Origin of the sequence: Noviluteimonas lactosilytica, assembly GCF_020866925.1 — a bacterium.
In the GTDB taxonomy this organism is placed as follows: domain Bacteria; phylum Pseudomonadota; class Gammaproteobacteria; order Xanthomonadales; family Xanthomonadaceae; genus Noviluteimonas; species Noviluteimonas lactosilytica.
The window spans coordinates 1,311,077-1,426,419 of the sequence record NZ_JAJGAK010000001.1; the positions used below are offsets into that span (position 1 = coordinate 1,311,077).

The 115,343-nt window shown below is 67.4% G+C and carries 94 protein-coding genes, 1 tRNA gene and 1 pseudogene (2 of these 96 running past the window's edge); 28 read left to right on the plus strand and 68 right to left on the minus strand.

The window, feature by feature from the left end:
* The 11 genes from LK996_RS06355 to LK996_RS06405 form a co-directional block, all read right to left on the minus strand.
* Nucleotides 1-484 carry the 5' end (the start) of an NnrS family protein gene (locus LK996_RS06355; RefSeq protein WP_230526281.1) on the minus strand. The gene continues 713 nt to the left of window position 1, outside the view, so only the first 484 of its 1,197 coding nucleotides appear in the window; the start codon lies at nt 482-484; its stop codon lies off the left edge, out of view.
* Nucleotides 484-2,796: a nitric-oxide reductase large subunit gene (locus tag LK996_RS06360; protein WP_230526282.1), complete on the minus strand. Its 2,313-nt coding sequence runs from the start codon at nt 2,794-2,796 to the stop codon at nt 484-486. Before LK996_RS06360 ends, LK996_RS06355 begins: the two co-directional genes overlap by 1 nt.
* A gap of 98 nt (nt 2,797-2,894) precedes the next feature.
* Complete coding sequence (locus tag LK996_RS06365; RefSeq protein WP_230526283.1) at nt 2,895-3,647, minus strand: helix-turn-helix domain-containing protein; 753 nt, start codon at nt 3,645-3,647, stop codon at nt 2,895-2,897.
* Nucleotides 3,648-3,669: 22 nt separating this feature from the next.
* Nucleotides 3,670-5,073, minus strand: a complete 1,404-nt coding sequence (gene hemN, locus LK996_RS06370; protein WP_230526284.1) for an oxygen-independent coproporphyrinogen III oxidase — start codon at nt 5,071-5,073, stop codon at nt 3,670-3,672.
* A 74-nt stretch (nt 5,074-5,147) separates the two neighbouring features.
* Nucleotides 5,148-5,381 carry a hypothetical protein gene (locus LK996_RS06375; protein WP_230526285.1) on the minus strand — a complete coding sequence of 78 codons (234 nt, stop codon included), beginning with the start codon at nt 5,379-5,381 and terminating at the stop codon, nt 5,148-5,150.
* A 94-nt stretch (nt 5,382-5,475) separates the two neighbouring features.
* Nucleotides 5,476-6,303 carry a hypothetical protein gene (locus LK996_RS06380; RefSeq protein ID WP_230526286.1) on the minus strand — a complete coding sequence of 276 codons (828 nt, stop codon included), beginning with the start codon at nt 6,301-6,303 and terminating at the stop codon, nt 5,476-5,478.
* A 125-nt stretch (nt 6,304-6,428) separates the two neighbouring features.
* Nucleotides 6,429-7,112 (minus strand): potassium channel family protein, encoded by a 684-nt coding sequence (locus tag LK996_RS06385; protein WP_230526287.1) that lies wholly within the window; start codon nt 7,110-7,112, stop codon nt 6,429-6,431.
* Nucleotides 7,113-7,115: 3 nt separating this feature from the next.
* Nucleotides 7,116-8,192, minus strand: coding sequence for a calcium/proton exchanger (gene cax, locus LK996_RS06390; RefSeq protein ID WP_230526288.1), 1,077 nt, complete (start codon nt 8,190-8,192; stop codon nt 7,116-7,118).
* On the minus strand, nt 8,189-9,619 hold the full coding sequence (locus LK996_RS06395; RefSeq protein ID WP_230526289.1) for an efflux transporter outer membrane subunit: 1,431 nt from the start codon (nt 9,617-9,619) through the stop codon (nt 8,189-8,191). The genes cax and LK996_RS06395 overlap by 4 nt, the downstream gene beginning before the upstream one ends.
* Before the next feature lie 10 nt (nt 9,620-9,629).
* Nucleotides 9,630-10,811 carry an HlyD family secretion protein gene (locus tag LK996_RS06400; protein ID WP_230526290.1) on the minus strand — a complete coding sequence of 394 codons (1,182 nt, stop codon included), beginning with the start codon at nt 10,809-10,811 and terminating at the stop codon, nt 9,630-9,632.
* A complete protein-coding gene (locus LK996_RS06405) occupies nt 10,811-11,377 on the minus strand; it encodes a DUF3302 domain-containing protein (protein ID WP_230526291.1) in 567 nt (188 codons plus the stop codon). Before LK996_RS06405 ends, LK996_RS06400 begins: the two co-directional genes overlap by 1 nt.
* A gap of 210 nt (nt 11,378-11,587) precedes the next feature.
* On the opposite strand from LK996_RS06405, the gene LK996_RS06410 reads away from it, so the two are divergent.
* From LK996_RS06410 to LK996_RS06445, 8 genes are read left to right on the plus strand one after another with little or no spacing between them, the layout of a single operon-like run.
* Nucleotides 11,588-12,757: a sensor histidine kinase gene (locus LK996_RS06410; RefSeq protein ID WP_230526292.1), complete on the plus strand. Its 1,170-nt coding sequence runs from the start codon at nt 11,588-11,590 to the stop codon at nt 12,755-12,757.
* A complete protein-coding gene (locus tag LK996_RS06415) occupies nt 12,754-13,416 on the plus strand; it encodes a response regulator transcription factor (protein WP_230526293.1) in 663 nt (220 codons plus the stop codon). The genes LK996_RS06410 and LK996_RS06415 overlap by 4 nt, the downstream gene beginning before the upstream one ends.
* A 32-nt stretch (nt 13,417-13,448) precedes the next feature.
* Complete coding sequence (locus LK996_RS06420; RefSeq protein ID WP_255656406.1) at nt 13,449-13,820, plus strand: response regulator transcription factor; 372 nt, start codon at nt 13,449-13,451, stop codon at nt 13,818-13,820.
* A 31-nt stretch (nt 13,821-13,851) separates the two neighbouring features.
* A complete protein-coding gene (locus LK996_RS06425) occupies nt 13,852-16,608 on the plus strand; it encodes an aminotransferase class I/II-fold pyridoxal phosphate-dependent enzyme (RefSeq protein WP_230526295.1) in 2,757 nt (918 codons plus the stop codon).
* Nucleotides 16,609-16,638: 30 nt separating this feature from the next.
* Nucleotides 16,639-18,339, plus strand: coding sequence for an aspartate:alanine exchanger family transporter (locus tag LK996_RS06430; protein WP_230526296.1), 1,701 nt, complete (start codon nt 16,639-16,641; stop codon nt 18,337-18,339).
* Entirely contained in the window at nt 18,336-19,694 is a 1,359-nt protein-coding gene (locus LK996_RS06435; RefSeq protein ID WP_230526297.1) for an OprD family outer membrane porin, read from the plus strand. Before LK996_RS06430 ends, LK996_RS06435 begins: the two co-directional genes overlap by 4 nt.
* Before the next feature lie 14 nt (nt 19,695-19,708).
* Nucleotides 19,709-21,166: a DUF3300 domain-containing protein gene (locus LK996_RS06440; protein ID WP_230526298.1), complete on the plus strand. Its 1,458-nt coding sequence runs from the start codon at nt 19,709-19,711 to the stop codon at nt 21,164-21,166.
* Entirely contained in the window at nt 21,163-22,068 is a 906-nt protein-coding gene (locus LK996_RS06445; RefSeq protein ID WP_230526299.1) for a DUF2950 domain-containing protein, read from the plus strand. The genes LK996_RS06440 and LK996_RS06445 overlap by 4 nt, the downstream gene beginning before the upstream one ends.
* Here LK996_RS06445 and LK996_RS06450 read toward each other — a convergent pair.
* Complete coding sequence (locus LK996_RS06450) at nt 22,065-23,675, minus strand: mechanosensitive ion channel family protein (protein WP_230526300.1); 1,611 nt, start codon at nt 23,673-23,675, stop codon at nt 22,065-22,067. The two genes, LK996_RS06445 and LK996_RS06450, sit on opposite strands and share 4 nt — an antisense overlap.
* A gap of 113 nt (nt 23,676-23,788) precedes the next feature.
* On the opposite strand from LK996_RS06450, the gene LK996_RS06455 reads away from it, so the two are divergent.
* Nucleotides 23,789-24,667 carry an aspartyl protease family protein gene (locus tag LK996_RS06455; RefSeq protein ID WP_230526301.1) on the plus strand — a complete coding sequence of 293 codons (879 nt, stop codon included), beginning with the start codon at nt 23,789-23,791 and terminating at the stop codon, nt 24,665-24,667.
* Between the two features lie 3 nt (nt 24,668-24,670).
* Here LK996_RS06455 and LK996_RS06460 read toward each other — a convergent pair whose 3' ends face one another.
* The 11 genes from LK996_RS06460 to LK996_RS06510 all read right to left on the minus strand — a co-directional run bounded on the left by LK996_RS06460 (nt 24,671) and on the right by LK996_RS06510 (nt 34,246).
* Nucleotides 24,671-26,644 carry a response regulator gene (locus LK996_RS06460; protein ID WP_230526302.1) on the minus strand — a complete coding sequence of 658 codons (1,974 nt, stop codon included), beginning with the start codon at nt 26,642-26,644 and terminating at the stop codon, nt 24,671-24,673.
* Nucleotides 26,634-27,512, minus strand: coding sequence for a sensor histidine kinase (locus tag LK996_RS06465; protein ID WP_230526303.1), 879 nt, complete (start codon nt 27,510-27,512; stop codon nt 26,634-26,636). The genes LK996_RS06460 and LK996_RS06465 overlap by 11 nt, the downstream gene beginning before the upstream one ends.
* Nucleotides 27,509-28,522, minus strand: coding sequence for an ATP-binding protein (locus tag LK996_RS06470; RefSeq protein ID WP_230526304.1), 1,014 nt, complete (start codon nt 28,520-28,522; stop codon nt 27,509-27,511). Before LK996_RS06470 ends, LK996_RS06465 begins: the two co-directional genes overlap by 4 nt.
* A 4-nt stretch (nt 28,523-28,526) precedes the next feature.
* The gene (locus LK996_RS06475) at nt 28,527-28,931 is read right to left on the minus strand and encodes an anti-sigma regulatory factor (RefSeq protein ID WP_230526305.1); all 405 of its coding nucleotides are present in this window, start codon (nt 28,929-28,931) and stop codon (nt 28,527-28,529) included.
* Nucleotides 28,928-29,290: an STAS domain-containing protein gene (locus tag LK996_RS06480; RefSeq protein ID WP_230526306.1), complete on the minus strand. Its 363-nt coding sequence runs from the start codon at nt 29,288-29,290 to the stop codon at nt 28,928-28,930. Before LK996_RS06480 ends, LK996_RS06475 begins: the two co-directional genes overlap by 4 nt.
* 2 nt (nt 29,291-29,292) lie before the next feature.
* Complete coding sequence (locus tag LK996_RS06485) at nt 29,293-30,159, minus strand: STAS domain-containing protein (protein WP_230526307.1); 867 nt, start codon at nt 30,157-30,159, stop codon at nt 29,293-29,295.
* Between the two features lie 126 nt (nt 30,160-30,285).
* Nucleotides 30,286-30,792, minus strand: coding sequence for a GNAT family N-acetyltransferase (locus LK996_RS06490; RefSeq protein WP_230526308.1), 507 nt, complete (start codon nt 30,790-30,792; stop codon nt 30,286-30,288).
* Nucleotides 30,793-30,827: 35 nt separating this feature from the next.
* Nucleotides 30,828-31,478, minus strand: coding sequence for an alternative oxidase (locus LK996_RS06495; RefSeq protein WP_230526309.1), 651 nt, complete (start codon nt 31,476-31,478; stop codon nt 30,828-30,830).
* 139 nt (nt 31,479-31,617) lie between these two features.
* Nucleotides 31,618-33,093, minus strand: coding sequence for an anthranilate synthase component I (trpE, locus tag LK996_RS06500; protein ID WP_230526857.1), 1,476 nt, complete (start codon nt 33,091-33,093; stop codon nt 31,618-31,620).
* Between the two features lie 126 nt (nt 33,094-33,219).
* A complete protein-coding gene (gene rpe / locus LK996_RS06505) occupies nt 33,220-33,894 on the minus strand; it encodes a ribulose-phosphate 3-epimerase (RefSeq protein ID WP_230526310.1) in 675 nt (224 codons plus the stop codon).
* A 19-nt stretch (nt 33,895-33,913) separates the two neighbouring features.
* A complete protein-coding gene (locus LK996_RS06510) occupies nt 33,914-34,246 on the minus strand; it encodes a J domain-containing protein (RefSeq protein WP_230526311.1) in 333 nt (110 codons plus the stop codon).
* 80 nt (nt 34,247-34,326) lie between these two features.
* Between LK996_RS06510 and LK996_RS06515 the strand changes: the two genes are divergently transcribed.
* From LK996_RS06515 to LK996_RS06535, 5 genes are all read left to right on the plus strand, one after another.
* Nucleotides 34,327-35,241 carry a phosphoribosylaminoimidazolesuccinocarboxamide synthase gene (locus LK996_RS06515; protein WP_230526858.1) on the plus strand — a complete coding sequence of 305 codons (915 nt, stop codon included), beginning with the start codon at nt 34,327-34,329 and terminating at the stop codon, nt 35,239-35,241.
* Nucleotides 35,242-35,251: 10 nt separating this feature from the next.
* Nucleotides 35,252-35,737, plus strand: coding sequence for an Mpo1 family 2-hydroxy fatty acid dioxygenase (locus tag LK996_RS06520; RefSeq protein ID WP_230526312.1), 486 nt, complete (start codon nt 35,252-35,254; stop codon nt 35,735-35,737).
* Nucleotides 35,734-36,651: a DMT family transporter gene (locus LK996_RS06525; RefSeq protein ID WP_230526313.1), complete on the plus strand. Its 918-nt coding sequence runs from the start codon at nt 35,734-35,736 to the stop codon at nt 36,649-36,651. The genes LK996_RS06520 and LK996_RS06525 overlap by 4 nt, the downstream gene beginning before the upstream one ends.
* Before the next feature lie 130 nt (nt 36,652-36,781).
* On the plus strand, nt 36,782-37,096 hold the full coding sequence (locus LK996_RS06530) for a response regulator (RefSeq protein ID WP_230526314.1): 315 nt from the start codon (nt 36,782-36,784) through the stop codon (nt 37,094-37,096).
* A complete protein-coding gene (locus tag LK996_RS06535) occupies nt 37,093-37,932 on the plus strand; it encodes an EAL domain-containing protein (RefSeq protein ID WP_230526315.1) in 840 nt (279 codons plus the stop codon). The genes LK996_RS06530 and LK996_RS06535 overlap by 4 nt, the downstream gene beginning before the upstream one ends.
* 28 nt (nt 37,933-37,960) lie before the next feature.
* Here the strand turns inward: LK996_RS06535 and LK996_RS06540 are convergent, their stop codons facing one another.
* From LK996_RS06540 to hppD, 7 genes are read right to left on the minus strand one after another with little or no spacing between them, the layout of a single operon-like run.
* A complete protein-coding gene (locus LK996_RS06540; RefSeq protein WP_230526316.1) occupies nt 37,961-38,374 on the minus strand; it encodes a DUF5329 family protein in 414 nt (137 codons plus the stop codon).
* Between the two features lie 23 nt (nt 38,375-38,397).
* Nucleotides 38,398-39,261 carry an NAD-dependent epimerase/dehydratase family protein gene (locus tag LK996_RS06545; protein ID WP_230526317.1) on the minus strand — a complete coding sequence of 288 codons (864 nt, stop codon included), beginning with the start codon at nt 39,259-39,261 and terminating at the stop codon, nt 38,398-38,400.
* Nucleotide 39,262: 1 nt separating this feature from the next.
* Entirely contained in the window at nt 39,263-40,483 is a 1,221-nt protein-coding gene (nhaA, locus tag LK996_RS06550; protein ID WP_230526318.1) for a Na+/H+ antiporter NhaA, read from the minus strand.
* Nucleotides 40,484-40,517: 34 nt separating this feature from the next.
* The gene (locus LK996_RS06555; RefSeq protein ID WP_230526319.1) at nt 40,518-41,477 is read right to left on the minus strand and encodes a sodium:calcium antiporter; all 960 of its coding nucleotides are present in this window, start codon (nt 41,475-41,477) and stop codon (nt 40,518-40,520) included.
* 41 nt (nt 41,478-41,518) lie between these two features.
* A complete protein-coding gene (locus LK996_RS06560) occupies nt 41,519-42,196 on the minus strand; it encodes a hypothetical protein (protein WP_230526320.1) in 678 nt (225 codons plus the stop codon).
* 46 nt (nt 42,197-42,242) lie between these two features.
* Complete coding sequence (gene hmgA / locus LK996_RS06565; RefSeq protein ID WP_230526321.1) at nt 42,243-43,541, minus strand: homogentisate 1,2-dioxygenase; 1,299 nt, start codon at nt 43,539-43,541, stop codon at nt 42,243-42,245.
* Between the two features lie 50 nt (nt 43,542-43,591).
* Complete coding sequence (hppD, locus tag LK996_RS06570; protein ID WP_230526859.1) at nt 43,592-44,659, minus strand: 4-hydroxyphenylpyruvate dioxygenase; 1,068 nt, start codon at nt 44,657-44,659, stop codon at nt 43,592-43,594.
* A 104-nt stretch (nt 44,660-44,763) separates the two neighbouring features.
* Between hppD and LK996_RS06575 the strand changes: the two genes are divergently transcribed.
* Nucleotides 44,764-45,252, plus strand: a complete 489-nt coding sequence (locus LK996_RS06575; RefSeq protein WP_230526322.1) for a MarR family winged helix-turn-helix transcriptional regulator — start codon at nt 44,764-44,766, stop codon at nt 45,250-45,252.
* 248 nt (nt 45,253-45,500) lie between these two features.
* Here LK996_RS06575 and LK996_RS06580 read toward each other — a convergent pair whose 3' ends face one another.
* The 17 genes from LK996_RS06580 to LK996_RS06660 form a co-directional block, all read right to left on the minus strand.
* Nucleotides 45,501-45,851, minus strand: a complete 351-nt coding sequence (locus LK996_RS06580; RefSeq protein WP_230526323.1) for a hypothetical protein — start codon at nt 45,849-45,851, stop codon at nt 45,501-45,503.
* Nucleotides 45,852-45,871: 20 nt separating this feature from the next.
* Complete coding sequence (locus LK996_RS06585) at nt 45,872-48,184, minus strand: RHS repeat-associated core domain-containing protein (protein WP_230526324.1); 2,313 nt, start codon at nt 48,182-48,184, stop codon at nt 45,872-45,874.
* Nucleotides 48,185-48,263: 79 nt separating this feature from the next.
* Nucleotides 48,264-48,851, minus strand: a complete 588-nt coding sequence (locus tag LK996_RS06590; protein WP_230526325.1) for a hypothetical protein — start codon at nt 48,849-48,851, stop codon at nt 48,264-48,266.
* Nucleotides 48,852-48,870: 19 nt separating this feature from the next.
* Nucleotides 48,871-50,415, minus strand: a complete 1,545-nt coding sequence (locus LK996_RS06595) for a phytoene desaturase family protein (RefSeq protein WP_230526326.1) — start codon at nt 50,413-50,415, stop codon at nt 48,871-48,873.
* A 2-nt stretch (nt 50,416-50,417) separates the two neighbouring features.
* A complete protein-coding gene (locus LK996_RS06600; RefSeq protein ID WP_230526327.1) occupies nt 50,418-52,001 on the minus strand; it encodes a phytoene desaturase family protein in 1,584 nt (527 codons plus the stop codon).
* Nucleotides 52,001-53,212, minus strand: coding sequence for an aminomethyl transferase family protein (locus tag LK996_RS06605; protein ID WP_230526328.1), 1,212 nt, complete (start codon nt 53,210-53,212; stop codon nt 52,001-52,003). The genes LK996_RS06600 and LK996_RS06605 overlap by 1 nt, the downstream gene beginning before the upstream one ends.
* Nucleotides 53,209-54,540 (minus strand): aromatic ring-hydroxylating oxygenase subunit alpha, encoded by a 1,332-nt coding sequence (locus LK996_RS06610; RefSeq protein WP_230526329.1) that lies wholly within the window; start codon nt 54,538-54,540, stop codon nt 53,209-53,211. The genes LK996_RS06605 and LK996_RS06610 overlap by 4 nt, the downstream gene beginning before the upstream one ends.
* An 11-nt stretch (nt 54,541-54,551) precedes the next feature.
* The gene (locus LK996_RS06615; protein WP_230526330.1) at nt 54,552-55,868 is read right to left on the minus strand and encodes an APC family permease; all 1,317 of its coding nucleotides are present in this window, start codon (nt 55,866-55,868) and stop codon (nt 54,552-54,554) included.
* Nucleotides 55,858-57,189, minus strand: coding sequence for a Xaa-Pro dipeptidase (locus LK996_RS06620; protein ID WP_230526331.1), 1,332 nt, complete (start codon nt 57,187-57,189; stop codon nt 55,858-55,860). The genes LK996_RS06615 and LK996_RS06620 overlap by 11 nt, the downstream gene beginning before the upstream one ends.
* Nucleotides 57,189-58,409, minus strand: a complete 1,221-nt coding sequence (locus tag LK996_RS06625) for a DmpA family aminopeptidase (RefSeq protein WP_230526332.1) — start codon at nt 58,407-58,409, stop codon at nt 57,189-57,191. Before LK996_RS06625 ends, LK996_RS06620 begins: the two co-directional genes overlap by 1 nt.
* A complete protein-coding gene (locus LK996_RS06630; RefSeq protein WP_230526333.1) occupies nt 58,409-60,478 on the minus strand; it encodes a S9 family peptidase in 2,070 nt (689 codons plus the stop codon). Before LK996_RS06630 ends, LK996_RS06625 begins: the two co-directional genes overlap by 1 nt.
* Before the next feature lie 71 nt (nt 60,479-60,549).
* Complete coding sequence (locus LK996_RS06635; protein ID WP_230526334.1) at nt 60,550-63,039, minus strand: CehA/McbA family metallohydrolase; 2,490 nt, start codon at nt 63,037-63,039, stop codon at nt 60,550-60,552.
* A 42-nt stretch (nt 63,040-63,081) separates the two neighbouring features.
* Complete coding sequence (locus LK996_RS06640) at nt 63,082-64,410, minus strand: acetyl ornithine aminotransferase family protein (protein WP_230526335.1); 1,329 nt, start codon at nt 64,408-64,410, stop codon at nt 63,082-63,084.
* A gap of 23 nt (nt 64,411-64,433) precedes the next feature.
* The gene (locus tag LK996_RS06645; RefSeq protein ID WP_230526336.1) at nt 64,434-65,222 is read right to left on the minus strand and encodes a CoA-transferase subunit beta; all 789 of its coding nucleotides are present in this window, start codon (nt 65,220-65,222) and stop codon (nt 64,434-64,436) included.
* On the minus strand, nt 65,219-66,067 hold the full coding sequence (locus LK996_RS06650) for a CoA transferase subunit A (protein WP_230526337.1): 849 nt from the start codon (nt 66,065-66,067) through the stop codon (nt 65,219-65,221). Before LK996_RS06650 ends, LK996_RS06645 begins: the two co-directional genes overlap by 4 nt.
* Before the next feature lie 8 nt (nt 66,068-66,075).
* Nucleotides 66,076-67,644 carry an aldehyde dehydrogenase family protein gene (locus tag LK996_RS06655; protein ID WP_230526338.1) on the minus strand — a complete coding sequence of 523 codons (1,569 nt, stop codon included), beginning with the start codon at nt 67,642-67,644 and terminating at the stop codon, nt 66,076-66,078.
* Nucleotides 67,641-69,005 carry an aminotransferase family protein gene (locus LK996_RS06660; RefSeq protein ID WP_230526339.1) on the minus strand — a complete coding sequence of 455 codons (1,365 nt, stop codon included), beginning with the start codon at nt 69,003-69,005 and terminating at the stop codon, nt 67,641-67,643. The genes LK996_RS06655 and LK996_RS06660 overlap by 4 nt, the downstream gene beginning before the upstream one ends.
* 117 nt (nt 69,006-69,122) lie before the next feature.
* Between LK996_RS06660 and LK996_RS06665 the strand changes: the two genes are divergently transcribed.
* From LK996_RS06665 to LK996_RS06685, 5 genes are all read left to right on the plus strand, one after another.
* Nucleotides 69,123-69,938, plus strand: coding sequence for an IclR family transcriptional regulator domain-containing protein (locus tag LK996_RS06665; protein WP_230526340.1), 816 nt, complete (start codon nt 69,123-69,125; stop codon nt 69,936-69,938).
* Between the two features lie 10 nt (nt 69,939-69,948).
* Nucleotides 69,949-71,136, plus strand: a complete 1,188-nt coding sequence (gene pcaF / locus LK996_RS06670) for a 3-oxoadipyl-CoA thiolase (RefSeq protein WP_230526341.1) — start codon at nt 69,949-69,951, stop codon at nt 71,134-71,136.
* Nucleotides 71,137-71,221: 85 nt separating this feature from the next.
* Nucleotides 71,222-72,931, plus strand: coding sequence for a tetratricopeptide repeat-containing sulfotransferase family protein (locus tag LK996_RS06675; protein ID WP_230526342.1), 1,710 nt, complete (start codon nt 71,222-71,224; stop codon nt 72,929-72,931).
* 112 nt (nt 72,932-73,043) lie between these two features.
* Nucleotides 73,044-75,470 (plus strand): TonB-dependent receptor, encoded by a 2,427-nt coding sequence (locus LK996_RS06680; protein ID WP_343225853.1) that lies wholly within the window; start codon nt 73,044-73,046, stop codon nt 75,468-75,470.
* Between the two features lie 70 nt (nt 75,471-75,540).
* Nucleotides 75,541-76,929: a M20/M25/M40 family metallo-hydrolase gene (locus tag LK996_RS06685; RefSeq protein ID WP_230526344.1), complete on the plus strand. Its 1,389-nt coding sequence runs from the start codon at nt 75,541-75,543 to the stop codon at nt 76,927-76,929.
* 89 nt (nt 76,930-77,018) lie between these two features.
* On the opposite strand, the gene LK996_RS06690 is transcribed toward LK996_RS06685, so the two are convergent.
* Nucleotides 77,019-78,524 (minus strand): peptide MFS transporter, encoded by a 1,506-nt coding sequence (locus LK996_RS06690; protein WP_230526345.1) that lies wholly within the window; start codon nt 78,522-78,524, stop codon nt 77,019-77,021.
* A gap of 136 nt (nt 78,525-78,660) precedes the next feature.
* Entirely contained in the window at nt 78,661-79,566 is a 906-nt protein-coding gene (locus LK996_RS06695; protein ID WP_230526346.1) for a tryptophan 2,3-dioxygenase, read from the minus strand.
* Nucleotides 79,567-79,615: 49 nt separating this feature from the next.
* On the opposite strand from LK996_RS06695, the gene pdhA reads away from it, so the two are divergent.
* From pdhA to LK996_RS06715, 4 genes are read left to right on the plus strand one after another with little or no spacing between them, the layout of a single operon-like run.
* The gene (pdhA, locus tag LK996_RS06700) at nt 79,616-80,695 is read left to right on the plus strand and encodes a pyruvate dehydrogenase (acetyl-transferring) E1 component subunit alpha (protein ID WP_230526347.1); all 1,080 of its coding nucleotides are present in this window, start codon (nt 79,616-79,618) and stop codon (nt 80,693-80,695) included.
* Entirely contained in the window at nt 80,688-81,677 is a 990-nt protein-coding gene (locus LK996_RS06705) for an alpha-ketoacid dehydrogenase subunit beta (RefSeq protein ID WP_230526348.1), read from the plus strand. The genes pdhA and LK996_RS06705 overlap by 8 nt, the downstream gene beginning before the upstream one ends.
* A gap of 8 nt (nt 81,678-81,685) precedes the next feature.
* Nucleotides 81,686-83,065: a dihydrolipoamide acetyltransferase family protein gene (locus LK996_RS06710; RefSeq protein WP_230526349.1), complete on the plus strand. Its 1,380-nt coding sequence runs from the start codon at nt 81,686-81,688 to the stop codon at nt 83,063-83,065.
* Between the two features lie 16 nt (nt 83,066-83,081).
* Nucleotides 83,082-83,462 (plus strand): VOC family protein, encoded by a 381-nt coding sequence (locus LK996_RS06715; RefSeq protein ID WP_230526350.1) that lies wholly within the window; start codon nt 83,082-83,084, stop codon nt 83,460-83,462.
* Nucleotides 83,463-83,504: 42 nt separating this feature from the next.
* On the opposite strand, the gene LK996_RS06720 is transcribed toward LK996_RS06715, so the two are convergent.
* The 3 genes and pseudogenes from LK996_RS06720 to LK996_RS06730 form a co-directional block, all read right to left on the minus strand.
* Nucleotides 83,505-84,599, minus strand: coding sequence for a GGDEF domain-containing protein (locus LK996_RS06720; RefSeq protein WP_230526351.1), 1,095 nt, complete (start codon nt 84,597-84,599; stop codon nt 83,505-83,507).
* 95 nt (nt 84,600-84,694) lie between these two features.
* Nucleotides 84,695-85,000, minus strand: a complete 306-nt coding sequence (locus LK996_RS06725) for a hypothetical protein (protein WP_230526352.1) — start codon at nt 84,998-85,000, stop codon at nt 84,695-84,697.
* A 23-nt stretch (nt 85,001-85,023) separates the two neighbouring features.
* Nucleotides 85,024-86,343, minus strand: a pseudogene (locus tag LK996_RS06730) (tryptophan--tRNA ligase); the annotation flags it as partial.
* 128 nt (nt 86,344-86,471) lie between these two features.
* Here LK996_RS06730 and LK996_RS06735 point away from each other — a divergent pair.
* Nucleotides 86,472-87,281, plus strand: a complete 810-nt coding sequence (locus tag LK996_RS06735) for a hypothetical protein (RefSeq protein ID WP_230526354.1) — start codon at nt 86,472-86,474, stop codon at nt 87,279-87,281.
* Between the two features lie 110 nt (nt 87,282-87,391).
* Here LK996_RS06735 and LK996_RS06740 read toward each other — a convergent pair whose 3' ends face one another.
* From LK996_RS06740 to LK996_RS06750, 3 genes are all read right to left on the minus strand, one after another.
* Entirely contained in the window at nt 87,392-87,553 is a 162-nt protein-coding gene (locus LK996_RS06740) for an entericidin A/B family lipoprotein (protein WP_230526355.1), read from the minus strand.
* Between the two features lie 125 nt (nt 87,554-87,678).
* Nucleotides 87,679-88,602 carry an arginase gene (rocF, locus tag LK996_RS06745; RefSeq protein WP_230526356.1) on the minus strand — a complete coding sequence of 308 codons (924 nt, stop codon included), beginning with the start codon at nt 88,600-88,602 and terminating at the stop codon, nt 87,679-87,681.
* A gap of 28 nt (nt 88,603-88,630) precedes the next feature.
* A tRNA-Thr gene (locus LK996_RS06750) sits at nt 88,631-88,706 on the minus strand.
* 159 nt (nt 88,707-88,865) lie between these two features.
* Here LK996_RS06750 and LK996_RS06755 point away from each other — a divergent pair.
* On the plus strand, nt 88,866-100,811 hold the full coding sequence (locus LK996_RS06755; RefSeq protein ID WP_230526357.1) for an autotransporter-associated beta strand repeat-containing protein: 11,946 nt from the start codon (nt 88,866-88,868) through the stop codon (nt 100,809-100,811).
* Nucleotides 100,812-100,841: 30 nt separating this feature from the next.
* Here LK996_RS06755 and LK996_RS06760 read toward each other — a convergent pair whose 3' ends face one another.
* The 3 genes from LK996_RS06760 to LK996_RS06770 are packed head-to-tail and all read right to left on the minus strand — an operon-like array spanning nt 100,842 to nt 103,245.
* Entirely contained in the window at nt 100,842-101,555 is a 714-nt protein-coding gene (locus LK996_RS06760; RefSeq protein WP_230526358.1) for an SPOR domain-containing protein, read from the minus strand.
* Nucleotides 101,552-102,265: a type III pantothenate kinase gene (locus LK996_RS06765; RefSeq protein WP_230526359.1), complete on the minus strand. Its 714-nt coding sequence runs from the start codon at nt 102,263-102,265 to the stop codon at nt 101,552-101,554. Before LK996_RS06765 ends, LK996_RS06760 begins: the two co-directional genes overlap by 4 nt.
* Entirely contained in the window at nt 102,262-103,245 is a 984-nt protein-coding gene (locus tag LK996_RS06770) for a biotin--[acetyl-CoA-carboxylase] ligase (RefSeq protein WP_230526360.1), read from the minus strand. Before LK996_RS06770 ends, LK996_RS06765 begins: the two co-directional genes overlap by 4 nt.
* Before the next feature lie 165 nt (nt 103,246-103,410).
* On the opposite strand from LK996_RS06770, the gene LK996_RS06775 reads away from it, so the two are divergent.
* Complete coding sequence (locus LK996_RS06775) at nt 103,411-103,722, plus strand: hypothetical protein (protein ID WP_230526893.1); 312 nt, start codon at nt 103,411-103,413, stop codon at nt 103,720-103,722.
* A gap of 23 nt (nt 103,723-103,745) precedes the next feature.
* Nucleotides 103,746-104,492: a M90 family metallopeptidase gene (locus LK996_RS06780; protein WP_230526361.1), complete on the plus strand. Its 747-nt coding sequence runs from the start codon at nt 103,746-103,748 to the stop codon at nt 104,490-104,492.
* A 1-nt stretch (nt 104,493) separates the two neighbouring features.
* Here the strand turns inward: LK996_RS06780 and LK996_RS06785 are convergent, their stop codons facing one another.
* The 10 genes from LK996_RS06785 to LK996_RS06830 form a co-directional block, all read right to left on the minus strand.
* The gene (locus LK996_RS06785; RefSeq protein WP_230526362.1) at nt 104,494-105,909 is read right to left on the minus strand and encodes an ATP-binding protein; all 1,416 of its coding nucleotides are present in this window, start codon (nt 105,907-105,909) and stop codon (nt 104,494-104,496) included.
* Between the two features lie 10 nt (nt 105,910-105,919).
* On the minus strand, nt 105,920-106,603 hold the full coding sequence (locus LK996_RS06790) for a response regulator transcription factor (RefSeq protein WP_230526363.1): 684 nt from the start codon (nt 106,601-106,603) through the stop codon (nt 105,920-105,922).
* 39 nt (nt 106,604-106,642) lie between these two features.
* On the minus strand, nt 106,643-107,068 hold the full coding sequence (locus LK996_RS06795) for a hypothetical protein (RefSeq protein WP_230526364.1): 426 nt from the start codon (nt 107,066-107,068) through the stop codon (nt 106,643-106,645).
* Between the two features lie 141 nt (nt 107,069-107,209).
* Nucleotides 107,210-108,121 (minus strand): arginine deiminase-related protein, encoded by a 912-nt coding sequence (locus tag LK996_RS06800; protein ID WP_230526365.1) that lies wholly within the window; start codon nt 108,119-108,121, stop codon nt 107,210-107,212.
* Nucleotides 108,118-109,116, minus strand: a complete 999-nt coding sequence (dusA, locus tag LK996_RS06805) for a tRNA dihydrouridine(20/20a) synthase DusA (RefSeq protein WP_230526366.1) — start codon at nt 109,114-109,116, stop codon at nt 108,118-108,120. The genes LK996_RS06800 and dusA overlap by 4 nt, the downstream gene beginning before the upstream one ends.
* Nucleotides 109,117-109,167: 51 nt before the next feature.
* Nucleotides 109,168-110,319 carry a DUF1120 domain-containing protein gene (locus LK996_RS06810; RefSeq protein ID WP_230526367.1) on the minus strand — a complete coding sequence of 384 codons (1,152 nt, stop codon included), beginning with the start codon at nt 110,317-110,319 and terminating at the stop codon, nt 109,168-109,170.
* A gap of 23 nt (nt 110,320-110,342) precedes the next feature.
* Nucleotides 110,343-112,895 carry a fimbria/pilus outer membrane usher protein gene (locus tag LK996_RS06815; RefSeq protein ID WP_230526368.1) on the minus strand — a complete coding sequence of 851 codons (2,553 nt, stop codon included), beginning with the start codon at nt 112,893-112,895 and terminating at the stop codon, nt 110,343-110,345.
* Nucleotides 112,896-112,945: 50 nt separating this feature from the next.
* A complete protein-coding gene (locus LK996_RS06820; RefSeq protein WP_230526369.1) occupies nt 112,946-113,719 on the minus strand; it encodes a fimbria/pilus chaperone family protein in 774 nt (257 codons plus the stop codon).
* Nucleotides 113,720-114,077: 358 nt separating this feature from the next.
* On the minus strand, nt 114,078-114,707 hold the full coding sequence (locus tag LK996_RS06825; protein WP_230526370.1) for a DUF1120 domain-containing protein: 630 nt from the start codon (nt 114,705-114,707) through the stop codon (nt 114,078-114,080).
* 46 nt (nt 114,708-114,753) lie between these two features.
* Nucleotides 114,754-115,343: the 3' portion of a DUF1120 domain-containing protein gene (locus LK996_RS06830; RefSeq protein WP_230526371.1), read on the minus strand. Its footprint extends 58 nt past the window's final position; the window shows 590 of its 648 coding nt (coding positions 59-648); its start codon lies off the right edge, out of view — the gene reads right to left on this strand; the stop codon is at nt 114,754-114,756.

Below are 115,343 nucleotides of genomic sequence, written 5' to 3' on the forward strand. Positions count from 1 at the left end.
ACGCGAACAACCCAATCAACCCGAGCACCAACGCCGCGAGGCACGAACGCGCGTGCCACGTCGCACCCTTTTCGCTCACGACGAGCCACGCGAGCGTCCCCACGCCCCAAGCCCAGCCGCTGATCGTCAGCACGAGGCCGACTTCGATGCCCTTCGACCAACCGAGCGCGCCGAGCAACGTGCAGATCTGCCCGCCGAACACCCCGATGCCGACGGGCAGGTAACGCGCGCGCCGCAATTCCGGCAATCCCATCCACTTCGGGAACGTCGTCAGCAGGAACCCGAACACGAAACTCGCGAGCACCTGGTACTGCATGACGATCGCGTGCAACCACCCGGCGTACTGCGAGGGTTGCTCGAGATGCAGGACGCCGGGCCAGCGCGCCGAAACCAGCCACGCGGCCCACCAGGCCATCGCGAGGAGCACGTTCCCCGCACCGATGAAGAACATCACCCGGTGCGGGGCTTGCAGCACGTGTCGCATCAGCCTTCCGCCTCCGTCGCACCCGGTGCGAGTTCACGCTTGGGCGCGATCCACAATCGCATCACGAACCAGGCGAGTGCCACCGCACCGACGCTGAAGATCACGTCGCCCGGCACGCGCATCCACACGAGCATGTCGATGATCGGCCGCTGCATGAACTCGGCGGAGCGCGCGTACGCGTAACCGTGTTCGATCGCCGCGAGCAATTGCATCGTGCCGAGCGGCAACAACGTGAACACCGCCATCATCGACAGGCCGATGTTGAAGCACCAGAAGGCGACCTTGAGCGGTCGCACATCCCAATGCATCTGGCCGCGCAGCCCGCGCAGGCAGAACAGCACCAGCGCGATGCCCAGCATCCCGTACACGCCGAACAGCGCGGTGTGTCCATGGAGCGGCGTCAGATTCAGGCCCTGCATGAAGTACAGCGACAGCGGCGGGTTGATCAGGAAGCCGAACAGGCCCGCGCCCACCAGGTTCCAGAACGACACCGCGATGAAGAACAGGATCGGCCACTTGTAGCGCGCCATCCACGGCGTCGACTTGCCGAGCTTGTACGTGTGGTACGCCTCGAAGCCGATGTAGGCCAGCGGCACCACTTCCAGCGCGCTGAAGCTCGCACCCAGCGCCACGACCGCGGTCGGCGTGCCGACGAAGTAGAGGTGGTGCAGCGTGCCGAGCACGCCGCCCGACATGAAGATGATGGTCGCGAACAGCACCGCCACCGTCGCCGACTTCGCCGGGATCAAGCCGAGCTTCGTGAAGATCAACGCCATCACCGCGGTGGCGAACACTTCGAAGAAGCCTTCGACCCACAGGTGCACGAGCCACCAGCGCCAGTACTCCACTTCGGAGATGTGCGTGTGCTCGCCCCACATCAGCGCGGCGGCGAAGAACAGGCCGATGCACACCGTCGACAGGAACAGCAGGCCGACGATCGACTTGGTGTCGGTCGCAGGGCCCCGCAACACCGGCCACAGCGCGCGGCCGACCAGCGTCAGCCACACCAGCAGGCCGACGAACAGGAACCACTGCCAGAAGCGCCCCATGTCCGCGTATTCCCAACCCTGGTGGCCCCACCAGAAGTTGTTCGCGAGGCCGAGCTTCTGCATCACCGCGAGCCATTGGCCCGCGAACGCGCCGACCACGATGATCAGCAAACACACCCACAGGAAGTTGACGCCGAATCGCTGGAACTTCGGCTCATGCCCCGACATCGCCGGTGCGATGTACAACCCCGTGCCGAGCCACGCGACCGCGATCCACAACACGGCCAGTTGGGTGTGCCACGTGCGCGTGATCGAGTACGGCAACACGTCGGCGAGCATGAAGCCGTAGGCCTGCTGGCCTTCGACCTGGTAGTGCGCGGTCATCGCGCCGAGCAGGATCTGCACGAGGAACAACGCGAGCACGACCCAGAAGTACTTCGCGGTCGCGCGCATCGACGGCGTGATGCGCAGCGTCGCCATCGGATCGGATTTCGGAATCGTGTGCGGCTCTTCACCGGCCGCATGCGTGCGCGCATGGAACCAGCCGAGCAGGCCGATGCCGGCGATCAGGAACAGCACGCTGAAAGCCGACCACACCCACAACGACGGCGCGGGCGTGTTGCCGACGAGCGGTTCGCTCGGCCAGTTGTTGGTGTACGTGACTTGTTTCGCGACGGGTGCGCCGTTCGCTGGTGCGGCCGCGTCATCCGGGCGTTCGGTGCCGGCGGCCCACGCGGTCCACCAGAAGAACCCGGTGAGCGCACGGCGATGCGCGGCATCGGGCACCGTGTTGTTCTTCATCGCGTAGGCTTCGCGCAGTTCCGCGGTCGCCGGATCGTTGCCGAACAGGCTCTCGTAGTGCGCGGCGACATTCGACAGCGCACGCACGCGTGCGTCAGACAACACGATGGTGCCGGTCGCGGCGTCGTACGTGTTGGTGCGCATCGCCTCCTGCAGGCGGCCCTTCAACGCCGCCTGGCGTTCCGCCGGCAGTGCGGCGAACGACGGCGCGTCTTCTTCGCGCGCCCACGCATCGAGCATCTGCACCGCTTCGCGATGGAGCCAGTCGGCGCTCCAGTCCGGTGCGACGTAACCACCGTGGCCCCAGATGGAGCCGAGTTGCATGCCGCCCATCGACTGCCAGACCTGTCGGCCCTTTTCGATGTCGGCGCGCGTGTAGACCACCTGTCCGCTTTCGCTCGTCACGCGTTCGGGCATGGGTGGCGCCGCGCGGAAGATTTCCCCGCCCGCCCACAACAACACCCCGAACGAAACGACGAGCAATGCGGCCAGCCCCAACCACAACTTGCGGGTGCTGCTCATGACCCTGCCCTTACGCCGGGGACACTCCCCGGATTCGCAACAGATGCTCCGCCTGCGGCCTCGGGGCCGCCTTGACCCCGATCAAGTCGGGGGGCGTTTCAGGAGCGCAGGATCGGCGCGGCGAGCGTTTCGAGGCCGTCGCGGTCGGCGATCTCGAGGTCGCGGCGCTCCACGCGCACGAGACCGTCGGTCTGGAAACGCTTCAGCACGCGACTCACGGTCTCGGGCGCCAGGCGCAGGTAGTTCGCGATGTCGGTGCGCGGCATCGTGAGCTGGAAGCGATTCGGCGAGAAACCCCGCGCGGCCAGTCGTCGAGACAAGCCGATGAGGAACGCGGCCATGCGCTGGTCCGCCGACCAGTCGCCGGCGAGCAACGCAGCGCGCCCGATGTCGCGGCTCAACAGGCGGAACAAATGCTTCTGCAACCCCGGCACCTGCGCCGCGAGCACCGAGATTTTCGGGAACGAGAAGCGGCACAGCATCACCGTGTCGAGCGCGACGGCGTTGCACGGGTAATGCTCGCCGTCGATCGCATCCAGGCCGATGACTTCGCCCGGCAAATGAAAGCCCAGCACATGCTCGCGGCCGTCGCGATCGACGACGTAGGTCTTCACCGTGCCGGCGCGCACCGCGGCGATCGCGTCGAAGTGGTCGCCCTCGCGGAACACGTGGTCGCCTTCGTGCAGCGGGCCGACGTGTTCGACGAGCACGTGCAGGTCCATCAGCGCGCTCTTGTCCATGCCCTGATCGAGGCACGCCTGCGAGAACGCGCAGGTCGAGCAGAAATGCAGCCTGTCCCCGTCGTCCGCGAGGATGCTGGCGTCGGTCCGCGGGAAGGCGACCGGCTTCATGGCGCAACTTCCGGGCACGTCGTCAGATCGCGCGCGAGAAGCGCGGCGTGGCCACGGCGGTCGGCGAGTCGAGGTATCGGTCGAAGCACATCGCGATGTTACGCAGAAGCAGGCGGCCGCGCGAAGTCGCGACGATCCGGTGGCGGTCCACGCGCACCAGGCCGTCCTGCGCGAGGGGCGCCAGTTTGTGCAGCGCATCGGCGAAGTAGTCGCAGAAATCGATGGCGTAGCGGCGCTCGAGCGCGTCGATCGGGATCGTTCCGTGGCACATCAGCGCCTGGATGAGGTCGGCGCGCAGCTGGTCGTCTTCGCTCAGGCGCATGCCGCGGAACACCGGCAGGCGGCCTTCGTCGAGCGCGGCCTGCCAGCTCGCGAGATCGCGCGGGTTCTGGCTGTAGGTGTCGCCGACGTGGCTGATCGCGCTGACGCCGAGGCCGACGAGATCGCTGTCGGCGTGCGTCGTGTAGCCCATGAAGTTGCGATGCAGGCCGCCGCGCGCCTGCGAGGTCGCGAGTTCGTCGTCGGGCAGCGCGAAGTGATCCATGCCGATGTACAGGTATCCGGCATCGGTCAGCTTGCGGATCGCGAGTTGCAGCAAGGCCAGGCGCGTTTCCGCGTCGGGCAGGTCCTGTGCGTGGATGCGGCCCTGCGCCTTGAACAACGTCGGCATGTGCGCGTAGCCGTAGACGGCGACGCGGTCCGGGCGCATGTCGGCGACGATGTCTAGCGTTTCGGAGAAGCCTTCGAGCGTCTGCTTCGGCAAGCCGTAGATCAGATCGACGTTGACCGAACGGAAGCCGTGTTCGCGGCACGCTTCGATCACCGCGCGCGTCTCCTCGACGCTCTGCTCGCGATTCACCGCGCGCTGCACCTCGGGATTGAAGTCCTGCACGCCGAGGCTCGCGCGGTTGAAACCGATGTCGGCGAGTTCGGCGATGTCGGCGGGCGACACGTGGCGCGGGTCGAGTTCGATCGACAGGTCGCGCTCGGACGAATCGGCCAGGCGGAACGTGCCGCGCACCGTGTCGACCACTTCGCGCAATTGCGCTGGCGACAGGAAGTTCGGCGTGCCGCCGCCGAAATGGAGCTGGATCACTTCGCGGTCGCGGTCGAACAGTTGCGAGGCCAGGCCGATCTCGCGGAACAGGCGCGCGAGATAGGCTTCGCCGCGCGCCTTGTCGCGCGTGATGATGCGATTGCAGCCGCAGTAGAAGCACGGGCTTTCGCAGAACGGCACGTGCACGTAGAGCGACAGGCGGCGCGGGATCGGATCGCCGTTGCTCGCGGCCGCGGCGTCGCGGAACTCGCGTTCGCCGAAACCGTTATGGAAGTGCGGCGCGGTCGGATACGACGTGTAGCGCGGGCCCGGCACGTCGTAACGACGCAGCAGGTCGGTGTCGCAGGAGGCGGTCGGGGCGATGTCCATGGATCGCATCGTGGGGCGGGGTCGAACGGCGCGCCTTGATCGAAATCAAACGTACCGTGCGACCTCGCAACCGTTCATCCGCCGCAACCGCCGCAGCAGTCCGACGGCTGCCGCTCCAGGTCCTGCGGCGCCACGCACGCGCCGGCCAGGCCGAGCGCAAGCAGCACTTCGGCGTCGGGCAACACGGTCGAGATGCGCAGGCGGCCGTCGGTGTCGACGTCGACGAGCGCGGCGGGGTCCATCGACCAGAGGCGATCGGACACGGGTTCGGCAAGGCCGCCCACGGCGGCGAGAACGAGGTATTGCATGGCGATGGCTCCGATGAGGGTGGCGCCATCGTGGCCAGCGCGCGGCGTGCGCGCGCTGACCTGGATCAAGTGATCGCTGTCGCGTCCGGCGGGATCACCAGCGATAGATGTAGCCCAGCTTCAGGCCGCTGTCGATGAAGTCGAGGTTGCCGACGAAGTCGGACTTGTCTGCGTCGGCGGAAATCTTGCTGAGCGTGTAGTCGAGCGTGATGCCCGAACGCTCCCACGGGAACCATTCGACGCCGATGCGACCGAAGGTCACGTCCGCGTCGATGTCGTTGATGTTCGCCTTGAAGTAGCCGAGGTCCGCGCCGATGCGCCAGTCGTCGGAACCTGCGGGCGTCCACCGCCACGCGCCGCCGATCGTGAGCGACGGCAGGTCCGCGTTCGCTTCTTCGCGGAAGCCGCCGCCGATCTGGTTGCCGTTCACGTCGACCTGCAACGCCATCGCGATGTCCATGCGGTACCAGATCATGCCGACGCGCGGGCCCAGCGCCCAGTTTTCCTTCTGCGCGGCCCACCACACGTAATACGCCTCGTACGCGTCGATGCCCACGTCGACGCTGACGATGCTGTTCGCCAGGTACGTCGTGTCTTCGAACGTGATGTCGCGCGTGATCTGGCGCGTGGCGTCGGCATCGTTCTGGTAATAGGTGAGGCCGAACTCGTGCGCTTCCCACGGCCGCCAGGTGAAGCCGACGTAGCCGATGGTAGAACTGTCGTCGAGGCCGAAGTCCTTTTCGAGGTCGACGTCGGTGCCGCGCGCGGTCTGTCCGTCGGCGCGCACCTCGGTATCCCAACTCGTGATGTAGCCGCCGATGCGGAAGCTGGCGGTGTCGAGCGGTTCGACCGCGCGCGCCTGCTGCGGTGCAACGACCGCGAGCAGTGCAAGGCCGAGCGCGGAAATGCTGGTGATCCTCATGACGCCTCCTGGGCGGATCGGAATGCGGTCGATGGAAGCATGGTCGATCTGGAACATCCCCTTTCAAACCTCACAACGTCGGCGCCGTGATCGCCCGGACAGGGGTGGGAGGTGAACGCAGGTCTCTACTGGGCATCGCGGGTCTCCTCGGCGATGCGCAGGCTGACCAGCCGCGCGACCATCACCGCGAGATAGAGCTGGCCGAAGACCGCCTCGAACACCGCGAGCCCGCGCGCGATCGGCGTCACCGGCGTGATGTCGCCGTAGCCGAGCGTCGCCAGGGTCACGAAGCTGAAGTAGATGCCGTCCGGCAGGCTCATGTCGGGGATCGGCTGGCCGCCCTGCAGCAGCGAACCGGGCGACAGTTCCTCCATCACCACCCATAGCGCGCCGAGGAACACGCCGACCAGCAGGTAGGCGTTGAGCGCCGCGAGCAGGTGACGCAGGTCGATGCGTCGGCTCGATACCGAGTAGCGCAACGCGCGCGCGGCGGCGATGAACGCGATCACCGACCACACCACCATCGTGAGCGGACCGGTGACGCCGAGCGGCTGTCGCAACGGCGCGAGCCCGAGCGCGATCGCCAGCATGACGAAGATGATGAAGCCCCGCCCGCGCGCACGCTCTTCCATCGGCGAGATCGTGGTCGCGAGCAGCGTCAGGCCCAGGCAGACGTTGAGCAGGACGCGCCCCGACGGCAGCGCCGCGAGCACCGGCCCGAGCGCGGTCGTCGCGACCAGCAGCGCGAACAGCAACACCTGCCGATTGCGCGCCAGCCACTGCATCGCATTCGCGAAGGCCGCGGGCATGGGTCATTCCGGCGCGCCGGGCGCGTAGAAGAACACCGCGGCGAGGATGAGATACACGGTGAGCAACTGCGCGCCGCGGAACCAGTCGGTGCGCCCGTCGCCCGCGATCGCGTTGGTGATCATCACCGCGAGCAGCACGCTGACGACCAGGCCGGGCGTGAACACCAGCGGCATCGGTCCCGGTCCGACGAAGTAACTGAGCAACACCAGCAACGGCGCGATGAGCAACGCGAGCTGCACGCTCGCGCCCTGCGCGATCGACATCGCCAGCCCCATCTGGTTGCTGCGCGCGGCGAGGATCGCGCTCACCGCTTCGGCCGCGCCGCCGAGGACCGCCAGCACGAACACGCCGGAGAACGCGGGCGACAGGCCGAGCGATTCGGTTGCCGGCTCGATCACCGCGACCAGGATCTCGCTCATGATCACCACGCCGAGCGTCGCCGTGCCGAGGACGAGCGCGGCGCGCGCGGGCGACCATGCGGGCACGTCGTGTCCGCCGTGCCCGCCGTGGGCCGCGGGCGCGTCGTGCGCCGCATTCGCGACGGGCTGCGCGCGCAACGTGTAGATCACGTTGCACGCGTACATCGCGAGCAGCACCACCGCGATCCACACGCTCACCGAATCGATCGCCGCGGCTTCGGCCGGCCCCACCGCGCGATACGCGGCGGGCATGATCATCGATATCACCGAGAGGGTGAGCATCGCGGCGAGCGAGCGCGACATGGCGACGTCGTAGCGTTGCACGCCCCAGCGCTTGCCGCCGATCACCATGGCGATGCCCATGACCAGCAGGATGTTGCCGATGATCGCGCCGGCCAGCGAGGCCATCACCATCTTGTGCAGGCCTTCGCGCAGCGCGGCCAGGCAGATGATGAACTCCGCGGCGTTGCCGAAGGTCGCGTTGAGCAGGCCGCCGACACTTGGGCCGAGTTTTTCCGCGAGCACGCTCGTGGCCTGCGCCATGATCGCCGCGAGCGGCACGATCGAGATCGCGGCGGTCGCGAAGATCAGCAGCGTGCGATCAGGCGCGAAGTGTTCGAGCAGCAATGCGATCGGCGCGAAGACGAGGAGCCACTTCATCGGGTCGACTCCGTCGCGGAGGCTTGCGCATCGTCCTGCGTGCCTGCGACGAAGTCGCCGCCGAGGGCCAGGTGGAGGTCGACGCGGCGCACGAGGCGCTCGCGGCGCACGGCGAGCAACGCGACGTCGGCGGCGTTCGCGGCGAGCTGGCGGTTCATGACGTCGCGCAGATCGGACTTGCCGACGCGGTACGACTCCTCGGTCAGACCCGCGGCGCGGCGGCTGTCTTCCGCGGAGATACGCAGCAGTTCCTCGCGTGTGGCGAGCGTGGTCTCCGCATCGAGCGTGGATTCCACTTCGTTGAGCGCCTGCAACACGAGGCGCGCGTAATTGGCGACCGCTTCGCGTTGCTCGGCGGTGCGCAGGCGCACGTTTCCGGTGAGTTGGCCGCCCGTATACAGCGGCACGACCGCGGTCGCGCTGGCGCTCGCGGTGGTCTGGTCGGTGCTTTGCGCCAGGTTGGCGGCTTCGCGCGACACGCGACCGTAGCCGGCCGACAACGTCAGGCCAGGCCAGAACGATGCCTTCGCCGCGCCGACGAGATCGAACGCGGCAGCGACGCGCCTTTGCGCCGCCACCAGGTCGGGCCTGCGATCGAGCGCATCCATCGGCATGCCCGCCGGCACGGGGCCGGGGAACGGCGCGAGATCCGCACGCGACTCGATCGCGGCGGCGGGATACCGGCCGACGAGGATCTCCAGCGCGCGCAACGCGCTGCGATGCGCCAGTTCGACCTGTTGCGCGGCGTCGCGATAGTTGGCCTGGCTCGCGCGCGCGGTCATGACGTCGGTTTCGCTGCCGGCGCCGACGCGCATGCGATCGTTGCTCAGCGCGACGAGGCGTTCCGCATCGCTTGCCATCATGTTCGCGAGCTTCGCCTGCTGCGCGGTTTCGGCAGCGACGAACCACGCGCGCGCGACCGACGCCGCGAGCGATTGCCGCGCGAAGCGATAGTCCGCGCTGCTCGCATCGCGTTGCGCCATCGCCGCGTTGCGCTGGTAACGCAGGCGCCCCCACAGATCGATTTCCCATGCCAGGCGCAGCATCACGCCGCTCAGCATCGCGACGAGATCGGACACCGGCTTGGACCCTGCGCGACCGAGGATGCCGATCGCCGGTTTCAGTTGCGCGGCCGCGAGATCGACCTGTGCTTCCGCCTGCTCGACCCGCGCGGCGGCCATCGCGAGGTCCGGATTGTGCGCGAGCGCTTCGATCACGAGCGCATCGAGTTGCGGATCGCCGAAGGTCGCGAGCCACCCTGCTTCCACCGGCGCGGTGCTGGCTTGTCGCGCCCACGCCTGCGGCACCTGCACGTGTTGCAGCGCGTCGGCGCGCGTCTCGTCCGGCGTCGGTTCGGGCGCGGTCGCGCAACCGGCGAGCAGCGTGGCCGCCAATCCGAGCCCGAACGATGCGCGGCGTCGCGACATGGTGGCGGCCTCAGTGCAACTTCAGCACGAGCGCGTCGAGCTTCGTGCCCACGCGCAGGATCACCTTTCGGATGATGTGGACCATGTGGCCCTTCTCCGTGTAGATCGCGCCGTTGCCCTGCGCGCCCATCGGCATGAAGGTCTTCTCGTCGCGGCCCGCGGGCTTCAGGCGCACCGCGAAGCGTCCCGGCGGAATCGGTGCGACGCCGGTCTGCGGCACCGTGCCGGACAGCGGCAACTGCCCCGTGCCCGACGACCACACGATCGAATCGACCTTCGCCTTGATGATGCGGTTGGGGAACGTCTTCAGCGCGATCTCCGCTTCGTTGCCAGGCTCGATGTTGCGCAGTTCGTTCTGCGAATACATCGCGAGGATCCACTGCTCGTTCTCGACGAACGACATCACCGGGACCATCGGCAACTGCGCCGCGTACGAACCGGGACGCAACTGCAGGTTCACGACGGTGCCGTCGGCGGGCGCGCGGAACACGGTCTGGTCGAGCTCCCACTTCGCGTATTCGATCTGCGCCTTGAGCTGTTCCAGCGCGGCGCGCGCCTGCGCGACTTCCGACAACTCGCCCTGCTTCGTGCGCGCCGACAGCTTCTGCTGCACCTGCGACACGTTCGCACTCGTTTGCGCGAGGTCGGCGCGCAGGCTCTTGACGTCGGTCTGCGCCTGTTCGAAATCGAACTTCGTGCCCGCACCGGTACCCGACAGGTCGCGCGTCTGGCCTTCGCGCTTGCGGGCGAGTTCGAGCTTGGCTTCCAGCGCGCTGCGCGTCGAACGCACGGCCTTCAGTTCATCGCCCAACTGGCGCTGGTAAGCCTCCGCGCTGTCGAGCTTCGCGGAGAACTCCGGCAGTTTTCCTTCCAGTTCGGCGAGCTTCTGTTCGAAGGGCTCGGGGTCGATGCGGAACAGCACCTGGCCCTTCTTGATCGGGCGATTGGGTTCGATCGGCACTTCGATCACGCGTCCGGTGACGCGCGGCGTGACCTGCACGACGTAGTTGAGCACGCGCACGTCGGACGACGACGGCGCGACGACGTTGAGGTACAGGATCAACGCGGTCAGGCCGAAGATCGGCAGCGTGAACACGATGATCTGGCTGATGAAGTTCCAGGGCAGCAGCTTGAACTTGAAGAAGATCAGCCAGACGATGCCCGAGTAGATGAGGAGGAGGATGATCTCCATCAGGTCGTTCCTCCCGGGCCGCGACCGGAAGCCTGCGCGCTCGCCGCAGCGAGCTGCATTTCAAGCGACGCGATCCTGCGGCGCATTTCGGCGACGTCTTCGCGTGGTGCGGGCGCGGGCGCCTGCGCCTGCACGGGTGCTGCGGGCTGCGCGGGCCCGGAGTGCATGATTTCGTCGGGCGTGGGTTCCAGCGACACCGCATCGCCGCCGTGGCCGTGCGCCTCGCCGATGTCGGTGCCGTACGCCATCTTGTGCAGCACGGGCTTGGTGTACGCCCATACCCACGCGATCGGCCACAACATGCCGCCGAAGAACAGCGAGAGCAGGCAGATGACCTTGATCGCCGGCAACTGCGGATGCCGGCGCTTCTCCGCGATCTTCTCCGGCATGATGTGCAACCACCAGAACACGCCGATCAACACGACCGGCACGATGATGATGGCGACCCAGGCGATGATGTTGGCCGCCGTGTCGAGCGCATCGCCTTCGAGCAGCGACGCATGCGCGGGCGCGATCCACGCCAGGGTGAGCAGACAAAGCAAGCGACGCGTTGTTCTCGCCGACACGGGCCTCTCCTGCCTGTGCGTCGGATCGATCACCGACGAACGGTTCGGATGCTAGGCCGGCCCCCGAACGTGCGGATATTGCCCCTTGGGGATGGGTGCCTTTGGCTCGGCGGTTCCGACCAACGGCGTCCCTTCACGCAGCACCTCAGCGTTAGGCTTCATGCGTAGGGGATGAAGCCCGCCTTCCCCCGGTGGGCATCGGCGCACGCCATGGATCATCCAAGCGGCCGTCACGGGAAGTCTCGCGATGGAAACGTCGTGCACGCGGCGTCGTTCGGTGCCGCGCGCCCGCGCGGCCTGTTCGGGCGGCTGCTGTCGCCGGCGAAGACCGTTACATGGAACGACATGCGCGCGCTGCTCGATGCGGCGCCGTTCGCCGGCCTGCTGATCGATGGGGACGATCGCATCGTCGCCGCCAATCACGAAGTCGAGCGGCTGTTCGGCTATGGCCACGACGCGCTCGACGGCATGATGCTTGCATCCATCGTTCCCGCCCGCCGCCAGGGATTCGTCGAAGGCCGCACCGACGAAGTCGTCGCGCGTCGCGGCGACGGCACCGAAGCAGCGATCGACATCACCTTCAAGCGCGTCGCACTCGAAGAGCGCGATGCCTGGCTCGTCGTCGCCGCCGACGCGACCGAACGCTGGCGGATGCAGCGCGACGCCGCGCGCCAACGCGACGAACTCGCGCACCTCTCGCGCGTGGCGATGCTCGGCGAGTTGTCCGGCGCGCTCGCGCACGAACTCAACCAGCCGTTGTCCGCGATCCTGAGCAACGCGCAGGCGGCGCAACGCCTGCTGCGCTTCGATCCGCCGGAGATGACCGAAGTCGAAGACATCCTCGCCGACATCGTCGCCGACGATCGCCGCGCGGGCGATGTCATCCAGCGCCTGCGCACGTGGCTACGCAAGGAACAGGTCGAACACGTGCCGCTCGGCGTGAACGGCGTGGTGCTCGATGCGTTGCACCTGGTGCGCGGCGACCTGCAGCAGCGCAACGTCGACGTGCAGCTCGAACTCGCCGGCGACGTGCCGCACGTGCTCGGCGATCGCATCCAGCTGCAGCAGGTGCTGCTCAATCTCGTGATGAACGGCGCCGACGCGATGGAAGGGGCGACGACGCCGCGCACGCTGTGCGTGCGCACCGCAGCGACCGCGCACGGCGCGCGGGTGGACGTGCTGGATTTCGGCCGCGGCATCGCGCCGGAAATCCGCCACAGGATGTTCGAACCCTTCGAAACCACCAAGCCCAATGGCATGGGCATGGGCCTGGCGGTGTGCCGCACGATCGTGGAAGCGCACGGCGGACACGTGTGGGCGGAAGACCGGCCCGAAGGCGGCACGCGCGTCGCCTTCGAACTCCCCGAGGTGGCGCCATGAATGCGATCGAACCGCTGGTGCATCTTGTCGACAACGACCCGCAGGTCCTCAAGGCCGTGGCGCGCCTGCTCGCATCGGCGGGCTACCGCACGCAGACGAACCTCTCGGCGAACGAGTTCCTCGCGCGCTACGACCGGTCCGCGCCTGGCTGCCTCGTCCTCGACGTCGCGATGCCGGAACAGACCGGCCTCGAACTCCAGCGCGCACTCCATTCGAACGGCATCGATGTTCCGATCGTCTTCCTCTCCGGATGCTCGGAAGTCCCCGAATGCGTGCGCGCGATGAAGGACGGCGCGGTCGACTTCCTCACCAAGCCGGTCGACGGCGATGCGCTGGTCGAAGCCGTGCAGCGTGCCGTCGAGTTCGACATGCGCCAGCGCGAGCGCAGCGAAGAAGAACACACGCTCCACGAGCGCCTGGACGCACTGACGCCGCGCGAGCGCGAGATCCTGCCGTTCCTGGTCTCCGGCAAGCTCAACAAGCAGATCGCCGGCGATCTCGGCGTGGTCGAGAAGACCGTGAAGGTCCATCGTGCCCACGTGATGCACAAACTCGGCGTGCGCTCCCTCGCCGACCTCGTGCGCTTCACCGCGCGCGTGCACATCGCGCCGCAGGGCGCACGCGATTCCGCGCCGCCCGTTGGGCCAAGGGCCAATTGATGGCCCCATGAGCGGGGTCTAGCGTCCGTGCAATGCCCGGGCGCACGCCAGTAGTCGCGGTTGTAGACGACGAACCGCCCGTGCGGCGCGCGTTGCAGCGCCTGTTGCGGGCGGCTGGTTTCGACGTGCGGCTGTTCGCGAGCGGAGCGGACTTCATGGCGCATCTCGAAGGCATCGACTGCGTGATCCTCGACCTGCACCTGCCGGGCATGTCCGGCTTCGACGTGCAGGACGCGCTCGCTTCGCGCGGCGCGCAGATACCGGTCGTGGTGCTGACCGGCAACGACACGCCCGCCAATCGCTCGCGCAGCCTCGCCAACGGCGCGCGCGCCTACCTGTGCAAACCCGTGGACGACAAGGTGTTGCTGGATGCGCTCCGGCCGCTGACGTCCGCCCTTCATTAGCGATGCCCCACGCATCGTCCAGAGGCTCGACATGAACGACATTGCCCAACCCGCGACCAACGAACTCAATCGCGTCTTCGCAGCGGCGATCGCGCGCGAAGACCAGTGGCGGCAACTCAATGCCTATGCACGTGCGTGGGCCGATGCGAAGTCCGGCACCGATGCGCGCGAAGAGATCCGTGGCAAATGCCGCAAGCTGCTCGCGAACATCTCGCGGCTCGAGCATTGCTGGGCCTATCCCGGCACACGCCTGCTGGATTCGCTGCGGGGTTCGCTCGAAGGCGGCGACGCGACCGCGTTCGCGCGCCTGGTGCAGAAGGCGTCGGCCGCGTTGCAGTCGGGCGACTTCCGTCGGGAAGATGCCGCGTGGGATACCAACGCCGACGGCGACACGCGCGTCATCGACGCGATGCCGCCCGATATCGATGGCGGCGTCGGCAAACCCTACTTCGAAGTCCTCATCGTCACGCCCTCCGATCCCGCGCAGTGGCAACGCGCGGACGACGAAGTGCGTCGCATGCGTCGCCCGGAGGATCAGTTCCAGTATGTGCCCGTGCATGTCGGGAGCTTCGAGGACGCTGCGCTCGCGGTGATGGTCAACACCAACATCCAGTCGGTGGTGCTGGTCGACGGCTTCCAGTACGCCTCGAAGCACGACCTGCCCGACCTGCGCGAGTTCCTCAAGCGCAACATGGACGTCGACCAGGGCTCGGTCGAACCCGGGGCGCTGTCCACGCGGCTGGCGCAGGCCATCAACGGCTTCCGGCCGGAACTCGACCTGTTCCTGCTCTCCGATCGCACGCCCGAACTGCTTGCGGCGAGCGACGAAGCCGCGTGCATCCGCCGCGTCTTCCACAACATCGAAGAACCGATGGAACTGCACCTGGCGATCCTCGACGGGATCAAGGATCGCTTCGAGACGCCGTATTTCGACAACCTCAAGAAGTACGCGACGCGCCCCATCGGCACCTTCCACGCACTGCCGATCGCGCGCGGCAAGTCGGTGTTCGGATCGAACTGGATCCGCGACATGGGCCACTTCTACGGGACCAACATCCTGTTCGCGGAGTCGTCGGCAACGACCGGCGGCCTCGACTCGCTGCTGGAGCCGACCGGCAACATCAAGAAGATGCAGGACGCCACCGCGCGCGCATTCGGCGCGAAGCTCGCCTTCCTCGGCACCAACGGCACGTCGACGTCGAACAAGATCGTCGTGCAGGCGATCTGCAAGCCGGGCGACATCGTCATCGTCGACCGCAACTGCCACAAGTCGCATCACTACGGGATGGTGCTCAGCGGCGCGCAGCCCTACTACGTCGAAGCGTTCCCGCTCGTGCAGTACTCGATGTACGGCGCGGTGCCGCTGCGCACGATCAAGAAGGCGCTGCTCGACTGCAAGGCCGAGGGCAACCTCGATCGCGTGAAGGTCATCGACATGACCAACTGCACGTTCGACGGCCACATGTACAACCCGCGTCGCGTGATGGAAGAGTGCCTGGCCATCAAGCCGGACCTGGTATTCCTCTGGGACGAGGCGTGGTTCGGGTTCGCACGGTTCAATCCGCTGCATCGCGCGCGCACCGCGATGGGCGCGGCGGCCGCGCTCACGCGCCGCTATCGCAGCAAGGCCTATCGCGACGAATACAACGCGTGGAAGGAGAAGAGCGCCAATCTCGACGACAATGCGCTGCTCGACGCACACGGCATGCCCGATCCGGACAAGGTGCGCATCCGCGTCTACCAGACCAACTCGACGCACAAGTCGATGTCGGCGTTCCGCCAGGGTTCGATGATGCTGGTATGGGACGACGACTGGGGCCAGGTCGAAGGTCCGTTCAAGGAAGCGTTCTTCGCGCATACCTCGACGTCGCCGAACCTGCAGCTGCTCGCCTCGCTCGACCTCGCGCGCCGGCAGATGGAACTGGAGGGCTACGCGCTGACGATGCGCATGACCGAGCTCGCGCTGCGGCTGCGGAAGACGATCAACAGCCATCCGCTGATCTCGAAGTATTTCCGCGTCGCCACGCCCGCCGACATGATCCCGCCGGAGTTCCGCGAATCCGGGATCTCCGACTACGGCCCGCCGCATGGTTCGTGGGCCGACATGATCCATGCGTGGCACAACGACGAGTTCGCGCTCGATCCCACGCGCATCACGCTGATCTGCGGCGCCGCCGGCTTCGACGGCACGCAGTTCAAGGGCATCCTCGCGTCGGACTTCGACATCCAGATCAACAAGACCTCGCGCAACTCGGTGCTGGTCCAGACCAACATCAACAACACGCACAGCGATGCGGCGCTGCTGATCAAGGCGCTGGCCGACCTGTCGCGCGACATCGACAAGCGCCTCGAACAGGGTGGGCAAGCTGAGCGCGCAGCGTTCGACGCGCGCGTGAAGTCGCTCATGACGGACGTGCCGGACCTGCCGAATTTCAGCCGCTTCCAGGATGCGTTTCGCGACAACGCGAAGGCGCGCAGCAACGAAGGCAACATGCGGCCCGCGTTCTTCCTCTCCTACGACGCGGACAACTGCGAATACGTTCGCCTCGACAGCGAGGAAGTGGAGCGTCGCCTGAAGGAAGGCCCCGAGATGGTCTCGGCGCATTTCGTCATCCCCTACCCGCCGGGCTTCCCGATCATGGTCCCGGGCCAGGTGATCACGGCGGACACGATCACGTTCATGCGCAAGCTCGATGTCAAGGAAATCCACGGCTACCAGCACGCGCTCGGGTTGAAGTTGATCAAACCCGAAGTGCTCGCCGGCAAGTCTTTCTCTTCAACCCGCTGAGCCAGGCCTCGACGACCAAAGGAGGTCGCCATGCAAGGGTTCTTCCAGTTCCTCGCCGACAATCCGTACATCCTGTTGTTCTTCACCGTCGGCATGGCGGTGTGGGTCGGCAAGTTCGCGATCAAGGGATACGGGCTCGGCATGGTGGCGGCGGCGGTCGTCGTCGGTGCAGCGCTCGCGACGTGGGCATCGACCTACGGCGTGAAGCTGCAACTCGACAACTTCGCCAAGTCGCTCTTCTATTACCTCTTCATGTATGGCGTCGGATTGCGCGTCGGTCCCGCGTTCTTCAACAGCCTCAAGAAGGACGGCATCACCTTCACGATCCTCGCGGTGATCTGCGCGTTCCTCGGCCTCGGGCTCGTCGTGCTGATGTCGAAGTGGCTCGCGTTGCCGCCGGGCGCCGCGGGCGGCGTGCTCGCCGGTTCGCAGACGATGTCGGCGGCGATCGGCACGGCGGAAATGGCCGTCGAACAGGGCGCGTACAAGTTGCCCGCAGGCACGACCGCCGAAGCGGTCTCCGGCATGATCGCGCTCGGTTATGGCGTGACCTACATCTGGGGCACGGTCGGCATCATCCTCGTGTGCAAGTACCTGCCGCGCTGGTGGGGCGTGGATGCGCGCAAGGCTGCGAAGGAATACGAAGCGGCGCACGGCGTGAAGAACGTCGACGATGCGGGCATCACCGGTTACCGCGTCGGTGGGCTGCGTGCCTATCGCCTCGAGAACGCATCGACCGCGGGCCAGAGCATCGCGCAGTTCCGCAAGGCGTATCCGCAGTACCGCATCGCCAACGTGATGCGCGACGGGTCGTCGCTTGGCGCGAACGCCGACGTCGTGCTGCAGAAGGGCGACGTCATCGCGCTGGGCGGCCGGCTCGAAGAACTCACCGCGAACATGGGCCTGCTCGGCCCCGAGATCGCGGATGCCGGCGCGCTCAACATCCCGCTCGACCAGGCCGAAGTACTGGTCACGAAGAAGGAACTCGAAGGCAAGCTGCTGAAGGACTTCGCGAGCGACGAGTTCGCGGGCCAGGTCGCGATCAGCCGCATGGAACGTAGCGGCGAACCGTTGCCGCTCGGCACCGACACCGCGCTCAAGCGCTTCGACGTGCTGTACCTGACGGGCCTGAAGAGCGCGGTCAGCAAGGTCGGCGACATGTTCGGCAAGGTCGCGCGTCCCAGCACGTCGACCGACCTGCTGACGCTGTCGCTCGGCATGGTGCTCGGCCTGCTGATCGGCAAGATCAACGTGCCGGTGGGCGATTTCTCGGTGGGCCTGGGCAACGCGGGCGGCCTGCTGCTGTCGGGCATCCTGGTGTCGTCGGTCGTGTCGCGGCTGCGTTACTTCGGCAGTACGCCGAATGCCGCGCGCAACATCCTCGAAGACCTCGGCCTCGTCACGTTCATCGCGATCGTCGGCATCAACGCCGGTGCGACGCTGCTCGAACAGCTGACGGGCGCGGTGGCGCTGAAGATCTTCATCGCCGGCTTCGTCGCCAGCACGATCCCGCCATTCGTCACATGGGCCATCGGCCTCCACTTCTTCAAGATCAACCCGGCGGTGTTGATGGGCGGCGTGGCGGGTTCGCGCTCGCACTCCGGTCCCGCGCGCGAAGCGGCGAAGGAAATCGACAGCTCCGTGCCGTGGGTGGGCTTCCCGGTCGGTTACGCGGTGTCGGGCGTGCTGTACACCGTGTTCGGCTACTTCGCGATGGTGCTTTCGCAATGACGACTGCGCACGACAACCTGCGGGGTCGTGCGGCGTTGTGCGTCGCCCTGGCGTGCGTGCTCGCCTCGGCGACGGCGGCGGCGCAAACCACCCCGGCCACCACGACCCCGCCTCCACGCGACGCAGGAGATTCGAAGGAACAGGGCCAGACGCACCTGGGCGACAGCTTCGGACCGCTGACGTACGACGAGTGGGTCGAAGAGACACGCCGCAAGGCGTTCGAAGACACGGTGTGGAAGGTGCAACTGCGCAGCTATTACCTCGGTCGCGACAAGTACGACGGCACCGAGAGCGAAGCGTGGGCGATCGGCGGATGGGCGGGTTTCAAGACCGGTTACTTCCGCGAGCGCTATTCCTTCGGCGCCACACTCTACGGGTCGGCGCCGCTGTATGCGCCCGACGAGAAGGACGGCACGTTGCTGCTCAAGCCCGGCCAGGAAGGCTACGCGGTGCTCGGCGAAGCCTACGGCGAGATGCTGTTCACCCAGGACGTGCGCATGACGCTGGGCGCGCGGCGATTCGAAACGCCGTTCATCAACTCCAACGACAGCCGCATGACGCCCAACACGTTCCTCGCGGGCGTCGTGCAGGGCCTGCACGGCGATTCGAAGACGAGCCGCGGCGAGTGGCGCTGGGGCGCGGGCTACTTCGACAAGATCAAGGAGCGCAACTCCGACGAGTTTGTGTCGATGTCCGACGACGCCGGTGCGTCGATCAAGCGCGGCGTGTACGCGGCGGGCGTCAACTACACGCGCGGCGAACTCGCGGTCGGCGGCGTCAACTACTGGTCCAGCAACGTCATCAACATCTTCTACACCGAAGCGCGATACGGGATCCCGATTTCCGGCAACGCGAAGTTCAAGTTCGCCGGGCAGTTCATCGACCAGCGCAGCGTGGGCGACAACATGCTGACCGGCAGCGACTTCGATGCGCAGCAATTCGGGCTGAAGGCCGAACTCGCCGCGGGCGGCGCACTGATCACCACGGCGTACACCGACGCGCGGGGCGATCGCGACCTGACCGCGCCGTGGAGCGGTTATCCCGGTTACACGAGCGTGCAGGTGGAAGACTTCAATCGCGCCGGCGAAGACGCATGGCTGATCCGCGCGCAATACACCTGGCCGAAGGAAACCGGCCTGAGCGCCTACGCGCTGTACGTCGCCGGTTCCGATCCCGACGCGGACGACGCGTACGGACGCGGCGAGGCCGACTTCAACCTGCAATGGACGCCGCCCGAAGGCAAGTTGAAAGGTTTGATGGTGCGTCTTCGCTACGCGCGCGTCATGCAGGACGACCCGGGCGACACCGATCTCAACGACTTGCGGTTGATGGTCTATTACGACCTGCCGCTGTGAACGGAGGACCGAACATGGCAAGGAAACGTGTGTTGGCGGCCTGCATCCTCGCAGTCGCCGTCGCGCTTGCACTCGATGCGCATGCATCGGGCGTCGGACAGGCGACCAATCCCGCCGCCTCCACGCCGTCGCAGGCCACGCAGTCGCAGCCGGCGCAGTCGCAGACCTTCTCGAAGGAAGAGATCGCGCAACTCGTCGCGCCCGTCGCGCTGTATCCGGATTCGCTGCTCGCGCAGGTGCTGATGGCGTCGACGTATCCGGGGGATGTCGCGGACGCGGCGAAGTGGGCGAAGGACCATCCCGAGGCGAAGGGCGACGACGCGGTCAAGGCCGTCGCCAAGGAAGACTGGGACCCGAGCGTGCAATCGCTCGTCGCCTTCCCGCAGGCGCTGCTCATGCTCGGCAACGACATCAACTGGGTGCAGAAGCTCGGCGATGCGTTCCTCGCGCAACCCAACGACGTGATGGCGACGGCGCAGGAATTGCGGCGCAAGGCGCAGAGCGCGGGCAACCTGAAGTCGAACGAGTACCAGACGGTCTCGACCTCTTCCGAACAGGTGCCCGGCACCGGCCAGTCGACGATCGTGATCGAATCGCCGTCGCCGCAAACGGTGTACGTGCCGACCTACGATCCGAACACGATCTACGGGCCGTGGCCGTACTCGTACTACCCGCCGTATTACTACCCGCCGTCCGCGTACTGGTATCCGGGTTACGCCTTCGGCGCGGGCCTGGCGTGGGGCATCGGCATCGGCATCTCGGTCGGCATCTGGGGCGACTGCAACTGGGGCGGCGGCGACATCAACATCAACTCGAGCCGCTACAACGAGTTCAATCGCAACATCGATCGCGGCGACCGGCAGATCGGCGACGGCGAGCGCGGCAACCGCGGCGATCGCACCGGCAATCGCGGCGGCGACCGCCAGTGGCAACATGATGGATCGCGTCGCGACGGCGTGCCCTATCGCGACCAGGCCAGCCGCGAAAAATACGGCAATCGCCAGGCGGGCAGCGACGCACGCAACAGCTTCCGCGGCGAAGACGCCGGACGTTCGCAGCAACGCGACCAGGCGCGGCAGCAGATGGAGCGGCAGGGCTTCGAACCCGCGCGCAACAACCAGCAGGCCCGCGATCGCGCGTCGACGGCGTCGCGCGATCCGCGTGCGTCGCAGATCGGCAACGGCGGCGCGGGTCGCGCGCCCGGCGCAGGTGGCGCACCCGGTGGCTCCTACCAGCAGCGCGGCGCGAACAACGCGGCCTCGCGCGATCTCGCGCGCAGCTCCGGCGGTTACGGCGGCAGCTACGGCAGCTCGTCGCGCAACAACGCGTTCTCGGGCGCAAGCAACGCGGGCGGGTCGCGCGCGGCCTCGAACCGCGGCAGCTCGAGTCGATCCAGCATGTCGCGCGGCGGTGGCGCCGGGCGTTCGATGAGTCGTCCCTCGCGGGGCGGCGGTGGAGGGCGTCGTCGATGAACACCATCCGGAAAACACTCCTGTCGCTCGCGCTCTGCGCCTGCGCACTCCCAACGTTCGCGCAGCAGTCGTATCCCACGCCGGAAGCGGCGGCGGAGGCGCTCGTCGACGCACTCGGCACGACGAAAGCAGACGCGGCGAAGCTCGCGACCGTGCTCGGCAACGACTGGCGCGAGTACGTGCCCGAGGATGTCGACCGCAAGGACGTCGATGCCTTCCTCGCGCGTTACGCGGAATCGCATGGCACGACGCCCGGCAGGGACGGGCGCATGATGATCACCGCGGGCACGGGCGCGTTGTGGACGCTGCCCATCCCGCTATCGCGCGACGACAAGGGCTGGCGCTTCGACCTCGCCGCGGCGAAGGACGACATCCGCGATCGCCGCATCGGCAGCAACGAGCTCGACGTGCAGCAGGTGCTGCGCGCCTACCACGATGCGCAACTCGATTACGCCGAGTTCGATCGCGACGGCGACGGCACCCTCGAATATGCGCAGAAGCTCGTCAGCACCGACGGCAAGCACGACGGCCTGTACTGGGCGGACGACGACAGCGGCCAGATCAGTCCGCTCGGTCCGCGTTTCGGCGACGACAAGCCGAAGGGCGAGTATTACGGCTACCGCTATCGCCAGTTCGATGCGCAGGGACCGTCGGCGCCGGGTGGCGCGAAGTCGTTCAAGATCGGCGACAACATGTCGCGCGGCTTCGCCGCCATCGCATGGCCCGCGGAATACGGGCAGACCGGCGTGATGACGATGATGATCGGCTACGACGGGCAGATGTTCGAGCGCGACCTGGGCCCGAAGACCGACGAACTCGCGCGCGCGATGGCGACCTACGATCCCGACAGCGCGTGGAAGGAAGTGCCCGACGGCACGACGACGGCGTCGACGACGCCCTAGTCCTTCCCTTCCCAATGCGGCGGAGGCACCAGCTTCGGTGTCTCCGGATCGCCTTCGTAATGCGGCGTCATGATCTGCACGCCGGCGGCGTTGAACGTGTCCTGGATCTGCGCGTGCAGCGCGCTGAGCACGATCCAGCGCCGCTGCACGTCGCCGATGCGCGCGCGCAGGCGGTACTCGATGCCGAAGTCGCCGAGCGCGGTCTGCAGCACGAGGGGCGGCGGATCCGCGAGCACGCCCTCGGTCTTCGTCGCCGCATCGATCAACAAGCGCTGCACCTGCCGCCACGGCGCGTCGTAACCGATCACCACCATCGCCTGCAGCCACATGCCCGGGCCTTCGGCGGCGCGCGAGAGATTCTCCAGGCGGTCGCTGAGCAGCACGTTGTTGGGGAAGCTCACTTCCACGCCGAGCGGCGTGCGCACGCGCGTCGTGAACAAGCCGATCTGCTGCACGATGCCTTCGACGTCGCCGGCCCGCACCACGTCGCCGACCGACATCGTGCGCGAATACAACAGCGTGAATCCGGCGGCCGCCTGCGCAACGATGCTCGATGCGCCCAGCGACACCATCAGGCCGACGAACACGCTCAGGCCCTTGAACGCATCGGTCTCCGCGCCCGGCAGATACGGATACGCCATCGCGATGCCGAACAGCCACACGACGACGACCATGATCTTGCGCGTCGGTTCCGCCAGCTGCGCGTCGATGCCGACCATCTCGAAGCGGCCGTGCTGCACGCCGTGGAAGAACAACCCGACGGCCTGCGCGACCAGGCGCGCGACCAGCAGGATGACGGCGGCCGTCACCAACCCCGGGATCGCGTGCAGGATCGCGCCGCCCCAGTGTTCCAGTCGTCCCGACATCCAGCCGGTCATCGCACCGGCCCACGGCTGCGTCCACGCGAATTGCGCGAAGGTGAAACGCAGCCATTCCTCGAACACGACGATCACGATCACCCACGCGGCGAAGCGCGCAAGCCCACGGCCGCTCGCCGCGAACGCCAGCGCCATCTGTCGCGCGGAAGGATTGCGGATCGTCGACAGTCGCGCCGTCAGCCAGCGATCGGCGCGATGACGCATGCGCACGGCGACCAGGCGCAGCAGCCACAGCACGAGCATCAGGATCAGCGTGCCGGCGATGAACCAGCCGATCCCGCGCAGCAAGCGATCCGGCGTGCGTGCGCTCTCGGCGGCCTGCACGGCGTCGCCGAGGCGCGCGAGCGAACGATCGCGCATCTGCGCGAGCGTCTCGTTCTGCAGCGTGTCGACATCCGCGGGCGTGAGCAAGGTAACGAGCTGCCCATCGAGCATCAGCACGACGCCCTGCGGCGCCATCTGGTAACCCGGCTTCGCGATGCCGGGCGCTTCGACGATGCGGTCGATGTTCGCCTCCATGCCGCGCGCGCGCATCGCCGGCGTGTTGCCGAGGAAGGTCGAACGGAACGTGGCGATGTCGCGATTGTAGAAACGCGCGGTCGCGTGGGCCGGCGGTCGCGCGACCGTGACCAGCGTCGTCGCCGGCGCCGGGACATCGGCCGGCGTGGCCTGCGCCGCGCCGCACGCGAGCGCCACCCAAACGAAAGCCCAACGAAGCAGGCCGCGCATGCGAGTCCCCGTCAACGTTTGCGCGCAACGGCGCATCCGATGAAACCAACGCGAACGGCCGCCGCGCGCGGCCTCGTCGTCCCATCCACCATGGACCCGCCAAGGACTCGCCGATGCGCCCGTTCAACTTGCGTCCCTTCACGCCGAATACCCTGCTGATCGTCGCCCTGCTCGCCGCGACCCCCGCGATCGCCATCGCCCGCGTGCCCGATGCGCCCGCCGCGAAGCCCGAAGCCGAGTTCCCGCTCGAGGCGTATCGCAAGACCGTCGCATTGCGGGCCACCATCAACGGCGTGCCGGGCCGCTTCACGTTCGACACCGCCGGCGGCAGCACGCTGCTCTCGCCCGACTACGCGAAAAAAATCGGCTGCAAACCCTGGGGTCGCCTGACCGGTTTCCAGATGATGGGCAACCGCCTCGACACGCCGCGTTGCGACAACGTGACGTTCAAGATCGGCGAACGCGAGATGCCGCTCGAAGTCGCGTCGGTCCTCGATGTCACGCAGTTCATCGCGAAGGACGCCGAGCCCGTCGAAGGTTCGATCGCGCTCGACCTCTTCGCGGGCCGCACGATCACCATCGACTTCCCCGGCAAGCGCCTGCTGATCGAATCGCCCGAAAGCCTGCGCGAACGCATCGCGCACGCGAACGTGAAGGAACTGCCCGCGAAACTCTCCGGCGAAATCCAGGGCCGCGCGCTCGCGATTTCGATCAAGGTGGCGACGGCCGACGGCCCCGTGTACTTCGAGGTCGACAGCGGCAACGGCGGCACGATCCTCGTGTCGAAGCCCTACGCGAAGTACTTCGGCCTGGATCCCGACAAGGAAGGCCCGCAGGAAGCGAACTTCGCGATCTCGCCCGACTTCCGCGCAACCGGCATGGCGTTCACGCCCGACATGCTGCTCGACGGCAACATCGGCATGCCGTTCCTGCGCGACAAGGTGGTGACGTTCGATCTCGCGACGGGGCGCGTGTGGGTGGCGAAACCCTGACGATCAGGCCGGCGCGTTGCGCGCGGCGCCCACCATGTGGCCGATGCGCGCAAGCAACGCTTCCGCGTCGTAGGGCTTGGTCATCATGTCCATGCCTTCGCCGAGGAAATCGCCGACGGCCACCGAGTGGCGCGCGTAGCCGGTAAGGAACAGCACCGGCAACTTGGGGCGCGTCGCACGCGCGGCGTCGGCGAGCTGGCGTCCGTTCATGCGCGGCAGACCCACGTCGGTGAGCAGCAGGTCGATGGGTTCGGGGCCGTGCAGGATCTCCAGCGCGCGCTCGACGTCGGGCGCCTGCAGGCAGCGGTAGCCGGCGATGCCGAGCAACGTCGCGGTGAGTTCGCGCACCGAGTCGGCGTCCTCGACGATCAGGATCGTTTCGCCGTTGCCTGCAACGGGCGGGCCCGACTGCGACGTGTGGGGATCGAGCGCGATATGCGCCGCATCGCCGAGCGGCAACAACAACGTCACGGTCGTTCCCATTCCGGGCGTGCTGACGATGCGTGCGTCGCCGCCGCTCTGCCTGGCGAACCCGTACGTCATCGACAGGCCGAGGCCCGTGCCCTGGCCGATCGGCTTGGTCGTGAAGAAGGGTTCGAACACTTTCTCGAGCACGTCTTCCGGGATGCCCGACCCGTCGTCCTCGACGAACAACTCGACATAGTCGCCCGGCGCCAGGTCGCGCAACGCATGCCGTTCCGGCCGGCGCGTGCCGACCCGGATGCGGCCGCCGTCCGACATCGCATCGCGTGCGTTGACGACGAGGTTGAGGACCGCGTTCTCGAGCTGGTTGGCGTCCACCCGTGCGATCGCGGCATCGGGCTGGAGATCCAGTTGCAGCTGTACCTGTTCGCCGATGGTTCGATGCAGCAAGTCCTCCAGCGAGGCGATGCGCGCATTGATGTCGACCGTCCGCGTATCCAGCGGTTGCTGCCGCGCGAACGCGAGCAGGCGATGCGTGAGCGACGCGGCGCGACGCGCCGACGTCATCGCGGTGTCGGCGTATTGCTGCACGGCTGCGGTCCGGCCGGCGGCCGCTTCGTCCGACAACAGGCCGAGCGACGTGATGATGCCGGTGAGGAGATTGTTGAAATCGTGCGCGATGCCGCCGGTGAGTTGCCCGAGCGCATCCATCTTCTGCGACTGCACGAGTTGCATCTGCGTGGCGTCGCGCTCGGAGATGGCTTCCGCCAGGCGCGAACGCGCACTGTCCAGGCGCTCGGCCTGCTGGCGCTCGCGGCGACGGTGGTGGGTCACGTCTTCGACCAGCATCAAGCCGAGCTCTTCGCGCCAGGGCACGACGCGCCACTCGTACTCGCGCAGTTCCTGGTTCACGCGCATCGACAGCGCACCGATCCAGCGTTCGCCGCGCCCGATGCGCTCCTGCAGGCCCGCCAGCTGCACTTCCTGTCCGGGCTCCACGCGTGAGGCCAGCGATGCGTGTTCGCCGATCAGCGGCTCGAAGGCCGCATTGCGTTCGTGGATGACCAGCGCCGAATCGATGACGGCGATCGGCGCGGCGACGTTCGAGAAGATCTCGCGCAGCCGTTGCTCGCTTTCGCGCATCGCATCTTCCGCTTCGCGCACGCGCATCAGCGTCCGCATGGTCGCGAGCAGCAGGCCCGGATCGACGGGATGCACGAGGTACGAATCCGCGCCGCCTTCCAGGCCCGTGATCACGTCGCGCGTATGGATGGAGGCGGCCGATACGTGCACGATCGGCAGCAGGCGCGTGCGTTCGGCGCCGCGCAGGATGCGCACGATGTCGAAGCCGTTCATGTCGGGCAGGTTGACGTCGAGCACGAGGACATCGATCGGTTCGCGCTCGAGGATCGACAACCCTTCCGCGCCGGCCTGCGCTTCGAGCACGCGCCAGCCCTGGCGTTCGATCACGCGGCGCATCGCGTAGCGCGTCGCCGCGTTGTCGTCGACGATCAGCGTCGTCGTGCCCTTGCGGACCGAAGGCTCATTGTCCATCGCTGTCCTCCGCGGTCGTGTCATCGGCCAATCGCAGCGGCAGCAGGACCCAGAACGTCGAACCCTTGCCGACTTCACTCGTGACGCCCACCTGGCCACCGAGCAGTTCGGCGAATCGGCGACACAGCGACAACCCGAGCCCGGTGCCGCGCAGGCGACGCTGCAACGGCGAGTCGACCTGCGCGAAATCCTGGAACAGCGTCTTCTGCACGTCCGCCGGAATGCCGATGCCGGTGTCGGCGACGGTGAACCGCGCCCATGCATCGTCCTCGCAGACGGCGGACACGCGCACCGTTCCCTGCGGGGTGAACTTCAGCGCGTTGGAAATGAAGTTACGCAGGATCTGCGCGACCTTCTTGTCGTCGGTGTACATGGACGGCATGCCCACGGGCGCTTCGAACACGAGATCGACGCCCGCTTCCTCGACGATCGGCCGGAACATGCCGCGCAGCGCGGAGAAGAGGTCCACCATTTCGAACCAGTCCGGCGAGATCGACACGCGCCCCGCCTCGATCTTCGCGAGGTCGAGCAGGTCGTCGACCATTTCGGCGAGGTCGCGCGCAGCGATGCTGATGAACTGCACCTGCTGGTGCTGGTCGGACGACAGCGGGCCATCGATCTCGTCGTCGAGCAATCGCGTCATGCTCAGGATCGAGCCGAGCGGCGTGCGGAACTCGTGGCTCATGTAGGACAGGAAGCGGCTCTTCAGCGCGGAAGCTTCGCGCAGTTGCTCGGCCTGCACGTCGAGCTCGGCGTACAGGGCGAGGACGCCCTGGTTGGTTTCTTCCAGCTCCGCGCGCAAGTCCGCGGCCTCGCTGCGCAGGCGCATGAGTTCGCTGTTCGCCTCGGCGGGGGTCGCGTTGTTCATCGTGTGCCTCCCAGTGCGACGACGACGACCGTGGCGTCGTCGCGTCCGCGGTCGAAGTCGCGCATCAGCACCGCGGCGATGACCGCCGGGTGGCGCGCCGCGAGCCCGGGGTAATCGCGCAGGCTCCAGCGCGTGTTCACGCCGTCGCTGTGCAACACCAGCAGCTTGCCGGCGGCATCGGCGTAATCGAAGGACTGCGCGCGGCGGTACTGCACGCCGACGATGCCCGGATGCGACGCGAGGCCGCGCGAGCCATCGGGCGAGTGCAGCGCCCCCGAGATGTTGCCGATCCCCGCGAACCGCATCGTGCCCGGCGCGGCGTCGTACGCGGCGATGGCCACCGCGCCGCCGCGCGTGCCGGACATCGCCGCGTGCAGCGCGTCCATCGTGGTCGCGGGATCGGCGTGCCCGGCTTCGGCGAATGCGCGCGTCGCCGCATTCGCTGCCTCGTGCGCGAGCGGGCCGTGGCCGAGTCCGTCGACGACCACGACGCTGCATTGCGTGCCGGTCCAGGCGATGCCCCAACCGTCGCCGCATTCGAGCGCGCCGCCGAGTGCGCGCTGGCTCGCACCGTAGCGCACGTCGCGGTAGGTGCCGCCGCGCGGGAAGAAGCGCGCCATCACCACCGAACCCCGCGCATCGGAGAACAGGTCGACGACCTGCGCCTGCCGTTGCACCGCACCGAGCCCGATGCCCCGCGTGCCGCTCGTCGACATGCCGTCGGCGAGGCACGCCACGTAATCGAATCCGGCGCCACGATCGATCGCGACGAGCTCGACGCCTTCGCCACCGTCGCCCGCGATCGCCTGCACCTGCATCACGCCGCGACCCGCGTGCTTGAGCACGTTGGTGGCCAGTTCCGTGGCCACGAGCGCGACGCGACCGGTGTCTTCTTCATCGAAGCCTGCACGCTGCGCAACCTGCGCCGCGACGCGTCGAACCTGGCCCACGCGCGACGCGTCGTCGATCGGGATCTCGTGCGTTTGCGCACCCGCGCGAAGCAGTCGCATCACCTCAGGCCCACTTGGTGATGGTGACGCGCGTGCCCTGGCCCGGCGCGCTGTCGATATCGAACTCGTCGACCAGGCGCCGCGTGCCGGTCAGCCCCAGGCCGAGGCCGTTGCCCGACGTCCAGCCATCGGTCATCGCGAGCTTGAGGTCGGGGATGCCCGGGCCTTCGTCGCGGAAGGTCAGGCGCAGGCCCGCGCGCACGCCGTTCTGCACGATCGCCCAGTCCATGTGCCCGCCGCCGCCGTAGATGACGGCGTTGCGCGCGAGTTCGCTCGCGGCGGTGATCAGCTTGGTCTGGTCGACCAGGCGCAGGCCGCACTGCAACGCGAGCTTGCGCACGGTCTGCCGCGCGACCACGACATCCTGTTCCACCATCACGTCCTGGGTGCCGCTGGCGGGTGCGTTCATGCCGTCGTCGACCGCCGGCGCAACAACGCCATGCCGCGCTCGGCGTCGAGCGCAGTGGCGACGCCCGGCAGCGACAGGCCCAGTTCCACCAGCGTGATCGCGACCGCCGGTTGCATGCCGACGAGCACCGTCTGCGCGTCCATGATCTTCGACAGTCCGGCGATCGTGCTGATCATGCGACCGATGAACGAGTCGACGATCTCCAGCGACGAAATGTCGATGAGGACGCCGCGCGCCTGTGTCTTGCGGATGCGTTCGGCCAGGTCTTCCTGCAGCGCCAGCGCAAGCTGGTCGTGCATGTCGACCTGGATGGTGACGAGCAGGAACTCGCCCATTCGCAGGATGGGAATGCGCTCCATGATCAGGCGGCCTGGCGCGCCTTGACGACGGTGAACTCCAGACGCTTGAGCGCCAGCGCGAGCGCGTCGGCGAGGTTCGCCTTGGTCACGATGCCCTGCAGGTCGAGGCCGAGGTGCACGATCGTCTGCGCGATCTGCGGACGCACGCCGCTGATGATGCAGTCCGCGCCCATCAGGCGGATCGCGGTGACGGTCTTGAGCAGGTGCTGCGCCACGAGCGTGTCGACGGTCGGCACGCCGGTGATGTCGATGATCGCGATTTCCGAGCCGGTCTCGATGATGCGTTCGAGCAGCGATTCCATCACCACCTGCGTACGCTGCGAATCGAGCGTGCCGATCATGGGCAGCGCGAGCACGCCGTCCCACAGCTTGACCACCGGCGTCGACAGCTCCAGCAGGTCTTCCTGCTGGCGCACGATGACATCCTCGCGCGCCTTCTGGAACGTACGCACCGTGTGCATGCCGAGCGCATCGAGCATCTCGGACACCACCCAGACCTGGTCGGCGAGGTCCTTCGGCGACTCGGCGTATTCGGACTGCATCTGCTCGAACAGCGCGCGCTTGAGCGAGAAGATGAAGTTGGCGGTGTGCTGCGAATCGAACCCCTGCAACGCGCGGCTGCGCGAGAGGTTCTCGAGGAAGGCGCGCGTGTCGCTCCATTCCGGTGCGTCGATCTTCGCCGCATCGGCAGTGACGGACGCGGCGACGAGCAGTCGCAGGAATTCCCGCGCCTGCTGGTTCAGTTCCTGCATGCTGATGCGTGCGTCGCGCGTCGCGCCCGCGGTCTCGAGGTTCTGCGTCCAGCGCGCGAGGAGCGATTGCTCGTTGTTGCGGACAGCGTCGATGGTGCGCTGTTGAAGAACGGCCATGGATTGTCTTCCCCTGATTGAGAGCGGCATCATGGGGCCGCGTCGCGCGCAATGGAAGAGGTTGATTTACAAGGGTTTTTCACTCGTTCTTCACGCGCTGAACGCTACGCGCGCGCGTTGCGCCGATCAGGTCCGATCGACGCGGTCGAGCCGATGCACCAGGCAGTCGTCGAGGCCGAATGTGCGGGGCCCGACCACGCGAAACCCGAGTCGTCGGTAAAAGCGATGCGCGCGCTCGTTCGATGCGAGCGGATCGATCAGGATCGCGGACACGCGCGGATCGGCGAAGCAGCGCGCGATCGCCTGCTGCATCATCGCGGTGCCGTATCCCTGCCCCAATGCATCGGCTTCGCCGATCCAGATGTCGATCGCGCGCAGGTCGGGTTCGGCGTCGCCCCAGTAGTGCGACGCTTCGAGCGCGGGATCGATGATCTGCACGAAGCCGATCGCACGGCCGTCGACTTCGGCGATCAGTTGCTCGCGCCACGCGGGGTGCTTGTGCAGCTCGGTTTCCCATTCCCAATCGTCGTTGGGATCGGATTCGACGACGTGGGGTTCGTCGTCCCAGCGACGCAACAGCGCGACATCGTCGGGCGTTGCGTCGCGAAGCGTCACGATGGCAGGAGTGCGCATGTGGTGATGTTACTCGCCGCGCACCCGCGCATTCCTCACGCCGGGCGCAGTTCGTCCGCGAAGCCGTGGTTCACGTCGCGGTGGCCCGCTTCGTCGGCGCGCACCGCGAGTACGACGTCGCGCAGGCGCGCGTTGTCGGCGAGCTGCCAGTACGCCTTCGCGATCGCCGGCGCGGGCACGTTCTCGACGCGCCCGGCGTCGATCTCCTCCAGGTACTGCGTGTAGCTGACGACCGCCTGTTCCTCGAAGTAGCCGACGAGGCGGTGCGCGGTGCGCGCGGACACGACGTACAGCAGCAGGAAGAAGGCGAAGAACGCGGCCTGCGCGAAGAGCACCAGCACGCGCTCCAGCAGGTTCGGCTTCGCGATCTCGATGAACGTCATCAGGTGCATGCGTTCGTTCTCCGCTTCCTGCATCAGCGCGCGGATCCAGCCGTGGTCGTGCTTCATCCAGCGCAGGCAGCGCAGGTGGATGAACGCAGCGCCGACCATGCCCGGCACCGCGGCGACCGTTTCGAGCACGATCGCGCGATTGCCGTAGCGCTTGGCGAAGAACGTGTCGGCGAGGAAGCGCAGGCCGCGCGTGATGCCATAGGCGACGCGGTCGGACCAATCGCGCGTGTTGCGGTGGGTGTCGAGCTCGTAGTCGACGGGCGTTTCTGCGACGGGGGCGATGAGGGTGTTCATGGGGGCTCTCATGGGGGCTTTTTGTTCGACGCCATGGTGTTCCCGCCTCCCGGCCGCAGCCTTGACCTGGATCAACCTGGCGTCGGCAGGATGAACCATTCAGTCGTGCGTCGGGCGACCTACTGTGTTGCCTGGATTTCTACAAACCCTTCGCCGCCTCCGCCACCGCACGGAACAACGCACGCCCCTTGTTCATCGTCTCCTCCCATTCCTTCTGCGGATCGGAGTCGTGGACGATGCCTGCGCCGGCTTGCACGTGCAGGCGGCCGTCCTGGATGACGGCGGTGCGGATGGCGATCGCGGTGTCGGCGTCGCCGTGCCAGCCGATGTAGCCGACGGCGCCGGAGTAGACGTTGCGGCGGATCGGTTCGAGGTCGCGGATCACTTCGAGCGCGCGCACTTTCGGCGCGCCGCTGACGGTGCCGGCGGGGAAGGTCGCGCGCAGCACGTCGGCATACGACAGGCCATCCTGCAACGTGCCAGTCACTTCGCTGACGATGTGCATGACGTGGCTGTAGCGCTCGATCACGAACTGTTCGCCGACTTCGACGGTGCCGGGCTTCGCGACGCGGCCCACGTCGTTGCGGCCGAGGTCGATCAGCATCAGGTGTTCCGCGCGTTCCTTCGGATCGGCGAGCAGCTCGGCTTCGAGCGCGAGGTCTTCTTCCTGCGTGCGTCCGCGCGGACGCGTGCCGGCGATCGGGCGCACGGTGATTTCGCCGCCCTGCAGGCGCACGAGGATCTCCGGCGACGAGCCCACGACCTGCGTACCGCCCACGTCGAGGAAATACATGTACGGCGACGGGTTCAGCGCGCGCAAGGCGCGGTACACGTCGACCGGCCGCGCCTGGAACGGCACCGACAGGCGCTGCGACAACACGACCTGGAAGATGTCGCCCGCGCGGATCAGGTCCTTGCTCTTCTCCACCGCGTCGATGAAGCCTTCGCGCGTGAAGCCGGAGACGAAGTGCGATTCGTCGAGCGCGGCGGGCACCAGCGTTTCCGGATAGCTCGCGCCGGCATGGCGCAGGCGATGCGTCAGTGCATCGAGGCGGCGGTTCGCCTTCGCCCACGCCTGCGGTTCGCGTGGATCGGCGTGCACGATCAGGTACAGCCGGCCCTTGAGGTTGTCGAACACCGCGAGTTCTTCGCTGAGCATCAGCAGGATGTCGGGCGTGCCGAGTTCGTCCGGCTTCTCTTCGCCCGTCTTCAGGCGCGGCTCGATGTATTGCACGCATTCGAAACCGAACCAGCCGACGAGCCCGCCAGTGAACCCGGGGAGCCCCGCGATTTCCGGTACCCGGTGCTCGGCGCGCAGGCGCTCGACTTCGGCGAAGGGATCGTCGATCTCGCGGAACTCGACGAGTTCGCCGAGTTCGGTCGCGTAGAACGTGCTGCCGGCGAACGCGTACACGCGCTTCGCGGGCAGGCCGATGATCGAATAACGACCGAAGCGTTCGCCGCCTTCCACCGACTCGAACAGGTAGGTGTGCGGGCCATCCGCGAGCTTGAGGTACACCGACAACGGCGTATCGAGATCCGACAGGACTTCGCGCACGACGGGGATGCGGGTGAAGCCTTCTTCCGCGTATTGCTGGAACTGTTCGTGGGAAATGGTCACGCGGTTGTCACGCAAGGTCGGGAGAATCGAAGGCCATCGCAAGGACGACGGACGGAAGCGGGATTGCTTCCACGAGGCCGATGCCGCAAGGCGTCGGCCTTCTCTTTTCAGAAGTCGAAATTACCTGCGCACCGCCGCGACGGCGTCTTTCATGCGCTTCACCACGTCGGCGTAATCGGGCTGGCCGAAGATCGCCGAACCCGCGACGAACGTATCCGCGCCCGCCGCCGCGATCTCCGCGATGTTGTCGGGCTTCACGCCGCCGTCGATTTCCAGGCGGATCTTGCGACCGCTGTTGTCGATGCGCTCGCGGACCACGCGCAGCTTGTCGAGCGCCGAGGCGATGAACGCCTGGCCGCCGAAGCCCGGGTTCACCGACATCAGCAGCACCATGTCGAGTTCTTCCAGCACGTAGTCGAGCGCTTCGACCGGCGTCGCGGGATTGAGCACGAGGCCCGCCTGGCAACCGTGCGACTTGATCAACTGCACCGTGCGATGCACGTGGCGGCTGGCCTCCGGGTGGAAGGAGATCATGGTCGCGCCGGCCTTGGCGAAGTCGGGGACGATGCGGTCCACCGGTTCGACCATCAGATGCACGTCGATCGGTGCGGTCACGCCGTGATTGCGCAGCGCTTCGCACACGAGCGGGCCGATGGTCAGGTTCGGCACGTAGTGGTTGTCCATCACGTCGAAGTGGACCCAGTCGGCGCCGGCGCGCAGGACGTTGTCGACCTCCTCGCCGAGCTTCGCGAAATTGGCCGAGAGGATGGAGGGCGCGATGACGGTGCTTTGCATGTCGGGGGTCCGGTGTGGGTCAGCGACGCTTGCGCAGCGTCTTGATGCGGTCGTAGGCGGTGTTGATCTCGCGGGCGCGGGTTTCGGCCTGGCGCTGGATCTCGGTGGCCGCGCCCGCGACGCGATCGGGGTGGTATTGCGCGATCAGGCGGCGATAGGCGAGGTCGACCTCGCTGTCGCTGGCCTCTTCGGTCAGGCCGAGGGCCGCGTAGGGGTCCTCCTTCGGGCCGCGGAACCAGTCGCGGTCGAGCGCATGGCCGATGAGCAGGCCGATCAGCAGCCCGAGCAGGGGGTTGGAGCGCAGCAAGGCTGCCCCCGCGAAGGCCCCCAACAATTTTCCGTACCAGCGCATGGGTGGGAAGTCTACAGGCGCTGCGCCCGGGGCCGGCGTACACTACGCCGCCCTGCTCGACAGACAGTGGCCGCGTGGCGATGCAAGAAACGAAGTCCCCCCGCCCCTCCCTCCTCCAGGCCGACCTGCCCGGGTTGCCGCTGCGGCATCGCGGCAAGGTGCGCGACGTGTTCGAGCTGCCGGACAACCGGCTGCTGATCGTCGCGACCGATCGTCTCTCCGCGTTCGACGTCGTGCTGCCCGACCCGATCCCGGGCAAGGGCGAGATGCTCTGCCAGATCAGCAACTTCTGGTTCGACCGCACCAGCGGCCTGATGCCGAACCACCTGACGGGCGTGGATGTCGCGAGCGTGCTGCCCGCGGGCGTCGATGCGTCGCTGTATGCGAAGCGCGCGGTGGTGACGAAGAAACTCAAGCCGGTGCCGGTCGAAGCGATCGCGCGCGGCTATCTCATCGGCAGCGGCTGGAAGGATTACCAGCGCACCGGTCGCGTCAGCGGCATCGCGCTGCCCGACGGCCTGCGCCAGGCCGAACAATTGCCGCAGCCGATCTTCACGCCGTCGACCAAGGCCGCCGTCGGCGACCACGACGAGAACATCGACTTCGACACGATGGTGCGCGTCGTCGGCGCCGAGCTCGCCGAACAGGTGCGCGACGCGACGCTCCGCCTGTACGCGTACGCACGCGACCACGCGGCGGCGCGCGGCATCATCCTCGCCGATACCAAGTTCGAATTCGGCACCGACGAAGACGGCCGCCTCTACGTCATGGACGAGATGCTGACGCCCGACTCCTCGCGTTACTGGCCCGCCGACGAATACCAGGTCGGCATCAGCCCGCCCAGCTACGACAAGCAGTTCGTGCGCGATTACCTCGAGCAGATCGGCTGGAACAAGACGCCGCCGGGCCCGCGCCTGCCTGGAGACGTCATCGAGCGCACGGGCGCGAAGTACGCCGAAGCGCTGCAACGCCTCGCCGGCATTTCCGTCGACTGAAAGCCACGCCATGCACGCGACCGCCGACATGCGTCCGATCGACCGCTGGTTCGCTAGCTACTCCGGCGATCATCGGAACGCGATCAACCAGCGCATCCACGTCGTCGCGGTGCCGGCGATCCTGTGGAGCGTGATCGCGCTGCTGTGGTGCATCCCGGTGCCGCCGGGCGGCTGGTTCAAGCCGGGGATCTTCGCGGCCCTCGCGATGGTCGCGGCGAGCGCGTACTACGTCCGCGCATCGCGCGTGCTGGGGTTCGGCATGCTCGCGGTGTTCTTCGCGATGTCGGTGCTCACCTGGTGGCTGCACGCCACGTACGGCACGCGCACGTTGCTCACGCTCGCGATCGCGGTGTTCGTCGTCGCGTGGATCGCGCAGTTCGTCGGCCACAAGATCGAAGGCCGCAAGCCGAGCTTCCTCACCGATCTCACCTACCTGTTGATCGGTCCCGCCTGGGTGCTGGCCAAGGGCCTGCGCAAGCTGGGTATCGCGTGGTGAACACCGCCGCGCGCGCGGGCGGCGGCCTGCGCGGGCGCGACCTCGTGCTGGTGCTGATCATCTGCCTGGCGTGGTCGGGCAACTTCCTGACATCGGCGTACGCGCTGCGCGAGATTCCCCCGCTGCTGTTCACCGCGGTGCGGTTGTCGATCCTCGCGATTGCCTTGTTCGCGTTCGTGAAGCGCCCGCCGGAAGGCCAATGGCCGCGCCTGGTCGCGGTGGCGTTGTGCAACGGCGTCGCGCACTTCGGATTGAGTTTCTGGGCGCTGCGCCTCGCGGGCGATCTCGCTTCGCCCGCGATCGTGATGCAGAGCTACGTGCCGATGGCCGCGCTGCTCGCGTGGTGGTGGCTCGGCGAACGGTTCGGCTGGCGCACGGGCGTGGCGATCGCGATCAGTTTCGCCGGCGTGCTCGTGCTGGGCTTCGACCCGATCGTGCTCGACTCGCCGATGTCGCTGGTGCTGATGCTGATCTCGGCGGCGTTCCTCGCGATCGGCACGGTGTTGATGCGACGCCTGAGCGGCGTCGACATGATCAGCCAGCAGGGCTGGACCGCGATCCTGAGCATCGTGCCCCTGCTTGCGCTGAGTGCGGTGTTCGAACCCGGCGGCCTGCAGGCGCTGCGCGACGCGACGTGGATCGGCTGGGGCGGCGCGGTGTATTCGGCGGTGTTCGCCTCGATGCTCGGCCACGGGTTGTACTACGTGCTCGTGCAGCGGCATCCGGTCGCGCAGGTCACGCCGTGGCTGCTGCTCGCGCCGATGGGCGCGGTCGTGCTGGGCATGTTGTATTGGGGCGATCATCCCGGACCGAGGCTGTGGATCGGCGGCGCGATGGTGCTCGGCGGCGTGCTGATCATCGCGATGCGGGCGTTGCAGAAGCTGCGCGCACTGCCGGTCGCCGAAGACATCTGACGCTGGTCGGATCGCACGATCGCGCGATGGCGCAACTGTTATCGTCGCGTCCTGGCGGGTCATCCCGCCGGTCGTGCGAGGGTGCGTCGCCATGGGCGGGTCGCCTCACATTTCGACGCTGCGAACGCTCGTGGTCGACGACGACCACCTCATGGTCGAAGTCGTGTCCATCGTGCTGCGCGATCTCGGCGTGCGTGGCGTCGACGTCGCGACCGATGGCGCAACGGCGCTCGGCCGGCTCTCCGCGTCGTCGTTCGACATTCTGGTCTGCGATCTCAACATGCCTGGAATGGATGGGCTGCGCCTGCTTGCGCACGTCGCCGCGCTTCCCGCGCATCCGTCCATCATCCTGTTCAGCGGCGAAGACCCCCGCATCCTCGAGGCGGCGCGGCAGTTCGCGGAAGCCAAGACGCTGACGATCCTCGGCACGTTGTCAAGCCCGTGACGCACGAAGGGATCTTCCCGTTGCTCGCAGCGTGGCGCCCACCGACGGAGATCCGGCAGCCCCCGACGCCGTCGCAACTCGATCGTGGAGGTCTCCGCGCGGGTCTGTCGGGCGACGCGATCGCGTTGGCGTATCAACCGAAGGTCGACTTGTCGGACGAACGACCGGTCGGCGCAGAGGCGCTGCTACGCTGGCGCGACCCCTTGGCCGGCGTCGTCTCGCCGGAGCAAGTCGTGCGCGTCGCGGAAGACTGCGGACTCATCGACGAAGTGAGCCTGCGCGTCCTCGCGCTCGCCGTGCGCGATCGCGCGACGCTGCTGCGCGCGGGCATCGACCTTCCCGTGGCCTGCAACGTGTCGATGCACAACCTGCGCGACATCGCGATCGTCGACCGCATGCACGCGATCGTGCTCGACGCCGGCGACGACCCCGCGCGGTTCACGTTCGAAGTGACCGAGACGCACCTCATCGACGACCTGCCGTCGGTGCTCGAAACCCTGATCCGCCTGCGCTTCCGCGGCTTCCGGATCGCCATCGACGACTACGGCACGGGCGCGGCGACGATGCAGTTCCTCATGCAGCTGCCGAGCACCGAGCTGAAGATCGACCGCCAGTTCGTCATGGCGGCCTCACGCAACGACGCGGGCCGCGCGATGCTGCGATCGGCCATTGCGCTCGGCGACGCGCTGCACCAGGACGTGGTGGCCGAAGGCGTGGAAACGGCGGACGACGCGCGCATGCTGCGCGAACTCGGCTGCCGGTACGCGCAGGGATATCACTACGCGCGGCCGATGGCGGCCGAAGCGCTTGCTACGTGGATGGCGCATCGGGCCTGAGTGCAGGCGCCCTCGGCGACGATTGCCGTCAGCGCGTCGCGCGGACTTCTTCCAGCAACCCCGTCATCCACGTCGCGCTGTCCATCTCGCGACCATCGGGCAAGCGAACGCGATACGACTTCCCGGTCATCGAAGAACGCGAACCGAGCTTGTCGATGAACTGCTCCGGCGTCTTGATGCGATCGCCCGCGGCCTTGCGCTTCCGCGCGAGATGCTGCGCCGCTTCGGTCGCGGTGTGCTCGGTGCCGTTGCGGATGAAGACGACACCCTTTGCGTGCGCGACCTTGTCGATGAGGGCGTCGATCTCCGCGGCGGGCGTGCGCTTGCTCGCGACCATGGGCGTCGGGGGTGCACTCGCCTGGGTCGCGGCAGGCGTTGCGATCGGGTAAACCGCGAACGACGCTGCGACGAGGGTGGCGCAGAGGAGCGGCGATGGACGCATGCCGGCAGTCTGCGTCGCGCCGCTCAACGCTCGATGAACATCGACGCGGTCGGACGGAACGGCCGCGGTGCATAGCCGAAATCGTTGCGCGCGGGCGTCGCGTCGAAGACGAGGTCGGCGCGCATGCGCGCGACCGCGGCGTCGCCGAAGCCGCCGATCTTCCCCATCGCGCGCCCGCCCAGCAGCGCGAGGGCGAAGAGGGGCGCGGGCACTTCGATCAGCGTCGGCGGCGGGTCGAGCACCGCCAGCACGCGCTGCACCATCTCGCGATACGGCACGCGTTCGCCGCCGGGCAGCGCGTACGCCTTGCCGGCGGTGTTCGGCGCATCGCACGCGTCGAACGCGGCGGCGGCGAGGTCGTGCACGTGGACGGGTTCGCGCAGGCCGTTCGCATTGCGCGGCAGGACGAACCGGCCCCATTGCCGCGCGAGCGATGCGATCCGCATGAGCGACTGGTCGCGGCCCGCGCCGTAGATCAGCGTCGGGCGCAGCATCGTCGCCTGCGCGTTGCGCGCGCTGGCCGCGTCGAACAGGCGCTGCTCGCTTTCGCGCAGGCGCTCGGCGACGTCGCGCTCCTGCTTGTCGGCGGAACCGCGCTTCACTTCGATGGTGGTCGAACCGAATGCGATCACGCGCGGGCAATCGATCGTCGACTTCTCGTACCACTGCGCGAAGTTGTCGAGCGGACCGCAACTGAAGATCACGTCCGCATCGCGCGGGACGTTCGCCGTGTAATCGGGCAACGCGACCTGGATCCACGCGAGCCCGGGCTGGTCGCGCTGGCGTTCGCGCGAAGCCGCGGTGACTCTCCAGCCCGCGTCGTGCAACCTGTCGACCAGCGGCGCGCCGATCTGTCCGGTCGCGCCGAAAACGAGTGCGTGCCGCACGTCAGGCCGCCGCGCGCGCGGGCAGCACCGCGCGCAACCACGCCAGGCCGGTCAGCGCGGCCAGCACCGATGCGACGAAGATGCCGAGCACCGCTTCCTCGTACAACACCGGATCGATGTAGGCGAGCGAGGCGATGAACAGGCTCATCGTGAAACCGATGCCGCACAGGAACCCCAGGCCCAGCATCGCGCGATGGTCCATGCCTTCCGGATAGCGCGCCCAGCCCAGCGCGCGCAGGGTTATGGCCGTGCCGACGATGCCGATGGGCTTGCCCGCCAGCAGGCCGACCGCGACGCCGAACGGCAATGCCGCCAGCGCCTGCGACAGTTGCAGGTTGCCGAGTTCGAGCCCCGCGTTGAAGAACGCGAACACCGGCAGGATGCCGAAGGCGACCCACGGATGCAGTTGGTGTTCGAGCGTTTCCAGCGGCGAGTACTCGATCGCGTCGTCGATCTTGTTGCGCTTGTCGACGTGCGGGATCAGCAGGCCCGTCGCCACGCCCGCGAGCGTTGCGTGCACGCCCGACTTCACCATGCAGATCCACAGCACGATGCCGAGCACCAGGTACGGCACGAGCGACTTCACGCCGAACTGCTTGAGCACGAACATCGCCGCGAGCATGGCGAACGCAGCGCCGAGCGCGACGTACGACATCTCGTGCGAATAGAACACCGCGATGACGATGATCGCGAGCAGGTCGTCGACGACGGCGATCGTCGACAGTAGTACCTTCATGCCGATCGGCACGCGCGAGCCGAGCAGCGCGAGCACGCCGAGCGCGAACGCGATGTCGGTGGCGGTCGGGATCGCCCAGCCGCGCATGGCCTCTTTGTCGCCATGGTTGAAGGCGGTGAAGATCAGCGCCGGCACGACCGTGCCCGCCACCGCGCACACCATCGGCAGGATCCGCTGCTGGCGCGTCTGCAGCTGGCCGCCCACCAGTTCGCGCTTGATCTCCAGCGCGACGAGCAGGAAGAACACCGCCATCAGGCCGTCGTTGACCCACAGCAGTGCAGGCTTGTCGATGCCGAGGGGGCCGACGGTGACCGCGACCGGCAGGTCGAGCAGCAGCTTGTACTGCGCGGACAACGGCGAGTTCACGCAAATCAGCGCGAACGCCGCCGCGAGGATCAGCACGATGCCGCCCGCGGCTTCGAGGCGGAAGAATTCGGCGAACGCGCGGATCGCGCGCGGATAGAGCTTGGGCTGTGGCTGCGTCATGCGCGAATTCTAAAGGCGCGGGCGCACGCGACGATCAGTGCGCGCCCGACGCCAGTACGAAGACGAGCCATGCCGCGTACGCTGCGACGAGGATTCCGCCTTCGATGCGGCTGATGCGCAGGTCGCCGCGCAGCATCGGGTAGAGCGCGATGGCGAAGGCGATGGCCGCGGGCAGTTCGAACTTCACGAACGAGGCCGGCAGCGGCAACGCGCGAAAGGTCGCCATGCCGCCCAGCACCAGCGTCAGGTTGCACAGGCTCGATCCGATGACGTGACCGGCGACGAGTTCACCCTGCCCGCGTCGCGCAGCGAGCACGGCCGCGGCGATTTCCGGCAACGCGGTGCCGATCGCGACGGGCACCAGGCCCGTGAGCAACGGACCCATGCCCATCGATGCGCCGACCGTCGGCGCCGATTGCACGATCCACTTCGCGCCGAAGAACAACACGACCGCCGAGATCACCAGGCGCGCGGCGTTGAGACCGAGCCCGCCGCGCGTTTCGGTGTAGTCGGACAGCACCTTGTGCACTTCTTCGGTGTCGCTGCGCGAGCGCGCGAGCGCGAATGCGACGACCGCGACGAAGGCGAGCAGCAACAACATGCCATCGATGCGCGACAACACGTCATCGAGCCCGAGCCCGATCGTCGCGATGCCAAGCACGATGAAGCACACCAACAGCGGCGAAAGCACCCGCCAGCGCACGACGAGCGCACCCGTCGCGCCGATCGCGGCGAGCCCGAGCGTCAGGCCGAAATTGACGAGATTGCTGCCGACCGCGTTGCCGAGCGCGAGCGATTGCGCGCCGACGAATGCGGCGCGACCGTTGACCACGAGTTCGGGGATCGACGTCGCGAACGCGACCAGCACCAGGCCCGCCACGAACGGCGACAACCCGTAATGCCGCGCCAGGCCCGACGCGCCCTTCACCACCGAATCGCCGCCGAGCATCAGGAACAACAGCCCGAGCAGGAACATCCCCCAGGTCTCCAGCATCGTCGCGCTCCGTTGCGTTGTGCCGGCGGGAGTCTAGCGCGTCAGGAGCAGCCCTCGACGTAGTCGACCTGCGGGGGCACGCCGATGCGCCATTCGGTCGCCTTGCCGGAGGCGTCGACGTCGAACACCACCACGCCCGGCCCGCCCTGCGGATCGGTGCCGCGCAGGTTGAGCGCGTGTTCGTCGTACTTGTCGCGTTGCTCGGCCAGGCCCGGATAGAGGCGATGCAGCTCGGCCTTGTCCATGCCGACCTTGCCGCCGCCGGGCGCGGCGATATCGGGCGTGCGCACGTCGATGCGGTTGAACTTGCTGCTTTCGATCATGAAGGCGAAGCGATAGCCCGCATCGGTGCGCGGTTCGGGGAACAGGTAGAAGCACCCGTTCGGTTCCGACGGTGCGCCTTCCATGTCCTTGCCCCAGGCCTGCCGGACCTGTTCCTCGCTCGCGCCCCAGTGCGCGGGGCCGAAGCCGGCGAAGGTGATCGCGCCCTCGGCGGGCATGACGCCGCCGGGCGCGGCGGGTGCGGCGACCGTGGCAGGCGCGGCCGGTGTCGTCGGAGACGCGGGGACCATCGTCGACATCGCCGGCGGCGTGACCGCTTCAGTCGTGGTGGCCGTGGCGGTCGTGGGCACGGTGGTGTCGTTCGCCGCATCGCGGCCGGTGCAGGCGCTGCAGGCGAGGGCAAGCGACAGCACGGAGATCGTGAGGGAAGCGCGCATTCGTGTTCCTCGGGGGGCGAATGCGCGCCAGCCTAGCGCGAAGGCGTCAACGCGGCGACACGAAGTGCTTCTTCAGGCCCTTCCAGCAATCCTGGTAGTCGCGCTGGCGATGCGCGGCGTCGATCGCCTGCGCGGTCGGACGGATCACCGCGCGCGTCTCGAACATGAAGGCCATCGTGTCCTTGATGACGTCGGGCTTCGACAGGTCGGCGTTCGACGCCTTGTCGAACGTCGCCGCATCCGGCCCGTGCCCGCTCATGCAGTTGTGCAGCGACGCGCCGCCGGGCGCGAAGCCTTCGGCCTTCGCGTCGTACACGCCCGTGACCAGGCCCATGAACTCGCTCGCGACGTTGCGATGGAACCACGGCGGGCGGAACGTATCCTGCGCGACGAGCCAGCGCGGCGGGAACACCACGAAGTCCAGGTTCGCCGTGCCGGGCGTGTCGCTCGGCGAGGTGAGCACGGTGAAGATCGACGGATCGGGATGATCGTAGGAAATCGAACCGATCGTGTTGAAGTGGCGCAGGTCGTACTTGCACGGCGCGTAGTTGCCGTGCCACGCGACGACGTCGAGCGGCGAGTGGCCGATCGACGCGCGCCACAAGTGGCCCTGGAATTTCGCGATCAGTTCGAAGTCGCCTTCGCGGTCTTCGTACGCCGCGTTGGGCGTGAGGAAATCGCGCGGATTGGCCAGCCCGTTGCTGCCGATCGGACCGAGATCGGGCAGGCGCATCAACGCGCCGAAGTTCTCGCACACGTAACCGCGCGACGCGCCATCCGGCAACGCGACGCGGAAGCGGATGCCGCGCGGCACGATCGCGATTTCCTGCGGCGCGACGTCGAGCACGCCGAGTTCGGTTTCGATATGCAGGCGGCCCTGCTGCGGCACGATCAGCAGTTCGCCGTCGGCGTCGTAGAAGTAGCGCCCGTCCATGTCGCGGTTCGCCGCGTACAGGTGGATGCCGACACCGTGCTGCCCCGCGGGCGAGCCGTTGCCCGCCATCGTGAAGAGGCCTTCGATGAAATCCGTCGGCGCGGCCGGCAGCGGCAGCGGACTCCAGCGCAGCTGATCGGGCGTGATCGGGCCGTTGTCGAAGTCGTTGTGGAAGTTGGGCTGCGCAAACGGCGCGAACGTCCCATGCATCGCCGCGGGCCGCATGCGATACAGCCAGCTGCGGCGATTCTCGCGACGCGGCGCAGTGAACGCGGTGCCGCTCACCTGCTCCGCATACAACCCATGCGCGACCTTCTGCGGCGAGTTGCGCCCGACAGGCAACGCCCCCGCGACGCCTTCCGTCGCGAACTCATTCGCAAACCCCGACTGATACCCCGTCGACTCGATCACGCGCGCTCCCGCTTCTACGAATCCCGAATCCCGAATCCCCAATCCCGGCCTCAAAGCACCCCGCGGCGCATCTGGTCGCGTTCGATGCTCTCGAACAGCGCCTGGAAGTTGCCTTCGCCGAAGCCTTCGTTGCCCTTGCGCTGGATGATCTCGAAGAAGATCGGGCCGATCGCGTTCTGGGTGAAGATCTGCAGCAGCTTGCGCTGCTTGGTCTCCGGGTCGGCGTCGATCAGGATCTTGTTGCGCGCCAAGCGCGGCACGTCTTCGCCGTGGTTCGGCACGCGCTGGTCGATCACGTCGAAGTAGGTGTCCGGCGTGTCGAGGAACTGGACGCCCTGCGCGCGCATCGCTTCGACCGTTTCGTAGATGTCGTCGGTGAAGCACGCGATGTGCTGGATGCCCTCGCCCTTGTACGCGTCGAGGTATTCGTTGATCTGCGACTTCGGATCGTTCGATTCGTTGAGCGGAATGCGCACGATGCCGTCCGGCGCGGTCATCGCCTTCGACACCAAGCCCGTCTTCGCGCCCTTGATGTCGAAGTAGCGGATCTCGCGGAAGTTGAACAGGCGCTCGTAGTAATCCGACCACTTCTGCATGTTGCCGAAGTAGAGGTTGTGCGTGAGATGGTCGATGAAGGTGAGACCGAAACCCTTCGGGTCCTGGTCGGCGCCCTGCACCGGCAGGAAGTCTTCGTAAATCGAGCCCTTGCTGCCGTACTTGTCGATGAGGTACAGCATGCAATCGCCGATGCCCTTCACCACCGGCGCATCGACCGCCTTGCTGCCGGCCTTGTGCGTGATCGCTTCGCCGCCGTTGCCGAGCACCGTCTTGCAGACTTCGTCGGCGGGCTTCTTGAAGCGGATCGCGAAGCCGCACGCGGACGGGCCGTGGGCCTTCGCGAAATCGGCGGCGAACGAATCCGGATCCTCGTTCACGAGGAAATTGACGCCGCCCTGGCGATACACGGTCAGCGCGCGCGTCTTGTGGCGAAGCACGGCAGTGAAGCCCATGCGGCGGAAATAGTCGTGCAGCAATTCGCCCTGCCCTTCGGGCGCGGCGAACTCGACGAACTCGAAGCCGTCGATCCCCATCGGGTTCTCGAAGGTGGTGACCTGCATGCCGAGGTTGGGCTGGGCGTTCATGGCATTCTGTTTTGCGGGGGAAAGCGCCATCCTACACCTCCATAGTTTCAGGTGAAACCATACCCCTCGGGATGTTGCGAATGAACGCCGCCGCCGACCAGCCGGGCCACGAAGGCCACGACCACGCCGAACTGGATCTTGACCGGTTCCTGCCCTATCGCCTGAGCGTGCTGTCCAACCAGATCAGCCAGGCGATCGCCAGGCTTTACCAGGCGCGCTTCGGGTTCGGCATCACCGAATGGCGCGTGATCGCGGTCCTCGGCCGCTTCCCCGCGCTGAGCGCGAACGCGGTGGCCGAACGCACGGCGATGGACAAGGTTGCGGTGAGCCGCGCGGTCGCGCACCTGCTCGAGCGCGGCCTGATCACGCGCGAGATGCACGGCGACGATCGTCGCCGCTCCGTGCTGACGCTCAGCGAAGCGGGCTATGCGATCTACGACGAGATCGTGCCGCTCGCCCTCGGTCGCGAACGCAAGCTGCTCGCGACGCTCGACCCGGAAGAACGCAAGCAGCTCGAACGCATCATCGACAAGCTGGCGAACGAAGGCTTGCCGGCGATGCTGGAGTGATCGTCCGGTGACTTGAGATCACACCTGGTGCATTCGATAAGCGATGGCGCCAAGAGGCTGAAGGCATCTGCATCCAATGGGCATCTCGCCCGCACGGTCATTTCTGGCAACTTCTCTGCAGGAGATGAGTCAAGCTTGCCGGACTCGACATCTGTGCTCGCAAAGTCAGGCGCGAACGGCGCAACACGCTTTGTCTTCGGCGACCAGACGCGATTGCTGGCCGGAACGAGTGGGTGGACCCACATCCTTCAAGAGCTCGATTCGCCAAGGCGCATGCGGTGGTGCTTGATGCGTTTGGTGATCAGAACTCCTAAGAACGCGATTTCAAAGACCGCATACGCCAAGCCCAAAAATGCGAGATACAGCCATCCGCTCGCGACACTTGGTCCACAATACTGCGACGCGAGACAGCGATGAACTCGAATAGCAATTTCCAAATCGATCGGGATCATCACGACCATAGGTAGAAGCAAGAGCGCAGCCAGCAGCCGGCGACGATGCCTCGCTGCGCCCCATGCGTGTTTGGCGATCGTCCATGATCTGATTGGAATTGCGCCAATTCCGAAGAGACCGAGCCATCCCAGCAACAGGACAATCATGTTTGTAGTCGCCGATGGGATCATGGTCCTTTTATCTGCCGCAGGAGGTTCCCTGGCCAAAAGGTGCCCGACTCGACGTTCGGGAATGACGGCAGCCCGTTCAGTACATCGGAGGAACGAATCGCGCAATCGCCTGCGGGCGTGATGCCGTATGTGTCGGCGAGCTGCATCGCACGATTGATGATTCTGGATTCCTCTGCAGCAGAAGTATCCTTGCAGGTCGATTCGACCGTCTGACTTCGGTGGTGTGCAGCAAATGCAGCCTTGGATGCTGCCTCCCCAACGACGATCTCTCCGCTCCCGCCGCCATTCGCAGCAGCAAACGATCCTGCCGGGTCATAAAGCGCAGGGCCTCCGCCGTCCCCGCGGGACGTGTAGATCGCCGCGTGATCGCGGATGCCGCCGGGGCCTATTGTTGTCAGAAGGCAGGTCTCCAACCCGAGAGGGTCGATTGCGTTTACGGGGTTGCCTTCGACATAAGCATACGGATTGACTCCTGCCACCATGCCCAGAGGATCGGGCTGGGTATATCGCCCGGCCTTCAGATCCAATGTCCGGAATCCGTTTGACCAGAGATCGCTTTCAGCGTCGTAGTGCTGGCCCGAGAATCCGAGGTTCAGCCCTCCGATCAGATCCAGCGAAACGTTGCGATCGAACGCATAGTTGCGGGCGCGCCACAGATCCACCTTGTATCCGCTGGTCACGACTTCGGGCCGCCCCAGATGGTCGTTGTGCACGTACTTCAAACCCGGGTGGCTCAACGTGATCGGCAGGTCTTCGTACCAGGTGAGGATCGTGCTGTTGCTCGGCGTCAACATCGACACCAACTCACCACCGAACCACACGTAGTGGGTCCATCCACTCGTTCCATGCTCGGCCAGCAATCGCGTCTGGTCGCCGAAGACGAAGCGTGTCGCGCCGCTCAGGCCTGACTTTGCTACGCGCTGGTCGAGTGCGTTGACGGCGTACGTGGTAGTCCCAGCTTCGAGCGTTCGGCATGTGCCGTATTGCTCGCAGACCTCCACGTCCTTCGGTCGCGACACCTGCTTGATGCGGTTGAACGCGTCGTAGGCGAACTGCGTGGTCACGCCGCTGGTCGTGTCGCTGATGCGATTGCCACGCAGGTCGTAGTCGTAGACGTGGTGCCGGGCGGGATTCGATGTGCCGCTGATCGCCAGCAGGCGATTACTGTGCGGGTCGATCGCGTGCTGCTCGGTGCCACCGCCCCAGGTGTGGCGCGTGCGGTTGCCGTTCGCGTCAAAGGCGAGCGCATGGCCGCTCTGCTGGCTGATCGCGTCTGAAGCGAGCCGTCCATTGGCGTCGTAGCCGAAGGTCTGCGTGGTCGGCGGGCCCGCGCCGTTGGTGATCGCGTTGATGCGGTCGGCGCCGTCGAAGCCGTAGGTGAGGCTTTGCTTGACCTTGCCCGCCGTCATGTCGGTTGCGCTGATGCCGAACAGGCGACCGTTGTCATCGACGTCATAGCGGCGCTGCAAGCCATTACCGTAGGTCCAGCTCTCCGGTCCGCCGAAGGGGCGATAGCGCACGTCGCTCAGCACGGTTTGCGTCGTGCCGCCGTGGCTCGCAGTCATCGAGGTGATGCGGCCGAGCGTGTAGCCGTAGCCGACCGAGAGACCGCCGGGATACGTGAGCATCGCAAGGCGGCCGAAGGCGTCGTACTGGTACCGCGTCGTGTCTTCGACGCCTTGGGCGGTATCGACGCGCGTCAGCATTTGGCCGTATGGGGTGAAGGTGAAGCGCGTCGCGGCCTGCAACACCCCGGAGCGCAGGGTCTTCGCTTCGCACAGGAAGCCCGCGCCGCACGTGTCATAGGCGAACGTGCGCTGGTCTGCGCCGCCGGTCACCTTCGTGACGCGACCGGCGCCGTCATAGTCGAACACGAGGGTGCTGCCGTCGTTGCGGGTCGTGCGTTCGCGGAGACCCTCGGGGCTGTAGACGTGCGTCGTCTTGCCGGTATCGGGGCTGTCGAGTTCCAGCAGGTCGCCGAAGCCGTTGTACTTGTACGTTGTGACTAAACCGCGCGGGTCGGTTACGGAGGTAACGCGATCCGCGGGGTCGTAGGTGAACTTCGTGACCCCACCCATCGGGTCCGTCGACGTCGCCACGCGACCCAACGCGTCATAGGTCAGCCTGGTCGTCTCGCCCTTGCCGTTGGTGACTTCGGTGCGGCGGCCGTCGGCATCGTATGCGTACCGCGCAACGAGTTTCTTTTCCGCCCCGCTACGCTCGGCTATCAGGCGACCGAGTTCGTCGTATTCGTAGCTAGTGACCTGGGTCGCGACGAATGCGGCAACGAGCAGAAGGTTGGCGGACATGGCAGCAAGCGCATGAAAGGTGCGTGCATGCTGCCGATCGAATACACCTGCAGGGGCGGGATTGGTCGCTTATCGGGCCTCACCACTTCCCGAGCACGAACAGCGTCGCCCAGCTGTAAGCCACCTGGTAGAAAAAGACGAACGCGGCGACGACCAATTGCACGCGCCGGCTTTCCGCGCGCATGCCGATCACGAACGCGGTGACATACAGGACGAGGAAGATCAGGTACGAAGGCTGCAGCGCCCAGTCCAGGCCCTTGAGCAGCGCATCGGCGAAATCCACGACGGCGGCGACGAGCAGGATCGCGAAGAACCACTTCCGCCCGGCCATGAAGAAGACGTACGAATCGTCGAGGTCCTTCATGCCGCGCGGCACGAGCACCACCGCCATGAAGAACAGCAACATCGAGTACAGCAACACGAACAGGTACAGGCCGAACGTCCAGACCGTGCCGAGCTCGTGGAATTTGAACTCCCACCACCAGAACGACACGATCCACAGGAACACGTAGGCCACCCACAACAGGTAGACCGCCTCGAGCCGGATCGGCTTGCCATGCCCGCGCAGGCGATTCACGCCCACGCCGAGCGCGGCCAGGATATGCGCGAGCGCCAGGCCGACGATGATCGACACCGGCGCCATCACGTAGGCGAACTGATCGTTCACCTCGTGGCGAACGTGTCCCTCATCCCTTCGCGGCCAACACCTGCCGTGCTGCGTTGCGGCCCGCCGCGCCGCTGATGCCCGCGCCGCCGTGCACGCCGCTGCCGCACAGGTGCAGCGCGTCGATCGGGGTGGCGTGGTTCGACCAGCCCGGCAGCGGGCGCATGAAGAACATCTGGTCGAGGATCAGCTGGCCGTGGTTGAGGTCGCCTTCGGTGAGCGACCAGTCGCGTTCGAGGTCGGCCGGCGTGATGGTGCGGACGCTGCGGATCGACGCCTCGAGCGACGGGAACTGTTCGGCGAGCGTGTCGGTCGCGATGCGTTCGACGATGGCGCGAGCGTCGCTCCACTCTGCGCCGCGCAACTTGTACGGCGCCGATTGCATGTGGATCGAGACGACGTCGCCGCCGTTCGTGGCGCCGCTTGTCGTGACTTCGAGATAAGGACGCTGCGCGATCTCGCCGTACTTCGCGGCGTCGTACGCGCGCTCGATGTCCTTGAGCGTCGGCGCCAACGCGAGCGTGCCCGCGGGCAGGCCGTGCGAACCATCGGTGCGCAGGTGCACCTTCGCGACCGAGCCGCGCATCTTGATCGACTGCACGTGCCAGACGAATTCGGTCGGCAGTTCCGGTGCGCCGACAAGGCCGAGCAGCGTGCTGCGCGGATCGGCTGCGGAGAAGACGTTGGTTGCGCGGATTGCTTCGCCGTTCTCGAGTTGCACGCCGACCGCACGCGAGCGTTCGACCAGGATGCGTTGCACGCCGCTCGACGTGCGCAGTTCGCCGCCGTTCGCCTTCAACGCGGCGACCAACGCGTCCGCGACTTTCGCACTGCCGCCCGCGATCGGGCGATGCGCGAGACCGCCGCGATTGAGCCAGTTGTGCATCAGCGTGTAGCCGGTGCCCGCCGACATCGAGCCGAGCGTGAAGCCGTGGACGCCGACCGCCGCGATCGCGGCCTTCACTTCCTGCGACTCGAACCACTCTTCGGTGAACTCGACGGTCGACATCGACATCATGCGGATGACGCGGAACATGTCCTTGCCACCGAGCTTGCGCAGCGTCCACGCGAGCTTCGCGAGCGGCCAGCCTTCCTTCATGCCGATGTGCGGAAGGCGCGGCATGGGCGTGGCGTACGCGGCGTCGAGGAACGCGGCGGCGCGATCCATGAAGGCGACGAACTCGGGCCAGCGCTTCGCGTCGCTCTCGGAGAACTGGCGGATCGATTCGCGCGTCGCGTTGGCATCGGAGGTCGACAACACGAGGCGACGACCATCGGGCAACAGCGATACGTACGGAGCGGGCGCGCCGAGCGTCAGTCCGTGCCGCGCGAGATCGAGGTCGCGCACGATGTCGGGACGCAACTGCGCACCGGCGTGCAGCGGATCGTACGCGGCGCCGTCGAACACATCGCCGGCCAGCTGGCCGCCCGCGCGGTCGCGGCGTTCGAGCACCAGCACCTTGCGGCCGGCCTTCGCCAGGTAGTTCGCGGCGACGAGGCCGTTGTGGCCCGCGCCGACGACGATCACGCTGTTTTGAGGCATGTCGTAAGTCTTGTTCGCGCTCATCGTCACTTCCAATCCTTGAGGACTTCCTGTGCGGCCAGCTTGCCGGCCGCGCCCATCACGCCACCGCCCGGATGCGCGCCGGACGCGCCAAAGTAGTAACCGGGGAGCGGCGTGCGGAAATCGGCCCATTGCGGCGCCGGGCGCAGGAAGAACAATTGGTGCAGCAGCAGTTCGCCGTGGAAGATGTTGCCGCCGGTGATGCCGGCGATCGCTTCGATGTCCTTCGGCGTGATCACCTGCTTGCCGACGATGGCGCGGCGGATGTTCGGCGCGTAACGCTCGATGGTGTTGATGACGGTCTCGCCGAAGGCCTCGCGTTTCGCATCGTCCCAGCCGCCTTCGATGTCGTACGGCGCGTACTGCACGAAGCACGACATCACGTGGTGGCCCGGCGGGGCCATGTCGCGGTCGATCATCGACGGGATGATCATGTCGATATAGGGGTTCTTCGCGAACTGGCCGTACTTCGCTTCGTCGTAGGCGCGTTCGATGTACTCCATGCTCGGGCTGATCGAGATCGCGCCGCGGTGCAGCGCGTTCTCGCCCGGCAGGCAGGTGAAGTCCGGCAACTCGCTGAGCGCGATGTTGACCTTGCCCGACGAACCGCGCACGCGGAAGTTCTTGATCTGTTCGACGAACTCGCCGGGCAAATGCTTCTGCTCGACGAACTGCAGGAACGAGCGCTTCGGATCCGCCGCGGTGATGACGACCTTCGCCTGGAGTTCGTCACCGTTGGCGAGCGCGACGCCCGCCGCGCGGCCGCCCTTCACGATCACCTGCTGCACGGAGGCGTTGGTGCGGATCTCGACGCCGAGCGCGCGCGCAGAACTCGCGATCGCCGCGCTCACGCCGCCGTTGCCGTTCTTCGCGAAACCCCACGCGCGGAACGCGCCGTCGATTTCGCCCATGTAGTGGTGCAGCAACACGTACGCGGTGCCCGGCGAATGCGGGCCGAGGAACGTACCGATGATGCCGCTCGCCGACTTCGTGCCCTTCAGCGGATCGAACTCGAACCAGTCGTTGAGCAGGTCCGCCGCCGACATCGTGAGCAGCTTGGCGATCTGGTACAGCTCTTTTTCCGACAGGCTCTTCGCGTATTGACCGACCTTCAACAGGCCCATCAGGTCGCGTGGGCTCAGCGACGACGGATCCGGCGGCACCAAGCCGAGGATCGGCTTGATCGCCTTCGCGGCGCGCGCCATCACGCGGCCGTATTCGTCCGAGGCTTCGGCATCGCGCGGCGAATGGCGATACAGCTCCTGGCGCGTGAGGTCGTGGTCGTCCCACGCGGCGAGATAGTCGCCGTTGTCGAGCGGCGTGACCGTGCTCGGCAGCGGCAGGATTTTCAAACCATGCCGCGGCAGTTCGAGGTCGCGGATGATCTCCGGGCGCAGCAGGCTGACGACGTAGGAGAACTGCGAGAAGCGATAGCCGGGGAACGGTTCGGCGGTGACCGCGGCGCCGCCCACGACTTCGCGGCGTTCGAGCACGCAGACCTTCTTGCCCGCGCGCGCGAGATACGCGGCGGCGATGAGGCCGTTGTGGCCGGCGCCGATGACAACGGCGTCATATTGATTCGTCGTCATCACTTCTTCTTCCACTCGGGTTCGTAGAACGGCAGCTTCACGACCTTGCCCGGCGCGTGCAGGCGCTTGTGCTCGACGGTGACTTCCATCGCGAGCTGCGTGCCGGGTTCGTAGTACGGGGCCTGCAAATGGACCAGCGCGATGTATTTCTTCAGCACCGGCGACCAGGTGCTCGTCGATGCGTAGCCGACCTGCTTGCCTTCATGCATTACGGGCAGCGAGCCGCGCACGGCCATCGCGGGAATCTGCGGCGGCAGGCCGACAGCCGCGAACAACGGTTCCATGCCGGCCCAGTCGACTTCGAAGCCCACCAGCTTCCACAACGAACCGGCCTTCTGTTCGCGCTCCAGCGCACGGCGGCCGACGAAGTAACCCGGCTTGTCGAGATGCACCGCCCAATCCAGGCCCATCTCCAGCGGCGAAGACTTCTGGCCTTCGATCCACGCGTGGTTCGCGGCCGTGTAATCGACGTCGATCATGAAGAGGCCGGCTTCGACGCGCGCCATGTCCATCGCGAGGATGCCGCACGGCACGAGGCCGTAATCGTGGCCCGCTTCCATCAGCGCGTCCCACACGGCCAGCGCGTCGGCGACGTCCATCCAGATTTCGTAACCGAGGTCGCCGGTGTAGCCGGTGCGCGAGATCGTGACCTTGCGACCGGCCAGCGTGTTCTCCATGACGCGGAAGTACTTCAGCTTGTCGAGCGACTTGCCGCACACCTTGTTGAGCACCGTGCGCGACTTCGGGCCCTGCAGGCTGAGCGCGCCCATCTTCTCGGTGACTTCGGTGATCGACACGTCGAGACCGACGGCGTTCATCGACAGCCAGCGCAGCGACGGCTCGGCGGACGTGAGGCGGAAGGTGGTTTCGCCGAGGCGCGAGATGGTGCCGTCGTCGAGCAGCTTGCCTTCGTCGTCGCACCAGCCGGTGTAACCGACCTGGCCGACGGCCATCTTCGCGATGTCGCGCGGCACGAGCTTGTCGAGCAAGCGCGCGGCGTCGGGGCCTTCGATCATGTACTTCATCAGCGGCGAAACGTCGATCAGCGCGACCGCGTCGCGGATCGCCCAGTACTCGCGCTCGACATGCAGGTCGTAGGAACCGACCACGATGTGCCCGGCCCAGCGCCGCCAGTTCTGCGGCAGACTGAGTTGCGAGGTGCGTTCGTGGAAGGGCGTGTGCTTGAGTTGGAACTGCGGGACGGCGGTCATGGATGCTCGGTCATTTCGCAGGAACTGGTGCGGTGCGTGCGCACCGTGGGCGGGATCACGCTGAAGTCGCCGGCGAGCGCGTGCAGGTACCAGTCGACGAAGCGCTTGGGCGTGTCCTCGAACTCCGGATGCTGCGGGCCAGGTTCGAAGAACCGCGAGTTCACGCCCGCGGCGTTCAACTGCATGATGCGTTTGTCTTCGATCGTGGTGACGTGCCACAGCCACACCAACGCTTCGCGATCGTAGTCGACGCCCTCGACCGCATCGCCGTTGACGAACCAAACGATCTCCATGTCCGTCTTGTTGTTCCCGAAGGGAACGTAACGGAACAGGATGCAGTGGTCCGGGTAGTTGAGCATGTAGGTCAGCGGGCCGAACTGGCAGTCGCCCGCGCCGCCGTCATAGCCCTTGAAGTCGCCCATCAGCGGCGCGACCGGCGTGCCGTCGCGGCTGCCGGAGAGGTAACCGTCGAACAGCGCGTAGCGGCTCGTGTAGACGCACGACCCGAAGCCCGGCGCCTCGCGGAACATGCGATAGACGGCCTTCTCGATGTCGTGCACGCCGGTCTCGCGTTCGGCGCGTTCCCACATCGCGCGGTTGATCGGCGCGACGACCTCTTCGCGATCCTTGAACGTGTGCAGCTTCGAATACGCGCGGTGCGCGGTTTCGCAGTGGTAGCACTCGAGGTAGTTGCCGAGCGCGATCTTCCAGTTGGCGTCGACCGAATAGGTCTCGCGATGCGCGATCTTCGCGTTCTCGAGGTGATACGGACCAAGTTGCCCGTCGACCTGCTCGAGGCACGCGTTGAAGTCGTACGCGTCGGGATCGAAGTTGATGAAGATCAGGCCGAAGCGCACGGCTACGCGCGCCTGCTTCAGGCCGTGGTCTTCCTTGCGGAACCCGGGCATCGCGTCCATGTGGCGCGCGCCGCGCAATGCGCCGTCGGTGCCGTACACCCAACCGTGGTACGGGCACACGAACGTCTTGCAGTTGCCCTGCAGTTCTTCGCACACGCGCGAACCGCGATGGCGGCAGGAATTGATCAGCGCGCGGACCTGCCCGTCGTTGCCGCGCGCGACGATCACCGATTCCTGGTCGATCTCGTACAGGAAGAAGTCGCCCGGATTCGGGATCTGGCTGACGTGCCCCGCCCACAACCAGCTCTTGAAGAACAGGTTGTCGAGCTCCCGCTGGTACACCACCGACGATCGGTAGAAGTACTGCATGAGGCCCGCGTCGCGATCGCGCATCTGTTCGGCGACCGCCTGCTGCATGCGGGCGAGGTTGTCTTCGCTGTCGGCGACGAAATGTTGGTTCAGGGCAGTCATATCGTCGAATCTTAAGCCACGGCGGCCGGGCGGCGGACGCGCATGAACAGGTAGAGCGGCAGGCCCGCCGCCGCGAGCACCAACCCGAGCACGAACGGCTCGTGGCCCAGGCCCACGAAGGCGAACAGGGAGTACGCCACGCCGAACAGCGAGATCCCCAGCATCCCGCGCACGCCCGCCTTGTCGCCGCGCTTCCACATCACGCCCAGCGCGAGCGAGCAGCACAGGTAGAGCGGCAGGTTGGCCGCGGTCACCACCTTCGAGAGAAAGGTGAAGCCTTCCACCAGCGACTTGCTGTAGCTCATCAAGACCATGCCGCTGCCCAGCACGCCCGTCACCAGCAGCGCGATGACCGGCGCGCCGCGCCGGTTGTTGCGCGCGAGCGCCGCAGGCATCACGCCGTTCACCGCCATCGTGCGGGTGAGTTCGCCGACGAGCAGCGTCCAGCCGTTGAGCGCGCCGAGGCCGCTGACCACGACGAACAGCGCGAGCCAGCGCCCGATGCCCGCGCCGGCGAAGCGATCCATCACCATCGCGAACGGCGCATTGGCGCCGGCCAGCTCCTGCTCCGGGATCAACAGCATCGGCACGGTCGAGACGACGAGGTAGATCGCCGCCGTCAGCACGGTGCCGACGATGGTCGCGCGCGGAATCGTGCGCGCGGGATCATGCACGCGCGACGCGGGCACGGTCGCCGATTCCAGGCCGAGCATCGCGAACAACGCGATCGTCGAAGCCGCCATGACTTCGCCCGCCTGGATCGGCGCGGCCGGCGGATGCGCCGTGTAGACCTCGGGCGAGGTCAGCAACAACCACACGCCGAGCAGCGCGACGGCCAGCATGGGCAGCAACTTCAGCGCGGCGGTGGCGACCTGCACGCGTCCGCCGCTGCGCACGCCGAACAGGTTGATCACGACGAACGTCCACAACAGGATCAATGCCGCGATCGCCGGCTGCATGTCGGCGACCGGCGGAAACACCGCGCCGAGATAACCGACCACGCCGGTCGCGAGCGCCGCGTTGGTGATCCACAACGACACCCAGTAACACCAGATCGCGATGTAGGCCGGGATGTCGCCGAGCGTCGAGCGGATGTAGCCGTAGGGGCCGTCGGCGTTCGGCATCTCGCGCGCGAGGCGGGCGAAGACGCGCGCGAGCGCAACGCAACCGAGCGCGGTGACCAGCCAGCCGAGCGTCGCGTTGAAGCCGTACGGCGCCAGCGACGCGGGCAGCAGGAAGATCCCCATGCCGATGGTGTTGCCCACCACCAGCGCCGTGCACATCCAGAAGCCGAGCTTGCGCTGGCCTTCGTCGCCGTTACTTGCCATCGGAAGTGTCCTGTCGCGGCGGACCGCATTCTTCCGGGCCATCGCAGACCCGCTTGCCATTCTTGATCACGGAGCGTACGTCGCGCAGCACTTCGATGTCGGCGATGGGATCGCCGTCCACCGCGATGAGGTCGGCGAACTTGCCCGGCGCGATGGAACCGAGCTCGCCCTCGCGGCCGAGCATGCGCGCAGGCTGGATCGTCGCCGACTGGATCGCCTGCATCGGCGTCATCCCGTAGCGCACCATGTAAGCGAACTGGCGCGCGTTGTCGCCGTGCGGATACACGCCGCTGTCGGTGCCGTAGGCGATGTTCACGCCCGCCGCGACCGCCTTGCGGAAGCCGGCGCGCTGGGTTTCCGTCGTGTCGGTGTTCTTGCGCAGGATCTCGTCGGACCACCCTTCCGCGCGGCCGACCGTATCGATGTAATCGCCGTTGTAGATGTCGGCGACCAGCCACGTGCCGTGCTGCTTCATCGTCGCGATGGCTTCGTCGTCCATCAGCGAGCCGTGTTCGATCGAACGCACGCCCGCGCGCGAAGCGCGCTTGATGCCTTCCGCGCCATGCGCGTGCGCGGCGACGAAGCTGTGGCGCTTTCCGGCTTCCTCGACCGCGGCGCGGATCTGCGCTTCCGTGTATTCGGATTCGCCGGGCTCCGTGCCCGCGGCCAGCACGGCGCCGGTCGCGATGACCTTGATGAAGTCGACGCCACCGTCGAACAGCGCGTTCACTTTCTGCCGCACTTCCTGTTCGTCCTTCGCGACGCCGCGGCGGAATTCGTCGGGGACCACGGTGCCTTCCGGCAGGCCGGTGATCTCGCCACCGCCGCCGGGGATCGTGATGTATGCGCCCGCGACGAACATGCGCGGACCGGGGACCTGCCCCGCGTTGATCGCATCGCGCAACGCCACGTCGGCGAAGCCGCGGAACACGCCGACGTCGCGCACCGTCGTGAAGCCTGCGCGCACCGTGTCCCACGCGTTCTTCGCGCCGATGAAGGCGTCGCGCGCCGGCGTGCTCTTGAGCGGCGCGCCCGGATCGGCGGACTGGCCTTCGTCGGCGACGTGCGTGTGCATGTCCATCAGGCCGGGCAGTACGGTGTAGCGCGACCAGTCGATGACCCTGGCGTTGCGCGCGCTTGCTTCGGACCAGGGCTCGACGCGCACGACGCGTCCGTTCTCGATCGTGATCGCGCGATCGGCGAGCACTTCGCCCTTGTCGACATCGACCATCCTGCCTGCGTGGACGACGACCGTCTGCGCGAACGCGGTCGGTGAAAGTGTCGCGAACAACAACGCGGTGACGAGCTTCGTTGGTTTCATTACCGTCCCTGTGATTGGGCGCGCTCGTAGCGGCCGTAACGCTTCAGCAGGCGAACCAGCGCATCGTGCGGCAACGCGTTCGCATAGTGTCCGCCTTCGCCGCGCATGTCGCGTGAGGCGATCATCGCGTTGACGATGGCTTCTTCTGTGGCCTGCACGGTGGCGTTGAACAGATCGTCGAGGTGATCGTTGCCGACGAAGCTCGCTTCGTTGCGCGAGGCGCCCTTCGCGGCGGCGGCATTGGCGGTCGAGAACGCGACGAAGATGTCGCCCGATCCATTGCCCGCGTAGCTGCCCATGCGCGCCAGGCCCATGCCGGCGCGCTTGGCGATGCGGTCGAGCTGGTGCGGCAGCAGCGGTGCGTCGGTTGCGACGACGATGATGATCGAACCCGTGTCGCCGTTCGGCGCGTCGCCCGCGATCGCAAGCGCGGGGTCGGTGTACACGCGATCCGCGCGCAAGTGCTGGCCCACCGGCACGCCCGCGATGCGCAGCGTGTCGCGGATGCCGTAGTTCGCCTGCACGAGCACGCCGACGGTGTATTGCGCGTTCTCCAGCGCGACGACGCGCGAGGCAGAACCGATACCGCACTTGAATTCGTGGCACACCATGCCGGTGCCGCCGCCGACGTTGCCTTCCGCGACGGGGCCACCGCTCGCGTCGCGCAATGCTTGTGCGACGTGCTCCGGCTTCACGTGGAAGCCGTTGATGTCGTTGAGGTGCCCGTCCCAGGTTTCGGCGACGACGGGCAGGGACCACCAGTAACCGCTGGCATCCGCACCGCCGGCCTTCACGCGCTCGGCGATCACTGCATCGCGCACGACGCCGACGCTGTGCGTGTTGGTCAGCATCACCGGACCTTCGAGCTGGCCCGATTCCTCGAGCCACGTCGTGCCGGTCATCTCGCCGTTGCCGTTGAGCGCGAACCATCCGCCGAACACGGGCGTCTCAAAACTGTCGCGCCCGCGCGGCAGGATCGCGGTGACGCCAGTGCGCACCTTGTGGCCGTCCTCGCGGTCCTCGATGAGCGTGACCTGGCCGACGGTGACGCCCGCCACGTCGGTGATCGCATTCAACGCGCCGGGCTTGCCTTCGAACGGCACGCCGAGCGCACGTGCGCGCGGGTCCGCGGCGTGCGCGGTCAGGCTCGCGGCAACGGCGAGGCCCAACACGCATGCGCGCGCCAAACATTGCACCGATGACGGCACGACTGTCGGCATCACTCCCCTCCCTCTTCCCGCAGGAACCGCGAGTACCACCCCAGGTTCCGCATCATGCGGTCTTTGAGGTAGCTGGGAACAGTGAGGCCGTGGCCTTCGCCCGGATAGACGACCAGGCGCGTCGGCACGTTGCGCGCGCGCAGCGCCTGGTACATCTGTTCGGCGCCGAGGCACGGGACGTTGGCGTCCTCGTCCGCGCACTGGAACATCGTCGGCGTCGTGATGCGATCGCTGTGCAGGAAAGGGAAGCTCGCGCGGTCGTAGACGTCGCGGTTCGCCCACGGCGAGCCGAGCTCGAGCGCGTACTCGCGGATGTACTGGTCGTGCCCGTACATGCCGTACATGTTGGACGCGCCCGCCCCGCTGATCGCGGCCTTGAAGCGCGTGTCGGTGGCGATCACCGCATTGGTGAGGATCGCGCCGTAGCTCCAGCCGCCGATGCCGAGGCGATCGGGGTCGGCGATGCCCATCTGCACGACGTGATCAACGCCGGCAAGCACATCGCGTGCATCGACGTTGCCCCAGTCGGCGTAGATCGCCTTCGCGAAGTCGAAGCCGCGGCCCGAACTGCCGCGCGGATTGAGCGCGACGACCGCGAAGCCCTGCGCCGCATACGCCTGCCAATCGGGCATGAATTCGCGGCTGAACTGATACACCGGTCCGCCATGCAGGCGCACGATCGTCGGATAGCGGCGGCCTTCGACGTAACCGATCGGCTTGATCAGCAAGCCTTCGAGTTCGACGTCGCCGTTGCGGTAGTGGAAGGGTTCGGCGTTCGCGAGTTCGCGCTGCGCCAGGAAGGCATTGTGGTCGGCGAGCGTGCGCAGGCCCGTCGGCTCGACCGCGGAGATCGCGTACGGATGCAGGTCGTCGCCGCCGAGCACGACGACGCGGCCGTCCTTCGACACGTCGAGGTCATAGTCGAAGCGCGGCCCCTGCGTCAGCGGCGTCACCTTGCCGTCGTCGAGGTCGATGCGCGACAGCCAGGTCACCTGCGGGTGTTCGATCAGCGCGTAGACGCTCTTGCCGTCGGCCGACCAGCGCGGCTTGGTGAAGCAGCGATCGATGTCCGCGGGTACGCGTTCTTCGCCCGTCGCGACATCGACGATCGCCAGTTGCCACGGCGCGTAGTAGATCCACTTGTCCTCGCCGCTGCGCAGGTAGGCGATGCGCTTGCCGTCGGGGCTCCACGCGGGGCGAGTCTCCCAGTAGGGATCGAGGTCGGAGCCCTTGAACGTCGTGAGTTGTCGCTCGGTCGCGCCGGCCTTCGCTTCGACCACGTAGATGTCGAAGTTGAGGTGGCGATCCGGATCGACGCCGCGCTTGGTGACGTACGCGAGGTGCTTGCCGTCGGGCGACCACGCGGGCAGTTGTTCGTCGTGCGCACCGGGCGTGAGCAATTCTGTCTTGCCGCTCGCGATGTCGAACACGTACAGGTGCTTGCGCCGATCGTCGAGATAACCGGCGCCGTCTTCGCGAAACTGGTAACGCTCGGTGACGATGGGCGGCGGGTTCTTCGGTTTCTTCGCGCCGAAGGGTTGTTGCGGTTGACGCGCGATGAACGCCAGCCGCTTGCCATCGGGCGAGAACACGAAGTCGTCGATGCCTTCGCCGAACCTGGTCAGGCGCCTGGCTTCGCCGCCGTTCGCGGGCATCAGCCACACCTGCGTCGTCGCTTCGTCGCCGCCGCGATCGGAGAGGAACGCGATCGACTTGCCGTCGGGCGTCCACTGCGGGCGCGACTCGTCGTGCTTCGGCGTGTTGGTGAGGCGCTTGCGTTCGCCGCTTGCGTAATCGACGCGCCACAGGTCGGACTGCGACTGGTCTTCCTGGAGGTTGGCGGAGGTCGCGGTGTAGACGACCGTGCGGCCGTCCGGGGAGAGCGTGGGCTCGGTGAGGTCGACGAGGCGTGCGAGGTCGTCGACGCCGAAGCGCGTGGTCGGCGACGGCGTCGATGACTGCGACGTCTGTGCCGACTCCGCTGCGTGCGTAGTCGACACGAACAGCGCGAGCATTGCGCACAGGGCGCGAACGGACGTGGTTCCACGCGTCGGCGTTCCCTTGCGCATCACCGTTCCCTTGCGCATAACCGTTCCCGTGCGCACAAGCGCTCCTCTGCGCATCAGCGACCCCCTGCGCATCAGCGTTCCTCCGCGCGTTGGCGGAACTTGTCCTGCGCCTCGCGCAGGTATTGGAGCGTCGCGGCCTCTTCCTGCGCGTCGTTCCAATCGTCTCGCGCATCGGCGGCTTCGATCACGCGATCGAGCCAGGCAACGAAATAGGCCGCGTCGCCACGCGCATCGGGTGCGTCGCCTTCCAGCCACACCGGGTTGGTCGTCGCGTACGGATACAGGTCGAGCAGCTTCGGGTCGGCGTCGTCGTTCCATGCGCGCAGCAGCAACCAACCGCCTTGCGTTGCATCGAGCTCGCCTTCGACATCGAAGCGCATGCGGTCGCCGGCGAGGTCGAAGCGCTTCACGACCTCCCCGTTCGACACGAGTTCGAGGTGATCGACGGCGATCGGCGAGCGCATCGACACGCGATACGGCAGCTTGCCTCGCGCGGCGATCGATGCACCTGGCTTTTGCCCGTCGACCAGCAGGCCCAGCAGCGGCCCGTTGGTGACGAAGCCGCGGCCGGCCTTGAGCGTCGTCATCACGGCGTCGCCGTCGAGGCGCCCGTCGGTGTCGAGGAACACGCGGTTGATGCCGACCGGCCCGCGCAGCGACGCGTAGTTCGCCATCGTGTCGGAGCCTGCGCCCGCGGGGAGGCGATAGCCGAGATTGAGCAGGCGATACCACACGTTCGCCGTTGACTTGTGATCGGCGAAGCCGACGATCTCGATGTAGTCGACCTTGCCCTGCGCGACATCGGCGGGCAGCTGGTGCGTGAGTGCCGGGTCCTTCGCGGGATCGGGCACGGTGTCGAACGGATGCACGTAACCGACGACGCCCTGCTGCGCATGCGCGAGATCGGCGACGACGCCGTTGTGCGGCCATGGGCTCGCCATCGCGGTGTGGCGATATGCCGAGAAATCCGGCGTGACGTAATGATCGCGCAAGTTGAGCAGGCCGAGATGGCCCCAGAAACTCGTGTGGTACTCCTGCGCATGCGCGATGCGCGGATGGGTGTCGCCAGTCGGCGTACCGAAGTACGCGATGTCGGGAATGCGCTCTTCCTTGTTGACGATCAGGTTCTCGACGACGTCGAGGTCTTCCGCCTGCGCCTGGCGCGCGAGGTTCGCCGGCGTGTTGCGATAATGGCCGGCGTAGTTCATGTGCACGTGCAGGTCGACGCCGACGAAGTGGCCGAACTCGCGCGGCAAGGGTTGTGCGACGAGCGCGACCTGGACCGGTGTTTCGCGGCCGGCCACCGCCTCCACGCGTTGTTGCCAGAGCGCATGCGCGAAACCGTGCTGCACGGTCACGTCGGCCACGCCCGCCGGCACGTCGAGCGTGCACGGCGATGCGCAATGGAAGTAATGCGCTTCGGTGGCCAGCGTTGCGCGGTCGAAGCCATCGTCGGCGTGCATCCAGGCATCGCGCAGTCCGTGCGCGCGCCGGTCGCTGCCGACCACGGAGACGCGCGCGGGCACGCGCTGGCCCGCGCCGTCGCGCACATCGATCACCATGCGCGAAGTCGGAGCCAGCGTGCGCAGGCGCGTGGGCGTCACGATGCGGCTCGCGCCGCCGACCACATCCATTACCACGAGTTCGGTATTGCCGCCCTCGCCCGCGTTGCCGATGTAGGCGATGCGCTTGCCGTCGGGCGACCAGCGCGCGTTGCGTCGCTCGCTCGTGCCGAACGTGAGCGGCAGCGGCGCCGCGCCGTCCACAGTCGTCATCCACAACTGGTGCGTCTGCCGCCCGTGGTAGCTCGCGAACAGGATGCGGTGGCCATCAGGCGCAAGTTCGGGGCGCGTGCTCCAACTGGTTTCCTCGGACAGAAGCTTGCGAGACTGCGCGGGCGCGTCGACCTGCACCATCCGGATGTCGCCGGTGCCCCATGCTATTTCCGGATTGCCGACGTACAGGAGCGATTTTCCGTCAGGCGACCACGAGGGATTGATCGCGTGGTCGAATGCCGAATAGTAGTAACGATCGAGCTTGCTGCGCCGTTCGCCGAGCAACGGACGCGCATTGCGAAGGCCATCATCGCCGATGTCGGCGAGGAACAGATTGAAATGCCCGCTGCCTTCGGTCGACACCCACGCGATACGCTTGCCGTCGGGCGACAGGCGCGGTTCGACGTTGACTGAACCGCCTCGGGTCAGCGCGCGCGACTGCCCGGTCGCGAGATCCATGCGCCACAGCGCCATCGCGTTGCCGTCGTAGCGCGTGAACACCACGCTGCGGCCGCCGCGCGCGACATCGGGTTGATGGTCGTACGCACCGATCGCATGCGTGAGTTCGACGGCCTCGTCCTCGCCGATGCGCTGGCGCCACAACGATCCGCCCATGCTGTACACAAGCGTTTCGCCATCGGGCATGAAGCTCACCGACCCCGGCCCGGTCGTCAGTTGCGGCAGGTACAACTCGCGCCAGTAATAGTTGTGCGGCAAGTCGACCTGCTTGAGCACGGGCTCGCGACCCGAGGCCACGGCGAGCGCGGACGCGAGCAACGCGGCCACGCACGTCGCACGGACGAAGCGCCCCCCCCTGCCGCGCATCCGTCAGGCCCCGCGCCCGGACAACACCATCGCTTCCTGCAGGCTGGTGCGCAGCAGCGCCATCGCCTCGTCGACTTCCTCCCGCTTCACGTCGAGCGGCGGCATGAAGCGCACCGTGCTCGTGCCGCACGACAACAACAGCAGGCCGTTGTGGAAGGCGCGGGTGATGACGGCATCGCACAGCGCGCGCGCCGGCGAGCCGTCGGTTTCGATCAGTTCCATGCCGATCATCAGGCCCTTGCCGCGCACGTCGCCGATGCACGGGAAGTCGCGCGCCAGGTCGTGGAGCGCCGAGGTGAAGTGCGCGCCGACCGTCGCCGCGTTGCCGACCATGCCGCCTTCGACGAGATCGATCGTCGCGTTGGCCGCCGCGCAGGTGATCGGATTGCCGCCGTAGGTGTTGCCGTGCGCGCCGCGCTTCCATTGCGACATCAGGCGCTTCTTCGCGACCATCGCGCCGATCGGCAAGCCGGACCCCATGCCCTTGGCGAGCGTCATGATGTCTGGCGATACGCCCCAATGCTGGCTTGCGAACATGCGCCCGGTGCGGCCGATGCCCGACTGCACTTCATCGAAGATCAGCAGGATGCCGTGTTGGTCGCACAGCGCGCGCAAGCCGGCGAGGAAACCATCGGGCGGCACGACGTAACCGCCTTCGCCCTGGATCGGTTCGACAAGGATCGCCGCGACATCCGACGGCGGCACGCTGCGCTCGAACAACATGCGGATGTAGTCGAGCACCGCCGCGCCCTGGTCGTTGCCGGCGAACAACGGGCGATACCTGTTCGGATACGGCACGTGGGTGACGCCGGGCATGGTCGCGTTGAAGCCCTTCTGCTGCGTGTACTTGCTCGACGTGAACGACAGCGAGCCCATCGTGCGTCCGTGGAAGCCGCCAAGGAAGCCGATGAAGCGCGAACGCCCGGTCACGTATCGCGCGAGCTTGATCGCCGCTTCGACCGCTTCGGTACCCGACTGGCACAGGAAACTCATTGCCGGCTCGCCCATCGGCGCGATGCGCGCGAGACGTTCGCCGAGCCCGACCATCTGTTCGTGCCAGTAATCGCTGGAGATGTGCAGGAACTTGCTCGCCGCATCCGTCACTGCGGCGACGACCTGCGGATGCGCGTGCCCGGTGCTGCACACCGCGATGCCCGCGGCGAAGTCGAGGAAGCGGTTGCCGTCGACATCCCACACTTCCGTGCCGCGGCCGTGCGACATCACGAACGGATAGTCGCGCGGGTACGACGGCGAGATGACCTCGGCGTCGCGCGCGATCAGGGCGCGTGCGTTGGGGCCCGGCAATTCGGTCTGGAGGTGCGGGTTGGACATGGGGGGCGGGGTTCGGGTCATCGTCATGGAGTGGGCAGCACGACGGGGCGTGCATGGGCTTCGCGGGTACGCGCGTGCAATGCGCGCAACGTTTCGAGTTCGTGCGTGGTCGGTGGCGCAACCTGCTTCACTTCGCTCGCGACGGCGAGCGGCCAGCCGACCGCGTCGCGTGCTTCGTCGAGGGTGGCGTCGGCGAACAACGCGACGAGCTGCAGTTCGTCGGTCGCCGGATGCGGCGCGAGGATGCCGAAGTCGGTGATCACGGCGCGCGGACCACCGCCGCGCGCGGTCGTCTTCGCACGCGCACCGGCGCCTTCGCCAAACCCGGCCGTCGTGCGGAAGTCGAGCCGCTCGACGAAGCTGCGCTTGCTCGCCTTCAACATCACGAAGGTCTCGCGCGCGTGCGCGGCGATTTCCGGTGCGCCACCGGCACCGGGAAGGCGCGTGGAGGGCGTGGCGTAGTCGCCGATCACGGTGCTGTTCAAGTTGCCGAAGCGATCGATCTGCGCCGCACCGAGGAAGCCGACGTCGACGCGTCCGCCCTGCAGGTAATGCGCGAAGACGTCCGGCAGCGGCACGACGAATGCCGCGGTCTCCGCGAGTTCGCCATCGCCGATCGACAACGGCAACACGTCGGGCCTCGTGCCGATCGTGCCGGATTCGTAGATCAGCACGATGTCGGGCGCGTGCGTGAGGCGCGCGAGGTTGCACGCGGCGCTCGGCAAACCGATGCCGACGAAACACACGCACCGGTCGCGCAGCATGCGCGCGGCGGCGACGGTCATCCATTCGTTGCGCGTGGCCGGCGTCATGCGGCCCGCTTCGCGAGGCTGGCGAGGAATGCGGCGTGATCGACGGTGTCCAGCACGTGCTCGCGCATCCACGCTTCGAACGTCGCGCGGTCGCGCGCGATGGCGTCCCACTCCCGGTAGAAGGCATTGTCGCGCGCGTAGAACCCGTGCGCGTACGACGGATACGCGCCGCCCGGGCAATGCGCCACCGCGGTGACGATCCAGTGCGGCAACACGATGCCGTTCATCGCTGGCGGCAGCGCGTCGACGATCTCTTCGACGGTCACGATCAGCTTCGATGCAGCCATCGCCGCTTCGCGCGCCGCGCCGACGATGCCGTGCAGCGCGACGTTGCCCGCGCGGTCGGCGCGCTGCGCGTGCAGGAAAGTGACATCGGGATTGAGCGCCGGCACCGCGGCGAGACGTTCGCCCGTGAACGGACATTCGACGCGACGCACGCGCGTGTTCGCCTGGCCGAGATCGTTGTCGAGGTAGCCGCGCAACGTGCCGAACGGCAATCGCGCCGCGCCTGCGCAGAACGCCGCGGCCATGCCGGCGTGGCTGTGTTCGTCGAGTTCCAGCGGACGCGGCCACCGGTGCTCGACCGCGTCGCGCAACCGATGCAGCGAACCGACGCCGGGATTGCCGCCCCACGAAAACGTCAACTTGCGCGCGCAGCCCATGCCGATCAGCTGGTCGTACACCAGGTCCGGCGTCATGCGGATCAGGTGCAGGTCGCGCTTGTGCTGGCGGATCAACTCGTGGCCCGCCGCGAACGGAATCAGGTGCGTGAAGCCTTCCAGCGCCACGCTCGCACCGTCGGCGACGTGCGTGGCGACCGCTTCGCGGAGCGAGAGGAACGCCATCGCGTGGCTTACTCCACCACCGTGCGCGATTGTTCGCGCAGGTATTGCTGCAGGTAGTAGAACGACGCGATCGCCTTGCCGGTGGAGCCCGAGCCCTTCCATCCACCGAAGGGCTGATAGCCGGGCCACGCGCCGGTGGTCGCGCCCTGCGGGCGATTCGCGTAGGTGACGCCGGCTTCGATGTGGTCCTGGAACCACGGCACTTCATCCGCGCCGCCGTAGAAGCCCGCGGTGAGGCCCATGTCGGTGTCGTTGGCCAAGCGCATCGCGTCGTCGCGATCGCGGTAGCGATGCAGCATCACGATCGGCAGGAACATCTCCTGCTTCCACAACGGATGCGCGATGTCGGCTTCCGCGAGCACGGGTTCGACGTAGTAGCCGCGGCCGGCGGCCGCTTCGCGCAACTGCTTGCCGCCGCGGATCAGCTTCGCGCCGCCAGCTTCCAGATCCATCACGTAGCGCGCGTAGTTGGCGTAGGCGCTCGCGTTGACGACAGGGCCGAGCCAATGTTCGCGCTTGCGTGCGTCGCCGATGTTGATCGCGTCGATCTGCTTCGCGAGTTTCTCGATCAGCGCGTCGGCCACGGATTCGTGCACATACAACCGCGACAGCGCGGAACACTTCTGCCCGCCCATGCCGAACGCCGACCGCGCGATGCCCGCGGCCGCGCGATCGAGGTCCGCGTGTTCGGTGACGATGCACGGATTCTTGCCGCCCATCTCCGCGATGCATGGACGCGGAAACGCGCCGCCCGCCATCTGCTGCATCAGGTTGCGACCGACTGGCACCGACCCCGTGAACGTGATGCCCGCCGTCAGCGGATGTTGCGCGAGCGCTTCGCCCGCTTCGCGACCCGCGCCGGAGAGATAGTTGAACGTGCCCGCGGGAAATCCCGCATCGCGCAGCACTTCGGCGAGCAGCCTGCCCGACCACGGCGTGTCGGTCGCCGACTTGAACACGACCGTGTTGCCGGTGACGAGCGCGGCCGCGACCGGCCCACCCGCGAGCGCGAACGGGAAGTTGAACGGCGCGATCACCACCCACGCGCCGTACGGCCGCATCACGCTGCGATTGCGCGACACCATGCCGTCGATCGGATCGTTGGGCAGCGGATGATCGAAGCCGCCGTGCTTTTCGAAATCGTCGGCGTAGTGGTGGAAGAAGTCGACCGTCTCCTGCGCTTCGCCGAGCGCCTCCATGCGGTTCTTGCCGACTTCCAGGGTGAGTGCAGCGGCGATGTCGTAGACGCGCTGCTGCATGAGGTCGCCAGCCTTGCGCAGCAGTGCGGCGCGTTGCGCGACGGGCAACGCGCGCCACGCGGGGTACGCGGCATGCGCGGCTTGCATCGCGGCGTCGACGTCCTTCGCATTCGCAAGCGGGAATTCGCCGAGCACGAGGTTCGTGTCGATGGGGCTGTGCTTCGACGACCAGTTCGCCGGTTCGCGGTCCGCGCCGTTCACGAGCAACGGATGGCGCTGGCCGAACGTCGCCTCGAGTCGCGCCAGCGCAGCTTCGAACTGCGTGTGCATTTCCGCGGGCGGGTTGAACATCGTCGCGTAGGTCAGGCGGAAACTCATGTCGGTACCTTTGCGGAATGCGGCACGGGGGATGGGGCGAAGTGGCGCGCGAGCAGCGTGTCGAGCAGCGCGATCGCATCGGCGAGTTCGCGTTCCTCGATCACCAGCGGCGGCGCGAGCAGCAAGAGGTTGCCGCGCGTGGCGAAGGACACGCCCGCGGCCATCGCATCGTCGACCAGCGCCTTCAGCGCGGGTGGCGTCTGCGGCCACGGTGCGAGCGGTGCGTGCGTGCTGCCGCTGTCGGCAGGCGCGTCCTGCACGAGTTCGAGCACGACGAACAGGCCGTGGCCGCCGCGCACATCGCCGATCACCGGATGTCGCGACTGAAGTCGCTGCGCGTCGGCGAACAGTTGCGCGCCGAGCCTGCGCGAGCGTTCGATCAGACCTTCCTCTGCATAGGCCTGGAGCGCAGCGACGCCCGCGGCACACGCCAGCGGATGGCCGCAATAGGTCAGGCCCGTGTAGAGCATCTCGTGTTCGATGCGCGCGGCGACATGCTGCGCGATCACGACGGCGCCGAGCGGAACCGCGGCGCCGGTCAGGCCCTTCGCGAGCGTCATCATGTCGGGACGCGCGTCGTCGCCATGGCGCTGCCAGGCGAACCATTCGCCGCAACGACCGAAGGCGCTCATCACTTCGTCGGCGACGAGGTACACGCCGCGCTCCGCGGTGACGCGACGCAGCGCGGGCCAATACGAATCGGGCGCGACGATGCCGTTGGTGCCGGCATTCGGTTCCATCAGCACCGCGGCGACGGCGTCGGCGCCGAGTGCATCGATGCGTTCGGCCACCGCATGCGCCCCGCGCTCGCCGCATTCGTCTGCATTCGCGCTGCCGAACGGACAGCGATATGCATACGGCGGCGGCACGTGCTGCACGTTGAACGCCGCCGCATCGACTTGCTGTTGCGTACGCGAATCCCCCGACAACGCCATCGCCAGGTGCGTCGCGCCGTGGTACGAACGATCCCTCGCGATCACCGCGCCGCGCGGCTTGCGCGAGGCCTGGCGCGCGATCTTCACCGCGTTCTCGTTGGCGTCCGCGCCGCCGAGCGTGAAGAACACGCGGCCGCCTTCGAAGCCGGAGCGCTCGAGCAACATCGACGCGAGTTCGGCGCGCGGTTGCGCACCCCAGGCGTTGCTGACGTAACAAAGGCGCTCGGCCTGCGCGCGGATCGCTTCGATCAGGCGCGGGTGCTGGTGGCCGAGATTGCTGCACTCGGCGAGGCTGCTCATGTCGAGGATCGAACCGCCATCGGCGAGCAGCAGGCGCGCGCCGCGGCCGCCGACGACGGTCGGCGCGCGCCAGTCGGCCTGGACCGACCAGCTGTGCAGCACGCTGTGGCGCTCTTCGATGGCCATCCGCCGATCACCTCGCCGCGTTTGTGCGCTGTGCGCACTTCTTGTGCGTATTGCGCACCACTCTATTGAGCCTTTACGCTCGCCGTCAATCCACCGCGACGGGGTCACGGCACCAGCATGGCGAAGGCAGTACGCAACGATCCCACCTTCGAGGACAGTCGCGACTTCGTGCAATCGCTTGCACGCGGACTGTCGGTGCTGCGGGCCTTCGACGCCGAGCACACGCGCCTGGGCCTGGCCGACATCGCCTCGCGCACGAAGATGTCCCGCGCCGCCGCGCGCCGACTGGTGATGACGCTGGAACACCTCGGTTACGTGCGCAATGCGGGCCGCGAATACGTGCTGAGCCCGAGCGTGCTCGAACTCGGGTTCGGCTACCTCGGTTCGCTCAACCTCACCGATCTCGCGCAACCGCTGCTCGAAGACCTCGCCCGCGCGGTCAACCAGAGCAGTTCGATGGCGGTGCTCGAAGGCCAGTCGATCGTGTACGTGCTGCGCGTGCCGGGCCGCCGGATCATGAGCGTGACGCTCGGCGTCGGCGCGCGTTTGCCGGCGTTCTCCGCGTCGATGGGCCGCGTGTTGCTGTCGGGCCTCGACGAACCCGCGCTCGACCAGTGGCTGACCGAATGCCGCCCGACGAAGCACACGTCCTACACCGTCACCGACACGCAGCGCCTGCGCCGCATCGTCGACGAGGTGCGCCATCAAGGCTACGCGTACGTCGAACAGGAACTCGAACTCGGCCTGTGCTCGCTTGCGGTCCCGGTGCACAACGCCGACGGCCGCATCGCGACCGCGATCAACGTGAGCATGCCGTATCACCCGGATGCTTCTCGCGAGGCGATCCGCACGATCCTGCCGCAGCTCAAGCTCACCGCGTCGGCGATCGAAACCTGCATGCCGTCGCATCGCTTGCCGGCGGTCAGCGCATGAGCGCGAACGCATGAGCCCGGCGCGCACCGTCTTCGTCTGCGACGGCGTGCGCACGCCCTTCGGCCGCCATCGCGGCGGCCTGTCCATGGTACGCACGGACGATCTCGCCGCGCTGCCGATCCGACACCTCCTCGATCGCCACCCCGGCATCGACGCCTCGATCGACGACGTCATCCTCGGTTGCGCGAACCAGGCCGGCGAGGACAACCGCAACGTCGCCCGCATGGCCGCGTTGCTCGCGGGCCTGCCGGTCTGCGTGCCCGGCGTCACCGTGAATCGCCTGTGCGCGTCGGGCCTCGAAGCCGTCGGCCAGGCCGCGCGCGCGATCGCGGTCGGCGAAGCGGACCTCGTCGTCGCGGGTGGCGTGGAAGGCATGTCGCGCGCGCCGTACGTGCTGGGCAAGGCCGACGCGCCCTTCGCACGCGAACAGAAACTCGAAGACACGACGCTGGGTTGGCGCTTCGTCAATCCGGCGATGGTCGCGCGGCACGGCATCGATTCGATGACGCAGACCGCGGAGAACCTCGCGCGCGAACACGACATCGCGCGCGAAGACCAGGATGCGTTCGCGCTGCGCTCGCAGCAACGCGCGGCGCGCGCGATCGCCCGCGGGCGTTTCGCGTCGGAGCTGATGGCGGTGGGCAAGTGCGCCGCCGACGAACAGCCGCGCGCGGACACCTCGCACGAAAAGCTCGCGACGCTGGCGCCCTTGCTGGGCGCCGACGGGACGATCACCGCCGGCAATGCGTCCGGCCTGAACGATGGCGCGTGCGCGCTGCTGCTCGCATCGGGGGAGGCGGTGGCCCGCCATGACCTGGTGCCCCGCGCACGCATCCTCGGGATGGCCGCCGCCGGCGTTCCACCGCGGACCATGGGCCTGGGGCCCGTGCCCGCGATCGAACGCCTGCTGCAACGCATCGGCCTGGGGCTCGACGCTTTCGACGTCATCGAACTCAACGAGGCCTTCGCCGCGCAGGTGCTCGCCTGCACGCGCGCGCTCGGCCTTGCCGACGACAGCGAACGGATCAACCCCAACGGCGGCGCGATCGCCCTCGGCCACCCGCTCGGCGCCAGCGGCGCGCGCCTCGCGCTGACCGCTACCCACCAACTGCAGGAAACGGGGGGCGGTCGCGCGCTCCTCGCGATGTGCGTGGGTGTCGGCCAGGGCGTGGCCCTCGCCATGGAGCGCGTTTCGTGAGGTTCGTGAGGTCCCGGCCCTTCGGCTCTTGCGCGCAGCGCGCACACCTGCGACACGTGGGCCACCTGTTCGGGGGACGCGCGCCATGAACACGGTGGCCTCGCATGCGAAGTCGACCTGGCTCGCCCTCGGCGATCGACTCGCCGCCGCCGGCGACGCCGCGGGCGCCGACGCGGCCTACGTGCGCCACGTCCGCGACGCGGCGAAGGACCCGGCGCTGATGCAGGCCGCCGCCGCGCTCGCCGCGAACCGCATTCCCGACGCCGAAGCCCAGTTGCGCGCACACCTGATGCGCGCACCCACCGATGTCGCCGCGATCCGCATGCTCGGCGAACTTGCCGCGCGCATCGGGCGACAGGAAGACGCCGAGCGCCTGCTCGCGCGCTGCGTCGAACTCGCGCCGAGCTTCCACGCGGCGCGCCAGCACTACGCGCTCGTCCTGCATCGCGGCAACAAGCCGACCGAGGCGCTCGCGCAGATCGACAAGCTGCTGCGCCACGACCCGCGCAATCCGAACATCCGCAATTTGCAGGCCGCGGTGCTCTGCCGCATCGGCGAGTACGGCAAGGCGATCGACATCTACGCCGTCATCCTGCACGAACATCCGGACCAACCGAAGGTCTGGATGAACCAGGGCCACGCGCTGAAGACCGAAGGCCGCAAGGACGAATCGATCGCCGCGTATCGCCGCTGCATCGCGCTCGATCCGTCGTTCGGCGAAGCGTGGTGGAGCCTGGCGAACCTCAAGACGTTCCGCTTCAGCGAAGACGACATCGCGGTGATGCAGCGCCAGCTCGAGAACCCGTCGCTGGCGGTGGAGCATCGTTACCATCTGGACTTCTCGCTGGGCAAGGCGCTCGAAGACGCTGCCGACTACGACCGATCGTTCTCCCACTACGCGCAGGGCAATGCGCTGCGTCGAGAGTCGCTCTACTACACGCCCGCCGAGAACACCGCGCGCACGAAGCGCATCAAGCGCACCTACACGCGCGCCTTCTTCGACGAACGCGCAGGGTCTGGCTGCGAGGCCGACGATCCCATCTTCATCGTCGGCATGCCGCGCGCGGGCTCGACGCTGCTGGAGCAGATCCTGTCGAGCCATTCGATGGTCGAAGGCACGATGGAGTTGCCCGAGATCATCTCGATGACGCGCGAGTTGCGCCGTCTCGTCGACGAATCGCAGTCGCAGCCCTACCACGACGCGCTCGCCGCGCTCGATCGCGACGCGTTGCGCGGGCTCGGCGAGCAATACATGGAACGCACGCGCATCCACCGCAAGTCGGGTGCGCCGCGTTTCATCGACAAGATGCCGAACAACTTCGCGCACATCGGCCTGATCCAGCTGGCGCTGCCGAACGCGAAGATCATCGATGCACGGCGGCATCCGCTGGCCTGCTGCTTCTCCAACTTCAAGCAGCACTTCGCGCGCGGGCAGAACTTCAGCTACGGGCTCGACGACATGGGCCGCTACTACCGCGACTACGTCGAGTTGATGGCGCATTACGACGACGTCCTGCCCGGCCGCGTGCATCGCGTGATCTACGAACGCATGGTCGAGGACACGGAAAGCGAAGTGCGCCGCCTGCTCGATTACTGCGGCCTGCCGTTCGAAGCGCAATGCCTGCGCTTCTACGAGAACGACCGGCCGGTGCGCACCGCGAGTTCGGAACAGGTGCGCCGCCCGATCTACAAGGAGGGCGTCGACCAATGGCGCCACTACGAACCTTGGCTCGACCCGCTGAAGGCGGCGTTGGGTCCCGTGTTGGAGGCATATCCAGAAGCACCGCAGTTCTAGGCAACCGCAGTTTTGATCGATCGCTTGTTCACTTGGCCCCGGGGAGGAAGTCCAGATGACTCGTTCAAGACACACCACGCCACACCGTCGTAAACCACCAGCCCGGCTGCCTTTGGCGGCGGCGATCTGGCTCGCATTCGGTACCGCGTTCGCGCAGGACGCCGCGCAGGCGCAAGCGCAACCGACACCGACAGCGCAGGAACAGGCACCGGTGCTGGAGACCGTCACGGTCACGGCGCAGAAGCGCGCGGAAGACGTGCAGAAGGTGCCGATCAGCATCCAGGTGCTCGGCCAGGAAAAGCTCGACGAGCTGAACCTGCAGGACTTCAACGACTACGCGGCCTACGTACCGTCGCTGTCGTTCGATACCGGCGAAGGCGGCGCCTCGGTGCCCTACTTCCGCGGCGTGGCCAGCGGCGAAAACAGCAACCACTCGGGCCCGCAGCCGAGCGTTGGCGTGTACTTCGACGAACAACCGGTCACCACCATCGGCGGCGTGCTCGACGTGCACCTGTACGACATCGACCGCGTCGAAGCGCTCGCCGGTCCGCAGGGCACGCTGTACGGCGCGAGCTCGCAGTCCGGCACGCTGCGCATCATCACGCGCCAGCCGGATCCGGACGGCTTCTCCGCGGGTTACGCATTCGGCGCCAGTGCGATGAACGGTGGCGATTCGGGCTTCGTCGCCGAAGGTTTCGTCAATCTGCCTCTCAGCAACGGCGCCGCGGTGCGCGTCGTCGCGTGGGACAAGAAGGACGCGGGCTACGTCGACAACATCCCGGCCACGCGCACGTTCCCCACGTGGGACGACGACTCCGGCGGCAACGGCACGATCACCAACGTCGGCACCGTCGCGGAAGAAAACTACAACGACATCTTCACCCGCGGTGCGCGCGCCGCGTTGCGCCTGGAAGCGGGCGACAACTGGTCGATCACGCCGGCGATCATGGCGCAGAAGCAGGATTCGTACGGCAACTTCGCCAGCGACGACACGATCGGCGAGTACAAGGTCGCCAAGTTCTACCCGGAGAGCGCGCACGACGCGTGGATGCAGGCGTCGCTGACGATCGAAGGCAAGATCGGCAACTTCGACGTGACCTACGCGTTCGCCCACCTCAATCGCGACCTCGAAACGCAGTTCGACTACAGCGACTACTCGTACTGGTACGACACGCTCGCCAGCTCGGGCGCGTACTTCTACGACAACGCCGGCAACATCGTGAACCCGTCGCAGATCATCCTCGGCGACGACGAGTACGAGAAGAACAGCCACGAACTGCGCATCGCCTCGCCGGGCGACCAGCCCGTCCGCTTCGTCGCCGGCCTGTTCTGGCAGGAGCAGAAGCACGACATCTTCCAGAACTACCAGGTCATCGGCGACATCGCCGATTCGATCACCGTGCCCGGCTATCCGGATTCGATCTGGATCACCAACCAGGCGCGCGTGGATCGCGACGAAGCGGTGTTCGGCGAAGTGACGTGGGACATGACCGACCACTGGAGCGGCACCATCGGCGCGCGCCACTTCCGCTACGACAACAGCCTGAAGGGCTTCTTCGGTTACAGCGACGGCTACAGCAGCAACTACGGCGTCGCGCTGTGCTTCTCCGACGAGAACTTCCGCGGCTCGCCGTGCGTCAACCTCGACGACCGCGTCGAGAAGAGCGACACGATCTATCGCGCCAACCTGACCTACAAGATCGACGAGAACAAGTTGGTGTACGGCACCTGGTCGGAAGGCTTCCGTCCCGGCGGCCTCAACCGCAACGGCACCGTCGGTCCGTACCTGCCCGACTACCTGACCAACTGGGAACTCGGCTGGAAGACGACGTGGATGAACAACCGCCTCGCGTTCAACGGCGCGATCTTCCAGGAGGACTGGGACGACATCCAGTATTCGTTCCTCCCGCCGAGCGGCTCGGGCCTCACGGTGATCCGCAACGCAGGCAACGCGCGCATCCGCGGCCTGGAAATGGACGTGAACTGGGCGGCGACCTACAACTTCCGCGTCAGCGGCGGCCTCGCGTTCTACGACGCCGAATTGACGAAGGAGTACTGCGGCTTCAACGACCTCGCCGGCAATCCGGTGACGTCGTGTCCGCCCGGCACGATCAACCCGAACGATCCGCTGGATCCGGACGACGACGAAGCCGTCGACGGTCCGCAGGCGCCGGTCGGGACGCGCCTGCCGGTGACGCCGCGTTTCAAGGGCAACCTGACCGGTCGCTACGCGTTCGACGTCGGCACGTTCGAGTCCTACGTGCAGGGCGCGGTGGTGCATGTCGGCAATCGCCCGGCAGCGCTCACGATCGAAGACCTTGCCGCGTTCGGGGATCTCGAGTCGTACACGAAGGTGGACCTGTCGGCCGGTTTCCGCCGCAATAACTGGGCGCTGGACTTCTTCATCACCAACGCGTTCGACGAAGCCGGTGAGCTGACGCGCTTCGCGCAATGCGCCACCGACACCTGCGGCACGCAGTCCTACACGGTGCACACGCCGCCGCGCAGTTTCGGCGTGCGCTTCTCGCAGGAGTTCTGAGCCGACAACGTCCGGCGGCGGCCCGCGTGGCCGCCGCCGGTTTTTTTTCGCCAATCGACTGGACACGCACATGCGCAACCCCCTGACAGGCGCGCTGCTCGCACTCATGCTCTCCGCGCCCTGCTTCGCCGCGGACCTCACGCCCGATCAATCGCAGGCGCGCGAGCTCTACGCGAAGCTGATTTCGTACAAGACATCCGAAGGCCTGGGCCAGGTGCCGGTGATGGCGGGCTTCCTCGCCGACGAATTCCGCAAGGCCGGCTTCGCCGACGCCGACATCCACCTGTTGCCGGTCGGCGAGACCGCGTCGCTGGTGGTGCGCTACCGCGGGGACGGCAGCGGCGGAAAACCCATCCTGCTGATGGCGCACATGGACGTCGTCGCCGCCGATCCCAACGACTGGAAGCGCGATCCGTTCACGCTGATCGAAGAGAACGGCTACTTCTTCGGCCGCGGCACGAGCGACGTGAAGGACGGCATCGCCACGCTCACCGCGACGTTCCTGCGCCTGAAGCGCGAAGGCTTCGTGCCCACGCGCGACCTCGTGATCGTCTTCACCGGCGATGAGGAAACCGAGATGGCGACGACGCGCGACCTCGCGACCACCCACCGCGACCTCATCGACGCCGACTACGCGCTCAACTACGACGGCGGCGGCGGCACGCTCGAAGAGGACGGCACCGCGCGCACCTTCAGCATCCAGACCGCGGAGAAGGCGTACGCCGACTTCGAGCTCTCGACGCACGACGCGGGTGGCCACAGCTCGCGACCGACGCCGACGAATGCGATCTACCAGCTCGCAGACGCGCTGAAGAAGGTGCAGGCGTACCGCTTCCCGACGATGTGGAACGACACGACGCTCGCGGAGTTCGCGGCCGAGGGCAAGGTCGCGCCCGGCGCGCTCGGCGCTTCGATGCGCGCGTTCGCGGAGGACCCGCAGAACCAGGCCGCCGTCGAAACGCTCGCCGCCGATCCGGGCAACGTCGGCCGCACGCGCACGACGTGCGTGGCGACGATGCTGCGCGGCGGCCACGGCCGCAACGCGCTGCCGCAGTCGGCGACGGCGAACGTCAACTGCCGCATCTTCCCGGGCACGTCGATCGAAGACGTGCGCAAGACGCTGCAGGAAGTCGTGGGCGGGAACGTCGAAGTGACGACGATCGGCTCGCCGGTCTCGAGCGAGGCGTCGCCGTTGCGTCCCGACGTGGTGGACGCGGTGACACGCGCCGTGCACACGCTGTATCCGGACATCGAGATCGTGCCCAACCAATCCTCCGGCGCGACCGATGGCATGTACTTCCGCAACGCGGGCATCCCGACGTACGGCGTCGGCGGGATGTTCATGAAGGACAGCGATGCCTTCGCGCACGGGCTGGATGAACGCGTGCCGGTGAAGGGGTTCTACGACGGGCTCGATTACTGGTACGTGCTGTTGAAGGATGTCGCGGGCAAGCGCTGAGCGACCGATCTCCCGAAAGAAAAACGGCGGCCCGAAGGCCGCCGTTTTTTGTTGTCGTCATTCCCGCGAAAGCGGGAACCAGGCGCGTGTTACTTCACGCCGTGCATCAGCTTCTGGATCAGCGGTGCGATCAGGAACAGCAGCACGCCGCCCACCATCAGGTAGATGAAGCCCGACGTGTAGCCCGCGTGCGCGGATGCGACCGTCATGCCTTCGGCGCCGCTGACGTGGCTTGCGAAGATGCCCGACAGGTTGTTGCCGATGCCCGTGGACAGGAACCAGCCGCCCATCGCGAAGCCGACCAGCTTCACCGGCGCGAGCTTCGTGGTCATCGACAGGCCGATCGGGGACAGGCACAGCTCGCCCACCGACTGGATGACGTAAACCATGAAGAGCGTCCAGAACGGAATCTTGCCGGCGTCGTTCACCATGCCCGACAGCGCCGCCATCAACAGCAGGAACGCCAGGCCGTTGAAGATGATGCCGAGGCCGAACTTGCGCGGGATCGACGGGTTGTGGCGGCCCATCTTGATCCACGTCCACGCCACGATCGGCGCGAGCGTGATGATCGCCAGCGAGTTCACCGACTGGAACCAGCCCACCGGGAAGATCCAGCCGAACATTTCGCGGTCGACGATCTTGTCGGCGAGGAAGTTGAACGAACTGCCCGCCTGTTCGAAGAAGCACCAGAACAGGACGTTGAAGGTGAAGATGATCAGCATCGCGATCGCGCGGTTGCGCGCCACGGGACCCTCGCGGAAGCCTTCGACGAGGATCATCGCGCACAGCGCGAGGAACATCGCGGTCAGGATCCACTGCAGGTTGCCTGCATCGATCGCGAGCAGGAAGTAGAACACCGGGATCGCGACGATCGCCGCGAGGAGCACGTACAGGACCTTGTGCTTGCCGCCGTCGCCTTCCGGCGGACGACCGATGCCCGCGAGCTGGCGGCGGCCGAACCAGAACCACACCAGGCTGATCAGCATGCCCACGCCGGCGGTCATGAAGACCACCTTGTAGGTCGGCAGCTCCGGCGTGCCGCCGAACATGTTCTCGGCGATCCAGCCGGTCAGCAGCGGCGCGAACATCGCACCGAGGTTGATGCCCATGTAGAACAGGGTGAAGCCCGAGTCTCGGCGTTCGTCGCCGGTCGCATAGAGTTTGCCGACCATCGCGGAGATGTTCGGCTTGAACAGGCCGTTGCCCGCGATCACGGTGGCGAGTCCGACCTTGAAGATCGTCTCGTCGGGCCACGCGATCATGAACAAGCCCGCGGACATCACGACGGCGCCGAGCAGGATCGAACGCTGGTAACCGAGGATGCGATCGGCGACGTAACCGCCGAAGATCGCCGCGGCGTACACGAGGGCGAGGTACGCGCCGTAGATGCGGTTGGCCGGGGCTTCGCCCGTGCCGGACCCGTCGTAGAACTGCTGCACGATGTAGAGCACGAGGGCCCAGCGGATTCCGTAGAACGCGAAGCGCTCCCAGAACTCCGTCATGAACAGCATCCACAAGGGACGCGGATGCCCCATGACTTGCTTGAATTCCGGAATGGGCGCGCTCGCGCCCGGTGTCGTCGCCGCTGTACTCATGCGGTGGCCCCTGTTTCTCTAGACGTAGGTGCGCCCGCCGGGATGGCGGGCAATCCGGTCGATAGTCACCGGCTCAGCTTGGCCCGTCAAACCGGAAAAGTGTGATGCTGCGTTGCACCATCGGCGCAACGCGTATTCAGGCGGCGGGCGCAGGGTGGCCCGGAAGGCCGATCACGGTGCGGACTTCGAACAATTCCGGGAAGAAGGTGAGCTCCAGCGCCTGCTTGAGGAAGCCGACGCCGCTCGACCCACCGGTGCCTTTCTTGAAGCCGATGATCCGCATCACCGTGCGCATGTGGCGGAATCGCCAAAGTTGGAACTGCGTTTCCAGGTCGACCAGGTCTTCGCACAGGTGGTACGCGTCCCAGTGCTGGCGCGTGTTTTCGTAGATCGACTCGAACACCGGCACGAGGTCCTGCGAGAACGCATGCGGCTGCGACCAGTCGCGTTCGACGTGGCGCGCCGGCACCGGATGGCCGTGGCGCGCGAGGTAACGCAACGCTTCGTCGTACAGGCTCGGCGCTTCGAGCGCGGCCTGCAGCTTCGCCTGCCCTTCCGGGTCGTAGGCGAACACGCGCAGCATCTGCTCGTTCTTGTTGCCCAGCAGGAATTCGATCGTGCGGTACTGCAGGGACTGGAAGCCCGACGACGGCCCGAGGATCTCGCGGAACTCCATGTATTCCGACGGCGTGAGCGTCTCCAGCACCGACCACATTTCGGTCAGCTGGCGCAGCACCTGCTTGCAGCGCGCGAAGATCTTCTGGCACGGCTCGAGGCGGTCTTCGCGCAGGTGCGCGGTCGCCGCGGACAACTCGTGCACCAGCAACTTCATCCACAACTCCGACACCTGGTGCTGCACGATGAAGAGCAGTTCGTCGTGGTGCGGCGGGTTCGACAGGGGTTGCTGGGCCGAGAGCAGGCGCCCGAGTTGGAGGTAGCCCCCGTAGGTCAGCCGGCCTTCGAGATCGACGTGGATGCCGGCCTCTAGCTGGCGCTGGTTCTCCGGGCCGCCCTTCACCAGTCCGTCGTCTTCAATGCTCATGCGACAAGGGTATCATCCACGGTTCCTGTCGCCCGAGTCGAAGTTCGCAATGACCCTCGCCGCACAGTTCCAGATCGAGTACCTGCAGTACCTCGGGCCCGACGGCAAACCCGTCGCCGAACTGCCGCAGGCCTTCCGCGACGCCTCGGCCCTCGTGCCGTTGTTCAAGCAGATGTTGTACGTGCGCACCTTCGATGCGAAGGCGATCGCGCTGCAACGCACCGGCAAGCTCGGCACGTACGCCAGTTGCCTCGGCCATGAAGCCACGCACGTCGGCATCGGCGCATCGATGCAGGCCGACGATGTGTTCGCACCCAGCTACCGCGAATACGGCGCGCAGTTCATGCGCGGCGTCAAACCGCGCGAAGTCCTGATGTACTGGGGCGGCGACGAACGCGGCAACGATTTCTCCGGCCCGAAGCACGACTATCCGTGGTGCGTGCCGATCGCGACGCAATGCCTGCACGCCGCGGGCGCCGCGCTCGCGTTCAAGCTGCGCGGCGAGAAGCGCGTGGCGGTCACGTGCTGCGGCGACGGCGGTTCTTCGAAGACCGACACGTACGCGGCGATCAACTCCGCCGGTGCGTACGCGCTGCCGTTCATCCAGTGCATCATCAACAACGGTTGGGCGATCTCGGTGCCGCGCACCGCGCAGACCGGTGCGCAGACGCTCGCGCAGAAGGGCCTCGCCGGCGGATTGAACTGCCTGCAGGTCGACGGCAACGACCTGATCGCCGTGCTCGAAGGCATGCGTCGCGCCGTGGTCCGCGCGCGCAACGGCGAAGGCGGCAGCGTCATCGAATTCATGACGTATCGCCTGCACGACCACACCACCGCGGACGACGCGCGTCGCTATCGCGGCGAAGACGAAGTCAAGGCCGCGTGGACGCGCGAACCGATCATGCGCCTGCGCAACTACCTCACGCACGCCGGCGCCTGGAACGAATCCATGGAAACCGCGTGGACCGAGGAATGCGCCAAGCAGGTCGACGTGGAAATCAACGCCTACCTGGAACTGAAGGTGCAGCCGGTGACCGCGATGTTCGATTACCTGTATGCCGATCCGCCGCCCGACCTGCTCGCGCAGCGTGCGGCTGCGCTCGCCGCGGAGGGCAAGACCCATGGCTGAGCCGGCAGCAATCACGCTGATCGAAGCGATCACGCAGGCGCTCGCGTACGAGATGCGCGCCGACGAATCCGTCGTCGTGCTCGGCGAAGACGTCGGCGTCAACGGCGGCGTGTTCCGCGCGACCGCCGGCCTGCAGGCGACGTTCGGTTCGGAGCGCGTGCTCGACACGCCGCTCGACGAAACGACGATCGCCGGCCTCACCGTCGGCCTCGCCTCGCAGGGCATGAAGCCCGTCGCCGAAGCGCAGTTCGACGGCTTCGTGTATCCGATGGTCGATCACATCATCTGCCACGCCGCGCGTTTCCGTTACCGCACGCGCGGTCGCCTGACGTGCCCGATGGTCCTGCGCGTGCCGTGGGGCGGCGGCATCCGCGCGCCGGAACATCATTCGGAAGCGAACGAGGCGATCTTCACCAACGTGCCGGGCCTGCGCGTCGTGCTGCCGTCTTCGCCCGCGCGCGCCTACGGCCTGTTGCTGGCCGCGATCCGCGATCCGGATCCGGTCATCTTCATGGAACCCAAGCGCATCTATCGCCAGTACAAGGAAGTCGTGCCGGACGACGGCGAAGCGTTGCCGCTCGACGTCTGCTACGTGCTGCGCGACGGCACCGACGTGACCCTCGTGACCTGGGGCGCGCAGGTGAAGGAATGCCTGGAAGCCGCCGAAGCACTCGGCAAGGACGGCATCAGCGCGGAAGTCATCGACGTCGCCACGCTACGTCCGCTCGACTTCGCGACCATCGCCGAATCGGTGAGCAAGACCGGCCGCTGCGTCATCGTGCATGAAGCCCCGAAGACCGCGGGCTTCGGCGCGGAGATCGCCGCGCGCCTGGCCGAAGAATCGATGTACGACCTCGTCGCGCCGGTCGAACGCGTCACCGGTTACGACACCCACATCCCGCTCTTCCGCCTCGAGATGAAGTATCTGCCGAGCGTGGACAAGATCGTCGCCGCCGCCAAGCGCGCGGTCGCGCACGCCTGAGGACGACCATGACGACGAAACAGTTCCTGCTTCCCGACCTCGGCGAAGGCCTGCCCGACGCGACCATCGTCGAGTGGTACGTCAAGGTCGGCGACACCATCAAGCTCGACGACAACCTCGTGTCGATGGAAACCGCGAAGGCGGTGGTCGACGTGCCCTCGCCCGTGTCGGGCAAGGTGCTGAAGCTCGCCGGCGGCCCGGGCGACATCGTCATCACCGGCGCGGTGCTCGCCGAATTCGAGATCGATCCGTCGATGCCGCAGCGCGCGGAAGGCCAGGACACCGGCCACCACCACGGTCCGCCGAAGGGCGCCGGTGCGCACGTGTCGGAAGACAAGGTCGTCGCGTCCGACGAAGGCGGCGTGATCACCGAAACCGACGCGCCCGCACCGAAGGCCGAGCGCGAAGACAGCGGCACGGTCGTCGGTGCGATGCAGTCGTCGGATGCCGTGCGCGCCGAGGCCGCTTCGTCTGTCGGCGGCGTCAAGGCCGTGCCGGCCGTGCGCGCACTCGCGCGCAAGATGGGCGTCGACATCGCGCGCGTGCGTGCGACCGGGCCCGACGGCGTGGTGACGATGCAGGACGTCAAGAACGCGGCGGCCGATGGTTCCGCACGCGCCGGTGCTGCCGCGCCTGCGCCGCGCGCCGCCGCTGCACCCGCGGCCGCACCGGCGCAGGCCGCTGCGCAACGCACGACGGTCTCGCAGGCCGGCAAGCCGATGCGCACGCAGCCGCCTGGCGTGCAGGCGACGGGCCAGCCGGAACAACTCAAGGGCGTGCGCCGCAACATGGCGCGCGTGATGGCCGACGCGCACGCGAAGGTCGTGCCGACCACGCTCAGCGACGATGCCGACATCCACGCATGGGCGCCGGGCAACGACATCACCGGCCGCCTCGTGCGGTCGATCGTCGCCGCCGCGAAGGCCGTGCCCGCGCTCAACGCGTGGTTCGACGGCGACAACCTGACGCGCACGCTGCATCCGCACGTCGACATCGGCATCGCGGTCGACACCGACGATGGCTTGTTCGTGCCCGCGCTGCGCAACGCCGACGTGCTCGACGCGCGCGGCGTGCGCGAAGCGGTCAATCGCCTGCGCACGCAGGTCGAGGATCGTTCGATCCCGATGTCGGAACTCACCGGCTACACGATCTCGCTGTCGAACTTCGGCATGTTCGCCGGTCGCTACGCGACGCCGGTGATCGTGCCGCCGTGCGTTGCGATCATCGCCGCGGGCAAGGGCCGCCACCAGATGACGCCGGTGATGGGCGGATTCGAATCGCACAAGGTCATCCCGCTGTCGGTGACGTTCGACCACCGCGCCTGCACGGGCGGCGAGGCCGCACGCTTCCTCAAGGCGATGCTGGACGATCTCGCGAAGCCACACTGACGACAGGAGCGACACCATGGCGCACCGCAGCCGACTCTCCGGTTTCATCATCGATTGCAATACGGACGACCACGCTGCGGCCGTCGACTTCTGGAGCCAGGCGCTCGGCTACCCGAAGGGCGAACACCTCCTCGAAGAGGACGCCGAATACACGTCGCTGAAGGACACGCCGTCCAACCTCTACGTCGAAGTGCAGAAGGTCGGCCATCCGTCGCGCGTGCACCTGGACATCGAAGCCGACGACCAGGACGCGGAGGTCGCGCGCCTCGAAGCGCTGGGTGCGAAACGCGTCGGCTGGGTGAAGCGCTGGTGGGTGATGGAAGCGCCGACCGGTCAGCGCTTCTGCGTCGTGAAGATGAAGGAACCCGACAAGGGGCCCGCGCCGAACCAGTGGTGACATGAAAAAGGCCGCGGAAGACGCGGCCTTTTTCATTGCACGTCAGCGCGGCGTGTCGTCCGCGACCACGCGATTCCGCCCGCCTTTCTTCGCGCGATACAGCGCCTGGTCCGCGCGCTCGAATACATTCTCCGGCGCATCGCTGCCGGGCGCGCCATCGGCGACGCCCAGCGAGACGGTGATCGGCGCCGACAATGCGAGCGCTTCCACCTGGCGGCGAATGCGCTCGGCGATTTCCGCGCCGCCATCCAGGCGCGTGTCGGGCAGCACGACGAGGAATTCTTCGCCGCCGAATCGCGCGGCGATGTCGGTCGCGCGCACCGAGCGCGAGATCGCGTCGGCCACCGCGCACAGCGCGCGATCGCCGAACAGGTGTCCGTGCCGATCGTTGATGCGCTTGAAGTGATCGATATCGAGGACGATCAGCACGTACGGGCCCGATGACAGGCGCGCGTCCGCTTCGTTCGATTCGCGCAGCTGATCCAGGCCAGTGCGATTGAGCAGGCCGGTCAATGCGTCGTGGGTCGCGGCGTACTGCAGGTCGTCGTGGCGGCGTTGCAGATCGTTGCGCGCATCTTCGGCGCGGCGCGCGACGGCTTCGCGTTGCGCGAGCAGGCGCCCCTGTTCGCGCAGGTAACGACGCAGTTCCAGCAGGTGTTCGGTCTGGCGCGCGAGGAGCTGCAGGCCTTCGAGTTGCTGTGCGGTGATCGTGCGCGGCGTGGTGTCGCCGACGCTCAGCACGCCCAGCGCCTGGCCTTCCGGGCTGAGCAACGGCACGCCGGCGTAGAAACGCGGACGCAGCCCATGCAAGCGGCGACGGCGCGCGTAGTCGGGACGCAGGTCGAGGTCGTCGACGACGAGCGTTTCCTGCGGCGCGTCGATCGCATGCCCGCACAGCGATTGCGAACGATCGAGCTGCGGCTGGTCGATGCCGGTGCGCGCCTTGAACCACAGGCGGTCCTGGTCGATGAAGGAGATCGCCGCGGCCGGCACGTCGCACAGCATGGACGCGAGCCGCACGATGTCGTCGAACGCCTGTTCCGGCGCCGTGTCGACGATCGCGTAGCGGTCGAGCGCCGCCTGGCGCGCGGCTTCGGCAACGTCGACGAACGACAGGGATGAGGGAACAGCGGACATTGCGGGGCCTGGGGGGACCGGGGGGGCCGGCTTCCTGCCGTCGCGAACTTCCTGAATGAGGGGGATTTTACGGATTGCCCGGCGTCAAACCGGAATCAGCGCCGCAACATTCGATGCCGGAGCCAGAACGCCAGCCCCAATGCCGTGAGGAATGCGCCATACGAGACCGAGGTCCCGACGATCTGCTGCCACAACCTCCCGAAGCCCCGATCGGCCCATTCCAGGGCCCAGTGGAGGCTGAGGAAGAAGGCCAGCGACGAGGCGGCCAGCGCCCCGAGGTCGAACCACGTCCGCCAGGACGGGCGCGGCTGGCGCGGGTAGATCCAGAAGAGCACTGCGAGGATCGCGAACCACGGGAGGAACAGGATCGCGGCGAGGTTGTGTTCGACGAAGGCGTTCATTGCGCCGCCTCGGTCTCCGCGAACCGCTGCAGTGCAGCGCGCAGGTCGTCGGCGCTGCCCGTCGGCGGCACGTGGCCGATCACGCCGTCGCCGAAGCGCACTTCGCCCGTTGCCGCATCGACTTCGAACGTGCGTCCGGCATCCTGCTTCGCGCGCGCGACCAACTGGCCCGCGTCGCGCGCGGAGTCGAAGCCGCCGCTCTGCAACAGCACGCGGTCGCCGTCGACGAGCTTGAAGTAGAACTTGCCGTCGGCCTCGCGATATTGCTTGAACATCGGCGCGGCGCGTTTGGCTTCGCGCGCTTGCGTCGTCGTCGCCTGCGACGAGAGATCGCGCAGGCCCACCGCTTCGCGCAGCGTGGCGAGCAGCGGCGTCGCGTACGTCGCGCGCAGGCGCTGCGCGCCGTCGCGCAGCAGTGCTTCGATGTGCGCGGGGTTGGCCATCAACGCTTCGTACTTCTCGCGCAATGGCGCGACTTCGCGATCGATGCGCTCGAACAGCTGCTGCTTCGCATCGCCCCACGCGATGCCGTCGGCGAAGGCCTTGCGCATCGCAGCCACTTCGTCGGCCGAGGCGAACGCCTGGTACAGCTGGAACAACGCGGAGTCCTGCGTGTCCTTCGCTTCGCCCGGCGCGCGCGAGTCGGTCTTGATCGCGAAGATCAGCTTCTTCAACTGATCGCGCGGCGCGAACAAGGGAATGGTGTTGTCGTAGCTCTTGCTCATCTTGCGGCCATCGAGGCCGGGCAAGGTGGCGACGTGCTCTTCGATCGCCGCTTCCGGCAACGCGAAGTGCTCTCCATAAAGATGATTGAAGCGCTGGCCGAAATCGCGCGCCATCTCGATGTGCTGCACCTGGTCGCGACCCACCGGCACCTTGTTCGCGTTGAACAGGAGGATGTCGGCGGCCATCAGCACCGGATACATGAAGAGGCCGGCGGTGACGCCCGCGTCGTCGTCGAGTTGCTCGATGCGGTTCTTGTCGACCGCGGCCTTGTACGCATGCGCGCGATTGAGCAGGCCCTTGCCCGCCACGCACGTCAGCAACCACGTGAGCTCCGGGATCTCCGGCACGTCGCTCTGGCGATAGAACCACACCTTCGCCGGATCGAGTCCGCACGCGAGCCACGCGGCGGCGATTTCGAGCGTCGAACGCTGCACGCGCGCCGGCTCCTGCACCTTGATCAGCGCGTGGTAGTCGGCGAGGAAATAGAAACTCTCGGTCGCGGCGTCGCGGCTGGCGGCGATGGCCGGCCGGATCGCACCGACGTAATTGCCCAGGTGCGGCGTGCCTGACGTGGTGATGCCGGTGAGGACACGGGTGCGCGGGGTCGTGGAAGGCATTGCGAAGACACGTGGAAACAAGGCGCCCAGTGTACCCGCGGCGCGCCCAACCCCGCCCGGACCACCCGTGCGTTCAAGGGAATGCACTGTTTACCGCTGGCTCCCTTTCCATCGCGAGGCCTACCGACATGTTGCGCAACCTGCTCCTGCTCTCTGCCCTGCTCGCCACGACCAGCGGTTGCCCGACCGCCTGGGGCCGCTCCCTCGTCGATGTCGACCTCGTCGACCGGGATACCGGGCAGTGGCTTCCCGAAACCCCGTGGCGCGGCGACATCTGGGTTCCCGGCGTGCCCGGCCATCGCTATGCCGTGCGCCTGACCAACACCTCGGGCGAGCGTGTGCTGGTCGTCCTGTCGGTCGACGGCGTCAACGCGGTCAGTGGGCAGACCGCGCATCCCTCGCAGGCGGGCTACGTCCTTGGCCCGTGGCAGAGCACCGAAGTCGCGGGCTGGCGCAAGTCGCTCGACGACGTCGCGCAGTTCGTCTTCACCGACCTGCCCGATTCGTATGCCGCGCGCACGGGGCGACCGCGCAACGTCGGTGTCGTCGGCATCGCGGTGTTCCGCGAAGCGCGGCCGATCGCGTACGAACCTCCACCGCCGACGGTCGTCCCTTATGAAGGCATGCGCGAAGAGAGCGCTCGCGCCGATGCGCCTGCACAGTCCGCACCACGCGCGCCGTCCGCGCAAGCGAAGGCCGCGAGCGAAGCCGACGCGATGAACCGCCAGCGCCTCGGCACCGGCCATGGCCAGCGCGAATACTCGCGCGTGGAATACGCGGACTTCGTGCGCGCTTCGCGCTCACCCTCGCAGGTGACCGAATTGCGTTACGACGATCGCGATGCGCTGGTCGCGATGGGCGTGTTGCCCCGGCCGCGTCCTTACTGGTCGACGCAGACGCCGCGCGCGTTCCCCGACGGGTTCGTCGCCGACCCATGAAAAAATGACGGCCCGGTAGAACCCGGGCCGTCTTTGTGCATCCCTGCAGCGGCGCAACACTCCTGGAACGCCGCGTGCCGCTCCTCGTCGTCGGACCTCGAACTTGGAACTTAGTCGTTCTTTTCCTTCGTGGCCGTGTCGTCGATCTTGTCGCCCGCTGCTTCGATGTCCTTGCCAGCGCCGGCGACGGTGTTGCACGCCGTGAGGAAGTTCAGCGAGAACAGGCCGAGGATCATCAGGTAGACCAGGCGCTTCGTCAGCGAACCTTTCATGTGTCGGCTCTCCTTGGTGGAATGTCGCGGGACGACACCCCGCCGTCCTCGCTGCCCATTCGACGCAAGCGACCGTGAAGCCCGCGTCGAGTGCCGAGCGGGCCTTGCTCATCCATTCAGCGGTGTCAATCGCGCATCAAGGTCGACTTGCCGAACAGGCTCTCGACCAGGTCGACGGCGAGCTTCGCGGTCGCGTTCTGCGCATCCAGCAGCGGGTTGAGCTCGACGATGTCCAGCGAGCCCATGCCGCCGCTGTCGGCGATCATTTCCATCACGAGTTGCGCTTCGCGATAGTTGGGGCCGCCCGGCACGGTGGTGCCGACGCCGGGCGCGATGCTCGGGTCGAGGAAGTCGACATCGAAGCTCACGTGCACGTGGGTGTCGGCGTCGACGCCATCGAGCGCTTCTTCCATCGCGCGCTTCATGCCGACTTCGTCGATGTAGCGCATGTCGTACACATCGAGCCCGTGTTCCTGCACCAGGCGCTTCTCGCCTTCGTCGACGGAGCGGATGCCGATCTGGCGGATCTCGCTCGGATGCAAGGCGGGCGCGTTGCCGCCGAGTTGCGTGAGTTCCTGCGGACCGAGGCCGCACAGGCACGCGACTGGCATGCCGTGGATGTTGCCCGACGGCGTGACGTTGTGCGTGTTGAAGTCGGCGTGCGCATCCAGCCAGATCACGCGCAGCTTCTTTCCGGCCTTGCGGCAATGATTGGCGACGGCGGTGATCGAACCGATGCCGAGGCAGTGATCGCCACCGAGCAGGATCGGCATGCGGCCCGCGGCGAGTTCCGCGGCGACGCCTTCCATCACGACGCGATTCCATTCGACGACTTCGCCGAGATGGCGATAGCCGTCGGTCGGCGGTTGCCACGGATTGCGCGGGCCATCGAGGTTGCCGCGATCGACGACATCGATGCCGCGCGCGGCGAGTGCTTCGGGCAGGCCGGCGATGCGCAGCGCTTCGGGCCCGAGGCCCGCACCGCGATGACCGGCGCCGATGTCGGTCGGCGCGCCCAGGAGACTGACGGGGGGATAGGAGCGGCTCATGCGGCCGATGTTACTGCACCAAGGGGCATGGTGCCGGCAGTCAGAATCGAACTGACGACCTACCGCTTACAAGGCGGTTGCTCTACCAACTGAGCTATGCCGGCGAACGCGCGCGCATCCTAACGCATTCGGAAGCGCGCGCGTTCATGCGTTTGCATGCCGTTCGTCCGTCGCAGGAACGCGCTCGGCGGCGATGCCCCCGAGGACAATATTCGCGCGCGGCGCTTGCGCGTCCCCTTGGCTTCCGCACCGAGGGGAAGTCAATGAACAAGATCTACCGCATCGTTTGGTCGACGGCGACGTCGACCTGGGTCGTCGCGTCTGAATTCGCGAAGGGCGATGCGCGCGGTAGCGTTGCGCGGTGCATGCCGGTGCGTCGCGGCGCGCTCGCGTCGATCGTCGCGTTGCTGCTCGGATTCGCGCACCCCGCATGGGCGCAGAGCCTGTTCTGGGATGGCACCGACACGAATGCGAACGCCAATGGCGGCAACGGCACCTGGAACACGACGACGACGAACTGGGATACCGCAGCGACCGGCGGCGCGAATGTGGCGTGGACCAACGGACTCGATGCGGTGTTCGGCAGCGGCGGCACGGTGACGATCGCGGCCGGCGGTGTCGACGCGCACAACATCACGCTCGGTGGCGTGAGCTATTCGTTCAGCGGCGGCCCGCTCACGCTCTCCGGCACGAATCCGACGATCAGTGTCGCCAGGACCAACAATTCCACGATCAACTCGGTGATCGCAGGCGGCAGCGGCCTGGTGAAAAGCGGCACGGGCGGGCTCAGCCTCGGTGGCGCGAACACGTACACGGGCATCACGCGCCTCACGCAGGGCACGCTGATCCTCGCGAACACGCAGGCGCTCGGCGCGGCCGGCAACGCGGCGACGAACTTCGTCGTGACGCCAGGCACCACGATCGCGTTCAACGCGAACATCGGGAACAGCTTCACGACGACGGGCACCGGCACGGTCAACATCGGCGGCACGGGCGGCACGTGGTCGGGCACGGCGACGCTGGGTGGCGCCACGACGTTGCTGTTCAACGGCACGAACGTGCGCGCGAGCGGCGACCTGTCCGACGACGGCGCGGTGCTGTCGATCACCAGCAGCGGCAGCACGACGCTGTCCGGCACGAACGCCTACACCGGCGAAACGCGCCTGACCGCCGGCATCCTCACGCTCGGCGCGATGACGTCGCTGCCATCGGATTCGAACCTCGTGTTCGACGCAGCGGCCGATGCGTTCCTCGCGATCCCCGGCGACTTCGCGCGTACGCTCGGCACCGGCGACGACCAGGTGCACTGGATCCGCAGCGGCGGCTTCATGTCGGCGACGGCGGGCACGAAGCAGGTGGACCTCGGCACCGATCTCGTCTGGGGCGTCACCCCGAACTTCATTCCGACCAACGGGACGCTCGATCTCGGCGCCACGCTCGGCACGCTCGATTTCGTCAACAACATCGCGCTGCCGACGGCGGCCGAATACACGGTGCACGACGTCGGCAACCTCGCCTCGCACGCGGTGTTGTCCGGCGTGATCTCCGGCGACGGTAGCCTTCTCACGCTCGGCAACATCACCGGCTTCGCCAACGGCTTCATCGAGTTGAGCGGCAACAACACGTTCACCGGCGACCTGATCCTCGGCGGCAGCAGCAACCAGGGCCACGTGATGGTGTCGAGCGCGCAGGCATTGCCCGATGATGCGGGCCTGTGGTTCCGCGGCGCCGCGACGTCGGCAGGCAACACGCTGGTGCTGACCGCGAACAGCGGCAACTTCACCCGCGCACTCGGCACCGGTGCGAACCAGGTGCAGTGGACCGGCAACGGCGGCTTCTCCGCAGCGGGTGTCAATCGCGCGGTGAACATCGGCGGCGGCGCGGCGTTGACCTGGAACGTCGGGAGCTTCGTGCCGACCAGCAACTGGCTCGTCCTCGCGACCGCGGGCGACGCCGAGATCGACTTCCAGAACGACATCGACTTCAACAACGCGGTGCGCACGGTCGTGTTCGGCACGGGCGGTACGTCGCGACTGTCGGGCGATCTGTCGAACGGCGGCGTCACCTATCGCGGCGGCGGCACCGGCGTCGTCGCCGGCAACAACACGTACGTCGGCGTCACGACGGTCGGCGTCAACAGCACGAACACGCAAGTCAGCGTGTCGTCGATCGGCAACGGCGGGCAGGCAGGCAACCTCGGCGCCGCGAGCAACGCGGCCGGCAACCTCGTGCTCTCCGCGGGGACGATCAACTACACGGGCGCGGGCGAAACCACCGACCGCAACGTCACCATCGCGGCGGGCAACGGCACGCTGCAGGGCAACGGCGCGGGCGCGATCGCGTGGGGCGGCGTCACCTCGCAGGCCGGCGCGAACACGTTGTTCCTGAGCGGCAACGCGCTTTCGACGACCGTCAATCGCGTCGCCGGCACGGTTTCCAACGGCGCGGGCACGCTGAGCGTCGACAAGACCGGCACGGGCACGTGGGCGCTCGATGGGACGAACACGTATACGGGCGTAACGCGCGTGACGGCCGGCGTGCTCGAAGTGTCGAACATCGCCAACGGCGGCATTGCATCGAGCCTCGGCGCTTCGTCTTCGGCGTCGACCAATCTCGTCGGCAACGGCGGCACGTTGCGCTACGTCGGCGCGAGCGACGTGAACACGAATCGCGCGTTCCAGCTCGCCAACAACTTCCGCATCGAATCGTCCGGCACGGGCGCATTGCAGTGGGCGGCGGCGGCGGACATCGACATGGCCGCCACCAACTCGACGCTCACGCTGGGCGGGACCAACAACAAACACAACGGAATCGCGGGTGCGCTGAAGAACCACCTCTCCGCAAACAACGTCAACCAGATCCGCACGGGGCTGACGAAGACCGGCACCGGCACGTGGTGGATCGACGCGACGAACGCCGGCTACACGGGCAACACGACGATCACCGACGGCACGCTGGTCGCGGCGACCGAAACGGGTATCAACGGGGGTTTCGGCGCGACGTCGAACAGCACGGTGTCGTCGGGTTACACGTCGACCAACAACGGCAGCAGCCTCATCTTGTTCAATGGCACCGGTACCGAAGGCGGCGTGCTCGGGCTCACCTCCGCCAGCATGGCGACGAGCAACGGCTTCACGCGCAGCCTCACCCAGGTGGCGCAGTCGTTCAACAGCAACGCGACGCCGCAGGCGACCGACGACAGCTTCACCCACGGCGTGCGCTGGACGGGCAGCGGCGGCTTCGCCGCGATGGACGGCACGCAGGTCGTGAACATCGGCGGCGGCACGGCGCTGAGCTGGAATTCCAACGGCTTCGTGCCGGCGGGCTCGTCGCTGATCCTCGGTGCGCCGAGCGCGAGCGGCACGGTGGATTTCCGCAACAGCATCTCGATGGTCAACGGCGTGCGCACCATCGAAACGCGCAACGGCAGCGCCGATGTCGATGCGATCCTCAGTGGCGTGCTCAGTGCGGGCGGCGCCGGCGCCGGACTCGTGAAGACCGGCGCGGGCACGCTTGCATTGACCGGCAACAACACGCTGGCGGGCAACACGAGCGTCCAGGCGGGCACGTTGCAGATCGGCAACGGCGGCACGACGGGCTCCATCGGTTCGAGCGCGGCGATCGTTTCAGCGGGTGCGGTGCTGTCGATCAATCGCAGCAACGCGCTCACGTTCACCAATCTCATCAGCGGCGCGGGCACGCTGCGCCAGGCGGGCACCGGCACGACGACGTTCAACGTCGGTCGCACGATCGGCGGCGTCGAAGTGCTCGCCGGCACGCTCGACCTCGATGCGGGCATGAACACGCAGACGTTGCTCATGGGCGCGGGCGCGCTGCGCGTGGGCGGTGCCATGCACACTTCCAGCGGCGATCCGCGCATCACGCTGAGCGCAGTGGCGGGCACGGCGAGCACGGTCGACGTGAAGTCGGGCGCGCTGCTGCAGGCCAGCGGCGATCTCGGCGACGAGAACGACACGTTGCGCGTCGCAGGCACACTCGACAGCGGCGCGGGCCTCGACCTCGGCGCGGGCGACGACGATCTGGAGATCCTCGACGGCAGCCTGATCACCGACATCCTCGGCGGCGCCGACGATGACGCCGCGACCGCGGCGATCACGACGAGCGCGGACGTCATGTCGCTGCGCGGCTTCGAGTCGCTGGAGAAAACCGGTGGCGGCGTGCTGCGCTTCATCGGCGCCATTCCTTCCGACATCGCTGACATCGACATCGCCGCCGGCACGCTGTCCGTCCTTGCGAACGCTTCGCTCGGCGGGCCCGCGACCGGCTCGGTTGCCAACGTGCGGGCCAACGCGACGCTCGACATCGCCACGGGCGGCGCCTTCGGTTGCGGCGACGGCAGCGATGCGTTGACGGTGTCCGGCACGGTCTCCGGCGGCGGCACGCTCGACCAGTGCGACGGCGACGACGTGCTGAAGCTCACCGAGACCGCCAACATCGCGGTTTCCGCCATCGAAGGCGGCGGCCATGTCGCCGGCGATCGCCTCGTCATCGCCAACGCCGCAACGATGGTGGTCGACGCCGCGCGCGTCACCGGGTACGAGTTGTTCGAGAAGCAGGACGGCGGCGCGTTGACGCTCACCGGCGCGCACGCGTATGCCGACGCAACGCAGAATGGCGGCACCGTCGACATCGCCGGTACGTTCGACTCCGCCGGATACACGATGACCGGCGCAACGGCGCTGCAGGTGCGCGGCACCGCAGGCAATGGTGCGGGTGCGATGTCGATCGATGGCGACACCGCGGCGCAATCGATCGATGTCGAAGCAGGCGCCACGGTGCGTGCGGTCGGCGACCTCGGCGCGGGTGCGGATGCGCTCGATATCGCCGGCGCGCTCGCGACGGGCGCCGGGATGTTGTCGCTGGGCGACGGCGACGATGACCTCTTCCTGCGCGACGGCGCATCGATCTCCGGCCTCGTCGACGGCGACACGGGCACCGACGACATCGAGGCGATCATCACCGGCAACGCAACGCTCGGGCGAGTCACCGGATTCGAAACACTCGCCAAGCGCGCCGCGGGCATCCTGACGGTCGACGGCGCCGGCGTTTCGACGCTCGACAGCGCCACGATCCACGCCGGCACGTTGCGCATCGCATCGGGCGCAAGCCTCGCGGCCGCCGCGGGCGCGTCGCTCGTCACCGACGTGCGCGCGAACGCAACGCTCGACGTGCTCGGCGCGTGGGGCTGCGGTACGCAGGGCGACACGTGGACGATCGCCGGCACCGTGAGCGGCAATGGCACGAAGGATCAATGCGGCGGCGACGACACGTTGACGCTCACCGATGGCGCGAGCATCTCCGGGTCATCGATCCTCGGCGGCGCGCAGATCGCAGAAGATCTCGTCGTCGTCGACAACGCGCTCGCGCTCGACGTCGGCAACATCGCGGGCTACGAACGCCTGCGCAAGCAAGGCACGGGCGAAGCGACGCTCATCGGTGCGCTCGGCTTCGACGCCGGCATCGATCTCGTCGGCGGCACGCTGGCCATCGACGGGACGACGCGCACCGGCGAAGTCGCGATGTCCGCCGACACCACGCTGCGCATCGACGGCACGCTCGAAGGCAACGGCGGCACCACCGCGACCATCACCGGCACGCTGGGCTCGCAGGAGCTGATCGTCGACGGTCTTGCGCGCATCGACGCGAACCTCGGCGACAGCGCGGACACGCTGACGCTAATCGACGGTGCGTCCGTGATCGGCGTGGTAGACGGTGGCGCGGGCATCGACACCTTCGACCAGGACCTCGCCGGCACGGCGACGATGGGCACGGCGCTCGGATTCGAGACGTTGCGCAAGCGCGGCGTCGGCACGCTGGTGTTCGATGGCGCGACCGCGTCGAACTTCGAGGATGTGCTGGTCGACAACGGCACGCTGCGCATCGCCTCCGGCGCGAACGTCACTGCGGCGGCATCGCGCACGCTCGACACGACGATTGCGGCGAATGCGACGCTCCAGGTCGACGGCGCCTATGGCTGCGGCACGACGAGCGACACGCTCGACGTCGCGGGGACGTTGTCGGTGAGCGGCACCGTCGACCAGTGCGGCGGCGACGACACGCTGACGCTGCACGACGGTGGAACGCTGGACGGCGCCGGCATGATCGACGGCGGCGCGCAGGCGACAGCGGATCGACTCGTCCTCGACTTCGCGACGTCTCGCGCGTTCGGCGCGAACCAGGTGACCGGCTACGAGATCCTCGCGAAGACCGGCGCCGGCGAAGCGACGCTCACGGGCGCGCAGGCCTACGCCTCGCGCGTCGACGTACAGGCCGGCGCGTTGTCGGTGCAGGGTGCATTGACGACCACCGACGTCGCGCTCGCCGCGAACACGACGTTCACCGTGCGCGCGGGCGGCAGTGCGGAAGGCCTCGCGGGCGCGGCCGCGAACGTCACGGGTTCGGCGGGCGTCGAAACGATCGTCATCGAAGACGGCGCGACGCTGTTCGCCGACGGCGACCTCGGCGACGGCGACGACGTGCTCGACGTGGCCGGCGCGCTAGACACGCGCGGTGGCACGCTGCAACTCGGCAACGGCGCGGACGAAGTCCACGTGCACGACACCACCGACCTGCGCGATGCGATCATCGATGCGGGCGCCGGCAACGACCTGCTCGACTTCACGCTCGGCAGCGGCGTCACCGTCGCGCTGGGGTCGACGGCGGGCTTCGAATCGCTGGGCAAGTCGGGCCTGGGCACGATGGAGATCGACGGCGGCAACACGTTCGCCGCGGTGCGCGTGAGTGCGGGCACGGCCGACGTCTCGGCGACGGGCGGCCTTCAGGCGCAGCAACTCGACTTGTTCGCCGGCGCCACGCTGCAGGTCGACGGCGCGGTGCGCGGCACCGATGGCAACGATGCCTTCACCGTCGCGGGCACGATCGACGGTGCAGGCACGTTCGACCTGGGGCTCGGCGACGATACGTTGACGCTCGAGGACGGCGCCGACACGTCGGGTTTCGCCGCCGCGCTGCGCGGCGGAACGGGCAACGATGCGTTGGTGGCGAGCATTGCGGGATCGGCCACGCTCGGCGCGACGAACGGGTTCGAGACGCTGCGCAAGCAAGGCGCGGGCGCGTTGATGGCGACGGGGGCGAATGCGCTGGATGCCGTGATGGTCGACGCCGGTACGTTGCGCGTCGATGCAGGCGGCATGATCGGCGGACACGACACGACACCGTTCGCCGCCACGATCGACGCGGGCGCGACGCTCGATCTCGCAGGCGACTTCGGCTGCAACGCGGGCAACGACACGATCACGGTTTCCGGCGTGGTCGAAGGCGGCGGCGCGTTGCAGCAATGCGGCGGCGACGACACGTTGGTCCTGCGCGACAGTGCGGAACTCGCGAGCTTCGCGGGCGCCATCGACGGCGGGACCGGCAACGATTCGCTGCAACTCGACGTCGCGACTGCGAGGAGCTTCGGCGGCGGCGCGATCAATTACGAAGTGCTGCGCAAGACGGGTGCGGGGACGGCGACGCTGACCGGGACGTTGGCGTTCGCCGACCAGGCCGTGTTGGACGCGGGCACGCTGGAAGTCGACGGCAACCTCGAAGCGCCGACGTTCACGCTGGCGAACGGAACGACGCTGCGCATCGACGGCAGCGCCTCGGGCGTAGCGGGCGCACAGGCGACGATGACCGGCGGCACGGGTACGAGCACGTTGATCGTCGATGCGTCGGGTGCGTTGCGCGCGAACGGCTCGCTCGGCGACGGCGCCGACCTGCTCGACCTCGCCGGCACGCTGGACACCGGCGCGGGCGCGCTGACGCTCGGCGACGGCGGCGACCGATTCACGTTGCACGACGACGCCGAGTTGATCGGCACCGTCGACGGCGGCGCGGGCATCGACACGTTCGAGACCGACATCGCGACAAACGCGCGCTTCGGCGCGGCGACAGGGTTCGAGGCGCTCGACAAGACGGGCGCAGGCGCGCTGCAGGTCGTCGGCCTGGCCGTGTCGGACTTCCAGTCGGTCGCCGTCACCGAGGGCTTGCTCGATATCGCGGGCAACGGTGCGATTTCCGGCGCCTCGACCACGCTTGTCGCGGACGGCGCGCACCTGCGTGTCGACGGCGCGTACACCGGCAGCGCGATCGGCGACACGATGACCATCGCCGGCACCGTGGATGGCGGCGGCGCCATCGCGCTCTCCGCGGGCGCCGATACGCTGACCCTGCACGCGGGCGGCTCGCTGCTCGCGAATGTCGACGGCGGCGCGGACGACGATCGCGTGGTGCTCGATGCAACGAGCGCGATGTCGCTCGACGCGAGTCGCGTGGTCGCCTTCGAAACCCTCGCCAAGCATGGCGGCGCGGAGGCGATGCTGACCGGCAACGCGAGTTTCGTTTCGACAGCGATCGACGCGGGAACGCTGCGCGTCGCGGGTGCGCTGCAGTCGCAATCGACCCACATCGCGGACGGCGCGACGTTGCAGGTCGACGGCACGGTCACCACCGGCGCGTTCGCGCCGGATGCAGGCGCCGCGACGGTGATCGTCTCCGCCGGCGGCACGCTCGATGCGGCCGGCGACCTCGGCGACGGCACGGACACGCTGGAACTCGCCGGCACGCTCGATACCGGCGGCGGCACGTTCTCGCTCGGTGCGGGCGACGATCGGTTCACGCTGCACGACGGCGCGGATGCGGGTGCAGTCGACGGCGGCGCGGGCGCGGATTCGTTCAATACGCACATCACGTCGAGCGCGGTGCTCGGCGCGGCGACCGGGTTCGAGGCGCTCGCGAAGTCGGGCGTCGGCACGTTGACGGTCGAAGGTCCGTCGGTGTCGCAGTTCGATCGCGTGTCGGTCGACGCAGGCACGCTCACGATCGCTGGCGGCGGCGCGTTGCTCGCCAACGGCGCGGGCTTCGCGACGACCGTGGCGTCGGGCGCGACCTTGCGTGTGGATGGCAGCTTCACCGGCAGCGCGGGGGCGGACACGATGACCGTCGCCGGCACCATCGCGGGGACGGGCGCGATCGCACTCGGCGACGGCGACGACGTGCTGGTACTGCGCGATGGCGCGGTGCTCGCGAATGTGATCGACGGCGGATTGCCGACCGCGAGCGACAGCGTCGTGCTCGATACCGCGTCCATGCTCGACTTCGATGCGACGCAGACGATCAACTTCGAAACGCTGCAAAAACTTGGCCTGGGACTCGCGAACGTCCTCGGCGATTCGTCGTTCACGACAGTGCGTGTCGATGCGGGCACGCTCGCGGTGGCGAACACGCTCTCGGCGAACACCTTCCAGCTCGCCGACGCTACGACGCTCCGGATCGATGGCCAGGCCATCGGCGCGATCGCCGGCAGTGCCGGTCTCAACACGATCGTGGTGGCTGGCGGCGCGACGTTCACCGGCGGCGGCGATTTCGGCGCGGGCAACGACGTGCTCGACGTCGCCGGTCGCCTCGACACCGAGTCCGGTGCGGTGCTGCTGGGCGACGGCGACGATCGCCTCGTCGTGCACGACTCGACCGCGATCGTCGGTGCAGGCGGCATCGATGCGGGCGCAGGCAACGACACGCTCGGCGTGGACGTGGGCGCAGGCAATCGCGTGCCGCTGCCGGCGCTCACCGGCTTCGAATCGCTGGCGAAGCTGGGCCAGGGCGCGTTGCAACTCGACGGCGCTTCCACCTTCATCGATGTCACCGCGAGCGAAGGCCTGCTGCACGTCGCGGGCAACGCTTCGCTCGTCGCGCAGAACCTGGTGGTCGAAAGCGCGGGCACGTTGCAACTCGACGGCGGCTTCGCGGGGACCGCGGGCGACGATGTCGCAACGATCGGCGGCACGGTGACGGGCGCAGGGGCGTTCGCACTCGGCGCCGGCAACGACCTGCTCGCGCTGCTCGACGGTGCGAACGTGTCCGCCCTCGCCTCCCCGCTCGACGGCGGCGCGGGCACCGACACGCTGCAGACCGACATCGCGACGACGGCGAGCCTCGCCGCGGCGATCGACTTCGAAGGTCTCGCGAAAACCAACGTCGGCACCTTGCGCATCGATGGCCCCGCGACGACGGTGTTCGACACGGTCGACGTGCAGGGCGGCACGCTGGTCGTCGGCGCGACTGCCCGACTGGAAGGCGCGACGTCGACGACGGTGGCGCAAGGCGCGACGTTGCAGGTCGATGGCGCGTTCGCTGGTTCGGCGGGCGACGATCTGTTCTTCCTCGCCGGTGCGTTGCGTGGCGACGGCGAGGTCTCGCTCGGTGCGGGACGCGACACGCTGCAACTCGCCGACGGCGCGACGTTCGCCGACACACCGGTCGATGGCGGCGACGGCAGCGACGTTGTCGTCGCCGAGATCGGGACGTCCGCGACGCTGGGGCCGATCGCAAACTTCGAATCCCTGCAGAAGCATGGTGCCGGCACGCTCACCGCGAACGCATCGCAATCCTTAGCGCTCACCGACGTCCATGCGGGCACGCTCGCGGTCGGCGCAGGCGCGACGTACCGCAGCCAGGCGACGATGGTCGCCGCGGGCGCGACGCTCGATGTCGCGGGCCGGTTCGTCGGCACCGACGGCGACGATACGTTCGCGTCTAACGGCATCGTGCGCGGTTCCTTCGATTTCGCTGCGGGCGATGATGGCGTTCGATTCTCCGGAGGTCCGAATGCGCCGCTGCTTCTCACCGGCGGCGACGGCAACGACACGCTGACGTTCGACGGCATGGCGCTCGATGACGGGCATGTCGCGAGCCTGCAAGGCTGGGAGCGCATGTCGCTCGAACACGGCAGCGCACTCACGTTGTCGACGGCGATGGATGGCGTCGACCTGCTGGCGATCGATGCCACGTCGTCGTTGTTCGCGCGCAGCGGCGCGTCACTGATGGGAAGCCTCTCGAACGACGGCGAATTGCATGTCGATGCGTCGCGCATGGCGATCACGGGCGGTTACGCGGCGGGCGCGAACGCGTCGTTGTTCGTCACCGTGTCGCCGGGCAGCAACAGCGCCGGCGGTCTCGACATCGCAGGCGATGTCACGGGCACGACGCAGGTCGTGTTCGCCAGCGACGGCTCGACCGGCGGCAGCACCGAGTCGATCCTCGTGATCGACAGCCCGGACGATGTGCGCGGCAATGGCGGCTTCACGATCGCGGGCAGCAGCGATAACGCGTTGCGCCTCGCGGGCAGCCCGTTCGCGTGGACGTTCGATCAGGCGGACGACAATCGCTGGTACCTCGACACCGACGCCACCGTGGTGATGCCCGAAGTCGCGGGCTACGCCACGCTCGCCGCTATCGGCTTCGACACGACGCGCACTGCGCAGCAGGCGTTGTTCGGCCATCTCGATTCGGTGCGCGGCTCGATCGATTGCGCGCGCGAGGGTGCGCACCGAGATGGCACGCTTCGCACGGAGCGCTCCGACTGCAGCGGGTTCTGGATCTCCGCCATCGCGACGGAAACGCGCGTCGGCGCCGGTCCTGGCTTCGCCTACAGCGGCGACGTCAACGGCATGTACCTCGGCGTCGACCGCACCCTGGACGATCGCGAGGATCGCGAAATCCGCGTCGGCGGCTACGCGGGCACGGCGCGGGGCAACTACTGGACGTCGGGCGCCTCGACGGGCCCGATCGCGGCGAGCGATGCGAACATGCGGCTCGAAGGCCCCGCCTACGGCGCGTACGCCGAGTGGCTCTGGTCGAACGGCTCCTACGCGAGCACGTCGCTCGGGCAGCAGCACCACGATGCCGAAGTGATCGCGAACGACGGCTTCCGCCAGCACATCAACGGGTCCAGCACCGGCCTCGTGCAACAGATCGGCTGGAAGCGCGCGGTAGAACACGGTTGGTCGCTCGAACCGCAACTGCAGGTCGGCGTCACCAAGCAGCAATGGCACGACGTGGTCGACGCGAGCGGCAAGGCGCTCACCCTGCACGACGATGTGCTTGGCCACGCGCGCGCGTCGCTGCGGGTGGATCGCGCGATCGATGCGAGCAACGGCACGTGGCGTCCGTGGTTCGCCGTCGGTCTCGAAGACACGTTCGGCGAAACCGCATCGAGCGTGTCGGTCGCGAGCGTGGCGTTGCCGAACGAACAAGTCGGCCAACGCTGGACGTTCGACGCGGGCCTCGAAGCGACCTTGCACGAAGGCGTGACGGTGTTCGGCGCGGTCGGCCTGGCGAACGAACTCAACGGGACGTCGAAGGAAACGCGGCAGGCGCGCTTCGGGGTGCGCTGGAATTGGTGACGGAGAACCGGGCGATCGATCTCCGGGTGATCAGCGCAACGTCGCGCAGTCGAGCGGCACGGTGCGCGGCGCGGCGATGTCCCGCGCCGCCACCGCCGCGTCGAACGTCGATGCGGCGGCGACGTCGATCCATCCCTGCGTCCGCACGTTGCCGATCGGCTCCACCTTCGCGCCGCTGAAACCGGCGGCGCGCACCTGCGCTTCGCGGCGCTGCGCGGACGCTTCGCTGCCGAATCGGCCCAGCGCGACGCCATTGGCATCCACGCCCGTCGGCATCACCAACAGATCGTCGAGCCCGGCGGCGGTCATGCGATCGGCCAAGGCTTGCGCCGCTTCGCGCGATGCGAGCGGCGGCACGAGCACGCGCCATCCGCGCGCGCCACTGACTTCGTTGCGCGAACGCGTGCGCACGACCTGCGGTTGCAGCACGTCGTTCGCGCGTCGCAACAACGCCGGGTTGTCGAAGGGACCGAACGACACGCAGCGCGCGTCGGCGGGGATCGCCGCGGTGGCGACGGACGAGGCGATCGTCGCGCGCGCGGTCGTGGTCGCGGGCACCGCTGCGGTGGCGGGCGCTGCAACAGACCGCGGTCGCGACGGCACTTCGCTCAGCAATTGCAGGCGCGACACGTCGGCGGGGAGTTCGATACGATCGTCGCGCTTCGGCGGTTCGCGCAACGCCCACCATGCGGCGATGCCGAGATTGAGGACGACCAGGAAGACGATCAGCGCGCGCTGGATCATGCGGTGCGCTCCAGGGTCGCCCAGTGCGCGAGGCCTTCGAGCACGAGACCCGGACGCGATTCCGCATCGGGAAGATGCATGCGCAACGGATCGGCGCCGCCGCCATGCAGCAGCACGCGCGGTGCGACGCCGAGTCGACGCGTCGCTTCAGCGAGGCTGCGTTCGATGAGCGCGATCGCCGCACCTTCGCACCCCGACACCAGCGCGTCTTCCGTGTCGTCCGCGAATTCAACGTAAGCGCCGCCGATCGGCGCAAGCTGCGTGGCGCGCGCATGCAGCATTTCGCGCATCAGCGTCGGCGACGGCGCGATGCGTCCGCCATGGTGGCGGCCTTCGCGGTCGACGAGATCGATCGTCAGGCCCGTGCCGACACCGACGACGAGCGAGGGCCACGCGTCGCGCGCCCCGATCATCGCCAGGAAACGATCGACGCCGAGCTTGTGCGGCGTCGCATACGCGATGCGCAAGCCGTCGAGGCGCGCACTCGTGCGTGCGATGCAAACCCGCCGGAACTTGCGCGACAACGCATCGAGCAGTTGCACGCGCGCGTCTTCGGACGCCACGCTCGCGACGAACGCGACGCCGCCCGAAGGCAACGCATCGAATTCCGACGGCGCGAACGCACGCACCGCCCCCGGCACGCCATCGTCGCCGAGCGGTGCGCACTTCAGGCGCGTGTTGCCGAAATCGAACAGCCAGTCCTGCGTCATGCGTCGCGCGTCCGAACGCTCACGTCGCCGGAGTGGACCACACGCAGCTCGCCGCCGTCGAGGCGCACGCGCAATGCGCCGTCGGGCGCGAGTCCTTCCGCGACGGCGTTCCGGGTTCCGTCGTGCTGGTGCAACACCACGGCGCGACCGGCCAACGCGTCGAGCGCTGCATGGCGTGCGAGGAAGGGTTCGAGGCCGTCGCGATCGAATTGCGCGAGCGCGGGCAAGAGTTGCGCGAGCACCGCGGCCGCGACCGCGTTGCGCGGGCGCGTTTCGCCGAGCGACGCGAGGTCGCACCAGGGCTGGTCGATCTCGCGCGCGATCGCCTCGGGCATGCGCACGTTGAGGCCGAGGCCGACCACCGCGCGCACCGGGCCGCCGTGTTCGCCGCCGCCTTCGACGAGCAGGCCGCCGAGTTTGCGCAGCCCCGGGCCGGCTTCGACGACAAGATCGTTGGGCCACTTCAGGCGCACCGATCCGTGACCCAGCGCCTGCAGGGCTTCGGCGGCCGCGATGCCCGCGACCAGCGACAAGCCGCCCAACCGCGCGAGCCCGCCGCCGAAGTGGCGGGCGACCGACAGATAGAGATGCGCCGCCAGCGGAGATGCCCAGGTCCGCCCGCGACGACCGCGGCCGCCCGTCTGCCGCTCGGCGAGCAGCACATCCGTTCCGCGCAGGCTCGTGTTGCGGCGCAGCAGTTCCGAGTTGGTCGAGTCGATCGACCAGGCGACCTCGAGGGTCGCCAGTTCCGCGCGGGCATCGGCCGGCACGGCCGCTTCGATGCCCGCCGCATCGAGCAGATCGAGCGGTTGCTCGAGCGCATACCCGGTGCCGGCGCGCGCCGCGATGCCCACGCCGGCCGCGCGCAAGGCCTCGATTCGCTTCCAGATTGCGGCCCGCGAGGTGCCTGCTTCGCGCGCGAGCAGGTCGCCGCTGGCGGGGCCTTCGGCGAGCCGGGCGAGGAGGTCGCGGTCGTCCATGCGGGATGCGGATGTGAGGCCGGGAAGAGGAAGCGGCGATTATGCGGGCGCGGTCCGCCCGACAGGCGGTCGGATCCCATGCAACCTTCTGCGCCGACACGGCATCCACGATATAGTCCGTGGCCCGACCCGCCTGGCCGTGCCCCCGCACCAGGATCTCCCACCATGACGTCCCGTGCCCTTCTCTGCGTCCTCCTGCTGACTTCCGGCACGACGGTCGCTGCGCGCGAAGTCCACCTCGCCGGCCCGAACGGCGGAGGCGGCAACGTCCAGCAGTGCCAGGAGATCGACAACGCGGTCGAGGAAGCCACCGCGAAGGTCCCGGCGAAGCCGCGCACGACGAAGACCACCACCGCGCCGAGCCGCAAGCCCGTGAAGGCCACGCCGGCCGCCCGCAGTTCGGGCGACGACGACGGTGCCGCGCCGCGCCTGTCGACGCCGCGCTGGCACAGCTTCCTGCCGGGCATGTTCCGCTAAGCACGCTTCGATAAGCGCGCCGCTTGCGTTCGCTCTTCCGGCGCCTGTTGCGCCCCGACCCCATCGATGACGCGCTCTGGCGCGACGCGATCGCGCGCGTGCCGTTCGTCGAAGCGCTCGATGCCGCGCGCACGACGAAGCTGCATGCCCTCGCCTCGCGCTTCCTGCACGAGAAGACGATCACGCCGATCGGCGACCTCGCGCTCGACGACGCGCAACGCGTGCAACTCGCCGCGCTGTGCTGCCTGCCGTTGATCGAGTTCGGGCCCGAGGGCCTGCACGGATGGTCGCAGTTGCTCGTGTATCCCGATGCGTTCCGCGTCAATCGCACGCATGTCGATGCGGCGGGCGTGATGCACGAATGGGACGACGAGTTGATCGGTGAGGCATGGGAATCGGGACCGGTGATCCTGTCGTGGGCCGACATCCAGGCCGATTTCGAATCGCCGCGCGACGGCTTCTGCGTCGCCGTGCACGAGATCGCGCACAAGCTCGATGCGCTCGATGGCGTGCTCGACGGCACGCCACCGTTGCCGCGCGCATGGCAACGCGATTGGGCGGACGACTTCCAGGAGGCGTACGACACGTTCGCCGATCTCGTCGATCGCAATCGCAGGACCGAGATCGACCCTTACGCCGCGGAAGCGCCGGAAGAATTCTTCGCCGTGTGCACCGAGTACCACTTCAGCGCGCCTGCGTTGTTGCGCCGATCGCTGCCGACTGTCGCCGCGCATCTCGAAAGACTCTACGGCCCTTCGCCGTTCGCCTGACTTACAACCCAGGCGGCAGCTTCACCTCGAAGCGCGCGCCGCCGAGTTCTTCCGAACGCTTCACTTCGAGTTCGCCGCGATAACCGCGGACGATGTCCTGCACGATGGCCAGGCCGATGCCGTGGCCCTGCACGCGTTCGTCGCCGCGCACGCCGCGTTGCAGGAGTTCGTGCACGCGTTCGGCCGCGATGCCCGGACCGTCGTCGTCGACGGCGATGAACAACCCGTCGCGCCGGCCCGGCGACGTCTCGCCCACGCGCACCGTCAACAACACGCGCGCGCGCGCCCACTTGAACGCGTTCTCGAGCAGGTTGCCCAGCAACTCCTGCAGATCGCCCGGTTCGCCGTGGAAGCGCGCATTCGGATCGAGGTCGAATTCGCACAGCACCTTGCGCGCGAAATAGACCTTCTCCAAGCCGAGCACGATCTGCTCGGCGTGCGGCTCGATGTCGATCGGCGCGGCGAACAACGCGTGGCCGCTCGAAGCCGCGCGCGCGAGCTGGTACGACACCATCTCGTTCATGCGCCGCAACTGCGTGGCGACTTCTTCCTTGAGTTCGTCTTCCGGCGTGGGGTTGTCGATGCGCGCGCGCAGCACGGCGAGCGGCGTCTTCAGGCTGTGCGCGAGGTCGGCGAGCGTGTTGCGCTGGCGATCGAGGTTTTCGCGCTCGCTCTCGATGAAGGCATTGATGCTTTCGGTGAGCGGTTCGAGTTCGCGCGGATGCTGCGCGCTCATGCGTACCTGCTGGCCACGATGCACGCGCTTGAGTTCGGCGACGACCTGGCGCAACGGACGCAGGCTCCAGCGCAGCACGAGCATCTGCAACAACAACAGCACGAGCCCCGCGCCGCCGAGGTAACCCCACAGCGCACGGCGGAACACACGGATCTGCGCAGCGAGCGCACTCGTGTCCTCGGAGATGTACACGGTGTACGGGAACTCGCCCTGCGGCCCCCCTTCGGCCCACACCAGGCCTTTGCCGAGGCGGTAGACCTCGCCGGGCTTGCCGTCGCTGCGCGTGATCGGCAGCGGGCCTTCGAACTTGTCGACCGCGGGCGCGAGCATGCCGCCGAGCGGAAGCTCGGGGCCCTGCGCGGACGGCGAATCCCAGTGGCCGCTGGGCAGCACGACTTCGGCGTAGAGGCCGCTGCCCGGGCGATCGAAGCGCGGTTCCGGCGGTGTGTCGGGCACGTAGAGCGTGCCGTCGCGCAGGAACTCGATGCCGCTCGCGTATTCGAGCGCGAAGCTTTCAAGCCGCGTGCGCAGGTTGCTCTGCGCGGTTTCGAGGAAGGCGCGATCGAGCGCATAACCCGCGAGCGCGAGGAAGGCCACGAGACCCAGACTCGCGGCGAGCAGCTGCCGCGACTGCAGCGAGCGCGCGCGCCAACGATGCTTGTCGAGGAGCGCGTCGCCCACAGGCTATAGGTCAGTCCCCGCTGCGCGGGATCGCGAAGCGGTAACCGCGGCCGCGCACGGTCTCGATCGGCTTGAGTTCGCCGTCGGGGTCGAGCTTCTTGCGCAGGCGGCCGATGAAGACTTCGAGCACGTTGGAGTCGCGGTCGAAGTCCTGCTGGTAGATGTGTTCGGTGAGGTCCGCCTTCGAGACCAACTCGCCGGCGTGCATCATCAGGTACTCGAGCACCTTGTATTCGTACGACGTCAGGTCGACGTTGGTGCCGTTGACGGTGACGGTCTGCGCAGCGAGGTCGAGCACGACCGGACCGCATTCGAGCGTCGGCTTGCTCCAGCCCGCGGCGCGGCGCACGAGCGCATTGATGCGCGCAAGCAGCTCCTCGACGTGGAAGGGCTTGACCAGGTAATCGTCGGCGCCTTGCTTGAGGCCTTCGACCTTGTCCTGCCACGACGAACGCGCGGTGAGGATCAGCACCGGGAATTTCTTGCCTTCGTCGCGCAGCGCCTTGATCAACTCCATGCCCGACATCTTGGGCAGGCCGAGGTCGATGATGCCGAGGTCGAACGGGACCTCGCGGCCCATGTACAGACCTTCTTCACCGTCCTGGGCGGAGTCCACGGCGAATCCTTCGCGCTTGAGGCGTGCCGAGAGGGTTTCGCGAAGCGGGGCTTCGTCTTCGACGAGCAGGATGCGCATGGTGACTCCGTGTCTGCGATGGCCTGAGCGGCCGTTGGCTCAGAGGGTGGGGTCGCCGTCGTCGTCGGAGCGTGTACGGGGCGGTTCCTGCTGCTGTTTGCCGCCCTCCTGGCGACCGCCACGGCCTTGCTTCTGCTGCGACGGATCGTCCCAGTACACCCGCACGCGACCTCGGTCGTCGATGATCTTGACACGATTCACGTCGCGTCCGTCCGACTGGATCTGCTCGGCGCTGAGGACCTGGCCGCTGCGCTCGGCGCGGCGGACCGATTCGGAGAGCTGCCGGTCGCGATGCGCCTTGCTCTGCTGCTGTTGCTGCTGCGCTTGCGGCGGCGTCCGCTGCGGGCGCTCGCGCTGCTGCTTCTGCTGCGGGGGCTGCGGCTGCGGCTGCGCCCACGCGGCCGCGCTGGCGCCCATCAGGGCGGCGACCAGCAAGACATGGCGGCGGACGGACGGCAACGGCATGGGCGCTCGGCTCGGGTTCCGGGGCTGCTCTGCAGCAGGGAGGCCATTCTTTTGATCGCGCAGTGAATCACGTCTGAACTTTTTCTTCACGCTTGCGCTTCGTTCATGGCCGGTCGCGGCGCGGATGGCGTTGCGTCGGGCTCAGTAGAGCTCCGCGACACAGCAGCGGAGCGAGCCGCCGGCGGCTTCGATGGCGTCGAGCGGGACCGCGCGGACGGTGAAGCTCGCCGCGTCGAGGGCCGCACGGGTCGCGGGGGTCAACGCGCGCTCTGCGCCCGCGCTCATCCATGCGACATCGCGCGACAGGGCGATGGCGTTGCCGGCGAAGGCGGCATGTTCGGCATCCGAGAGGACGATCGCGTGCGGCGCGTAGAAGTCCTGCACCGCCTCGACGACGCCCGGGTCGGCGAAGCCGCGCGGACACACGAGCGCGGCGCGACCCGCGAGGAGCGCGAGCACGACGTTGGTGTGGTATTCGCCCGGCGCGAGGTCGAACAGCAAGGTCGCGCGCAGGCCGAATGCTTCGTGCATCAGTTGCGCGCCGACTTCGTCGCAGCGTTCGGACAGGCCGCAGAAGCCGATGCCGCGCCCGCGATCGATGACCATCGAGCCAGTGAGCTCGCACGGATGCGCCTGGTCGGACAGGTCGATCTCCGCGTAATCGAGCACGCCGGCGAAGAACGCGCGGATGTCGTCGCGCGCGGCTTCGCGCTGGCGCACGGGATGGCGCATGCGGCCGACGATGTAGCGGCCTTCTGCGGTCGCGAAGACGTTGTTGGGGAACAGCGCGTCGGGCGTGTCGTCGTGGCCAGGGAAGCAGATCGTCGGCACGACTTCGGAGAGTGCGCGATGCAATTCGTGGTGTTCGCTCGTCGCGCAGGCGGCATCGAAGCGCGTCGCATCCGCCATGTAGCGATTGTCGGTCGCCGATTCGTGCGCGAGGCAGAAGCCGTCGGGCGAAATCAGGAACGCGCCACGCGCGGTCGGCGGACCGAAGTCCTGCGCGAGCGTGCGCGCATGCGAAACGAAGGCCTTGATGTCGCGCGTGATCATGCCGCGACCGCCGGATGTTCGGTGAGCGCGAGCGCGCGCTCGATCAGCGACCAGTCGGCGCCGGGCTTGTGCGCGCCTTCACTCAGCACCTGGCGGAACGCGCGGCCGCCGCGCTCGCTCGCGAACAGGCCGAGGAAGTGGCGCGTGATGTGCTTGAGATACACGCCGCGCGCGAGCTGGTCTTCGATGTACGGCCGCAGCGCGCGCAACAAATCGCCACGCGTGCGCAACGCGCCGCCGAACCACGCCACATCGAGGCGATGCAGCAAGTACGGATCGTGGTACGCGGCGCGGCCGAGCATCGCGCCTTCGACATGGTCGAGGTGCGCCGTCGCTTCGTGTTCCGTCGCGATGCCGCCGTTGACGATCACCTGCAAGCCGGGGCGTTCGCGCTTGAGCGCGTAAGCCCAGTCGTAGCGCAACGGCGGCACTTCGCGATTCTCCTTCGGCGACAGGCCCTTCAGCCACGCGTTGCGGGCGTGCACGACGAACGTGCGGCAGCCGGCGGCGGCGACGGTGTCGATGAAGGCGAGGAAGTGATCGAAGTCGTGGTCGTCGTCGACGCCGAGGCGACACTTCACCGTCACCGGCACGTCGCAGGCTTCGATCATCGCGCCGACGCTCTCGGCGACGAGCGTCGGCTCACGCATCAGGCATGCGCCGAAGCGCCCCGCCTGCACGCGATCCGACGGACAACCGCAGTTGAGGTTGATCTCGTCGAAGCCGTGCCCGGCGCCGATGCGCGCGGCCTGCGCCAGCAACTCCGGCTCACTGCCACCGAGTTGCAGGGCGACCGGGTGTTCGATCGGATCCATCGCGAGCAGACGCGTGCGATCGCCCAGTACCACCGCGTTCGCATGCACCATCTCGGTATACAGGCGCGCATGCGGCGCGATCGTGCGGTGGAACACGCGGCAATGCGTGTCCGTCCAATCCATCATCGGGGCGACGGACAGGCGCAACTGTTCCGGGGCGATGGCGGCGGATGCGGGCATGGGCCCGCATTCTACTGCGGGCACCGGCGCAGGGCCGGCGCGAGGCTGAACCTAGAGGTAGACGATGGTAAAGGTCGCCGAGCCGTCCAGCGCTTCGGGGCCGGTGATGTTGGCGACGCTCGCGGGCGCGAGCCACGGGCGAATGGTGTAGTAGATCTGCATCCAGTGCGTCGCTTGCGGAACGAGGGTCGTGGGATTGACCACCGTGAAGTAGCGACCCGCGGTATTGGTGAAGAACATGTTCTGCGCCGACAGCGCCGTCCAGCCCGTCGAATTGTTGCCCGCGGCAAACACGCTGCCCACCGGCGCCCCGGAGTACGCCCCGGCGACGTGGATCTGGTACGCGCCGATCTGCTTGCCCATCGACGTCATGCCGAAGCCGAAGGAACGCGCTGCGGTGTCCGGCGAACCATCGATGAGGTAGCGGCTGCTTGAACGGTTGTCGGTGACCGCGATGCCGATCAGGCCGGGCGATGAGCACGAGAGGTCGAGGATGTATTCAATGCTCTCCGGGCGCGGAATGGATTGCGTCGGATGGAACGCGGAGCGCGGCGTATCCGAAAGGACCACGTCCTGCACGGTAATGTGGCACGACGCCGGCGCCATCATGGCTTCGACTTCGAGCGGGACTTCATCGCCGCTCGTTGCGAAGCGCAGGCGACCGTGGCCGCTCCACGTCGTCTCGTCGTTCACCGCCAGGCCCGCGTCGAGCCATGCGGTCACGTCGATTTGTGCCGTCAGCGTCGTGCCCTGCACCGGCGCGCCGCTGCTGAAGGGCGTGACTTCGCGATCGGGCGACAAGGTCTGCGTCGCCGACATCGTCTGGATTTCCGGGCCGCCGTTGCCGGCCAGATCGACCGGCATGCCGTCGACCACCACGTTCGACAGGCGCACGTTGAAGCGGCCCGCGTTCTCCAGCGCCCAGCTCGACGCGACGGTGTCCGGCATCACGTCGATGTATTCGAGCGTCATGTCGCGCGGCGTCGGGCACGTGACGGTGAGCGTCGTCGTACGCGTGCCGAGCAAGCGCTCGCCCGGGTCGGTGGTCGCGAACAGCGTGCCATACGTGATGCGATCGCTGCCCAGGTCGTAGGTGCACGATTGCGCGTGCGCCGACAACCCCGGCCACAGGCTCGCGAGCGCGAGCACGGCGAGCATGGCGACGCGATGCGCCTTCGCGGCGAGGATGGCGATGATCGTCATGTGGTGGTCTCCTGCACCGCTTCTCATGGCGCAACCGTGACTTGGCTGACCTGGCCGATGGCCAGTTCCTTCTTGAGCGAACCCGGGCGGCAGGTCGCGTTGATGGTTTCGTAGTACGCGTCCGGATCGGGTGTCGCGGGGAGCTTGAACTCGAGGATGCATTCGCCGCCTTCTGGCAAGTGGATGCCGAAGGCCTCGCCCGCCGGATCGTTGGTCATGAAGATTTCGCCACCGTCGCTGACCATCGTCACGAGCTTGTTGCGCCCGTCGATGACGGTCGCACCGCTCGGCACGGGCGAGCCGTCCAGCATCTTCGCGAGCAGCAACACGCGGCGCGCACGCATCACGTCGAAGGCGATGTGCTGCACGCTGCCGCGGCCGACTTCGAGCTCGTGGCGCGCGTTGGCGACGTTGATGTTGCGTGGCAAGGTTTTCGTGATCAGCTCGATCGCGTTCATGCGATAGGGCTGCAATTGCGGCACGACGGCCTGCCCCGACCAGTCGGTCCACACCGGACCGGCCGGCGTCTGCACCTTCACGCCGGGCACGCTGCCCAGCTTGAGGATGCCGAAGCTGTCGTCGATCGGGTACGGCGAGAACGTCACGCCGTCGCGATGGAGCACGGCGCCGCCGCGCAGGCCGTAGCTCTTCGTGTTGTCGCCGTCGCTGCCGTGCGAGTAACCGAGGTCGAGCTGCGTGTAGCGCGGCAGCATCGACACGTCGGCGCGCATGTCGGTGTCGCCGTACTGCGTGTCGCGTTCGGCGTTGAGGCGATAGCGGAACGTGTCGGTCGGCGAGTCCTCGTAACGCACCGAGTAGCGATCGCGTTCCGCGCGCCGGTTGTAGCCGGCGGAGGCGCGACGCGAGGAACTGCCGAGCGGCACGGTGACCGTGAAGTACAGCGCGTCGTCGTTCTGTTCGCCGACGTCGTCCAGGTCCCATTCCGCGCTCGCAGACAACGAAACGCCGCGGATCTGCTTGCCCCACGACAGCGTGCCGCGTGCATACTCGATATCGTCGTACGTCGACGTGCGCGAGTACGACGCACCCAGCGTGCCGAGTTCGCGGCTTGCGAACGACGTGCCGACGCTCCACGTGGTGTCGGTGCGGCCCGCGGAGAACTCGCCTTCCTGCGTCGATTCGAGCAGGTCGCGGAAGCCTTCGGTGCGTTTCAGCGCGGAGGCGTTGAGCGAGACCGCTTGCGAGAGGCGTTGCTGCACGGCGAGGTTGACCTGCGTGCCCTTCTCTTCGCGACGGCTCGCATTGGCGTAGGCGACCTGGCCGGAGAGATACGTGCCCCAGTCGTCCCAGCGCTTCTGCGCGCCCACACCGACGGATGCATATCCCTGCGCGCCCATCGCGCCTGCCGAATACGTGCCGGTCTTGCCCGCCGCCCAGGTGCCGCTCGCGCTGGCGACCCACGGCTCGGCCTGCATCGTGTTGCTCTGGTCGCGCACGCGGCCGATGGTCGCGGTGTAACCCGTCGGCGCCGCGGTCGCGACGCTGTCGAGCGATGCGGCTGGCACGCTGAAGCGACGCTCGCTGCCATCGGCTTCGGTGACGGTGACGTCGACCGCGGAGACGCGATCGATCAGCTGCAGGTTGCCGAGTTGGAACGGCCCCGGCGGCACGACGGCCGAATAGATCAACGCACCAGATTGGCGCACGTCGACGCGCGCCTGCGTTTGCGCGATGCCTTCGATGACGCCGCGCACGCCCGGCGCGAGCCCCGTTTCCGGCTTCAACTGCACGCCGGTGACGAGCGCGCCGGCGAGCACCGCGTTGTCCATCGTCACGTCGCCGACCTGCAGCAGCGAACGCGCGCGCATCAGCGCGCGTTCGGCGTAGGTGTGGCGGCGTTCGAACTGGCTGACGCCGTTGGAATCCGAGTAGCTCTGCGCGCTGCGGAACACCCAGTTGCCGGCGTTGAGGCCGACCTCGGTGTTCGCGATCAGGTGATCGGAGTTGAGGTCGTTGAACTGCGTGCTGCTGCCGAACACTTCGTAATTGAGCAACCCGCCGGTGCCGCCGCGCGCATAGCCGGGCGTTGCGCGGCTTTCCGGCTTCACCGCATCCATCGGCACGACGAGCGAGATGCCGCCGATCTCCGGCTGCAATTCGGCGACCGCCATCGGGTAGGCATTCTCGACGGACGTGCAGGTCGCGCCCGGCGGCATCGCGGGCGGCTTGAGGCCGGCGACCTCGGCGAACGCGAGGTTGAAGCAAAGCTTGCCCGCGTTGTCGAACGTGGCGAGCGTCTTGCCGCGGCGCAGGCCGTTGACCACCAGGTCGACCTGGTGCGTGCCGGGCGTGAAGCGTGGCGCGCGCTTGAGATATTCGGCGAGTTGCGGATCGAAGCCGCGCTGCTTGAGCAGGTTCGGATCGAAGGTCGCGGTGTCGATTTCGTCGCCGGGGGCGGCGTCCGCACCGGGCGCCGGCAATTCGGCGCCCGGTGCGGAGTCGGCGGCGCGTGCGTTCATGCCGGCAAGCAGCACGCCGAGCGCGGCAGCGAGTGCGAGCGCAAGCGGATGCAGTGGCGGCAGCGGGAAGTCGCGTGCGTTCGATCGCATGGTCATGGGAGTCGGCAAGGGAGGAATGGCGCCATCCGTGGCACCGTGAAAAGCGATCAACGCGTGGTTGTGGGCGCAGGCAGCAGCGTGGGCGTCGGCGCAGTCGCGACCGGCGCGGTGGCGAGCGCGGTTTCGTACGCGTCGGTGACGTAGCCGTAGACGGTGGCCGGGCTGATCTTCACCTTCGTCGCGCCGGTGCCGTTCTTGCTGTCGACGGTGATCGTTTCGCCGGGCAGCACGTACGCGCGCGGCAACATCGCCTGGCCCGTGCCCGGCAGCAGGCGCACGTCCTGCGCGAGGCGCACGACGTAGGCGCTGTCGTTGCGCACGGTGAGCTTGTTGTTCGCGTGCGACCAGGTGAGCAGCGTCCACGGATCGCGCTTCATCGGCAGGCCCGCGGGATGGATGATCACCGGCAGGTTCTGGCGCACGCCGATACCGATGCGCATCGTGCCCGGTGCCGTGGGATCGCGATCCGGGATGCCTTCGATCAGGACGCGCTTGAGGCGCTGCGTCTTCAGCGGCGTCTTCGCCTGCAGCATGAAGCGCACCGTCTGCGTCTTGCCCGCTTCCACGCGCGAGACGAGCGGCTCGACGCGCAACAGCTTCTCCTTGTCCTCATCGATGTCGACGAGCGTGACGAGGAGCAGCGACGCACGTTTGTCGCTGTTGGTGACGTTGAGCGACGCCTCGCGATCGGCTTCGTTGACGATCACGACGGAGGTCTGCGGCACCATGCCGTCGGCGCGCGCGGACGACGCGGACAGCAGCGTGATCGCCATGGCGGTGCCGGCGACGAACGCGGTGGGCATGCGGGTAAAGATCGACACAGGAAACCTCCAGCAAAACGGAATAGGCCAGGATGTTCGGCGCATCGCACATGCGTGCACCGGGTGTGCCGGCGAGCCCGCCACGTTAGTCGCACAAGGCGAGACCAACGCTTCGACAACTCTGCTAGTCGGAGTTGAAACTTCAGCGGCCTGCGTGCACTGCCGAGGCGGTCATCCGCGGCATGCGAACGAGATAACGCGACGCGCTTTCGCGCTCAACGACCGCGGGTGCGCGCGGAAACACTGACGATGCGCACGAGAAATTGCCTTGCACCAATGTGCGGGTTGACGCGAGTCGTCCGGGCAAAAAAACGCCCGGCGGATGCCGGGCGCTTGATGGCGCAATGACGACGGTTGCTTACAGGTAGTTCAACGTCAGCGTCATCTGGCCGTCGATGGCCTGCGCGCCCGTCAGGGCGAGCGACGTGCTCGGCGCGATCGTCGGCTCGATACGAAGCGACCAACCGACGGTCGTCGCGCTCGCCGGACCACCGGCAGTCGTACCCACTGCCGTGAACTTGTTGCCGATGTGCGCTACCGGCGTACCACCTGCCGGCGACGTCCAGGTGCTGAGGTTCGACGACGCAATCACGGGAGTCGCGACCGTATCCGCAACTCCGTTCTCGGCGAACACCTTGTAGAAGCCGATCGGATTGCCGCCGGCGGTGTTGTTGAGGCCGAAGTTGTCGTCGCCCACGGTTGACGCGGTGCCGGGACGGTCCTCGACGACGGAAGTTGCGACCTTGGCGGCAGATGCACAGGTGATCAACACGTCGACGTTCTGCACGGTCAGCGGGTTGTCCGCGACGTCGCTCAACGTGGCCAGATCGACCTGGCCAAGGTCGATGGCGCCACCGTTCGAAAGCTGGATGGTGCACGAGGGCGGCGTGATGGTGCCGGTGACCGTGAGGTCGACCGAGTTGGCGTGGACAGTGCCCGCGCCGATCGTCAAGAGCGCGGCGGCCAGGAGGGAAAGTTGCAGCTTCATGGATGGACTCCGATAGCAGAAATAGGGGGGGCTGGCGCTCGTCGCATCAGATGTATTCGATGGTGATCGTCGCGCTGCCGTCCATGGTTTCCTGACCGGTCAGCTGGAGCGCATTGCGCGAGTTGATGCTCGGCGTGACCTGCAGCGTGAAGTCCACGGTGGTCGCCGCAACCGGGCCAGATGCGGCCGATCCGAAGGCACGGTAGCGCGCCGCGCCCGCCGAAGACGCTTGGACCCACCACGGCGGATTCAACGTGGCCCACGTTGACAGGTTCGTACTCTGAATCATGGTCCCGGCCGAGCCGTCGACAATCACCGATGCCGGAACGACGTGCAGCTTGAAGTGACCAATCTTCGCGCCAGTCGTCGTCTGCCCCAAGCCGAACGTGAAGTTCTGTGGATTGGCTTCAGTACCATCCTTGTTGTCTGCGGCAGTGAGGGCGAATTGCGTAGGCCCCGAGCAGCGGATCTCGGCGGCTTGATCGAAGAAGGCCAGGTCCTTGACAGTTGCCTGGTTCAGCGTCGACGCATCGATGTCACCGATGTTGTAAACGCCGCCGTTGGACAGCGTCACCGTGCAGGTGCTCGGCACGATCGTGCCGCCCAGCGTCACGACGCCAGTCGACTGCGCGTGCG

Coding starts and splice junctions, on each gene's coding strand:
- LK996_RS06415 (WP_230526293.1), top strand. CDS start 12,754: ATGAATGCGATCGAACCGCTGGTGCATCTTGTCGACAACGACCCGCAG.
- LK996_RS06485 (WP_230526307.1), bottom strand. CDS start 30,159: ATGGCCGTTCTTCAACAGCGCACCATCGACGCTGTCCGCAACAACGAG.
- LK996_RS06495 (WP_230526309.1), bottom strand. CDS start 31,478: ATGAACACCCTCATCGCCCCCGTCGCAGAAACGCCCGTCGACTACGAG.
- LK996_RS06725 (WP_230526352.1), bottom strand. CDS start 85,000: ATGAACGCCTTCGTCGAACACAACCTCGCCGCGATCCTGTTCCTCCCG.
- LK996_RS06765 (WP_230526359.1), bottom strand. CDS start 102,265: ATGACGCAGGACTGGCTGTTCGATTTCGGCAACACGCGCCTGAAGTGC.
- LK996_RS06650 (WP_230526337.1), bottom strand. CDS start 66,067: ATGGCGTTCCTCTCGCTCCGCGAAGCGGTCGCCACGCACGTCGCCGAC.
- LK996_RS06450 (WP_230526300.1), bottom strand. CDS start 23,675: ATGCGCGGCCTGCTTCGTTGGGCTTTCGTTTGGGTGGCGCTCGCGTGC.
- LK996_RS06480 (WP_230526306.1), bottom strand. CDS start 29,290: ATGGAGCGCATTCCCATCCTGCGAATGGGCGAGTTCCTGCTCGTCACC.
- LK996_RS06595 (WP_230526326.1), bottom strand. CDS start 50,415: ATGAGCGCGAACAAGACTTACGACATGCCTCAAAACAGCGTGATCGTC.
- LK996_RS06580 (WP_230526323.1), bottom strand. CDS start 45,851: ATGATTGTCCTGTTGCTGGGATGGCTCGGTCTCTTCGGAATTGGCGCA.
- LK996_RS06385 (WP_230526287.1), bottom strand. CDS start 7,112: ATGCCCGCGGCCTTCGCGAATGCGATGCAGTGGCTGGCGCGCAATCGG.
- hemN (WP_230526284.1), bottom strand. CDS start 5,073: ATGGACATCGCCCCGACCGCCTCCTGCGACACCGACCTGCTGCGTCGT.
- LK996_RS06455 (WP_230526301.1), top strand. CDS start 23,789: ATGCGCCCGTTCAACTTGCGTCCCTTCACGCCGAATACCCTGCTGATC.
- LK996_RS06555 (WP_230526319.1), bottom strand. CDS start 41,477: ATGCTGGAGACCTGGGGGATGTTCCTGCTCGGGCTGTTGTTCCTGATG.
- pcaF (WP_230526341.1), top strand. CDS start 69,949: ATGAGCCCGGCGCGCACCGTCTTCGTCTGCGACGGCGTGCGCACGCCC.
- nhaA (WP_230526318.1), bottom strand. CDS start 40,483: ATGACGCAGCCACAGCCCAAGCTCTATCCGCGCGCGATCCGCGCGTTC.
- LK996_RS06760 (WP_230526358.1), bottom strand. CDS start 101,555: ATGATCCAGCGCGCGCTGATCGTCTTCCTGGTCGTCCTCAATCTCGGC.
- LK996_RS06645 (WP_230526336.1), bottom strand. CDS start 65,222: ATGACGCCGGCCACGCGCAACGAATGGATGACCGTCGCCGCCGCGCGC.
- LK996_RS06435 (WP_230526297.1), top strand. CDS start 18,336: ATGACGACTGCGCACGACAACCTGCGGGGTCGTGCGGCGTTGTGCGTC.
- LK996_RS06770 (WP_230526360.1), bottom strand. CDS start 103,245: ATGGACGACCGCGACCTCCTCGCCCGGCTCGCCGAAGGCCCCGCCAGC.
- rpe (WP_230526310.1), bottom strand. CDS start 33,894: ATGCAAAGCACCGTCATCGCGCCCTCCATCCTCTCGGCCAATTTCGCG.
- LK996_RS06360 (WP_230526282.1), bottom strand. CDS start 2,796: ATGAGCAGCACCCGCAAGTTGTGGTTGGGGCTGGCCGCATTGCTCGTC.
- LK996_RS06540 (WP_230526316.1), bottom strand. CDS start 38,374: ATGCGTCCATCGCCGCTCCTCTGCGCCACCCTCGTCGCAGCGTCGTTC.
- LK996_RS06630 (WP_230526333.1), bottom strand. CDS start 60,478: ATGCGCAAGGGAACGCCGACGCGTGGAACCACGTCCGTTCGCGCCCTG.
- LK996_RS06665 (WP_230526340.1), top strand. CDS start 69,123: ATGGCGAAGGCAGTACGCAACGATCCCACCTTCGAGGACAGTCGCGAC.
- LK996_RS06620 (WP_230526331.1), bottom strand. CDS start 57,189: ATGAAACCAACGAAGCTCGTCACCGCGTTGTTGTTCGCGACACTTTCA.
- pdhA (WP_230526347.1), top strand. CDS start 79,616: ATGACCCTCGCCGCACAGTTCCAGATCGAGTACCTGCAGTACCTCGGG.
- LK996_RS06775 (WP_230526893.1), top strand. CDS start 103,411: ATGACGTCCCGTGCCCTTCTCTGCGTCCTCCTGCTGACTTCCGGCACG.
- LK996_RS06615 (WP_230526330.1), bottom strand. CDS start 55,868: ATGGCAAGTAACGGCGACGAAGGCCAGCGCAAGCTCGGCTTCTGGATG.
- LK996_RS06470 (WP_230526304.1), bottom strand. CDS start 28,522: ATGCGACTGCTTCGCGCGGGTGCGCAAACGCACGAGATCCCGATCGAC.
- LK996_RS06610 (WP_230526329.1), bottom strand. CDS start 54,540: ATGACTGCCCTGAACCAACATTTCGTCGCCGACAGCGAAGACAACCTC.
- LK996_RS06585 (WP_230526324.1), bottom strand. CDS start 48,184: ATGTCCGCCAACCTTCTGCTCGTTGCCGCATTCGTCGCGACCCAGGTC.
- LK996_RS06365 (WP_230526283.1), bottom strand. CDS start 3,647: ATGAAGCCGGTCGCCTTCCCGCGGACCGACGCCAGCATCCTCGCGGAC.
- LK996_RS06755 (WP_230526357.1), top strand. CDS start 88,866: ATGAACAAGATCTACCGCATCGTTTGGTCGACGGCGACGTCGACCTGG.
- LK996_RS06600 (WP_230526327.1), bottom strand. CDS start 52,001: ATGACGACGAATCAATATGACGCCGTTGTCATCGGCGCCGGCCACAAC.
- LK996_RS06430 (WP_230526296.1), top strand. CDS start 16,639: ATGCAAGGGTTCTTCCAGTTCCTCGCCGACAATCCGTACATCCTGTTG.
- LK996_RS06560 (WP_230526320.1), bottom strand. CDS start 42,196: ATGCGCGCTTCCCTCACGATCTCCGTGCTGTCGCTTGCCCTCGCCTGC.
- LK996_RS06575 (WP_230526322.1), top strand. CDS start 44,764: ATGAACGCCGCCGCCGACCAGCCGGGCCACGAAGGCCACGACCACGCC.
- LK996_RS06815 (WP_230526368.1), bottom strand. CDS start 112,895: ATGACCATGCGATCGAACGCACGCGACTTCCCGCTGCCGCCACTGCAT.
- LK996_RS06605 (WP_230526328.1), bottom strand. CDS start 53,212: ATGACCGCCGTCCCGCAGTTCCAACTCAAGCACACGCCCTTCCACGAA.
- LK996_RS06800 (WP_230526365.1), bottom strand. CDS start 108,121: ATGATCACGCGCGACATCAAGGCCTTCGTTTCGCATGCGCGCACGCTC.
- cax (WP_230526288.1), bottom strand. CDS start 8,192: ATGAAGTGGCTCCTCGTCTTCGCGCCGATCGCATTGCTGCTCGAACAC.
- LK996_RS06460 (WP_230526302.1), bottom strand. CDS start 26,644: ATGGACAATGAGCCTTCGGTCCGCAAGGGCACGACGACGCTGATCGTC.
- LK996_RS06410 (WP_230526292.1), top strand. CDS start 11,588: ATGGATCATCCAAGCGGCCGTCACGGGAAGTCTCGCGATGGAAACGTC.
- LK996_RS06380 (WP_230526286.1), bottom strand. CDS start 6,303: ATGAGGATCACCAGCATTTCCGCGCTCGGCCTTGCACTGCTCGCGGTC.
- LK996_RS06475 (WP_230526305.1), bottom strand. CDS start 28,931: ATGAACGCACCCGCCAGCGGCACCCAGGACGTGATGGTGGAACAGGAT.
- LK996_RS06720 (WP_230526351.1), bottom strand. CDS start 84,599: ATGTCCGCTGTTCCCTCATCCCTGTCGTTCGTCGACGTTGCCGAAGCC.
- LK996_RS06710 (WP_230526349.1), top strand. CDS start 81,686: ATGACGACGAAACAGTTCCTGCTTCCCGACCTCGGCGAAGGCCTGCCC.
- LK996_RS06515 (WP_230526858.1), top strand. CDS start 34,327: ATGCAAGAAACGAAGTCCCCCCGCCCCTCCCTCCTCCAGGCCGACCTG.
- LK996_RS06825 (WP_230526370.1), bottom strand. CDS start 114,707: ATGAAGCTGCAACTTTCCCTCCTGGCCGCCGCGCTCTTGACGATCGGC.
- LK996_RS06400 (WP_230526290.1), bottom strand. CDS start 10,811: ATGGAGATCATCCTCCTCCTCATCTACTCGGGCATCGTCTGGCTGATC.
- LK996_RS06425 (WP_230526295.1), top strand. CDS start 13,852: ATGAACGACATTGCCCAACCCGCGACCAACGAACTCAATCGCGTCTTC.
- LK996_RS06640 (WP_230526335.1), bottom strand. CDS start 64,410: ATGTCCAACCCGCACCTCCAGACCGAATTGCCGGGCCCCAACGCACGC.
- hppD (WP_230526859.1), bottom strand. CDS start 44,659: ATGCAGGTCACCACCTTCGAGAACCCGATGGGGATCGACGGCTTCGAG.
- LK996_RS06735 (WP_230526354.1), top strand. CDS start 86,472: ATGTTGCGCAACCTGCTCCTGCTCTCTGCCCTGCTCGCCACGACCAGC.
- LK996_RS06445 (WP_230526299.1), top strand. CDS start 21,163: ATGAACACCATCCGGAAAACACTCCTGTCGCTCGCGCTCTGCGCCTGC.
- LK996_RS06465 (WP_230526303.1), bottom strand. CDS start 27,512: ATGAACAACGCGACCCCCGCCGAGGCGAACAGCGAACTCATGCGCCTG.
- LK996_RS06520 (WP_230526312.1), top strand. CDS start 35,252: ATGCACGCGACCGCCGACATGCGTCCGATCGACCGCTGGTTCGCTAGC.
- LK996_RS06440 (WP_230526298.1), top strand. CDS start 19,709: ATGGCAAGGAAACGTGTGTTGGCGGCCTGCATCCTCGCAGTCGCCGTC.
- LK996_RS06625 (WP_230526332.1), bottom strand. CDS start 58,409: ATGCCGACAGTCGTGCCGTCATCGGTGCAATGTTTGGCGCGCGCATGC.
- LK996_RS06655 (WP_230526338.1), bottom strand. CDS start 67,644: ATGAGTTTCCGCCTGACCTACGCGACGATGTTCAACCCGCCCGCGGAA.
- LK996_RS06705 (WP_230526348.1), top strand. CDS start 80,688: ATGGCTGAGCCGGCAGCAATCACGCTGATCGAAGCGATCACGCAGGCG.
- LK996_RS06375 (WP_230526285.1), bottom strand. CDS start 5,381: ATGCAATACCTCGTTCTCGCCGCCGTGGGCGGCCTTGCCGAACCCGTG.
- LK996_RS06675 (WP_230526342.1), top strand. CDS start 71,222: ATGAACACGGTGGCCTCGCATGCGAAGTCGACCTGGCTCGCCCTCGGC.
- LK996_RS06810 (WP_230526367.1), bottom strand. CDS start 110,319: ATGACGATCATCGCCATCCTCGCCGCGAAGGCGCATCGCGTCGCCATG.
- LK996_RS06790 (WP_230526363.1), bottom strand. CDS start 106,603: ATGCGCATCCTGCTCGTCGAAGACGAAGCCCCGCTTCGCGAAACCCTC.
- LK996_RS06690 (WP_230526345.1), bottom strand. CDS start 78,524: ATGAGTACAGCGGCGACGACACCGGGCGCGAGCGCGCCCATTCCGGAA.
- LK996_RS06685 (WP_230526344.1), top strand. CDS start 75,541: ATGCGCAACCCCCTGACAGGCGCGCTGCTCGCACTCATGCTCTCCGCG.
- LK996_RS06490 (WP_230526308.1), bottom strand. CDS start 30,792: ATGCGCACTCCTGCCATCGTGACGCTTCGCGACGCAACGCCCGACGAT.
- LK996_RS06510 (WP_230526311.1), bottom strand. CDS start 34,246: ATGCGCTGGTACGGAAAATTGTTGGGGGCCTTCGCGGGGGCAGCCTTG.
- dusA (WP_230526366.1), bottom strand. CDS start 109,116: ATGCCCGCATCCGCCGCCATCGCCCCGGAACAGTTGCGCCTGTCCGTC.
- LK996_RS06715 (WP_230526350.1), top strand. CDS start 83,082: ATGGCGCACCGCAGCCGACTCTCCGGTTTCATCATCGATTGCAATACG.
- LK996_RS06660 (WP_230526339.1), bottom strand. CDS start 69,005: ATGGCCATCGAAGAGCGCCACAGCGTGCTGCACAGCTGGTCGGTCCAG.
- LK996_RS06395 (WP_230526289.1), bottom strand. CDS start 9,619: ATGTCGCGACGCCGCGCATCGTTCGGGCTCGGATTGGCGGCCACGCTG.
- LK996_RS06795 (WP_230526364.1), bottom strand. CDS start 107,068: ATGCCGTTGCCGTCCGTCCGCCGCCATGTCTTGCTGGTCGCCGCCCTG.
- LK996_RS06420 (WP_255656406.1), top strand. CDS start 13,449: ATGCCCGGGCGCACGCCAGTAGTCGCGGTTGTAGACGACGAACCGCCC.
- LK996_RS06740 (WP_230526355.1), bottom strand. CDS start 87,553: ATGAAAGGTTCGCTGACGAAGCGCCTGGTCTACCTGATGATCCTCGGC.
- rocF (WP_230526356.1), bottom strand. CDS start 88,602: ATGAGCCGCTCCTATCCCCCCGTCAGTCTCCTGGGCGCGCCGACCGAC.
- LK996_RS06695 (WP_230526346.1), bottom strand. CDS start 79,566: ATGAGCATTGAAGACGACGGACTGGTGAAGGGCGGCCCGGAGAACCAG.